77 protein-coding genes and 1 tRNA gene (1 of these 78 running past the window's edge) are annotated in these 115,343 nt (G+C 38.9%); 24 read left to right on the top strand and 54 right to left on the bottom strand.

Going from position 1 to position 115,343, the window contains the following annotated elements; translation table 11 throughout:
- The 12 genes from ACN1CD_RS04380 to ACN1CD_RS04325 all read right to left on the bottom strand — a co-directional run.
- Window positions 1–5, bottom strand: partial view of a hypothetical protein gene (locus tag ACN1CD_RS04380; RefSeq protein ID WP_419129047.1) — the beginning only. It extends 586 nt beyond the left edge of the window; the window shows 5 of its 591 coding nt (coding positions 1–5); the start codon lies at window positions 3–5; its stop codon lies off the left edge, out of view.
- Between the two features lie 22 nt (window positions 6–27).
- On the bottom strand, window positions 28–3,444 hold the full coding sequence (locus ACN1CD_RS04375) for a glycosyl hydrolase (protein ID WP_419129046.1): 3,417 nt from the start codon (window positions 3,442–3,444) through the stop codon (window positions 28–30).
- Window positions 3,445–3,511: 67 nt separating this feature from the next.
- Entirely contained in the window at window positions 3,512–4,804 is a 1,293-nt protein-coding gene (fucP, locus tag ACN1CD_RS04370) for an L-fucose:H+ symporter permease (RefSeq protein ID WP_419129045.1), read from the bottom strand.
- Between the two features lie 493 nt (window positions 4,805–5,297).
- Window positions 5,298–5,744, bottom strand: a complete 447-nt coding sequence (locus ACN1CD_RS04365) for a MaoC/PaaZ C-terminal domain-containing protein (RefSeq protein ID WP_419129044.1) — start codon at window positions 5,742–5,744, stop codon at window positions 5,298–5,300.
- Between the two features lie 231 nt (window positions 5,745–5,975).
- A complete protein-coding gene (locus tag ACN1CD_RS04360) occupies window positions 5,976–7,055 on the bottom strand; it encodes a Gfo/Idh/MocA family protein (protein WP_419129042.1) in 1,080 nt (359 codons plus the stop codon).
- The gene (locus ACN1CD_RS04355; RefSeq protein ID WP_419129041.1) at window positions 7,056–8,291 is read right to left on the bottom strand and encodes an extracellular solute-binding protein; all 1,236 of its coding nucleotides are present in this window, start codon (window positions 8,289–8,291) and stop codon (window positions 7,056–7,058) included.
- Complete coding sequence (locus ACN1CD_RS04350) at window positions 8,284–9,447, bottom strand: CaiB/BaiF CoA transferase family protein (protein WP_419129040.1); 1,164 nt, start codon at window positions 9,445–9,447, stop codon at window positions 8,284–8,286. Before ACN1CD_RS04350 ends, ACN1CD_RS04355 begins: the two co-directional genes overlap by 8 nt.
- A 354-nt stretch (window positions 9,448–9,801) precedes the next feature.
- Entirely contained in the window at window positions 9,802–10,953 is a 1,152-nt protein-coding gene (locus tag ACN1CD_RS04345) for a CaiB/BaiF CoA transferase family protein (protein WP_419129039.1), read from the bottom strand.
- Complete coding sequence (locus ACN1CD_RS04340) at window positions 10,950–12,110, bottom strand: ABC transporter substrate-binding protein (protein WP_419129038.1); 1,161 nt, start codon at window positions 12,108–12,110, stop codon at window positions 10,950–10,952. The genes ACN1CD_RS04345 and ACN1CD_RS04340 overlap by 4 nt, the downstream gene beginning before the upstream one ends.
- Before the next feature lie 290 nt (window positions 12,111–12,400).
- A complete protein-coding gene (galB, locus tag ACN1CD_RS04335) occupies window positions 12,401–15,007 on the bottom strand; it encodes a beta-galactosidase GalB (protein ID WP_419129037.1) in 2,607 nt (868 codons plus the stop codon).
- A gap of 8 nt (window positions 15,008–15,015) precedes the next feature.
- Complete coding sequence (locus ACN1CD_RS04330) at window positions 15,016–16,131, bottom strand: glycosylase (RefSeq protein ID WP_419129036.1); 1,116 nt, start codon at window positions 16,129–16,131, stop codon at window positions 15,016–15,018.
- A gap of 1 nt (window position 16,132) precedes the next feature.
- Entirely contained in the window at window positions 16,133–18,886 is a 2,754-nt protein-coding gene (locus ACN1CD_RS04325) for a family 78 glycoside hydrolase catalytic domain (protein ID WP_419129035.1), read from the bottom strand.
- Between the two features lie 283 nt (window positions 18,887–19,169).
- Between ACN1CD_RS04325 and ACN1CD_RS04320 the strand changes: the two genes are divergently transcribed.
- A complete protein-coding gene (locus ACN1CD_RS04320) occupies window positions 19,170–19,943 on the top strand; it encodes an IclR family transcriptional regulator (protein ID WP_419129034.1) in 774 nt (257 codons plus the stop codon).
- Window positions 19,944–20,428: 485 nt separating this feature from the next.
- Here the strand turns inward: ACN1CD_RS04320 and ACN1CD_RS04315 are convergent, their stop codons facing one another.
- The 24 genes from ACN1CD_RS04315 to ACN1CD_RS04200 all read right to left on the bottom strand — a co-directional run bounded on the left by ACN1CD_RS04315 (window position 20,429) and on the right by ACN1CD_RS04200 (window position 69,553).
- Window positions 20,429–22,603: an amylo-alpha-1,6-glucosidase gene (locus ACN1CD_RS04315; RefSeq protein ID WP_419129033.1), complete on the bottom strand. Its 2,175-nt coding sequence runs from the start codon at window positions 22,601–22,603 to the stop codon at window positions 20,429–20,431.
- 74 nt (window positions 22,604–22,677) lie between these two features.
- The gene (locus tag ACN1CD_RS04310; protein WP_419129032.1) at window positions 22,678–24,267 is read right to left on the bottom strand and encodes a sodium:solute symporter family transporter; all 1,590 of its coding nucleotides are present in this window, start codon (window positions 24,265–24,267) and stop codon (window positions 22,678–22,680) included.
- Window positions 24,268–24,992: 725 nt separating this feature from the next.
- The gene (locus ACN1CD_RS04305; protein WP_419129031.1) at window positions 24,993–26,078 is read right to left on the bottom strand and encodes a Gfo/Idh/MocA family protein; all 1,086 of its coding nucleotides are present in this window, start codon (window positions 26,076–26,078) and stop codon (window positions 24,993–24,995) included.
- 96 nt (window positions 26,079–26,174) lie between these two features.
- Window positions 26,175–28,769: an L-rhamnose mutarotase gene (locus tag ACN1CD_RS04300; protein WP_419129030.1), complete on the bottom strand. Its 2,595-nt coding sequence runs from the start codon at window positions 28,767–28,769 to the stop codon at window positions 26,175–26,177.
- Window positions 28,770–28,776: 7 nt separating this feature from the next.
- Entirely contained in the window at window positions 28,777–29,706 is a 930-nt protein-coding gene (locus ACN1CD_RS04295) for a sugar phosphate isomerase/epimerase family protein (protein ID WP_419129029.1), read from the bottom strand.
- A gap of 6 nt (window positions 29,707–29,712) precedes the next feature.
- Entirely contained in the window at window positions 29,713–31,125 is a 1,413-nt protein-coding gene (locus ACN1CD_RS04290; RefSeq protein ID WP_419129028.1) for an acetylxylan esterase, read from the bottom strand.
- Between the two features lie 131 nt (window positions 31,126–31,256).
- The gene (locus ACN1CD_RS04285) at window positions 31,257–32,393 is read right to left on the bottom strand and encodes a sialidase family protein (protein ID WP_419129027.1); all 1,137 of its coding nucleotides are present in this window, start codon (window positions 32,391–32,393) and stop codon (window positions 31,257–31,259) included.
- A gap of 93 nt (window positions 32,394–32,486) precedes the next feature.
- Complete coding sequence (locus ACN1CD_RS04280) at window positions 32,487–33,152, bottom strand: DUF3826 domain-containing protein (protein WP_419129026.1); 666 nt, start codon at window positions 33,150–33,152, stop codon at window positions 32,487–32,489.
- Between the two features lie 104 nt (window positions 33,153–33,256).
- Complete coding sequence (locus ACN1CD_RS04275; RefSeq protein WP_419129024.1) at window positions 33,257–35,998, bottom strand: family 78 glycoside hydrolase catalytic domain; 2,742 nt, start codon at window positions 35,996–35,998, stop codon at window positions 33,257–33,259.
- A gap of 298 nt (window positions 35,999–36,296) precedes the next feature.
- Complete coding sequence (locus ACN1CD_RS04270; RefSeq protein WP_419129023.1) at window positions 36,297–39,065, bottom strand: glycoside hydrolase family 2 TIM barrel-domain containing protein; 2,769 nt, start codon at window positions 39,063–39,065, stop codon at window positions 36,297–36,299.
- Window positions 39,065–40,393 (bottom strand): sialate O-acetylesterase, encoded by a 1,329-nt coding sequence (locus ACN1CD_RS04265; RefSeq protein ID WP_419129624.1) that lies wholly within the window; start codon window positions 40,391–40,393, stop codon window positions 39,065–39,067. Before ACN1CD_RS04265 ends, ACN1CD_RS04270 begins: the two co-directional genes overlap by 1 nt.
- Window positions 40,394–40,694: 301 nt before the next feature.
- Window positions 40,695–42,527: a six-hairpin glycosidase gene (locus ACN1CD_RS04260; RefSeq protein ID WP_419129022.1), complete on the bottom strand. Its 1,833-nt coding sequence runs from the start codon at window positions 42,525–42,527 to the stop codon at window positions 40,695–40,697.
- 129 nt (window positions 42,528–42,656) lie between these two features.
- On the bottom strand, window positions 42,657–43,583 hold the full coding sequence (locus ACN1CD_RS04255) for a glycoside hydrolase family 43 protein (protein WP_419129021.1): 927 nt from the start codon (window positions 43,581–43,583) through the stop codon (window positions 42,657–42,659).
- Between the two features lie 161 nt (window positions 43,584–43,744).
- Window positions 43,745–45,145: a glycoside hydrolase family 140 protein gene (locus ACN1CD_RS04250; protein ID WP_419129020.1), complete on the bottom strand. Its 1,401-nt coding sequence runs from the start codon at window positions 45,143–45,145 to the stop codon at window positions 43,745–43,747.
- Window positions 45,146–45,148: 3 nt separating this feature from the next.
- Window positions 45,149–48,310 (bottom strand): DUF6298 domain-containing protein, encoded by a 3,162-nt coding sequence (locus tag ACN1CD_RS04245; protein WP_419129019.1) that lies wholly within the window; start codon window positions 48,308–48,310, stop codon window positions 45,149–45,151.
- 226 nt (window positions 48,311–48,536) lie between these two features.
- Window positions 48,537–50,204, bottom strand: coding sequence for a pectate lyase family protein (locus ACN1CD_RS04240; protein WP_419129018.1), 1,668 nt, complete (start codon window positions 50,202–50,204; stop codon window positions 48,537–48,539).
- A gap of 388 nt (window positions 50,205–50,592) precedes the next feature.
- The gene (locus ACN1CD_RS04235; RefSeq protein ID WP_419129017.1) at window positions 50,593–52,605 is read right to left on the bottom strand and encodes a RagB/SusD family nutrient uptake outer membrane protein; all 2,013 of its coding nucleotides are present in this window, start codon (window positions 52,603–52,605) and stop codon (window positions 50,593–50,595) included.
- A gap of 38 nt (window positions 52,606–52,643) precedes the next feature.
- The gene (locus ACN1CD_RS04230; protein ID WP_419129016.1) at window positions 52,644–55,841 is read right to left on the bottom strand and encodes a SusC/RagA family TonB-linked outer membrane protein; all 3,198 of its coding nucleotides are present in this window, start codon (window positions 55,839–55,841) and stop codon (window positions 52,644–52,646) included.
- 435 nt (window positions 55,842–56,276) lie between these two features.
- Window positions 56,277–56,948: a DUF3826 domain-containing protein gene (locus ACN1CD_RS04225; RefSeq protein ID WP_419129015.1), complete on the bottom strand. Its 672-nt coding sequence runs from the start codon at window positions 56,946–56,948 to the stop codon at window positions 56,277–56,279.
- A 165-nt stretch (window positions 56,949–57,113) separates the two neighbouring features.
- Window positions 57,114–60,608, bottom strand: a complete 3,495-nt coding sequence (locus tag ACN1CD_RS04220) for a malectin domain-containing carbohydrate-binding protein (RefSeq protein WP_419129014.1) — start codon at window positions 60,606–60,608, stop codon at window positions 57,114–57,116.
- Between the two features lie 78 nt (window positions 60,609–60,686).
- On the bottom strand, window positions 60,687–63,509 hold the full coding sequence (locus ACN1CD_RS04215) for a glycosyl hydrolase family 95 catalytic domain-containing protein (RefSeq protein ID WP_419129013.1): 2,823 nt from the start codon (window positions 63,507–63,509) through the stop codon (window positions 60,687–60,689).
- Between the two features lie 10 nt (window positions 63,510–63,519).
- The gene (locus ACN1CD_RS04210) at window positions 63,520–65,097 is read right to left on the bottom strand and encodes a glycoside hydrolase family 28 protein (protein ID WP_419129012.1); all 1,578 of its coding nucleotides are present in this window, start codon (window positions 65,095–65,097) and stop codon (window positions 63,520–63,522) included.
- Between the two features lie 173 nt (window positions 65,098–65,270).
- Entirely contained in the window at window positions 65,271–66,818 is a 1,548-nt protein-coding gene (locus ACN1CD_RS04205) for an MGH1-like glycoside hydrolase domain-containing protein (RefSeq protein WP_419129011.1), read from the bottom strand.
- Window positions 66,815–69,553 (bottom strand): hypothetical protein, encoded by a 2,739-nt coding sequence (locus ACN1CD_RS04200; RefSeq protein ID WP_419129010.1) that lies wholly within the window; start codon window positions 69,551–69,553, stop codon window positions 66,815–66,817. Before ACN1CD_RS04200 ends, ACN1CD_RS04205 begins: the two co-directional genes overlap by 4 nt.
- Before the next feature lie 381 nt (window positions 69,554–69,934).
- Between ACN1CD_RS04200 and ACN1CD_RS04195 the strand changes: the two genes are divergently transcribed.
- The 5 genes from ACN1CD_RS04195 to ACN1CD_RS04175 all read left to right on the top strand — a co-directional run bounded on the left by ACN1CD_RS04195 (window position 69,935) and on the right by ACN1CD_RS04175 (window position 74,257).
- On the top strand, window positions 69,935–70,699 hold the full coding sequence (locus ACN1CD_RS04195) for an SDR family NAD(P)-dependent oxidoreductase (RefSeq protein ID WP_419129009.1): 765 nt from the start codon (window positions 69,935–69,937) through the stop codon (window positions 70,697–70,699).
- 33 nt (window positions 70,700–70,732) lie between these two features.
- A complete protein-coding gene (locus tag ACN1CD_RS04190) occupies window positions 70,733–71,587 on the top strand; it encodes a fumarylacetoacetate hydrolase family protein (protein ID WP_419129008.1) in 855 nt (284 codons plus the stop codon).
- Between the two features lies 1 nt (window position 71,588).
- A complete protein-coding gene (locus ACN1CD_RS04185) occupies window positions 71,589–71,918 on the top strand; it encodes an L-rhamnose mutarotase (protein WP_419129007.1) in 330 nt (109 codons plus the stop codon).
- A gap of 26 nt (window positions 71,919–71,944) precedes the next feature.
- Window positions 71,945–72,766, top strand: coding sequence for an amidohydrolase family protein (locus ACN1CD_RS04180; RefSeq protein WP_419129006.1), 822 nt, complete (start codon window positions 71,945–71,947; stop codon window positions 72,764–72,766).
- 321 nt (window positions 72,767–73,087) lie between these two features.
- Window positions 73,088–74,257 (top strand): alpha-hydroxy acid oxidase, encoded by a 1,170-nt coding sequence (locus ACN1CD_RS04175; RefSeq protein ID WP_419129005.1) that lies wholly within the window; start codon window positions 73,088–73,090, stop codon window positions 74,255–74,257.
- Between the two features lie 232 nt (window positions 74,258–74,489).
- Here ACN1CD_RS04175 and ACN1CD_RS04170 read toward each other — a convergent pair whose 3' ends face one another.
- Window positions 74,490–75,641: an aldose epimerase family protein gene (locus ACN1CD_RS04170; RefSeq protein WP_419129004.1), complete on the bottom strand. Its 1,152-nt coding sequence runs from the start codon at window positions 75,639–75,641 to the stop codon at window positions 74,490–74,492.
- A 130-nt stretch (window positions 75,642–75,771) separates the two neighbouring features.
- On the opposite strand from ACN1CD_RS04170, the gene ACN1CD_RS04165 reads away from it, so the two are divergent.
- The 4 genes from ACN1CD_RS04165 (at window position 75,772) to ACN1CD_RS04150 (ending at window position 78,945) form a co-directional block, all read left to right on the top strand.
- Complete coding sequence (locus ACN1CD_RS04165; RefSeq protein ID WP_419129003.1) at window positions 75,772–76,461, top strand: HAD family hydrolase; 690 nt, start codon at window positions 75,772–75,774, stop codon at window positions 76,459–76,461.
- On the top strand, window positions 76,445–77,143 hold the full coding sequence (locus ACN1CD_RS04160; RefSeq protein ID WP_419129002.1) for an NUDIX hydrolase: 699 nt from the start codon (window positions 76,445–76,447) through the stop codon (window positions 77,141–77,143). The genes ACN1CD_RS04165 and ACN1CD_RS04160 overlap by 17 nt, the downstream gene beginning before the upstream one ends.
- A gap of 155 nt (window positions 77,144–77,298) precedes the next feature.
- Window positions 77,299–77,371, top strand: a tRNA-Lys gene (locus tag ACN1CD_RS04155).
- Between the two features lie 248 nt (window positions 77,372–77,619).
- Window positions 77,620–78,945 carry a site-specific integrase gene (locus ACN1CD_RS04150; RefSeq protein WP_419129001.1) on the top strand — a complete coding sequence of 442 codons (1,326 nt, stop codon included), beginning with the start codon at window positions 77,620–77,622 and terminating at the stop codon, window positions 78,943–78,945.
- A gap of 240 nt (window positions 78,946–79,185) precedes the next feature.
- On the opposite strand, the gene ACN1CD_RS04145 is transcribed toward ACN1CD_RS04150, so the two are convergent.
- From ACN1CD_RS04145 to ACN1CD_RS04130, 4 genes are all read right to left on the bottom strand, one after another.
- On the bottom strand, window positions 79,186–79,578 hold the full coding sequence (locus tag ACN1CD_RS04145) for a type II toxin-antitoxin system VapC family toxin (RefSeq protein ID WP_121284641.1): 393 nt from the start codon (window positions 79,576–79,578) through the stop codon (window positions 79,186–79,188).
- A complete protein-coding gene (locus ACN1CD_RS04140) occupies window positions 79,565–79,795 on the bottom strand; it encodes a hypothetical protein (RefSeq protein WP_419128999.1) in 231 nt (76 codons plus the stop codon). Before ACN1CD_RS04140 ends, ACN1CD_RS04145 begins: the two co-directional genes overlap by 14 nt.
- 195 nt (window positions 79,796–79,990) lie before the next feature.
- Window positions 79,991–81,172 (bottom strand): hypothetical protein, encoded by a 1,182-nt coding sequence (locus tag ACN1CD_RS04135; protein WP_419128998.1) that lies wholly within the window; start codon window positions 81,170–81,172, stop codon window positions 79,991–79,993.
- A 13-nt stretch (window positions 81,173–81,185) separates the two neighbouring features.
- Window positions 81,186–82,085 (bottom strand): HEPN domain-containing protein, encoded by a 900-nt coding sequence (locus ACN1CD_RS04130; protein ID WP_419128997.1) that lies wholly within the window; start codon window positions 82,083–82,085, stop codon window positions 81,186–81,188.
- Between the two features lie 129 nt (window positions 82,086–82,214).
- Here ACN1CD_RS04130 and ACN1CD_RS04125 point away from each other — a divergent pair, with 129 nt between their 5' ends.
- Window positions 82,215–82,613, top strand: a complete 399-nt coding sequence (locus ACN1CD_RS04125; RefSeq protein WP_419128995.1) for a helix-turn-helix domain-containing protein — start codon at window positions 82,215–82,217, stop codon at window positions 82,611–82,613.
- 100 nt (window positions 82,614–82,713) lie between these two features.
- Here ACN1CD_RS04125 and ACN1CD_RS04120 read toward each other — a convergent pair whose 3' ends face one another.
- From ACN1CD_RS04120 to ACN1CD_RS04085, 8 genes are all read right to left on the bottom strand, one after another.
- Entirely contained in the window at window positions 82,714–83,187 is a 474-nt protein-coding gene (locus ACN1CD_RS04120; protein ID WP_419128994.1) for a DinB family protein, read from the bottom strand.
- Window positions 83,188–83,637: 450 nt separating this feature from the next.
- Complete coding sequence (locus ACN1CD_RS04115; RefSeq protein ID WP_419128993.1) at window positions 83,638–84,246, bottom strand: hypothetical protein; 609 nt, start codon at window positions 84,244–84,246, stop codon at window positions 83,638–83,640.
- Window positions 84,247–84,280: 34 nt separating this feature from the next.
- Window positions 84,281–85,264, bottom strand: a complete 984-nt coding sequence (locus tag ACN1CD_RS04110; RefSeq protein ID WP_419128991.1) for a relaxase/mobilization nuclease domain-containing protein — start codon at window positions 85,262–85,264, stop codon at window positions 84,281–84,283.
- Window positions 85,254–85,631, bottom strand: a complete 378-nt coding sequence (locus ACN1CD_RS04105; protein WP_419128990.1) for a plasmid mobilization protein — start codon at window positions 85,629–85,631, stop codon at window positions 85,254–85,256. The genes ACN1CD_RS04110 and ACN1CD_RS04105 overlap by 11 nt, the downstream gene beginning before the upstream one ends.
- A 276-nt stretch (window positions 85,632–85,907) precedes the next feature.
- Window positions 85,908–86,213, bottom strand: coding sequence for a hypothetical protein (locus tag ACN1CD_RS04100; protein WP_419128989.1), 306 nt, complete (start codon window positions 86,211–86,213; stop codon window positions 85,908–85,910).
- Window positions 86,210–86,473 (bottom strand): helix-turn-helix domain-containing protein, encoded by a 264-nt coding sequence (locus ACN1CD_RS04095; protein ID WP_419128988.1) that lies wholly within the window; start codon window positions 86,471–86,473, stop codon window positions 86,210–86,212. The genes ACN1CD_RS04100 and ACN1CD_RS04095 overlap by 4 nt, the downstream gene beginning before the upstream one ends.
- 18 nt (window positions 86,474–86,491) lie before the next feature.
- Window positions 86,492–86,764 carry a helix-turn-helix transcriptional regulator gene (locus ACN1CD_RS04090; RefSeq protein ID WP_419128987.1) on the bottom strand — a complete coding sequence of 91 codons (273 nt, stop codon included), beginning with the start codon at window positions 86,762–86,764 and terminating at the stop codon, window positions 86,492–86,494.
- Window positions 86,765–86,934: 170 nt separating this feature from the next.
- A complete protein-coding gene (locus tag ACN1CD_RS04085; protein WP_419128986.1) occupies window positions 86,935–87,711 on the bottom strand; it encodes a hypothetical protein in 777 nt (258 codons plus the stop codon).
- Window positions 87,712–87,846: 135 nt separating this feature from the next.
- Between ACN1CD_RS04085 and ACN1CD_RS04080 the strand changes: the two genes are divergently transcribed.
- Genes ACN1CD_RS04080 through ACN1CD_RS04060 form a run of 5 tightly spaced genes read left to right on the top strand, consistent with a single transcriptional unit; the run spans window position 87,847 to window position 99,904 of the window.
- Complete coding sequence (locus tag ACN1CD_RS04080) at window positions 87,847–88,671, top strand: FRG domain-containing protein (protein ID WP_419128985.1); 825 nt, start codon at window positions 87,847–87,849, stop codon at window positions 88,669–88,671.
- A 41-nt stretch (window positions 88,672–88,712) separates the two neighbouring features.
- The gene (locus ACN1CD_RS04075) at window positions 88,713–91,535 is read left to right on the top strand and encodes a hypothetical protein (RefSeq protein ID WP_419128983.1); all 2,823 of its coding nucleotides are present in this window, start codon (window positions 88,713–88,715) and stop codon (window positions 91,533–91,535) included.
- Window positions 91,536–91,541: 6 nt separating this feature from the next.
- Window positions 91,542–97,667 (top strand): DEAD/DEAH box helicase, encoded by a 6,126-nt coding sequence (locus tag ACN1CD_RS04070; protein ID WP_419128982.1) that lies wholly within the window; start codon window positions 91,542–91,544, stop codon window positions 97,665–97,667.
- A gap of 10 nt (window positions 97,668–97,677) precedes the next feature.
- Window positions 97,678–98,745: a PD-(D/E)XK nuclease family protein gene (locus ACN1CD_RS04065; RefSeq protein ID WP_419128981.1), complete on the top strand. Its 1,068-nt coding sequence runs from the start codon at window positions 97,678–97,680 to the stop codon at window positions 98,743–98,745.
- The gene (locus tag ACN1CD_RS04060) at window positions 98,738–99,904 is read left to right on the top strand and encodes a DNA cytosine methyltransferase (protein WP_419128980.1); all 1,167 of its coding nucleotides are present in this window, start codon (window positions 98,738–98,740) and stop codon (window positions 99,902–99,904) included. The genes ACN1CD_RS04065 and ACN1CD_RS04060 overlap by 8 nt, the downstream gene beginning before the upstream one ends.
- 490 nt (window positions 99,905–100,394) lie before the next feature.
- Here the strand turns inward: ACN1CD_RS04060 and ACN1CD_RS04055 are convergent, their stop codons facing one another.
- Window positions 100,395–101,126, bottom strand: a complete 732-nt coding sequence (locus tag ACN1CD_RS04055) for a hypothetical protein (protein ID WP_419128979.1) — start codon at window positions 101,124–101,126, stop codon at window positions 100,395–100,397.
- Window positions 101,127–102,075: 949 nt separating this feature from the next.
- On the opposite strand from ACN1CD_RS04055, the gene ACN1CD_RS04050 reads away from it, so the two are divergent.
- Window positions 102,076–103,089: a hypothetical protein gene (locus ACN1CD_RS04050; RefSeq protein WP_419128978.1), complete on the top strand. Its 1,014-nt coding sequence runs from the start codon at window positions 102,076–102,078 to the stop codon at window positions 103,087–103,089.
- Window positions 103,090–103,424: 335 nt separating this feature from the next.
- On the top strand, window positions 103,425–104,690 hold the full coding sequence (locus ACN1CD_RS04045; protein WP_419128976.1) for a hypothetical protein: 1,266 nt from the start codon (window positions 103,425–103,427) through the stop codon (window positions 104,688–104,690).
- 161 nt (window positions 104,691–104,851) lie between these two features.
- Here the strand turns inward: ACN1CD_RS04045 and ACN1CD_RS04040 are convergent, their stop codons facing one another.
- Complete coding sequence (locus ACN1CD_RS04040; protein ID WP_419128975.1) at window positions 104,852–105,154, bottom strand: hypothetical protein; 303 nt, start codon at window positions 105,152–105,154, stop codon at window positions 104,852–104,854.
- Window positions 105,154–105,669, bottom strand: a complete 516-nt coding sequence (locus tag ACN1CD_RS04035) for a hypothetical protein (RefSeq protein ID WP_419128974.1) — start codon at window positions 105,667–105,669, stop codon at window positions 105,154–105,156. Before ACN1CD_RS04035 ends, ACN1CD_RS04040 begins: the two co-directional genes overlap by 1 nt.
- An 860-nt stretch (window positions 105,670–106,529) precedes the next feature.
- Between ACN1CD_RS04035 and ACN1CD_RS04030 the strand changes: the two genes are divergently transcribed.
- The 5 genes from ACN1CD_RS04030 to ACN1CD_RS04010 all read left to right on the top strand — a co-directional run bounded on the left by ACN1CD_RS04030 (window position 106,530) and on the right by ACN1CD_RS04010 (window position 111,856).
- Window positions 106,530–107,258, top strand: a complete 729-nt coding sequence (locus tag ACN1CD_RS04030) for a DUF429 domain-containing protein (RefSeq protein ID WP_419128973.1) — start codon at window positions 106,530–106,532, stop codon at window positions 107,256–107,258.
- Between the two features lie 146 nt (window positions 107,259–107,404).
- A complete protein-coding gene (locus ACN1CD_RS04025; RefSeq protein ID WP_419128972.1) occupies window positions 107,405–108,409 on the top strand; it encodes an aldo/keto reductase in 1,005 nt (334 codons plus the stop codon).
- Window positions 108,410–108,485: 76 nt separating this feature from the next.
- Window positions 108,486–109,382 (top strand): helix-turn-helix domain-containing protein, encoded by an 897-nt coding sequence (locus tag ACN1CD_RS04020; protein WP_419128971.1) that lies wholly within the window; start codon window positions 108,486–108,488, stop codon window positions 109,380–109,382.
- A gap of 105 nt (window positions 109,383–109,487) precedes the next feature.
- Entirely contained in the window at window positions 109,488–110,459 is a 972-nt protein-coding gene (locus tag ACN1CD_RS04015; protein WP_419128970.1) for a Gfo/Idh/MocA family protein, read from the top strand.
- 311 nt (window positions 110,460–110,770) lie between these two features.
- The gene (locus tag ACN1CD_RS04010) at window positions 110,771–111,856 is read left to right on the top strand and encodes a fatty acid desaturase family protein (RefSeq protein ID WP_419128968.1); all 1,086 of its coding nucleotides are present in this window, start codon (window positions 110,771–110,773) and stop codon (window positions 111,854–111,856) included.
- Window positions 111,857–112,122: 266 nt separating this feature from the next.
- Here the strand turns inward: ACN1CD_RS04010 and hxlA are convergent, their stop codons facing one another.
- Complete coding sequence (hxlA, locus tag ACN1CD_RS04005; protein WP_132536272.1) at window positions 112,123–112,758, bottom strand: 3-hexulose-6-phosphate synthase; 636 nt, start codon at window positions 112,756–112,758, stop codon at window positions 112,123–112,125.
- A 35-nt stretch (window positions 112,759–112,793) separates the two neighbouring features.
- Entirely contained in the window at window positions 112,794–113,399 is a 606-nt protein-coding gene (gene hxlB, locus ACN1CD_RS04000) for a 6-phospho-3-hexuloisomerase (RefSeq protein ID WP_419128967.1), read from the bottom strand.
- A gap of 202 nt (window positions 113,400–113,601) precedes the next feature.
- Here hxlB and ACN1CD_RS03995 point away from each other — a divergent pair, with 202 nt between their 5' ends.
- Complete coding sequence (locus tag ACN1CD_RS03995) at window positions 113,602–114,462, top strand: helix-turn-helix domain-containing protein (protein ID WP_419128966.1); 861 nt, start codon at window positions 113,602–113,604, stop codon at window positions 114,460–114,462.
- The last annotated feature ends 881 nt before the right edge of the window (window positions 114,463–115,343 follow it).

Genomic DNA, 115,343 nt, shown 5'->3' with positions numbered 1-115,343 from the left:
TTCATTTTTTGAGATATAAATTTTCTTTTACTCTTCAATTTGTATCACAACCGGCCCTAATAATCCGGCGGGATTTAATGGTTTATCCGCTAAACGGAACGGTGCTGTAGTTTTGGTAAGTCTTTTATTTTCTGGCAATTTACTATCTCCAATTAAACGATTAGCCCAGGTGTTGGTCACTTCTATAATAATTTCATTTTCGCCTCTTTTAATGGCTTTACTAATTTCAAGACGATGCGGGGCCGTCCATAAGGTGCCGCAATTTATACCATTAATTTTCACTTCAGCAATGCTGGAAAATTCACCTAAATCAATCCAGATTTTTTCATTTGTATTTCCATTGAAACTAATTTTTTTGGTGTAAACAGCTGTTCCGGAATAGTATTTCACCAAGCTATCCGCATTTTTTGTCCAGTCGGTTAAATCGCTAAAAATTACTGACTTTGAAGGGCCAGCATAAGCGGTATCAAATTTAGCCTGCCAGTTTTTAGAGATATCCAGCACATGCCTGAATGTACTCCAATTAGCGCTAAGATTTAATTGAGTCGAATTCGTCTTTTCTTTAAAAATCACGAATATTGAACCGTTTGCGGGCAATCTCAAATTGAAATTGGTTCTGCCGTCTTTTATCGACCAACTTTTAAGCGCTACAGTATCATTGGTGATTGCATTATAGATTTGAGGAATTCTGCCACTAATCCTGAAGGAGAAATTTAATTCACGATCCTGGTTCACTTGATTTGATATAAAGTAGATATCCGAAGCCGTATCCTTTCTATGTGCAAATGTGATTTGCCTGGCCGGTAGAATTGCAGAACCGAGTACTGATGGGATTTCTACAACATCTAAATCCTTTTCCAAACCCAAACTGTTAAAATCATTCCCTTCAAATGGTGCCCTGAAAACCTGCCCTGAACCCAATTTCTTAAAATAAATAGGTTTACCGCCACTTTTAAATGAATCGAAGTTTCCACCCCAAATCTCTTCCACTAATTTGTCGAAAATAACCTGTTCAACTTGCTTTAGTCCAGATTGATATAGCGGTTTATCCGCTATAATCACTTTAGCTCCGGATTTAATTAAATCTGCAAGTTTTTTTACCGTTTCATAACTGATGTATTGATGGTTTGGATTTAACTTTAGCGCACCAGTAAAAACCAAAATCTTGTAGGTAGCGCCACTTTCAAAAACCACATCACCATTTTTTACAGTGGCTGTGCTCAACACATCCGGATTGAAACTATCATAAGCATAACCACGAAGTGGATTCACCCAATTTTCCGGATCGGCCATGTTTGCGGAATGCGTTACACCTGCCGGAATCTGCCTCAATGGCTCACCAATATTTGCCAAACGTTTCTGCTCAGATTCGACTATGTCTTGTCCAAAAATACCTGGCAAGGTTTCTACCAAACGATCGGGTAAAACTGAACGGCGAGGTAATTCTTCACCCGTAAAAACGGCGATATCGACAACTGGTTTGCCCTGTTGGAGTAAATTTTGAGTGCGTTCTGCGTATTCTATCCAAGCCTTCCCCTGTTTCCACCAGGTTTGATCGCGCTGAAAATACAAGCCTACGCCATCTAATGTCATTCCAGGCTTTCGATCAATCCAGGGGTTATGTGTAAAAACATGATAAACCAGTTTGTTAATGCCAAGTGCATAATTCCGATCCTGCAAGGTTTTCATATTCCCCGGACTTTCATTCCAATCCATCCGAACCGTGGTAAAAGCCTCTGCCTGAATGATATTTTTGCCGTAGATATGTGCACCAGAAATGGCATCGAGCATATCATTTGGTTTATCATGTGTTGGGCTATTTAACCAGAATTCGCCCATGGGTACATCAACGGTTTTATAATGCATTAAACCATCGCTCATCATCGTGGGTGCAATGCTTTCCGCAGTGAACGTAACACCCTTTACTTTTGCCAATCCAGCGAGTGTTTTATAAAACTGATTAACTACTAATTCGGAGATTGTTTTTCTTACATCATATAAAAAATCTTCAGATACCTTTGCACTTTCCAAAGGCAAACCCGTCATGATGGGTAAGTAAGGCGTTAAATCGTACCCCCTGCGCTTTAAAAACTCGGCTTTAAACACTGGCGACCAATTCTGGCTGCCACATTCCCAGCTATCCACATGAAAAACACTTAATACTTTCTGAGCAATTTCTGGCCCACCATGCTTCAACGCTTCGCCGTACCAGCTATCAAACTGCAATTTAACTGCTTCAGGATTAAATTTATCACACTCTAAACCCATTCCGCCACCACCTGTGGCATTCGTATGCCCTGTGGAAGTATGTCCTACCCTTAAAATCGTCCAGTTTCCTTTTGGTGCTTTCCAATTTAATGTTCCATCAGGATTCAATTTATCCGTTAGGTTAATAACTTTATTCAGCGGAACACATAATTCCGGAGTGATTTGCTGTTCGGTACTTCTTTTACTTACCCGCCAAACGGAGCCATTTTTGCCTTCAAATTGATTTATTTTTGCTTCTGAGGATACTTCCAGGTTTACTAATTTTAAAGATGGTTTCCACTTTGCTGCGTCTAAATCTTCTGCACCAGGCTCAGCGCTTTTTTTATCATAAATAAACCTGAAGAATCTGGCTGTTGTTGGCACGATGGAATGGGTTACATCTTCATCCGTGTCTTGCCAACCGTGTCGTGGCGCTTCCAAACGTCCAATGGAGCGATAAGTTTTTCCATCATTGCTCACTTCGATGGCTAAACGTTGGGCCTGATAATTATTTCCGCTAACTTTTATTGCTACTGTTCTGCAAGTGAAAGGCTTTTCAAATTCATATTGAATATAACATGGCTCATTTGAACCGAAGTTTTTCTTATTTCCTGGCTGAACCAAACCTGTCGCGTCAGCACCATTGCTTGCTGTGATTTTTGGAATTACGGTACGCGTAGAGATGCTTTCGCCAGGTGGCGATGGATAGGCATAAACTGCAATATCCCGATAATAATTTTCTTTATGTTCTGGTTGAGGTAACTTAATTTTAGTTGTTTTATTAGTGATACTTATCTTTGACCAAACCACCTTTTGCATAGACAATTCTGGTGTAATCCATGGGCCACCCGCAAGTGCAAAGCCATCGCTTACATGCATGCCAAGTTTCAGGTTTAATCGCTCGGCTTCATTCATCGCAAACTCCACCATTTGCCACCATTCTGGCGTAAGCTGAACTACAGGAGGTGTGTAAATTGGTGTTTTATCCGGTCCCTGAATACTCATCAAATACGCTCCCCCAATTCCGTTGGTTTTCATGGCTTCTAAATCTGCAGTGATGCCGGCTTTAGAAACCGCACCCTTTACCCAATACCAAAATACCCAAGGCTTTGCATTTTCGTTTTGTTGTGCATTAAGCTTAAAGCTAAAAGCGCAAAGCAGAAAGAACAAGAAGATTTTACTAAATGTTGGTCTCATTTTGATTTTTTTTCGTCATTGAGAGGGTTGGTTGTTACCGTCGTCCCTCCTTGCAATGACGATTAGTTTATTTGTGAGCGACTTTATATCCTCTTAATGCGAAGTAGAGAACGATGATAAAACATACCAAAGGAATGCTATATCCGATCTGAATATTATCGCCATATTTATCAATCATCGTTCCCATCCCAAATGGTAAAATAGCACCGCCAACAATTGACATGATTAACCAGGAGGAACCAGGTTTGGTATCTTCGCCAATGCCTTCAATTCCCAAGGCGAAGATGGTTGGAAACATAATCGACATAAAAAAGCCGATAGCTCCTAAAGCATAAACCACGTAAGAACCTTGTCCTAAAATTGCCACTAAGCATAGTAAAACAGAAATAACCGCATAAATGGCTAATAACTTATTTGAAGCTATAAATTGAAGTAAGGCCGTTCCGGCGAAACGCCCGGCGGTGAACAAAAATCCATAAATAGCCAGATAGGAGGCCGCCGTTTTTTCATCAAATCCACCACCTTGCTGCGCCATTCTGATAAAAAAGCTCGTTACACAAACCTGCGCACCAACATAGAAAAACTGCGCAACTACCGCCCATCTTAAATGTTTATGGCGTAATGCACCAAAGAAACTACCTTTTGCCTCCCCGTCTACGCTTTTCGTTTTAATCTCCGGCAGGTGAATAAAGTAAAAGATCACTGCGATAACCAACAAAATAATACCCAAGGTAATGTAAGGCGTTTTTACTGATGCGGCTTCTTCCAGAAAATAACTGTTTCTGCCCGATTCCGTCATTGCTGCCAATTCTTCTTTAGTATGCGATTTGCCAGAAAGAATAAACAAACCACCAATTACCGGCGCAACCATTGCGGCTAATCCATTAAATGAAGCGGCTAAATTTAATCTGCTTGTGGCTTTCGCCGGATCGCCAAGGATTGCAGCATAAGGGTTTGCAGAAGTTTCGAGCATGGTTAAACCACAACCAATGATAAAAAGTGCAATCAAAAATGTAGCATACGATAGGTTGTTTGCAGCAGGAACAAATAGAAATGCGCCAAAAGCGAAGGCCAATAAACCAGCGATCATCGTGGCTTTATAACCCCATTTCTTCAAGATAATTCCAGCCGGAATGGCCATTATAAAGTAAGCGAAGAACACGGAGGTATCAATCAACGTAGATTGTTGATTGTTTAAATTACAGGCTTTCTTTAAATGTGGAATTAATATCGAATCGAGGTTGTGCGCCATTCCCCAAAGGAAAAACAGACTCACTACGAGAATAAATGGCAATAAATACTTTTTTCCGGATGAGGGATCGCCCTCTGTTATGATTTCTGGCTGTGTGTTGTGGTTCATTATATTTGGTTTTCTATTGGTTTATTGGTCATTTGTTCAGTCCAATTGTCTAGTCGTTCATTAGTCAGTAGTTCATTGGTCATTAGTTCAATTCAATTGCATAAATGTTCATTAGTTATTGGTTCATTGGCCATTAGTTCAGTCTAATTGCATAAATGTTCATTAGTCATTGGTTCATTGGCCATTAGTTCAGTCCAATTGCATAGTCGTTCATTCGTCAGTAGTTCATTGGCCATTAGTTCAGTTCAATTGCTAGTCGTTCTTTCGTCAGTAGTTCGTTTCGATTGGTTAGTTATTATTAAGTATAACAATTATTTTATTAAAACTATCGCTATAGCCCCCCAAACTAATCAACTATTGACCAATGACTAATAAACCTATATAATACCATCGCTATAGCCGCCCAAACCAATCAACTATTGACCAATGACTAATAAACCTGAATAATACCATCGCTATAGGCACCCAGACTAATGAACTATTGACCATTGAACTAATGAACATTCTTCTTCACCACCAGGAGATGATCGCAGACTAATACAACTTCTCCATGCTGGTTAATAATTTCTACGTGTTCGGTTACAGTTCCGTATTCCGGTCTTTTGCTCTCTCCTTTTTCTGATATTGTAATTTCCGAATGAATGGTATCGCCTATAAAAACAGGTTTTACAAAACGCAATTTATCATAACCTTTAGACATCGCTTCAGGATTAATTTCTGATGCGGTTAGTCCAATGCCGATGCTAAAAATCATCGTTCCATGAGCAATTCGCTGTTTGAAAGGTTGAGTGGCACACCATTCTGCATCCATGTGGTGCGGAAAGAAATCGCCGGTGTGGCCTGCATGAACCACGAAATCGGTTTCTGTAATCGTTCGACCTAAAGTTACCCGTTTGTCTTCCAATTGATAATCTTCAAAAAATGTTGATTTGAAATACATTTAATCTTCTTTAATTTATTATGTCTTAGCCAGACGGGCTCTTTTCTTTTGACCGCAAAAGAAACAAAACTCCCAGCTTAAAATTTTTCTATTGAAGGAACTGCGTTGGCTAGAACACTTCATCCCGAAAAATTTGTTAGGCTGGATTTAAGCTGAACGTTTTGTTGTGCTGTGGCCTTATAAATCGCAACTAGCATCTGTCGACTGCTTCGACAATCCAGAACTCGTAACTCATAACCCGTAACTCATAACCTTAATTCCCCCAATATCACTCGATTGATAAGCGCTCTCTACAACCGCCATGGTTTGAATCACATCTTCCACATTGGTATACAAAATATCAGTCGAGCCTTCGTTATATCGCATTAAGTTTGCCATTGTGCCAATAAAAGCTTCAGGAAACCACGACCCCTCTAATTTAAGTGTTTGCCATTCCGGAGCCTTTCCATCTCCTACGATACAGTATTCAAAAACATCAGGCACGCCGTGAGGATAATCCATTAGTAAGCCAATTTTTGCTACAATTGCACCTTTTGTTCCCTCCCATTTAATATAACTTTCCTGGTGATCCGGACCAAAATCATGATCGTGATTGGTGTTGATGACAGCATGCATTGTGTCGCCATAATCCATCAAAATGGTAGACCGGGATGAAGATAGCGCCTTTGTAGGATGCTTCAAGGTCTTCGCCAATACTGTTTGTGGATTTCCTAAAAACGAACGAATAAGATCGACATAATGAATGCTATGGTATTGAATTTCCAAGCGGGGATGAATCATCACGTGTGGAAATATTTCCCATGGTGTTTTAATCGTGACCCGAACTTCCATATCATATAGCTCACCTATCGAACCGCGTTCGATCAGAAATCTTGCTGCACTTACAAAGGGTGCAAATCGCAATTGAAAATTAATTGCTGCCTTTAAATTCTTTGTTCTGCATAGTTCCAGAATTTCATTTGCTTGCGCAAAATCATCGCCCATTGGCTTTTGAATCAACACTGCGCTTCCATCGGGCAACTGTCTTAAGGTTTCCAGGTATTGCTCTGGCATGATGGTCAAATCATATACCGTATTTCCTGGTGCTGCTGCCACGGCTTCCGCAACGGTATTAAACACATTTGGAATGCCAAAAGCATCGGCCAGTTTTTGTGCCCGTTCTTTGGTTCTGTTTACAATCCCAAAAACATCAAAACCAGCAATTTTGTAAGCCGGAAGATGTGCATCAGCTACAATTCCACCCGCCCCAATAATGATGATGGGTTGTTTGGTTTCGGGTAATGCTGGTTGATATTTAATTTCAATACTCATTTAATTCAATTTATTAATTTGATTTTGCGCGTGTTCAATTAAGGCCGAAGATTCCTCGTCGGTATTAATCGCTTTCAAAACCATTTTATCAATTACTTTAGCAATTAAAGTCCAGTTTTTATGTTGAGGAAGCATATTGGCTACCTCGTGTAATTGTTCTAACTTGTGGTAATAAGGAATAATTTCATTCACTTCGGCATCCTTCCAGGTGGAGATTCGGCACCCGATTCCGCCTTCGAGTGTAAGCCGTTTATCCTGCTCCACATCTGTAACAAACCTCAGAAAATCATAAGCCAGGTTTTTGTTTCTACTGCCTTTGGCGATGGTATAAAGCCAATAAACATTTAAAGAGGCTGATTCTTTTCCGATCGCTGAAGGCAATAATTCTACACCAACATTACCTTTAACTTTAGAATTTGCATCCACCTCACACATCGCAGCAAAACCAAACCAATTAATCATCATAGCGGCTTCGCCCTGTGAGAAAGCAATTCCTGCCGCAACAGAGTCGAACGCCGCAGATTTTGAGTGAACAGCAGTTTCATCATTTACCATATTCCGGTAAAAATCTAATCCATCTACAGCAGCTTGCGAATGAATCTGAATATTCCCTGATTGATCAACCAGGGTTCCTCCTCTGGTCCAAAGTTGCAAGCAAAAATCAAAAACAGTATTATGTCCATCGGGATAACAGGCATAAATACTTCCGTACGAATGATCTGCAGGGCGATTGAAAAAACGCGCTACCTGATGAAAATCTTCCCATGTTTTGGGTACTTCCAGGGCTTTTCCGTATTGCTGTAAATAGTTGGCTTTTTCAGTCTCACTTTCGAACAAATCTGTTCTATAGATCAAACATTCTGGTCCATCGTGAAATGGTAAACCGACCACTTCCCAGCCGAAGCGCTGCAGCGATAAAAGGGATTTACTCCATCCGTTCGGAAAATCTACAGGTTTTTTAGTATTGATATATGGATTGAGTAATTCGAAAGCATTGTTTAGATATCCTTCGTAAACCCAATCGGTATTGATATGGGCAATATCGAAATCGCCATTTGCTAAACCCTTATGGGTAATGGTGCTTTCGTAAAGTTCATGCAAATCCATGATGACCATTTCTAATTTCAAATCACAGCCGGAAATTGCACAGTATTGATCCCAGAATTTCTGCATCGCAGATTCAAAAGGACCGAATTTACGTACTGCTATTTTAAAAGTATCGGCTTGGTTAGACATTTGCAGTAGTTTTCTGTGTAATAAATTCTTTTATAATGCGCTCGTTGTCCTGGCCCAGTTTTGGAGAACCTTTTATCGAAGTTAATAATTCTCCATCAATCCGAATCGGACATCTGGTGGTTTTATATTGATAACCATCTACCATCTCCACTTCTTGAATCATATTCAACACTTTGAAGCCATCATGCTCCATTAATGCATTCCAGTTTAATACATCTGCACACCAGATATCTGCCGGTTCTAGTTTAGAAAGCCATGTTTCCGTTGTTTCTGTGCTTAAGTGACTCGCTAAAATGGTTTTAATCTCATCCCGTTTATCAAATGCTTCTTCGATCGCTTCATAATCCAAAAGTTCATCGCATCCCAGCAAATTACCGAGCTGTGGGATAGAACCCATCGCCAATGCCAGGTATCCATTTTCGGTTTGATAAATTCCATAAGGCGCTCCCAGATAAGCATTTGCATTATTCTTTTCTGATCGTTGAGGCAATTCTCCCCCATCATTCATAAAGGTTGTGATCGTTTCAAACTGGAAATCATAAGCCGATTCCATCATGCTTACCTGCACAAAACCACCTTCATTTTTGATCGCTTTGCGGTAAAGGCAGGCCAATAATCCTTGTGCTAAATGGGCACCCGCCAGCATATCTACAATAGATAATCCCATTGCCACTGGCCCGCTGTCAGCATTGCCAGTAAGAGATGTTAAACCAGTAACCGATTGTAAAAGCAAATCCTGACCAGGTTTGTTTCGCCATTCGCCTTCCATTCCGTAGCCAGATATTTCGCCATATATTATTGTGGGATTTAATGCCGCTACGGATTGATAATTAAAACCTAAGCGCTCCATCACACCAGGACGAAAGTTATGGATCATTACATCTGCTTTTTTAAGCATCTCGCGAACCATTTCGCAATCTGCCTCGTTCTTTAAATCGACCTCGAAACTTTCTTTATTTCTATTGATGGCATGAAAAACCGAAGATTCGCCATTCATAATCAGGTTGGAGGTGTAAAGTGTTCTGCAGATATCGCCAACACCTGATCGCTCAATTTTAATGACACGGGCACCCATATCGGCTAAACGCAAGCTCGCAGACGGTCCGGAAAGGAACTGACTGAAATCGATAACTAAATAATCTTCAAGCGGTTTCATGGTTATATTTATTATTTTTTTTGTTGGCCAGGAAATATTTCCTGGTCTTATTAATTGAGGATTTAAAATCCTCAGAACGAAAAGTCGGGATTACAGATCCCGACTAACAAGCGTGCGACAAATATCGCCAACACCCGATCTTTTAGTTGTTCAGGAAATATTTTCCTGACCTTGTTAATTGAGGATTTAAAATCCTCAGAACGAAAAGACGGGATTACAAATCCCAACTAATTAGCCGCGACAAATATTGCCGACACCTGATCTTTTTGTTGGCCAGGAAATATTTTCCTGGCCTTATTATCCGAGGATTTAAAATCCACGAAAAGTCGGGATTACAGATCCCGACTAACAAGATTAACTCAATTCAAATTCGTTATTAATATCAGCGGTATTCAAACCTAGTTTTGGTGCTACTTTCGATGCAAATAACTTTTCATGATCTAAACGAATCGGACTTACCGTTGTCTTCATTTTTTTGCCATTATCTAGAACCAGCTCCTGCTCAATTTCTAATTTTTTATAGGTACTTAAGTTTGTTGCTGTTTGATAATTTAAGACTTCAGCACACCAGATCCCATGACTTTCTAAAAGATCAACCCAGTTTTTTGTGTTTTGCTGTGTAAAAGTTTCTGCTAAACGCACGATTAATTTATCACGATTTTCGAATGCTGAACCTGCTTCCACATATAAATCGGAAATATTACAATTGATGATCGCACAAATGTTGGGCAGATTCCCCATCGCCATTGCAATATAACCATCTTTAGTTTTGTACATGCCATAAGGCGCACTTAAGTACGCATGCGCACTGCCTTTTGCACCGCTCCGATCGGGTAGTTTTCCGCCATCATTTAAGTAAGTGGTCAGCACTTCAAATTGCACATCGAGGATGGATTCGAGTAAACTGACTTCCACCAAAACACCCTTACCCGTTTTCGCTCTTTTGATTAAAGCGGCCATAATACCTTGTGCTAAATGGTTTCCACACATGATATCAGAAACTGACAGCCCAAAAGGTACAGGTCCATCCGTATCCACTCCGGATAAGAATGTTAAACCAGAAACGGCTTGCACCAATAAATCCTGACCCGGTTTATTCTTCCATGGGCCTTCGGTGCCATAGCCCGTAACCATTCCATAAATAATTTTTGGGTTGATATTTTGAACGCTTGTATAATCAAGGCCGATCTTTTCCATTACACCGGGGCGGAAATTATGCGTCATCACATCTGCCTTATTGATGAGCTTTTTTAATTTTTCTAAATCTTCCGGATTTTTTAAATCTGCAGCATAACTTTCTTTGTTTCGGTTGATGGTATGAAAAAGCAAGCTATCCTCATCCACAAAAAGGTTTTTGATGGATAATTGGCGACAAGCATCTCCTGTATTTGGACGTTCGATTTTGATTACACGTGCACCTAAATCTGCCAGTTTTAATCCAGCTGAAGGCCCTGCCAAAAACTGGCAAAACTCTAAAACCAAAAGTCCTTCTAACGGCCTGTTCATGATAACACTAAACTTTTAGATTTCTGATATAATTCATTCATAGCTAATAAAACATGTTTCTCATCTCCACCGTTCATTAAATAATTCCGCACTACATCGCCAGCATGGTCTTGAAAATACATGGAACCATGGTACCGCGGGCGGAGGAATGCACGCTGTAAAGCTGGCAGCGTATTTAAAAAATAGTTCTTGCTCTGGCGGTTTACTTCATCGTTTTTCCAGGCGGTTAAATGCCCTGGCTGACCACCACTTTCAAAAAACAAAGAGGATTGACATACCGGAGAACCTACAAACTCCACATATTTCGCAGCAATATCCAGCTCCTCACATTTTGAGGAAATGGCCAATCCTGTTCCACCTAAGGTGCTTCTCAAATTGGTTTGCCCATCAAGTGAAATCATATCATGGAAATGCAGCACCTTCCGTGCATAGCCGGTTCTCGAATAATTTGAATAGCCGTAAGCAAATGGGCAATAAGCAATTTCATCGGTTAAAGTCATGGCTTCATAAACCTGAATGGGATTTCTATTGAAATTGGCAGGGTCTATTTTCGAAGCCAGTTCGCGATACATTTGTAAAGCTTTGACACCAGTTTCCGTTGAAATAACTTCGCTATCATTTTGGCAAGGATCTTCGCCTAATGAGCAGCACAATGTGTAAAAGTTCATTAAAACATCAATCGGAATGCCAGCGAAAGCAACCAAACCTTTATCTGCAAGTGCTAATAGATCTTCAAAAGATTGGGGTAATTGTAAGACTTTTTCGGTAAGTAAATCTTGTCTTGAGGCAGCCACTGGCGTTGCGGCATCTATCGGTAAAGCCCACAAATGTTCGTCGTAAAAATAACTCTCATAAGATTGACCGACGGAATTCCGTTCCTGGTCTTTCAAATAATCATCAGAAAGGTAGAAATCCAAAGGCACAATTGATTTTGTTTTAGCTGCAAAACCTGCCCAGGGATGGTCAATTACTAATAAATCAAATTGTTCTGCCAGTTCCTGAATAGAAAAATCAGCAAATTGTTGCAGACTTCTTTTTTCCCAAGTGATGTGAACATTTGGGTAAAGTTCAGAAAATCGCTGCGCTGTTGCCACCATAGGCAAAAGCCCACGACTGTGGTTCCAGGTTATTCCTTTTAAATTAATTGTCTTCTCCACTTTAATATTTTTTATTTATTTCTGACATTCTGAACGCAGTGAAGAATCCCAAAACCATCCTACACGATCCTAACGTTAGCTACTACCATGGCAGAGCCTGTTCTTGTAGGTTGCAGATTCTTCGTTCCTCAGAATGACAAAACTACTTTCCTAATGGCTGGTATCTCCTCCGACCATATTTATTTCGGGATGGTGTCTCACCAACCGTATTTTACATCCAATTTACCGAATGAGATTGCTTCGTCGTACCTCCTCGCAATGACGAAAATAAACCTATCCCATCATCATCATCATTTAACCGTATTAACTGTAATTGATGAGGAAGCCAGACCAGCTGCAGTTGCCGTTAGTTTAATCATCCCTACTTTCTGTGTTGATTGTAAAATGGCCAGGCATAAACCATGAAATGCCTTTCGGGAATTGGCTTTAAAGGGCTCTAAACTTGCCTGAAAACCATTATCCACACCAGCGATGAATCCATTTCCCTCTACTTTAAAATCAACCAAGTTATCGGCATTCGGTACGACGTTTCCTGCTGCATCTAAAATCTTAACGGTGATAAAGGATAAATCTTTGCCATCAGCTCTGATTTTACTTCTATCTGCTACCAGTTCAATCTTTGCAGGTACTCCGGCAGTTTTTACTGCAGTCGTTAAAACATCTTTTCCATTTTTACGGGATATAGCCTTCAATGTTCCTATCTCGAAATTTACCTTCCAAAGCACATGTAAATCATCATTTTGCTTCGATTTTTTACCCAGAGACTTTCCATTCAGGTACAGTTCCACTTCATCGGCATTGTTGTAATAGGCCCAAACCTCAACTGATTTTCCCTGTTCCCAATTCCAATGCGGCAGAATATGAAGCACGGGCTTATTGGTCCATTCGCTTTGGTACAGGTAGTAAGAATCTTTAGGAAACCCAGCTAAATCAACAATTCCGAAATACGAACTTCTGGCTGGCCAGGGATAAGGCAATGGTTCGCCGAGGTAATCAAATCCTGTCCAGACAAATAAACCTGAAACATGATCATATTTCTTCGCTTCCTTCCAGGTTTCTTCATGTGTAGAACCCCAATAAGCAGAAACATTATCATAAGCAGATGCCGACCACTCCTTATTCCCTTCGGTAAACTTTGTTTTACCATCTTTTGGCCAACGGCGAATCGTGTCCGCAGTGTCGTAAACCCCCCTGGTTTGCAATGCTGATGTGGTTTCGGTAGCTAAAAACTTAACACCTGGATAATTTTTAGGGAAATCTTTATACTTTTTATGATTGTAATTTAAACCATAAATATCAAGTGCTTTTGCCTGATAAATGAAGTTTTTAGTTGAATCAGTTTCTGTTAATGCCGAAATTACCGGACGGGTTTTATCCAGGTTTTTAACCATCGAAACCAATTCTTTTGTAATGGCGATCCCGGTGCTATCAAACTGTTCACGGATTTCATTCCCAATGCTCCAGAGGATGATGGATGGATGATTCCGATCGCGGACAACCATATCTTCCAGGTCTCTTTTATGCCATTCTGCAAAGTTTAAATGGTAATCGTTTTTGGTTTTCTTTTTTGCCCACATGTCAAAAGCTTCATCCATTACCAGGAAACCCATTTGATCACAAAGATCTAGAAACTCAGGTGCTGGTGGATTATGTGCAGTCCGAATTGCGTTTACGCCCATCGCTTTCATGATTTCTAACTGACGCTCCATCGCACGAACGTTTACCGCAGCACCAAGCGCACCTAAATCATGATGCAGGCAAACACCTAATATTTTCATTGATTTGCCGTTCAGCGAAAAACCTTTTTCCGCATCAAACTGGAAAGTACGAACGCCGAATTTGGTTTCGTAAGCATCTACCAGTTTATTGTTTTGAAGAATTTGAGTAACCAATTTGTATTGCTTCGGGTTGGTAACCGACCAAAGCATTGGATTTTTAATCTGATCTTCGCAGGTGATCATTTTGCCTGAAGTATCTATTTTAACAGATGCAGGCTTAGTTTTTAAAACCAATTTTCCACTGGCATCATAAATGGTATGAATTAAAGCAACTGACTGAGGTTTTAATGTTTTATTCTGGATCTGCGTTTCGATCTGAACTTTGCCAGATTGATCTGCCGTTACAAACGTACCCCATTTTGCAACGGAAACTTTCGCCGATGAGGTTAACCACACATTCCGGTAAATGCCAGAGCCCGAATACCAACGTGAATCTGGTTGGGCAGCATTATCAACCTTTACGGAAATGAGGTTTTTTCCGGGTTTTAAATATTTACTGATCTCATAAGCGAATGAACTGTACCCATAAGGACGTTTACCTAAGTATTTTCCATTGATCCAAACCTGGCTGTTTTTATAAACGCCATCAAATTCTATCGTAATTAATCTGTTTGAGAAGTTTGCAGGTGCATTAAATTCTTTTCTATACCAGCCGATTCCAGTGGGTAAACCGCCCCCCTCAGGTTTTGCTGGATTTTTTTCGTCGAATTTCCCTTCTATGCTCCAGTCGTGTGGTAAAGTTAATTTTCGCCATTTTGAATCGGTATATGCAGGAGATTTAGCTCCCGGCTCATCGCCTAAAAAGAATTTCCATTCTTTGTTGAAACTGGTTCTGGTACGGGGTTCTCCTGCCCTCGTCATTGCGAGGCACGAAGCAATCTCACTACTTTGGATTGGCCTCTCTTTCACATTAGGATTGCCATACCTTGGCAATGCGCTGAAATGAGTCGTCATTTCGACTGGAGCAAAGCAGAATGGAGAAATATTTGAACTGGGTTTTACTGATTTCAAAGATTTCTCCACTTCGGTCGAAATGACGATTAAAGAAGATTTTGCCTCACCAAAAGAGAGTACTACTAAAAGTAGCAACCCAAAAATCCTATATGTAAACTGAGGCATCTTCATTTCTAATTCTTCGTTTCGCTAACAAAATTTACTTTACTTTTTCCAAGATCTTTCGATGTTGCAACTGCAATTCCACGTTGATCTTGCTTATTCACCGCACAATAAAAGTGATAAACAATACCTTTATGTTGCAATACAAAAGATTTATGTGCATACAATTCATCGTATTTTTCTGAGGATTCTATCAGGTTTTCACCCGTCCAATCGGTCCAGTTGATTAAATCTTTAGAGACTGCAAAACGATTGAAAGATCCTTTTCTGTCTAGCCAGAAAGCACCGAAATAAAACATGACGTAATTGTTTCCAATCTGCTGAATAACAGCATCGCCCGTAATCCCAACAGGATGATGAACCACTGGGTCTTTCTGGAAACGCTTCCAATGGATCATGTCATCAGAAACGGCCATACCGATTCGCTCATACCATCGCGTTTTTTTATTATTCGCTAAAGAATCGCCAACGGCATTGTAATACATCACAAAACGATGACCTGTTAATCTCTTTTTATCTTCGATAACCGTACTTTTAAAAAGTTTATTGCGGTTTTCCCACCAGCGCACATCAGCGTCTAATGAACTTAAAACTGGCTGATCCAATCGGCTCCACTCCTGAACAACTGACGGATGTTTAGTCGTGTAAGCCATCCCGATGGATAATGGTTCTACTTCGTAGCCTTTTTCTTTGCCGCCGAAATACGACATCCAGTATTTGCCATTAAACGGCTTGACTTTATAATTTCCGCCCCATTTCATATTTAATAAAGCGTTGTACCCGGCCTTTTGGTTATCATCCCATTTGCCTGCATTGCTGAATGACATCATTTTTCCGACGTTCTCCCAATGCAATAAATCCTCACTTTTTGATAACCAGGTTTCGTAACCACGACCGCTAAAAATTAAATAGGTCATGTACCAGTCTTTTCCTTTTTTAAAGATGGTCGGGCAATCCATTTTGTGTTCTTTATCTTCAGGAACTTGGACCAAGCCATACTTATAAGGTGTTTTTACTTCTTCGTAAATCTTTTGCATCTCTGTAGCCGAAATTGGGAGTGATTTTTTTTGTGCAGCAGCCGAAAGTGCAGATAAGACAAAAATGATATAGATCCAGATCGCTTTCATCCTACTTCACTTTAAATTTATAATTCCCTGAACCTACAGCCACCATCACTTTTCCATTTTTATACCCCAGTGATTTGAATACCGCATGATTTGCTTCGGAAACAGTTTGATTATCAGGAGCAGGAAGGTATACTACTGCTGTGGTGTTAACCGGGATATTTACTTCCAGTTCAAATCCATTCGCCGATTTTTTCCAATCGGTTGTAATTTTACCATAAGCAGAATCGTATTCCGTTTTTGCAAAAGTTAAATCGCCCACAACCTCAGGCTCAATCCTGATCTTATTAAATGCCACCGAATTTTCCTCCTGACGGATACCGCCCACACCGCTGTAAAACCATTCCATTAAATGCCCGAGCATAAAATGATTGTTTGAAACGGTTGGCAATGCAGCCCAACTTTCGGTTAATGCAGTAGCACCTTTGGCAATTTGCATCCCATAACCGGGTACATCAGAGCGACTGTTCATATCAAATATTACATCCGATCTTCCTGCATCTTCCAATACGCGTAAAACGTATCGATAGCCAATATCACCAGCTGTTAATCCATTATTTTTTGCCCTGATATCCTTTACCAAATTTTCAATCACGGCATTTTTATCTTGATCTTCAACCAATTCCATGTAAACAGCCATGGCATTTGCAGCCTGACTGCCGGAGCCATATTGTTTGGTTTTACGATTGAAGAACTTATGATTAAATGCCTTTTTTACCGCTAAAGCCAGGTTGGAATATTGCCGAGCATCGGTTGGTTTTCCTAATAATGTAGCAATTTTTTCCATGATTTTTAAATCATAATAGTAGATAGCGGTAGCCGAAATACCCATTGGCGTGAGCTGGGAAACACCTGGTGGCTTCGGCCCAAGATCGTACCAATCTCCTAACCCCTGAGATAAAATATGTTGCTCCGCTTTTGTGCCTAAATATTTAAAGTAACGCTGCATTACGGGATAATTATCAATTAATGCTTGCCGATCGCCATAATATTTATATAAATCCCAGGACACTAAAATACTGCTGCTTCCCCACTCCGGCGAATCGCGAAACATGTCGCCACCCCATTCAAATTTCACATATTCGGGTGCAATTTCAGGTACGAGTCCGTTAGCAAGCTGTGAATTCCGAATATCAACAGTTGCCTTTTTAAATAATGGTGCCGCGGCATAATTATAATTTACTGATTTACCCATTAAATGCAGCTGCTCCAGCCAGCCCAGCTTTTCGCGGTGCGGACAATCAGTAAATACACTCACCATATTGCTTTTAATCGACCAGTCGATTAAGGTGAAGGTCTTATTAAACAATTCATTTGATGAACTAAACTTCCCAATAGCTTCTGCGGCATTGCGAATATGAAGCGCTGTTAAATCCTCTATTACAGCTTGTTTCGAAGGATTTTCCTTTCCAACAGGAACGCCACCTTTAACCTGCAAATAGCGGAAACCTGTATAGAAAAATTTAGGTCGCCAGGTTTCTAAACCATCGCCTTTTAAAATATAAGTGAAATAGGATGGCCCGCCAATGTTTTTTTGAGTAATCGTACCATCTTCCTTCAATAACTCTGCAGGTGTAATGCGAACGGTATCTCCCTTACTGCCCCGAACTTTCAATTCGATAATGGCAGAAGCATTCTGACCTAAATCATAAACCCATTCCTGATTGCCGGTTTGTGTAATGCTTTTAGCACTAAAGTGATCAAACACTTTTACAGGCGCTTCTTTCTGTGCATTTAACTTCGGACCATCAACCAGCAGCACTGATTTCCAGTGAGCATCCTTAAATCCAGCAGTATTCCAACCTTTTTGTTCCAGGTTTGCATCGTAATCTTCGCCACCATATATACTAGAAAATATAATGGGTGATGGTGCAGTTTTCCAACCTTCGTTACTCACTATATTGGTTGATGTTCCATCGGTATATTCAATTTGTAGACGGCAGATCATTTTTGGATAACCGAAAGCTGACTTCAATTTTCTATATCTTCCTTTAATGGGAGGAACATAATAAAAGCCGTTGCCAAGCATCACGCCAACAGCATTTGAACCTTTTTTGAGCTGTTTAGTAATATCGTAGGTGACATAAAGTGCTTCTTTATCGTATTTCGTCCAGCCGGGAGCAAGAAAATCATCTCCTACTTTAGTTCCATTTAAACTCAATTCAAAATGCCCCAAACCAGAAATAAAGGTAGTAGCACTTTTTATTGATTTTGCCAGCACAAAATCTCTGCGAAACATGGGTAACACATTGTTCGCATTAAACTTATCTTTTTTGCCATCAGTTGGCAGCACATTTACATTCGAATCGGCCAACCTTTCGTAAGCGATCCATTTCGCACCTTTCCAGTCGGCTACACCTAGTAAACCCATTTGAAAAAAAGCAGATTTACTCCAATCAGAAACCTTTCCCTTACTATCCCAAACCTTTACTTTCCAATAATATATTTTTGTGGAGACCAGTTTCGAACCATTATATTGAACCTGGATAGATTGATTGGAACTTACTTTCTTCGTATCCCAAACATCGCCAATGTTTTTACCAAGATTACTAATGCTGCTTGCAACTAGAATCTGATAAGCGGTTTGGATGATGTTATGTTGAGCAGATTGCAGTTTCCAGCTTAAATTCGGGTTAACAAGGTCAATCCCAATTGGATTATTTAAGTAAGCACAAGATAATTGAGCAACCTGAATATCTTGCGCAGACAGCGAAATGCTGATCGAAAATAGCCAGGAAAAAAAGAAAATTCTGCTCATTATTTTATGTTTAACTCCGCGTTGCCAATTTTACGCAGAGCAATAATAATTTGGGTTTATAAATGGTTATTAATACCTTGAAGCAGAAAAGAACCAATTTCAAAAATTAAAGAAATCAATCTGTAACGCTAACACGGCATCAATTCAAATATAAATGTTTTTTTTAAATATGAAAACATATCTTCGTATTTAAATTAATACAAAATGTTGTAAGCGATAAATATGAATGCATTTTGTATGTTTGGAATTGTAAAAAAATTGCTACAGCCAAATTTAGACCCGTATGAACGAAAAAGAATCGAAATATCAGGCACCAGCTTTGGATAAGGGGCTAGATATATTGGAATATTTATCAGCGCAATCTATCCCACTTTCTCAAACAGAAATTGCTGTAGGCATTGAGAAAACACCGAACGAAATTTATCGGATGTTGATGAGTCTGGAGAGTCGCGGTTATATTCTGCGTGATGAAGTTTCCGGGAAATACCGTTTATCACTTAAGCTGTTTTATCTTTCTCACCGCCACTCGCCTATTGATGAGTTGCGTAAAGCGGCGCAGTTTCCGTTGGAAGAATTGGCAAACAGCATTCGCCAGTCATGTCACTTGAGTATTTTATACATGAACCAGGTGATGGTGATTATTCATGCGAAAAGTCCGGGACCGATTGCACTTTCTATTGAAGAAGGGAATTTGTTTCCTTTGCCGCTTACCGCATCTGGAAAGGTTTTATTGGCTTACATGTCTGAAGATGAACGAACTGTCACGCTAAAAAATAATGCGATCTATAAAAAGTATGCAAAACCTCAACAGGAAGATTTTTTAATCTCCCTGAAAGATATTCAGCAAAATGGTTCCTATCTAAAAAATAGTGATTCAGTTTCCGGCGTTACCGATATTTCAGTACCAGTGGGTCTGGCAAGCAACAATGGCATTATTGCTTGTTTAACTATCTCTATGTTAAATGCGTTGAATACAGATAAAGCGATTGAAAATGAAGTAATTCTTGCTGAGGCTTATAAATGTGTTAAAAAAATAGAGCAAAGGATTGGGGTTTAGATCCCTCTGCCCTTAAACTATCGTGTGGACACAATTAATTTATAAAGATCTTTTTCCCGCTCTTTGCCGCGGAGGCATGGTACTTTGGAGCCCAAAGTACCCAAAGCGCTTTGTCAATCCAGCTATGGGCCTTTCGCAAATCCCAAACACATCAAAAAAACAGCGGGCACTTTGTTTTGTGTTCATATTCTTTTAAGCTTCGAACCTGAAATTATGAACACAAAACCACTGCGTTTAAGGTTTGTTAGTGCTATTTTTACTATTATACAACTGTTTTTTTGATTTCACCGGCCCTTGGGATTGACGGCGCTCTTCGGTAAGGCCTAATTTTTTATTAAAGTTGGTTAGCAAAATGCAGAGAAAACCACGCCTGGAAAATGTGTCCACACGATAGTCCAAAGGAGGGGGACTTAGTTTCACGCCATTATCTCTGCATCCGCCCTATATTTCCGCTTTCTATTTCCACCATGCTTTTCACTCCCCCTTTAGGGGGCTGGGGGGGTATATCCTATCGCATAATTCATATTTTTTTCAATCCTAACTTCATAAACACCTCTCGAAACTTCTTTCACTTCCGCTCCTTTCACTACAGGTTTTGATTTACTTTTTACAATTAGCTTCCCTGTACCTATGGCAGCATTCACCCTGATTTCTTTTTTGTTCATGTAAACAGAAATATCACCATTGGCGGTTGGTACTTTGCCTTCCATCCATTCCAGGCCACCTAAGTTTGGCTGAATAGTATAGGTTTCATAACCGGGTAAATCAGGACTAACGCCCAAATAGTATTTCCCTAATAAGTAAATCGGACTAGCACCCCAGGCATGGCAAAGGCTTTTCCCAAATGGTCTGCCGTACATTTCCAGGTGCTCCACTCCTTTCTTATCAGGATTATATTCTTCCCAGAAAGAGGTGGCGCCAAGTTTAAGCATCCCACCCCAATAACTTTTCATTTCTTTTAATACGTAAGGTTGCTCTCCCATTGCACACAATGCTTCCAGTTCGTAAAAGCGCATGTATGGCGTGGTGATTTTGGCAATTTTATCATTCAGAAGCACATTTTCTTTTACGGCCAACTTTTGTTCTGGTGTGAAATAATCGAAGAATAAGCCGAACATATTGGCATAACGCGTAACGTTATCCGTTGGTTGATCTGCAATTCTGCTATGCACCAAAGCATGCTTACTTTGGTTCCAGTATAATTCGAATATCTTAGTTTTCAATGCTTTTGCAGCACGGTCGTATTTTGCTGTATTTTCGGTATCATTGGCTAGTTTAGCGCATAAAGCCATGGTTTCTAAACTTCTGGAATAGAGTAATTGCTCAAAACTTACTTCTCCATCCTTACTTAATTTATCTGCCCAATCAATGAAGATCCAATCGCCCGGCATCCATTCTAATAAACCATTTTTGTTCTTTCTGCCATCAATATAAGTCATTAATGATTGCATTCTTGGATAAATATCCTGCACAAACTTTTTATCGCCAGTAAATTTATAATAGTCGTAAATCCCTAGAAACCAATAAAAAGAATAATCCATAATGGTGTTGATGTGTGCCGTAACCGGATCTTTTCCACGCTGTGCCAAAAGTGTTCTTTTAACTGTTGGTGCATCGAAAAATGAATAGTAATTCATCAAATAACTCTGGTAAGCATCACCACTCCACACCCACCGATCGCGTTTAATCCCATCGATAAAAAACTCTCTGGTGTTCAAATGAAAGGTGTATTTCGCCACATCGTATATTTTATTCAACTCCGCATCAGACGACTTAAAACTCCCCCGTTCCGTTACTGGTGCATATTCGTAAAGCATCGAAATGGAATCGGCAGTAACTCCATTTTCAGCCTGAAAATTCACATACCTGAACGCTTTTGAAAGTGGCATCACCGAATCTTTCTTATTGGCTAGATTGAGATCCAGGTGATCCAGCGTTTCGCACTTATCAGTTGATAAAGCCTCTTCCCTGGATTCTCCATAATAAATATCTAGCTTTCCATTTCCTTTCAAACCATGTATTTTGAGGAAGCCAAATGTTTCCTTCCCGAAATCTGCTACATAACCATTGCCTGCTTTTTCTTTGTTTACAGCATAGTGTGCAACTACAGGCAATTTAAATTTTGAGGGCAGCACGTTTGGATCTGTTAAATTCCAGGAGCCTGCGGAAACGAAGGTAGTTCCCGATTTATCTGAAACCTTTCCACTTTGATCAATCCATTCCTTATCTTCAAAAGTGGTTAACCAGGTTTCATCAGAAACAATGGTTTTTCCCTGTACAAAAATAGCGGGCACCGTACCCTGACTATATACCTTTAAACTTAACTTATGCTTTCCTGCCGGGATTTGAATGCTTTTTGGAAAACCAGTAATGGCTTGCCCATCGATTTTAACATTGTAAGTTCCTTCAACAAAAAGTTTAACTTCTTCTGGTTGGCTTAACGTAAATTCCTTATGAAAATCTACTAAAACATAATGACTATCCATTTTCCAGAATACTGGAAAAAATGATCCGCGTTCTGTTCTCCGATTCTGCATCACATTGCTCATATAGATATCGAAATCGCCGGGGTACCAAATCCAGGATGCCTTTTGGGCAAAGGTTGGAATCACCAGGAAGCTAAAAAGCAAGAGCAGAAGTATTTTTTTTAGGTTTTTCATATCGTTTAAATTAAGCTTAACGCCATATATTTTATTTATCATCCGACTTCGGACTCCCGACTTCAGACTTTTTTTTAATGTCCATTGAAGAATATATAAAGTACAACCATCACTACCGCAAGTGCTGTCCACGAAATCCAGACTATTTGACTGGGCTTTTCGATGTTCGCCTGATGTTTATCATTAATTTTGTAAATACTCGGGCTTCGGTCTAAAAGTGAAATAAGGATAGCAATAGTAAGTAGCCCTGCGAAAATATAGAACGAGAGCATCAGATAGTGTGGCCAGAAATCGTTTTGATCGGGTGGCAAGATCCAGAGGTATGTGATTCCTGTACCCAAACTCAAAACAGAACCTATGGATAAAGTAAAATTCACTGCTTTTCTGGTGGTTTTTTTCCAGAAAACAGTTAACAGAAATACCACTGAAAGCGGCGGCGCGATAAAGCCCAAAACTGATTGAAAGACATCAAATAGGTTTAAGCCTTTGATGTTATCAATCGCCAGAACCACAATCACAGCGAAAATGCAACCGGCAACTACTGTTAAGCGACCAATGTTGATAATTTGTTTGTTAGTAGCCTGCGGATTGATTTTCTTTACATAAACATCCATCGTAAAAACGGTACTCAAAGAGTTTAAGGAAGAACCAATCGTTCCCACTAAAACTGCAATTAAAACCACTATTACCAAACCGTTCATCCCTGGCGGGAAAAGGTTGGTAACCATCGTCATATAAGCCTCATTGGGATCTTTTAGATTTGGAAATAAAACATAGCATAAAATTCCCGTAATGATAAATAGTGGTAAGGATAGCAATTTTAACCACCCGATAAAGCTCACGCCCAATTGCCCTTGCTTCAAATTCTTTGCGCCCAAAACAGATTGAACCATCGACTGGTCGGTGCAAAAGAAGGCAACGGCCGCAACCGGATAGCCCAATAAAATAGCATACCAGGGATATTTTGGATCGCTGGCAGGCTGAATGAGGTTCCAGAAATGACTAGGGGTTTTAGCATACAAAGCAGAAATTCCACCGACTTTATGCAAGCCTAAAAGCGTAAGAGACAATGACACGGCAATCAATAAAATCATTTGAAAAACATTCACTTTTGCAATGGCTTTTAATCCCCCGAAAAAGGTAAATAATCCTGCAAAAGCCACTAAGACCGTAACCGATTGCCACATGGGGATGCCCAGAATCTGCCTCACCAGAAATCCCCCTGCAAACAAGCCTAACGATAACCAGGAGATTAAAATCTTCACTAAGGCATACCAGGCCAATATATTTTGGGTAGAATCGCCATAACGATTTCCCATAAACTCAGGCATGGTACTCACTTTTGCTGCCAGGTATTTCGGGGCGAAAACAATGGCCAGTAAAAACAAAAAGATAAAGGCATACCAGTCGAAGTTTACCGCAACGATGCCTGTGGTGTAGCCTATACTGGCGAAGGCCAGCAACATCGATGGACCAACATTTGTGCCCCACATATTAAAGCCGATACTTGCCCAGCCTAAAGATTTATTAGCCAGAAATAGGGTTTCATCTTTGTTTTTATCTTTCGAAAAACTTGCCCGATACCCAATGATCACCAAAATAATAAGGTAGGCGATCACGATGAGGTAATCTAAGCTGGTTAAACGTTCTACAATGTTTCCCATTGGTTTTTATTTGGTTAGGTTGGTTTAGGTTACTATTTTATTTAACCATAAATGAACAGAGATTAAATTTATCATCTGTGTTTATCCTTTTTTATCAGTGTTATTTTATTTTAGGTTTTGCCATATCTTCAAAGTATTCAAACATCCTAGCCATAATTGTAGGATTGCTTCATGCCTTGCAATGACGACTCCTATCAAAGAATCGTCATCCTGAACTTGATTCACTGTTGTCCGGTTAAAGTTTAAACGATCCATTAAATCCTTTAAATCAAGCTAAAAAAGCTGTTTTTATCTCATTTTTAAAAGGTAAGCCCATTGTTTTATAGGTTTCCTAAAAATCTTGCACTAATTCGGCTGTCCGGTAAAAAACTATCATTTTCAGAGGTTTTAATATTTTAAACCGCTCATAGCTTCCATATCCTGCAAAATATTATTTTGGTTAAGGAATATTGCAGCCATTTGTGATTAGGCTGTCCGGTAAAAATTTGTTCAAAAAGTTTTACCGGACAACAGTGAACTTGATTCAGGATCTTTCTTTAATAGATGCTGAACTAAATTTACTGCGTAGCTTTCCGCTGCGCTACAGGTCAGCATGACGATTTGGTTGATGATCCTTATAAAATCCGTCTTTGCGAAACAAATCCTTCATCTGCTGAAACAATCCTCATTAAGAGTCTAAAAAATAGATTGCTTCGTCGTCCCTCCTCGCAATGACGACCTATCTTTTACAAGCCTATCGATTCCCTTGTAATATGATTTGCTTTCAAAATCTCATCAATTTTCACTGGCAAACCCGTTTCCATTGATTGATCCATCGCTTGTAAAAGTGCCACCGTTCCGATTCCCTCTTTCAAATCAGGGTAAGCAGTAAATTTATTGTTGATGCTATCCGCGAAATAATCCAGATAGTTTTGGTATTCACCAGCATGGTGACTTTGTCCTTCGAAACGGAAGTAATGTTTCAAGGTAGCATCGCCCCAGGTAATAATCTTTTCTTCACCAGTTTTTGTGGTCACAGCATAACGCAATTCATGGTAATCGGCCTGACTAGCACCTTCCGTACCACGTAAAATACAACTCATACCACTATCACGACTGGCGGGTTGCGTTGGGCCTGTATAGGCACCGCTCACTCGTGCAATCCTGCCATCTTTAGCCTTAAAAATAAAGTGCATCGTATCCTGATTTTTCAGGCCAGCCTTTAAACCATTGCTACTTAACATGCCGTAACCCATTACTTCTTCAATATCTGGCATATACCAACGAATAAAATCCACAGGGTGACTTAAACCGCCATACAACCATTTAAACGATTGTTTTAGCGACCAGCCCTTCTCTAAAAACCAACGGTGATCGGCATGGTAATAACTTTCTATCGTAATTAATTCGCCTATTAAACCTTTATCGAAATCTTTTTTCTGGCGCATAGCAGGTTCAAAAAAACGAGAACTCTGCCCAACAAAAATCTTCTTTCTTGATTTTTTACTCAACTCTAAAAGTTCATTGGCTTGCGATAAATCGTCAATAAAAGGCTTGGTACAAACCACATGTTTCCCATGCTGTAGTGCCAGTTTAATATGTTCAAAATGCAAGTGGTCTGGCGTGTAAATCGCAATCATATCGATTTTATCGCTGGTTAACATGTCTTCGTAACTGGTCGTCCAGTTTTGAAAATCGAACTCTAAAGCGCGTTCTTCACAAAGTTTCTTGTTGGCATCGCATATCTGAATGAGCTTAAATTTCTTGCTCGCCAATGAAGCAGAAATTGTACTTCTGCCCTCTCCTAATCCTAAAATCCCTAATCTTAACATGATCTTATTTTTTGTAAGCGTTATTATTTTCTAATTAGTCATCCGGTGAATACAGGCTTGATGCAGATATTCATCGGATGACGACTTTTACTTTATTTATGCTATTGGTTTAAAGAAAACCCAAACCTCACCAGATTTTGCACCCTCAATTCCTTCCTGATATTTTTTCATTAGTGCATTCCATTCCTGTACTCTTGGATTGTTTTCCGTGGTTTTAGGATTTAAATCATCCAATTTTTTTCCTTTCGGAATACTGATGATAAGCATGAGTTGCCTTTCATTTTTAAAAATCGCTAACCGCTGAAATTCGGCATTGCAGAATCCTTTTGAAATCTCCGGCCATTTTTCAAACTGTGTTTGATGATAGGCCAGGTATTCCCTTTGCATTTTTTCGTCCTTCACCAAATTGGCAGATAAAATAATATGATCCCATTCTCTTACAGGTTGATCACCACAGTTCTTTTCTCTGTTGAAATCATAAAATAAATTATCATAAAGTTTAATTTCCGATGCATTTAGGCGCTTTAAAGTTTGCTGCAAACTTTCCACTTTGAGGCTCGAGGTATAAATCACCAGGCGATTGTTCCACTTGTAAAATGCTGAAGGCAAGAGATTGTTTTCCTTAGCAAACGCATTTAAAGTATTATTTCCGGGTAAGTCATCGGTTTTAAATATTAACTCAAACACGACAGATTTATCTTCAGCGGTATTGATTCCCCTTTTTGAATAAACAGACTTTTCCTTTAATAAATATTGAAATGGTTCTTCTAATCCAGCATTTTGTTTGATATGATCTGCAACTTTTGGTCCGTTGTTTTCCCAAAGATTATCTGGTCCGTTGGCATTTTGCAAATACTTTTCAGTCGGTGTCCAATTGTCTTTTATGGTAAAGTGCGATGAACCCTCATCAGTGTATAAGTAAAACCAATGGTCAGGAAGATGGGCATAAGGCGCCTTGTAAATACTATCGATAACATTCTCATTAATAATAGACTCCGGCTGTACAGATAAAGTATATATTCCTGCAACATCATATAGATGTTTGCCATAATGATGGATGCTGTTTGCGCTGATGGTGTTGTTCTTCATCGCATTTTGCGACTTTGTCCAACCCCAACCCATACTAATACCCGAGTAAGACACGTCGCTAATTTCGTTATGACGGATTTTGATTCCACGCACGTAACCTGCGCCAATTCCAACCGCTCCCCAATCTTCATTGGTTACATCTGTAATCAGGTTATTTTCTATTCTGTCATTTGTAGAAATTTCTCTTTTATCGAAAGGATTATATGGCAAATGAACTTCAGTTGCCTCATCAGAAAAGGTTCCGATTAAAATCGCAGCGCCACCAATATCTTTAAATAAATTACCTGCTATTTTATTATCTGATGTCCCCTTTTTGAAGTCTAAGCCGGTAGATGCAATATGTTCAAACCGACATGATTCAAACGAAGTATTGTTCGCGTAATTCACTTCAATAGCTGCCGCTGGTCGGCCAACCCAGGCCTGATTTTCCAAAGCAGCTTTATCTGGCGTTCCTGGAATTTTTAGTTTATAAGCATCGAGCATGTACATCCCTGCCTGATGCGGCACGTGTCCCTCTTGTGATGGTCTTAACCAGGTTGAATGCTGGAAAGAGATATTTTTGAAACTCACGTAGGAAACCGGGTGATCGATTGTTCCTTCAATATTGACCAGATTTTCCAGTGCTGGTGCCACCACATCTGCCTTAAGCATATTTTCTGATGCACGCGGCCAGTAATAAATTTTGTGATTTTGAAAATCTTCAAACCATTCGCCAGGTTCATCTAAAAACTGAATGGCGTTTGAAAGGTAAAAAGCAGAATTTCCGGTTTTTTCAGAAATCCATGGTGCGGGCCAGGGGTGTTCAGACTGAATTCTACTTTCAGGTTGCATAAAAGAAAGTTCTGCAGTATTTCCAACTACTTTAACCGATTTTACACGAAGATTTGCAATTGCCCACCATTGATGAATCAGCATTTCCATGCCTTTAATATTAACCAGATTGATGTTTTTAGGAATGGGAATTTTACAAGTCTGATTCTTTTTATCCCAGGATAAAATTCTGCCCATCTCTTCGCCATTATAGTTTTTTGCCCGGATGGCTTTATGATCATTCACCCACAATTGCCTGAACTGTAAATCACGTCCACCGAAATCAGGCAAATTTGCTACCCAGACTTTCCCTAACGATGCTTTTGGTAATCCCGGAACAATTTTATTGAGTTTACTCCAGCCCTTAATTTTTACACCACCACTTAAAATGGCTTTTTCTCCTTGCAAAGCGATGATTTCTGTCGGACTATCTTTTGTACCTAAATCTTCAGGTCGTAGCACGATCGGTTCATTTAATTGATATACTCCCTTCCCCATGATAATTTTGATTCCATTTTTAATCGATGGATCTTTCAAACGGCGCAATTCCCTTGCTTTTCTAATTGCTGAATGCAGTGTTGCCAGAGGTTTTTCTTTGGTACCCAAGTTAGTATCAGCACCATTTATAGCGACATAAATATCTACCGCTGCTGCGTTGAATTGCAACAACGACAAAAGCATTACCAAAATGAAAAATGGTTTAAATTGTTTGGTTCGTGATGACCCAAACCAAGATATCAAGTCTTTTATTCTATATGCACTTTGCATCTTTTTGGTTATAGCAATTTCCATAATTCTACTAATGAGATTGCTTCGTTCCTCGCAATGACGACGCATTATTTTGAAAAACAGATTTTAAATAGCTTGTATTGGCGCTAAAGTTGTATTTCACATTTTTGGGTTGCGCCGCATCTCTACTTCTTTCTACCACTAACCAACCTCCCCAACCCAGATCATCGAGTGTTTCTTTTACTTTATGAAGGTTTATTTTGGGATCATTTTGTAACCAAACGCCATCTTCATTGGTTGCATGAATTTGAATGATATTTTTTCTACCCAGAATTCTCAATTCGTTGCATAAATCTCTGCCATTTTTTATCGCATTAGAAAAATTGAAATAGCTTTTTACATTTCTGGAATCAACATCTTTCAGCAATTTCAATTCACCTGTTGCATCCAGGGCCGATTCAATCCCGATAACAACGCCTGCTTTCGAAGCCATTTTCCCCACAATTTTTAATCTATCGATGATAGGTTTACGCAATTCTGGATTTTTAACCAGATCACCTTGTACGCCAAGAGGCAGAAAAACTACCTTAATACCCATGGCTTTTGCGGTGTCTAGGCAGTCCTGAATCATTTTTTGATAAGTAGGTCGCATAGCAAAAGACTGCGCATAAAAACCAGTCATCGCCAAGGAGCAAATCTCCAAATTCAATTCCTTGGCTTTATCCAAGTATTCTTGTCTTATTTTCGCATCGGCCAATTTATTATCAAAAGTTTCTCTGTTGCCCAAACCACCCATATCAATCTCTAAACCATCAGCACCAATCTCTTGAGCAAGTGGTAATGCACTCAATTTCTGACGTTTTAAAATCATCAAGTCAATTACAGCAACTTTATATCTTTGTTTTTTATCACTCGCCATAAGCCATTGATTAGAAAGCAACAAAGCACCTGTAAGCAAAGCAATACTAATGATAAAAGTTCTTCTCTTTTGATTCTCCATCGCCATCTATTTTGTTTTGCTTAAGGGAAACAATTTTTCTAAGTTTTCAAATCCCATCACGGCATTTTTTGGCAACTTTTCACCTTTGTCTCCAAAAACATAGAGTGCATTTTCCTTTTCGATAGTTACCTTGCTTTCGTCGTATTTGCCCGCTTTATCTTTCACAGCAGCACCATTAAGCTTGAAATTTTTGATCAGGAAATCATAAAGTGCAACGCGTTTGTTGATACCGAAATCATGCTTTTCGGTTGGCAAATGAACATTTTCCACCTTATTTTCTGCACCATAATAACCGTACATTTTTTGCAGGTAAGGAAAATCGTGCTCTGGTGTATGCGCTGTCCAATCGCTTCCATCAGAAACCAACAATTGTGGCCTAGGAGCAGCCATTGCAGCCAGTTCTACATTATCAGTTCCACCTCCACATTGATGAATCGGCATTCCGCTTTCGCAGGGGCAACCACCATAAAAATAGGATGACATCGCCACCACCGGCGCACTTAATTTAATTCTGGCATCCATAGCGGTCATTAAAATGGAATGACTTCCAGCTCCTGAACCTCCGCTGATTCCTACCCTGTTTGTGTCCGTTTCTTTTAAGGAGGTGAAGTAATCCAGAATCCTGATTCCACCCAAGGCTTGTACCGTTTGCGCTAAACTTCGGCGATGGTCTTCATATTTGAATTGAAGCATCGATTCACCCCAGGCAAACAGGTCATAACTAAAAGCCATGGCGCCCATCCTCGCAATTGTTGCACAACGGATCTGGCAATCGGCACGATAACGTTGCTTTTCCCAATGTCCATCAGGGCTTAATACAAGCGGTATTTTTCCTTTGGTATTCAATGGTTTATAGAGCGATCCATTAATCCAAACGCCCGGTAAAATCTCTAAAGCAATATTCTCTACAGAATAACCATCGAAAACTCTTTTCAGAGTAATAATGGGTTTTGAATTAGGTTTTGCCGGAAGCGGCGATAATTGTAAAGCCTGGTAAAGTTGAGGTTTGATGGAATCCTTTCTTTTTTCCCAACTCGCTTTATCAAGGTATTTTGATGCTAAACCATCCAGGTAGGCCCAGCCGTCCTGAACTTCCCATCGATAATATTCGTATTCTTTGAGCTTATATACGCCTGTTTTTTCTTTATTCACCTTCATATCCAAAGGTGTAAGCACATTGGCAAGTGTTTCATCAACATCAGTACGGAAACGCCAGTCGGCATAATTTACCCATTTGTCTTTTACCTGTGGATCGGAATATTTTATCTGGACTTTAAAGCGGGTTTGAATGTCTTTTAAAACCTCAGTCAGTGTTTTTTTGTAAAGGTTATCGGTGTTTTGCGTTTGGGAGGAGAGGTTGTTAACGCTTAATAAACAGGCAGTTAAAAACATAACTAAAGACTTAAAGCCTCTGCTCATTATTTCGAAGCTAAGTTTGTGCGAGCTGAAGCAATCTGACTGCGCTGAACGAGATTGCTTCCCCGAAAAGTCGGGGCAGGCTGTCGTTCCTCCTCGCAATGACGAGGAGTAGAAGAAATGATTTATAATTCTCATGGCTCTTCGCTTTTTGTTTCAGTGATCAACGGAGCAGTATAACCCTTCAATTTAGGCCAGATGCCGTTTTTTATTTTCTTTAATTTCATCCTGGATTGATCAACAACCACATGTTTAATTTTCTGTCTCCGCCAGGTATAAATAAAATGCAGCATGCCATCTGCGGTTTGAATCACAGCGGGATAAGAATATTGACTAATCGGTGAATCTTCTAAGATTAACGCTGCTGACCATTCTTTACCATCCTTTGAAATGGAAACATTTAATGGAGTCCTGGCACCTTTAGCTAAATCGCCGGGAGGCAAAACATGATTATAAACCAGTACATGTCGACCATCTTTCATCGTCACCGCATCTGTTCCTGAATTGTTGTTTGGCAAAGTCGTTTTAGTCATCGGTGTCCAGGTTTCGCCGTTATCTTCCGACCATGATTCTGCAATAGCCCTGTTTGCTGTTCGGGCTAAAATCTGCAGCTTGCCATTGCCGTGCTGCAAAATACTTGGCTGAATGGCTTTAATTCCATTTTCGGCCAGTGGCCCGATTGTCCGCCAGGTTTTGCCATTATCTTTGGTTACTTCAAAATGAATCTTCCAGCCATCGCCTTCACGGCTGGAGGGTGCAAAAAGATTTCCATTGCTTAAAAGTACTGGCTTATTTTTTACCGGACCGATGTAGCCGTCGGGCAATTTGGTAGCATCAGACCAGGTAATACCGCCATCTTTAGAAGTTTTCATCAACCCCCACCATTCAGATGGCTTTGGTCCGATTTTATAGAATAAGAGCAAATCACCTCCGGGTACCTGATAAAGCACCGGATTCCAGGTTGGTAATCGTTTCCCCTCAGGCTGGATGCCATTCGCAACCGAAACAGGTGGCAGCCACTTGTTATCAACAAAGCGACTAATGTAAATTTCTACATCGGGATTTCTTTCTTTAGTTCCGCCGAAAAAAGAGGCTACTAAACCAGTTGGCGTTTCAGCAATCGTTGCAGAATGACACGACGGGAATGGTGCCTGATCGTATAAAAATTCTTGTTTTACAACACCCGTCTGCCATTTTTCTACTTGTGCGTTGGCGGTAATTGATAATGCGAAAACAAGTCCTATTGTAGTGTATATTTTTCTTAGTTTCATAATTCTTTCGCTTCGCGGTTGATTACATTGATTAATTGATTTCACAGATTTGTTTTATTGATTCAAAACTGCGAACTCCAAACTGAAAACTTTTTACTGCTTTGCTTTACTCGCTTTCTCTTCCTTTACTTTCTTAGTATAAGCACTGTAAAGCGCCCTCCAACTTCTGCCATTGTTATTTAACATTTGTTCTGATTTCGTTTTATAGATTTCGAAAATTGCCGAGATCTGTTTCATATTTTTATAGTCCACGGCCTGTTCGCGGGCTTGTTTGAGAAAAGATAAAATCTTCGCTTCTTCGTCGGCAGTTAAATCCGGAACGATCGCTTTGTAACCCTTCATGGTGAACTCCACTTTTCCAATGGTGTATTTATCCAAGATAGTTTCTACTTGTTCTGGAGATAAGTTTTTATTGAGGCTTTCCATTAATGCCTGATGTACGGTTGATGGAATGGCCGAATCAGCAATAATTTGTTTATCCAGATCACTTAATTTAGTTCCGGTAACAGGATTTATTCCATCTGGAACAGTAGATGAGGGGTGTTCGTTATGCCAGTTTCTTATAGTGGTTAAATGAACTGCTATTGCATTTTCGGCAGCCAGTTTTTTAGTGGCATCGGTTAAATTTAATGCTGAAACCCATTCTTTTGCTTTGGAAAGCATTTCTTCAGGTATAATCACGTCTTTGGTCTGACTGAATGCATTTACCGTGGTTAGCAGTAAAATCAATAACATAAACGGCTTTAAAAATTTTCTCATAATTGTATTTTTTTTCTCGTCATTGCGAGACTGATTTTTCATCAGTCGAAGCAATCTCTAATAGGAAAGATTGCTTCGTGCCTCGCAATGACGATTTATTTATATTATTTCCGTTGCTCCACTACAAAAGCATAATCGCCCGAGCCTACCTCATAAATCGCTCTGCCATTTTCCATTTTTATATATTTTAAATCCTTTGCGGATGCCAATTGCTCTGAAATTTCATTTTTATTCCTTGCAGGGATATAAATCATTGCCGTCGTGTTTGGCGGAATGGTAACCTTCCATTTCAACTGAGTTGCCGTTTTGGTGTAGTTGCTTTTAATCAAACCATAAATGGAATGATAGCTGGCATTTACAGAGTTGAGTCCGTTAATCATTTCTGGCTTCATGGTGATGGTTTTAAAAGCGCCGCTTGCTGATTTAATTCCTGCCAGGTTTTCATAATACCAGATCAGTAAATCGCCGAGCATCATCACGTGATTTTGAGAATTCATTTTCGGATCAGCTGTATTGCCATTCCATAGTTCCCAAATCGTTGTTGCCCCATTTTCCACCATGTAACCCCAGCTAGGATAGGTTTTTTGTGTGGCAATCGCGTACGCTAAATCGGGTCTGCCATAATCGTTCAAACAACGCATCAACCACTGAATCCCAACCAATCCATTACTGAGGTGGCCTTTATTGGTCACTTCAACCGTGTAAGTGATGTTTTTAAAAACCTGCTCAACCTTATCTTTCGGTACCATTCCGAAGTAAAGTGGAATAACATTATCTGTCAGAGCGTTTGTAGCATAATATCCCTTTTCGTTATAATATTTCTGGTTAAAGGCATCCTTAATTTTATCGCCCAAAAGCTGGTAAGTTGCAACATCTTCATCATTACCAATTGCTTTCGCAAATTGCATCATCAGTTGTGTGAAATGATAATAATAAGCCGTTGAAATCAGTTCTGATGGATATTTTTTATCTGCGCTTTTACCTCTTCCAAACTCAATGGTAATCGGCGGCATACACCAGTCACCATAACTATCTTTGGTTAAAATATAGTCTTTCATGTAGCGATCTTGCATGTAAGCCAGCCACTTTTTCATTACCGGATAATTATCCTGAACGGCAGAAACATCGCCTGTTTGCTTGTAAAGCATTTCCGTAACTAATAGCATGGCACCGGGCCAGGTCATGTTGTCGCTGTAATACCTCCAAAAAGCAGGCGCAACATCTGGAATGGCACCATCTTCCTTTTGCGAATTTCTAATGTCCTGAAGCCATTTTGAGTAGAACCTGCCGTTATCAAAAACAAAACTTTCACCATAAGCAACTGCACCTCTATCGCCCAACCAAGGCATGCGCTCGTTCCGTTGCGGACAATCAATCGGAATCCCTTTGTAATTTCCAGCGATTCCCCACCAGGCATTTTTGAAAATCTGGTTCGTTAAAGCATCCGAAGTTTCTAATGTTCCAACGGTTTTAATGTTGTCGTAGATCATTTTCCCCAGAAAATCGTTAATCGATGGCTGGTAAGCATATCCCGAAAGTTCTACATACCGGAAACCACGATAAACAAATGTCGGCTCCCAGGTTTCTACTTCCCCTCCTTTTGCGGTATATAAATCGGTACATTTTGCATTGCGAAGATTTGCGGTGAACAATTCGCCATTCGGCTGTAATGATTCAGCAAAACGCAATTTGATCTGTTTTCCTTTTTGGCCCTTCAGTTTGATTTGCAACCAGCCTACCATGTTTTGCCCCATGTCTAGAATATATCTATCGCCTGAAAGTTTTTTTATTGATATTGGCTTCAAAGTGTTCATTACCTTGATATTTTCGTTCATTTGTGCCTCAATCGTTCCGGTTGGTTCTTGTACAAACTCTGCCTTTAACCATTTGCTATCATCAAAACCAACTTTGTTCCATCCGGCAGCTTCTTTCGTGGCATCATATTCTTCACCATCATATTCGTTATTGATTCTGATTGGTCCATCTGCAGTTCCTTTCCAGCTCCCATCGGTATCAATATTTGCGGTACTTCCATCGCTGTAAACAATATTGAGGTTCATCAGCAATTTTGGAAAACCGAATGTTTTGATTTTATATGGCTTTTCATTTTGACGCATGGCGAAGAAACGTCCATTGCCTAAAATAGCGCCAACAGCATTTTTACCATTTTGAAGGTAGCTTGTAACATCGTACGTGTTATACTTTACGTTTTTGGTGTAATCCGTCGGCGAGGGCGCCATAACATCTTCTCCTACTTTTTTCCCGTTGATATACAGTTCATATAAACCCAGGCCAATGATGGATGCCGTTGCATATTTAACCGTTTTTGTGCTTTGAAATTCCTTTCTGAAATACCGGGCGGATAAACGTGAATCGGATTTGATATTATCCCATGGGAATGCCCGATCGAAACCGATCCAACCTTTTGGCCAATCTTTATAATAAAGTAGACCCATCGTCCACGATTGAGTTGCAGACCATTCGCTTTCTCCGGCGGTTGTCCAAGTTTTGACTTTCCAATAAGCTTTCACACGACTTGTCAACACCTTTCCATCATAAGTTACGTGAATAGATTTAGCAGAATTTACTTTTCCTGAATCCCAGAAATCGCCATTATTTGCATTTAATTTCTCTAAAGAAGAAGAAACCAGAACCTGATAAGCGGTTTGCATTACATTTCTTTCTTTAGAAATAATGTGCCAGGCCAACCGTGGTTTTTGAACATCTATACCTAGCGGATTTTCCAACATCTCGCAGGTGGTATTTTGCAACAAAACTTGTGCTGCCACTCTTGAAAATGGTAGTAACCAAATGCTGATTATCGTTATGAAGAGTTTAATGTTCATTTCATTTTTTATATTGACCATATAGGCATAGAGACCATATAGAATTCATTTTATTTGATATTTGATCTCTCCAAAAGTGTTGATCTTTGCGAAGCCAGGTTTGAGCGAGCTGAAGCAATCTTTTTTGTAAATCTTTTTACGCTTCGCGGTTGATTACACAGATTAAGTGATTAGACTGATTCTGTTATTATTTATTCCCGCTGATTTCGGAGATTCCGCAGATTTAATTTTCCCTTTTCTGCGGGCAATTCTTTTCTTCTTTTCTTTGCAAAAAACTTAGCGTTCTTTGCGGTTAATTCTATTTCGTTGAAAAATCAAAATACAACGTCATATCTAATGCCCTGCTGGGTTCTTTATCAAAATCATAAAATACATGTTTCATTCCCATTGGTCCTGTGGTTTCTGGCTTTTGCGTTTTCGTACCAATCGCCGAAATTCCATTCATAAAAGAAATATCTCCTGTGGGGAAAGTCGGACTCATGTTATCGTATTCCGTATCTTTTGATTTCTTCGGCGTAAATAACCGCAGGAAAACATCCTCACGATCTGTTACCACTTTAATTTTTTGGGTTTTCCCGATAAATTCGCACCAGTACATATTTGAGTAATAGCCTTTAAATTCAGGGTATTGCCAGGCTGGTTCCCCGGTTGCCGAGTCGTTATAATCCTTTCTCCAGATTCCAAATTCCGTTCCCTTCATCCGATTCTTCCAGACTCGATACGGACCGCTTCCTTTATAGGCTACCGATTTGATTTCCGTTTCGGGATAAGAGAAATTTAATCCCACGAAAGTGGTAAAGTACGCAGATGGAAAATATTTAACCTGCATTTTTATCCAGCCGGATGGATAGATCGTCCACTCTAAAGTATTATAGCTTTCTTTTTTATCAAATCTGGATGAAATAACCAGGTTATCGCCATCTACTTTTGTGGTGAAATTTTTAAAATTATTCACACCTTCTTGCAAAACCGGGCCATTTGAAAATGGAATTACTCCTTTAGCATTTTTAACCTGCTGAAGTAATCCGGTTGTTTTATCAAAAGTTAAATCGATACCATTTGCCGAAACCTGATAAGTGGTAGCAGACTCCTTCAGGCTTACTTTTGAAGAACCAGTCTTAACCACCATTTTATCGGCATCAGCTGCAGGCAAGGCAATCGGGAAACTCCAGGTAAACAATTCCTTGCCATAAAAATCTTTAGCAGTTAGATAAAAAGCGTCGAAAGTCAGCCAATTTGTAGGTAGATTAACTTGTAATTTCCCTTTTTCTAAAGGCTTAATGTTTGGCGCATCTGCCTTCCCTGCTTTGAATACGGCGTCTGCACCTGGTTGTAATTTTTTCAGTTTCCATTCGAAAGTACATTGATTGAGGTTGGTAAAAGCATACCTGTTTTCCACCAAAAATGAGCCATCAAAGCCTGCAGTCATGTCTCGTTTCTCTACAAAAACCGGACTCCAAACTTCTTTAATCGTGTAGAAGCTGCCTTCTTTTTCGTGGTAAGGCCCCACAATTCCATCAGGCCCATGATTTCCATCAGTATCCAATTCTCCATTTCTATCTGTTCGAACAACAGCCTGATCGGCAAAATCCCACAGGAAACCACCTGCAGAAAGTGGGTTATTCCACATGGCATTCCAATAATCTTCTATCCCCGCACCATGACCACCATCCCACATGCCATGAAGAAATTCGGTTGGCATCAGAATGTTATGGCCATGGTCATAATTTCCAATTCCATAATTAAATTCACGGTAATGGGTGGTTTCGAATCCGTTAAAAACTTCCCATGGATGGATTAAAGGGCGTTTTTGAAGATCGTGATCAGCGAAAAGATGATCGAGCTCACTGTTGTGACCGCCTTCATTTCCATTGGCCCAAAATACAATCGACGGATGATTTTCATCATTGGCCATCATCTCCTGATACAATTTTGTTCCGGTTGGCGTATCATAGGTTCCATGCCAGCCCGCCAATTCATCCATTACAAATAAACCTAAGGAATCACAAACATCCAGAAAGTGTCCATCTGGCGGATAATGCGACATCCGAACAGCATTCATGTTCATTTCTTTCATCAAAGAAACATCGGCAATGCTGATTCTTTTGCTTGTTGTTCTGCCGGATGAAGGATAAAAAGAATGGCGATTGACCCCTTTAAATTTCATTTTAACTCCATTCACATAAACACCGTCACGTTCCTTCACTTCAATCGTTCTGAATCCAATTTTCTTAGTGATTTGATGAATGGCTTTTCCATTTTTAATTAGTGTAAAAGTTGCCGTATAGAGATTTGGAAATTCAGATGACCACAAGGCCGGGCTTTTAAATTCCTGATTAACCTGCGTTAAATTCGATGCGATTTTAGTCGAAAATTCATTTCCTAGTTTTTTGCCTTTTCCATCCGTTAGCTGAATATTAATTTTATCGGCCAAGCCAGATGTAAAAACGTTAGCCGTAAAAACGCCATTTGCTTTTGCATCAATCTGAACCCGATCTATATAAGTTTGCGGCAACGCTTCCAAATAAACTGGTCTGAAAATACCACCGAAAATCCAGAAATCGGCTTTACGTTCGGCCTCATTAACCGATTGATTGGCTGAATGTTTAGAAACTTTTACTTCAAGTAAATTATTACCTTTCAAATTATTCAGCTTTGTGATATCATATTTAAAAACATAAAATGAACCCTGGTGTGTTTCTCCGGCAGATTTTCCATTAATCTTAACCTCCGTATCGGTCATCGAGCCTTCAAAAACAATGTTTATTTTCTTGTCTTTCCAGGCTGTTGGTATCTGGAAATTGTACTTATACAGTCCTTGTTCTTTCCCCTTATTTGTTTCTTTATTAAAACCGTAATTGTACTTTCCAAACCCCTGCAATTCCCAATTTGAAGGCACAGGGATGGTGGTCCATTTCCCGAAATTCATTCCTTCGGTACAAAAGAAATCCCACTTTACAGTGTCATCGTTTCCAGTTCCGGATAGATATAGTTTCTCCGTTTGCTGTGCCCGGAGGGGGAAAAACATCATTACTAAACAAAAGAAAGGTAAAATGCTGTACTTCATTAATTGGTTTTAAATTGGTTCACTAATGGATTATCCGTTCTGAAAGGCAGTGCAGGTAATCCATTACTATAAAAATTTCCAGTTGGGTTTTCTGTCCAGTTGTAACGTACGGCAACAGGTTCAGCAACTTCATTTGAAGAGACCACTACTTTACCAGCTTCAACTGAAGCATCGGCCTTCACAAATTTGCCATCTTTACCAGCGATGGTAAATCCAGTAATCTGATTTGTAGAAGCCAAGTGATCAAAGCTCAGCACGGCTTTTCTATCCTTAAAGGCAACAGATTTGTAAACAGGACCGGAATAGTCGATTTTTAGATCGTAAGTTTTAGCCAAAGCCAGAAGCGCTAATCTTCTGCCTACCTCCCATTTATATGTTGGATGTAGATCTTCATTCGAATCAGTTAAGTCATTTGTCGATATCATTCCCGTGTTCGGAAGCCTCAAAACCTGCATTTGTGCTTCCCAAAAACCGGGTTCAGTATCGGCATCTAAAGCGATTTTACCTTTGGTTTTTGAGTAATTGAATGGGGCAATCTGAACATAATAAAAAGGAAGATCTTTCTCGCCCCAGGCTTTGCGCCATAAATTGATCAGGGTTTTCATTTTATAAGCGTAGCTGATCTTTTCATTTAAAAAACAATTGGTTTCCCCCTGATACCATAAAAAACCACGAATCTTAAATTGCGAAAGTGGTTCGATCATTGGCGTGTAGAATTTACCAGGATCATTGCCTACTTTTTGATTTTTAAAATAGGATTCCTGAGCAAAAGCTTCTGGTGAAATCCATGGTTCGATGGCACTTCCTGAAACTGCAGAAGATATTATTCCTACCGGGATGCCCAATTTCGCCTGAACTTCTTTAGCAAAAAAATACCCAACGGCAGAAAAAGCCCTTAAAGCAGAATCCTGCGCTACGGCCCAACTTTTATGCAGTGAGTCTGGTTTAATTAACTGTTTACGATTGACCAGAAAAATTCTGATTTGTGTATTTTTTGCTTTTGCCACTTCATCTGCCGGAAAGCTTAATTTTTCATTTTTTGGTTTAGGAATCTTCGCCAGCTTACGCATTTGGTATTCCATATTTGATTGACCGGAGCAAACCCAAACTTCACCTACGAGGATGTTGGTTAGTTCAATCCGGTTGGAACCAGAAATGATGATGGTTTGAGGAATTGATGATGTTTTTAAAGGCCTTAAAACTACCTTCCAGTTCCCGTATTTATCGGTTATGGTTTGCTTATGCTGACCAGCAAAAGCAACTACTATTTTTTCATCAGGCGAGGCAAAGCCCCAGATGTTAATGGGTTTATTGCGTTGCAAAACCATATCGTTAGATAGGATTTGAGGTAAAAGGATTTTGGCGTTGGCGGAGATGGATAAAAATAAGAATAGTATTAGTAAGAGAGATTGCTTCGTCGTCCTTAAGGCTGTCGTCATTGTGAAGCTGGGCTTGTGCGAGCTGAAGCAATCTGACTTTACTGAAGGAGATTGCCGCGTCGTGCCTCCTCGCAATGACGATTTACTGAAAGGCAATGACGATAATGGAAAATGTAGCACCGATTTACTCAAACGCAATGAGGGGAAAACTCCAAACTCCAAACCTTTAACTCCAAACTTAACCCTCATGCTAAAACCCCTCCGTTTTTAAATACTTAATCAAATAAACAGCTTCTTTTTTTTCAGCTTCGCCTGCATTTTTTAAATCGTAATTTTGATCTGCTGGTGTATCTACATCAGGAAAGCGACGAACAGATCCGGTGCGAAAAACAATCCTCGATACTTCGGCAATCGGCTGAAAAGCTAGACTGGTTAACACGTCTTTTCCATTTACCGTTACCGTGTAAAACCGGGTATGTGCATCCAGTTTCAATTTGATATCATAATTCTTACCTGCTTCGTACTTCATGAAGTTCTTGTAACGCGCACCGGCCTTAGCACTCAATACACCAACAGTATCGAAAATTAACCGAACAGTTGCTAAGCCTTTTGCATCTTGCAATTCAATTTCCAATAAACCAAAATCATTCTGTTTCGGTGTTACAGCAAACGAGGTAATGATTTTTTTAGATGCAGGAAATGCCCTTTCTACCTTTGCATAATCAAAGGGATCTTTATCTTTAAGCACAAGGGCTCCACCTTCTACTTTTACTGGTGCCCATAACGGACTGTAAATATTCCACTTTTCAAGCGCTTTGTTTTCTATTAATTTTGAAAAATCGTCGTTTACTTGTTGATCTACTTGATCAGTAACAGGCAAGGGAACGGAAGAAACCCAAATATCTTCCTTGTTCATGCTGTACGTTACCCACAGTTTACCATCCGCAGGCTTTCCATTGCCTTCAATAATACCGCGAACGTATTGCGGACCGTAAGATTTATAATTTCCACCGTAACGCATGGGCGATATTTCGCCGGTTACCAGAAGCAGATTCGTATAGTCTAAGCCATTTTTGCTAGTCGAAATGGCCAGTGGCCATCTGTATTCTGAGGGATTGTAAACGGTCGCATAATTTCCATCTGCGGTTCTTTGCCCCCAGATTTTAGCATTGCTGTTTACAAAACCCGGCGCCCGGGAAGCGTTTTCCGGCCAGCTTTTACCATTATCGGAGCTGATTGCTGTTAATGCATTTTTCCATAAACCAACTACTCGTCCATCTGATAAGTGATAATAGCTGAAGGCTTTATACTGTTTCTGTAAAGTGATTAGGGGATCTTTTCGGTCTGCTTCTTCATTCCATTGCTGCGTCATTAATTTGTTTGCCAGCAACTCCTTACATGCCGCAACGAACGCTTTATTTTTACTTTTTTCGAAGTAAGGATATTTCGTGTTTTTTTCTGAATAACCTGGGTTGTAGTGAATGAAATAAATTGGTCCGTATTTTCCATCTGGCTGGATTTCTCTTACGGCTCTGCCAATCCCGTGCCCATCATTCGGGTCGTCTTTTGCATCAAAACTGATCGCATAAAAACCTAAAACCAGAAATACATTTTTGGTAGAGACATAGAAGCCCATGCGTTGATGCATTACCGCATCTAAATCTTTTGCTATATCGGTTCTTCCTTCTTTGGTGGTTCCATCAGGAATTCTGTAAATGGGAAAAATCACGTCTGGTTTACTCCAGGTGTAACCATCAGGTGAAGATTGTAATAAGGTTTGTCCTGGCGGGATGCTTTCTCCCACTTGATCACTCAAATATTCTAGGTAAAATCTGTTGTTCCAATAGGCTAACATTGGGGCGTGGTTATAGGTCCAGCCGAAGTTTTCTGCCAATTCTGGATGCGCCCTGTTTGCCCTGAACGTTTGAATGCTGTGTACCCCAACCACAGGAGTTAATTGTCCATGATGATAGTCGGCATTGACCATCGTTTTACCTGTATAACGCACGGTATCTTGCGCTTCCGAAGTTTGTATCGCAAAAGCAAATGATAGGGTTAAACAAAGTATTTTAAATATTTTCATGTTATTATGTTCATTTCGTCATTGCGAGTTTCCGATTTTTCATCGGAACGAAGCAATCTTTTTTGTTAAATAGATTGCTTCACGCTATCGCTCGCTCCCTTCCTTCAGTTCGCAATGACGATTCATTTATTATTTCAATAAATTCTCAATCACCTTCCTCTTCACTTTTATAATCGTTCCATGCTTATGTCCTTCAGGGATGGAAACTTGCGAAGTCACCTCTTTAAAACTTTTAAAGTCTGCTGTTTTATAAGCAGAATAAATCTTTTGTCCGTAAGCATCGAAATAAATCAGCCAATCATTTTTTACTTTTACTACCGTTGGGCCTTCCGTTAACTTCGGACTAAAAGTTTCTGAAACATGCTCATAAGGACCTAAAGCATCCTTGCCAAATGCGACCTTCAAATTTCTGTTTGGGCGAGTGTTGTCTTTCAAAACCAATACAAAATCTTTTGGTTCCCTTTTCACAATTACGGCATCAATTACACTAAAACCGGGATCCAAAAATAATTTCGGTTCAGAAAAGGTAATAAAGTCTTTAGTGGTGATTGCATACATCCTGTGGTTATTATCTTCATCTTCTATTCCTTTAGCAAAGCGAAATGGAATGGTTGATGCCCAAATCACTATGTATTCTTTTTGCTCATCATCATAGAAAATTTCCGGTGCCCAAACATTAACGGTTTCTGGCTCACTTTCCATTACGGGAAGAAATTTCTGTTCTGTCCAGTTGACTAAATCTTTTGAACTGGCATAACCGATTCCTTTATCGCCTTTCCAGCTACAGGTCCAAACCAAATGAAACGTGCCATCAGGCCCCTGAACAATCGATGGATCGCGCATGACTTTCTGAGTACCAATTTCAGGTTTTAAAAAAGTCTTGTTCAGATCAGTCCAGTGGTAAGCGTCATAACTATACAAAAGCCTTAATCCCTCCGTTGCTGGCTCATGGAACGATGTAAATAAATAGGCTTGTTTTGAGCAAGAACTTAATCCGCACAAAGCCAGGCCAATAATGGCTAAGCGGAATGATGATATATACTTTGCTTTAAACATTTTTTATTTTTCTTATTAACACCCCGTCCTGCGGACACCCCTCTAAAAGAGGGGAATGTCACTCCTAGTTGTCATTTCGACCGAAGTGGAGAAATCTTTTAAACTGGCAGATAAGATTTCTCCACTCCGCTTTGCTCCAGTCGAAATGACGACTAACTACATTATATTTTCTCCAACACCAAAACCCAGTCATTACCATTTTTAGGTTCTCCTGGCGGATTAAATTCTTTTATTCCTTTATTTTCAAATGTTCCGATTGAGATCGTTTTTCCTGTCCGCGGATCGAACCAGGATGCCTTCAATTCGTCCCCATCTGTTTTTCCAAGCTGAACGCTGAAATTGCGCCCGGTGTAAGTGTAAAGCATAGCAAACTCTTCACCCCTGGTACCAATTACCCGCTCATACTTTTCACCATTTTTACCAGCGATTAAGGTTTGATCCGGTACACGGTCAAAATAAGAATGGGATAACATCAAATCCTTTAAATGTTTCATCTGAGTTGCGCCCGCGGCATTTATCTCCGTTGTCCATGGCGCTTTCGGACCATATGCAGGTTTTTTATCTGTCAATTTGTACATCTGCATCACCGCATTATTGCCATAGGTATAGCCGAAGGCACCAGCAAACACAGACCAATAACCATATCTTCTTACATCGGCAGCTGTCCACCGCGGCTCTATCGTATCGTGTAAACCCTGCGGAATCCCCTCGTATGATGGTTCGCCATCAATTGTAGGTTTGATTGGTTTGAGTTTGTAATCCGTTTCAATGTATTTCCAGTTGTCTTCGCCATAGTGCAAAGTTTCTTTCGCTGAAGTATCCTGGTCATAGCGGCGATGCCCCGATTGAATCATATCAAAATCGTTCCAGCTGGCTTTGTGAAACCAGGTAGATGAAGCTGTTCTGCCTCTCGGATGGAAAGTAATTAAGTGGTTAGGATCATTCGCCCGTAAAGTTTCACCAATCGCATTCCAAACTTCTAAACCATCACTCCCTTTTATATCTCCACCGTTTAACCAGATGATGTTACTTTTATCGCGGTATCTTTTGGCTAAGAATTCTGCATAATTTTTTGCCTGCAGCACATTCACCTTTTTATCTTTCACGTTCGTTCCCCAAACCGGAACCAGTGCCATATAAATTCCTTTTTTTTCGGCAAGATCAATGATATAATCTACGTGATCCCAAAAATCATAAGCCTTACTGTCTTTAAAATCATTCCCTTCAGTGATGGCAGGTTTTGAAACATCCTTGTTAATGATGGATGAGTCGCCGTAAACATTTACAGATGGCACCTCGTGCAAAACCATCACCTGGATCACATTAAAACCTTTTTGCTTGCGATCCTCTAAATAGGTATTGGCATCTTCGCGGTTAAGCTTACTAAACAACAACCAGCCCGTATCGCCCAACCAGAAAAAAGGTTCGCCATTGCCCGTTGTTAAATACCTTCCATTTTCAGAGATGAGTAAACTTTTATCTCCAAAATGTGGCTTTTCCTTGCAACCAAATGCAAGTAAACAAGCCATCGAAAGGAAAAATATCTTTGATTTAATCGTCATATTTTAGATCTTATTGAGGAAAATGATTTCATCTCCATTTCCAACTTTATCAATTTTTGAGATGGCATTTCCATTTATTTTTTCTTCTTTCAACACTTTTCCATCCTTACCATCCACTATTTTCACACTAAATTTTCCGCTGAACTTTGTTAAATCTATAGTGCTGGCTGCTGAAGAAGCGTTGTATAAAACGTAAGCTTTCCCTGGGTTTTCTAAGCCATATTGTTTGGCATTTTTCCATGCCGGAAGAAAAGGTTTCATAAGAGAGATCGCTGTTAATGTTGCCTGATCTATGTTTTTTGCATTGGATAATGAACCGCCAGCCATCAGAATCGCCCAACCGAAATTATCGAAGTTGTCTCCAGAATACATTACTGCCTTGCCAGGAAAATTATTTCGATACTCTGAAACCGCACGGTAAACTTCTTCGAAAGATGTTTTCTTAGGTTTAAGTAAGCGTGCATGCTGACGGGGAGCCAAATTCTGTCCACCTTGTGGCGCATAAACCGTTCCATCAGCCTGGTAATGCCAATATTTAATATCGATTAGATCGACTACATCCGCTCTTTGTTTATCCGCTAAAATAGCATCCTGAACATCTTTGGTAACACTTAAACCAATAATTGGATGTTTGCCAGTTTCCTGCTCCCATTCTTTAATCGTATCGAGCCAGAATTGTACAAAGTGTAGCGGACCAGTAAATTCTGCACCGATTAACTGAATCACACCTGTATTTCCATCAAAATTTTCCAGGCATTTACGGATATAAGTTTTATGGATTGCTTTACGGTTTTCATTGCTGATATCGTAAAACTGCTCGGCCATAAAAATTCTTTTATCGCCAGCATACGGAACAGGTTCTGGGAAACCCGTATTGTTGATGTTATTTGCCGTACGCCACGGAAAATCTGCATAATGTGCACCAGCCTCTATAATATTGTGTTGGAAATAGTTCTCATGAATCAAAACCAAACCTTTCTGATCAGCGAGATTGGCAAAGGTTTTCAGCCTGTCCCAATACCAGAGATTGTATTTGGTGATGTCGTATTTACTCAAGCCATCCCAGGCTTTATCCTGTCCGCTCCGGGCGAAGGGTAATTCGTAAAAAGGTGCCCAAACTTCGCCATCCATCCGGCGGATGCGTTCGTGATCATCTCTCCTTCTATCGTACCAAAGGCCGTAATTGTGATCTAATATTTTAACCGAACCATTTTTCATGGAATCGGTAATGGCGTCTAAATCATCGGTTAAGCCGTTGCCGGAACGACCAGGCACAAATCGGGTAATGTGGAATTTAGTGTTTTTCAATCCATGCGGACGGGCACTTCCATTCCACCAGGGCACATCCTGACGGTTGCCTAAAATGATTTCATTTCCGCGAACCAGCCAACCATTTTTTATCGCCATCGCATCGGCCATTGCTGGCTGAACAACTTTGTCTAATCCGATTTTATCGATGCTTTTTGCCTGTTTGGCATCAAGTGAAATTTTATTCCGCTCAGATGCGGCATCAATATATTCTGATACGGTTAAGGCAGGTTTATAAGCAAGCTTGGTGAGTTTTTGTGCAATATCCACCGGAGGACTGCTTGAAGCTTCTGTTTCTACCGGAAGGATGAAAGTTCTGGCTTCTATTTCATTCCCTAATCTATCTTTAAGCTGAGCATAATATAAACTCCGTGGTTGAATTTGCTCATTCGACATATCCCAATAGCCATTTCCAGAAAACTGCGCCCAGGTTCCGAATGCCCAATTTTGTGCAGTTGGCGGCTGATAATTATCTACCCTTGCGGCGCTACATTGCCAGAAAACACTGTTCGCCGCGCTCCATCCTGAACCTTGTCCATCCTGACCGCGATTTAAATAACTTAACGCTTGTCCGTCTATGTTTACAATATCGAATAAAACACCCGATGCCCAGCTATCAATGGTACCACTAAAACTGAAAGGCAAATAAGACTGGCACTGCACAAATACGTTTGGTCCGGGGGCACAGAAACCTACCGCGAAATCGTGGTAACCGTATTCTGAATACAACCTTTGGAAAAGGGTTTGTTGTCCGGTAGTTAAAAATGTATAGCGACGTTCGCCACCAATTTCTGAGATAGGTGCAAGCGATTTACAATCTTCTACCGTAACTCTCTTTGCTGTTTCGAGCACATTAACCGCAGAACCCGCGAAATGCTCAAATACCACCTGCCGAACCCAGGAATCTTCTACATTTTCTAATGAAATACCCGTCCAACGGTGGTATTCATCTTTAATATTTTCTTTGTGATAATCTGATTCGAGTTTTAAATTCTCTACACCAGCGTTTGAAATCCAACCGTTCCATTTGTATCTTGAGACAGTTGCGCCTCCAAATTTTGTGTCTAAAGCTGTTGTTATTGGCGCATCTAAGCTGAGGATTAAACCGTTGATCGCAGTAATTTTCCGATCAAAGTGCAGATCTCTTGTTCCGGGTTTCCAGCCCAAAGCACTTTCTCCTCCACCAAACTCAACCATTTTAAGGGTTTCAATCCATTCTTTGGTTGATGGACGATGAATAATTATTTTATCGCCAACTTTAAAGCCAGTGGCATTTGCTAGTGTAATTTTTTGTGCATTTACCGGAACATAATTATCTGTAATGGCTATTGGCGATTCTTCTATCTTATCTTTTTTACCTAAAATTCTGATTACCCCTATCCGATCCAAACCTTTTGCAAAGATTTTAGTTCCACTTTCACCCATTCCGCTGCCACGAAGCACAATGCCTGAGGCTGATATTTTTAAGATTCCGGAAACTTCATAGGTACCTTTCTCTAACAAAACAGCCCCACGCAAACCATCTTTCCCGACAGGTAATTTAGATACGTAGTTTATGGCTGATTGAATTCTTAGCGTCGCATCACCATCTTTTAAAGGCACTACAACTTTGACCAGCGCCGATGGAATTGCTTTTTCGCCTGCCATATAACCTGCATAGGAGAAATCAGGAATACGATTCCCCAGCTCATCTGCCGTGTAAGCCATTTTGCCATCCTTACCTTTGAAAATAGGTTTTGGTGGTTCAATGGGTTTTGGTTTTTGCGCAAATGAAAAGTTCGCCATCAAAAGAACCATCATCAAAATTGATAAGGTTTTGAGTTGCTCTACTTTTAATATGTGGTTGGTATTTGGCATTGATGTTATTTTCTTTTGTCAACAATCTATGAACGGTCGTCACCCTGAATTCATTTCAGGGTCTTTATAGCATGTAAGATGCTGAAATAAATTCAGCATGACGAGCGCCAAAAGCAAGATTGAGATACGATTGCCTCGCTTTTCCGCTGTAGTATTTGGCTTTCAGCTTTAGTCTTTCCACTTTGGTCTTTTTGCTTTAATCTTTGGTCTTTCAGCTTTAGTCTTTCTACATTCTCCCTTCGCTTGGTTTTACCGTTGAAACAGGAACCACACTATTTAAATAAACTTCGATATTAGAATAACCACTTTTCGAAATTTTAGCTGCGTCAGTTGCATCCTTTGGGTTTAAACCGTTTTTCAACTCATACGCATCAGGCATGCCATCATCATCTGAATCTTTGTAAGGTGTACCTTTATATTCCGGATAACCGCCAACTTGACTAATATCGGTAATGATTCCCTGTTTGTATGAATCTTTTGGTAAACGGCGGTGTTCGAAATCTTTCTCAGGTAATTTAACGCCTTCAATGAAATCAATTTTTCCCGTTTTCACTTGTTTAATTACGCGGGTATCAACCGGATCTCTCTTTGGAAGGTTTGCCCCAACGTTAGTTAATACATATTCTTTCGCTGCTAAAGTGGGGAGAATAGTGATTTTTGACATTGGAAAAGGCTTTTTCACTCGCATGGCTGCAAAATATGGAGAGGCTTGTTCAAAAGTCATTAATTCACCTTTTTTATTCTCCAGCTGAACGCCACCATCCCAGTTATTTTTAGTTACTTTTTCATTTCCTTCAATAATATTTCCTTCTACATAAGCACGACCGTAAACAACATAAGGTAATTTACTTCTTCCAGATTCTGGTTTGAGTATTCTGTAGCTGATCGGCTCTTTTAAATTCGTAACCGGACCTGGTTTATAGTAGTTATTTACGATATTAAATAATGCAGTATAATCTCCACCATCTGTTGAACGATTATTCCAATTGAAAACCACATTGTTTGCAAAGTTGAAAATACCGTTCCAGCCAATAGATGGGTTTCTGGCACCATTATCTGCCCATAAGTTCCGCATAAAAGTACAGTTCTCACCGCCCAATGTGCTACCAAAAGCATGGTTCCAGGTATCTAGAGCCTCAGAAAAAATGGAGTTTTGAATGGTGATGTTTACCGTTGCTAGTTTATCTTCAATTTTGCCCGTACTATCGTTATACATGTGACGATACATCGACATATTTTCGTCTAATCCCCAGCTTGCCGAAACGTGATCTATCATGATATTTCCTACCGGATTACCACCAATCGCATCATCGCGACGCCCCACAAAGGTTTCGCCTCTTCTAAAACGCATGAAACGAACAATTACATCATGTGTGTTTAACCATACCGATTCGCCAGCCACGCAAACACCATCACCTGGTGCCGTTTGACCTTCGATGGTAATGTACGGTGCTCTAATAATTAGTGGTGTTTTGATTCTGATGATCCCCGAAACATTGAAAACCACTATTCTTGCTCCACCCTGTTCACAGGCATCGCGTAAAGAACCCGGACCACTGTCATTTAAATTTTTAACGACTATTACTCTTCCGCCACGACCGCCAAAACTATAAGCACCACCACCTTCAGCACCCGGGAAAGCCAATAATTCTGATTGCGGCAAATCTGTTGGCCGGCCAGCCCATGGAACATAAGGCTTGCCCTCTTTCTCTTCTTTGAGAATGATTGGTTTTGCCTTTTCCCAGGCCATATCAGACTGATGATAAGCTTCCTTCATCATTGAATCTGATGATTTCTTAACATCTTCGGGAATTGTAGGATATTGGGCAAAAGCTGAACCAGCTGAGAGTATTAATGCTGCTGAAAACAGCAGATTTAAAAAGTTCTTTTTCATTTGTGTTTTGCTCGTTGGAAAAACAAAAGGTTAAGTCGATAAATACTTCGCTAAAATAACGCAATATTAAGATTTATTATTCGGCTCATTCTTTGATCAATCCTGGTTTATCAATTTTGGTTAGAAAATATATTATTCTTTAAATCAGCACTTAATCTAAAGATTTTTTACTTAACTCCTTAAAGCAGCGAACGAATTTTAATCCGTTTTCCGGATTCGAAACACCTGAATATCGGCTGCTAAGCTGAGTTACAAGATAGAGATAATATTCATATATAAATGTAACATTCTTGAATAAAAAAAGAGGATCGCACTCGCTGCTCCCCTCTTCCAAACCAAATATATAAATCGAGATTGCGCTAACTTATCCCAATGCTGTTAATCAAACTTATTTTAACGGATCAAATGTACCTGCTCCCTTTAAACTATTCCATCCTGTAGTTTGCTCTAAGTATGGCGATGAACTTAAAATGTTTTCATTCAGGCCAAAGAAATAATATTCAGGGTACCATTTAAATTTCCAGTCCGCAGGGTTTGTTCTATCCAAATCATCTTTTTCAGTAATCACAAATATGTTATCATATAAATAATCTAAATATGCTGCATAATTTGCACTGCCATTTGGTGTTGGATAGGTTGCCGGATCACGATCAATTATCGGTGCATTTCCGGTAGCTGGTTTAATCAATGGATCATTTGTACCCACATATTTAGCACCTGCAACTGATTTTACAGTGATGAAATATCCTTTTCTTCTGGTGCCATTTAATGGTTTTATCCCTAAACGTGCAGCAGTAGGCGAATTTTCTTCAAATAACATCCAGCGTCTCAGGTCGAAAAATCTTTTTCCTTCGTAAGCAAATTCGATATTTCTCTCTTTTAAAACAGCAGAGAATAACTGGTCTCTGCTGGTAGCGCCAGCCAATCCATATGCGCCGTCTAAATTTTCCACTCCGGCGCGTTCTCTGATAGATTTAATACCTTCTAAACCTTCACCCAATTTATTTGCGCCAATGGCAGATTCGGCTAAATTTAATACGACCTCAGCGAAACGCATTTCCATAAAGTCTGTTCCGCTTTGCTGGAAATTACCTAGGGAGTTTGATGCACCCGGGTCTGTTGCTTTGCTGATGTAAATTGCACTGCTGTTCGCTCCTTTTGTTTCTGTTGTTAAACTTGGAATTGTTTCAGCAGCTGTTCTATACCATTTGTAAGTCCATTGCTTGTAAGTTGTGTTCCCAGCGTATGGCCAGATTGCACCATTATATACAAAAGTTTTGTAGAAACGAGGATCTCTGTTTTTAAAGAATTTTTTAGCATCATAAACATAGGCTGTTGAAGCGCCTGGCATTTTCCCATCTTTCATCGGGAAGGCATCTACTATTTCTTTTGTTGGTGAAAGTGATCCTCCTCCATTAATCTCTTTTGATCTTGCGGCCTGCTCCCAACCATTATTTTTCGTAGTTGTTCCGCCGATGGCGAGGTTATTAAAACCATAAACAATTACTGCTTCCGGATTATTCACTTCAGAAAACCACATGTTGCCCCAAGCCACACCATTTGCCGTGCCGCCAGTTTTGAATAAACCGCCGCCGTTTGCTTCCAATAGTGTTTTTGCTGCCAGGTTTGCCTGATAAGCTGCTTCCCAACGGGTTATATCATCTGTACGGTTAAATAACGGACTCGCCCAGGTTAACAGCACTTTGCCTTTCATCGCGGCACATGCGCCACTGGTAATGCGACCCCAATCTGAATTTCCCCATTTACCTGGCAATAACGATTGCGCCATATCCAGATCTGCGATGATTTGTTTAATACATTCTGAGCTGGAACTTCTAGGGATTTGCAACGATGTTCCATCTTCTGAGATGGGATCTTGTGGTACCAATGCCAATGGCACGCCACCATATAACCTAACCAAATCGAAGTATTGCCATGCTCTCCAGAAATACATCTGACCTTTCAGGCGTTTTCTAACATCTTCCGGCAAACCATATTTATCAATTTCGGCAATAAAAATGTTGATCTGTTTTAATCTCGTATACGGATTATTAACAATGCTGGTGGTTAACCTGGCACCAAAATAATTTAACGCATGGGTATTGGTATAACTGATGGTTGCCCACACTTTGTTAAAATCTGTTTCGCCAGCAAATTCATCTGTTGTCCTGGCGAAAGTATCATTACCCGTAGCTAAATTCCAGGATAGCGACTGTGCATTGTTTGCCGGCAAGAATAAGCCGTAAACATAATCTACGTAACCCTGAGCCAATGCTGCATCTTTAAAAACTTCTTCATTATATCCGGCCAGATCTCTTTTTTCTTCGAGAAAGGAATCTTTACAGCTGGAGGAAAGCACAACCACCAAGGCGATTAAACTTAATATCTTATTTCTTTTCATCTCTATAATTAGATTATTGAATTTCAAATTTTCTTTGGTTATAAGGTCAGGTTAAGTCCGAAGGATAGTGTTCTTAAATTTGGGTAAGCATCCCACGCACCATCCGGACCTTTGTAACTATATGGGTTATAAAGATTAACCGGATTTAAAGCAGAGACAAACACCCTTGCATTGTTAATTTTTAACTTCTCTACAATTGTTTTTGGCAGGGTGTAGTTTACATTAAAACTTGGAATGCGGATTCTGAAAGCACTTACCTTATAAAAATTAGATGTTGGTGTTAAGCTAATATCTGCGAAATTAGGATTAGGCATAGTACCTTCGGGATTAATAACCGGATCGTAAATATTACCCCAGATATTTGGCAGACTGGTAAAATTTCTGGCAATGGAAACGTTCAAAGCTTTCCTTTCATCGATTTCTGCCCATCCACCGAATGAACCAGCAATTACGGCATCTACACTAAAACCTTTATAACCAGCTTTTAAAGTAATACCAAAACCGTAATGATTTTGTGATTTTTTTGATAGTTGAACCTGATCATTTTCATCGATAATGCCATCTGGAGCACCAAAAGTACCATCAGATTGTAACTGACCTCTCACATCTCTATAATAAAGCGTTCCTGGTCTTAACTGCGCTACTGGCGTACCAAATACCTGAGTGATTTTATATTGGTTAATGTAGTTGGTCACCTCATCCTGTGTTTTAAACATTCCTAAATAGTCATATCCCCACTTACCATTATCTGATGATTCGTTTGGTTTAGCTAACCAAGGTTTTAAATTATCATTAGCATTAAAATTGCTGATTTTCACTTTATCATCACTCCATCCAAAACGGGCGCTTACGCCATAATTGAAATCAGAACCGATTTTATCATCCCATGAAATGCCAAGTTCGTAACCAAAGAAATCTGCTGACCCAAAGTTTACTGAAGCCACGGTACCACCAATAGTTACTGGAAGACTTGCCGTTGGTTCTATCAAAATATTTCTGGCCATGTTATAATAACCTTCCACATTTACGCTTAAACGATTTTTCAAGAATTTAGCATCGATACCAACGTTGTTTTTGTATTCTGTACTCCAGGTTGCATCTCTGTTAGGCGCTGCTTCCATTTTGAAACCTGTGGTAGCACCAGTATTCCCACCAAATACCGCACCTTTACCATCCTGGAAAGTATAGCGCTGACGCCATAACCAAGGCTTGGTTTGATCGTTACCTAAAACACCAAAAGCATATCTTAATTTCAAATAGTTAACTGCTGGCACTTTGAAAAAACTTTCTTCAGAGATTACCCATCCAACAGATCCTGAATAGAATTTACCCCAATAGTTTTCGGGTGCAAATTTGGTAGAGGCATCTGTTCTGAATAAGAATTCTGCCAGGTATTTGTTGGCATAGGCATAGTTTGCGCGACCAACATAGGATAAGGTTCCGGCTTCATTAGCAGATGTTGAGCCATCAATTGCGCCAGTTGCAGAATTAAACTGACCATTGGTTGCCGCTATAGGACCAGCCTTAAAAACAACCTGCTGGCTATTTTCTGATTCTGATTTCTCCACCGTAAATAAACCACTTACCGAGTGTTTACCAAATTCTCTGGCATAGTTTAGCACAAAATTGGTTTGCTCGCTTTTTTGGTTCGTATTGACATAATATAAACGATCGCCATTGGTAACCCTTAACGGACTTAATACCGTAGCACCTTCGTAAATATGTTTATTTTCGCCTAATCTATTAAACTCATAAAGGGTATAGAAGGTACCAACCTGGTCTCCTACCGAGTTCCCGGTATTCCTGGCATAGGCCATTCTTGCTTTTAAACCCTTCGCAAATGGCAGTTCATATTCCGCATAAGCGTTTACGGTAAATAAATTCGATTTTGTAGTTGCTAAATTGTTCAACCTGTCAATTTCTCCAAAGTGGTATCTGGATAAATCATTGGTTGTTCCCGGTAACTTCACCGGTAAACCATTGATATAATCAGGCACATATCTTGGTGCAAGCAAAAGATTTCTGTAATCATCCTCAACCCCTTCGCCAGATACTTTATTGAATGTTTTGACAAGATCTCCATTATTACCAGAAACCTGAATACCCACTTTGAAATTAGTTGTTACCGTTACATCTGTTCCTGCCCTGAAATTCCATCTGTTATAATTTAAAGTCGCTAAGTTTCCGGTTTGTTTATTATAAGATGCATTTGCAAAATAAGTTGCCCTATCGGCACCACCACTTATACTTAAGGTATGGCGTAAATCATAAGCAGATTTCCATGCATCCTCCAATCTATCATAATTGATATTTTTGAAATGCTCCAACTCATCCGGTGTGAAAAAATTATCCACCCCAGGCTGTTTGTTACCACCATTCGGACCATTCATGATGTTAAAATACTGACCAAACTCATAAGCACTCATCATTTTGGTACGATAAGCTTCGTCGTTTACCGCATAAGAACCACTGTAGCTAATCCTAGGCTTTCCGGTTTTCCCACGTTTGGTGGTTACTAAAACTACTCCATTACCACCACGCGTACCATAAATTGCTGCTGAGGCATCTTTTAAGAACGACATGCTTTCAATTTCAGATGCATCTAAATTTCCAAAATTGGTTGCATCAGGCTTGCCCTGTCCATCAATCTGGATTACACCATCAATTACATATAACGGATCTGTACTGCCACCATCTTTTGAGAAAATATTATTGGGATTTCTAATTGTAATTTTTGCAGGAACACCCGGACGAGCAATACCGCCACTCACACCAACCCCTAACAAACGACCACTTAAAGCAGCAGCCACATTGGTACCTGGTAAATCTTCAATTTCTGAAGCTTTGATATCTACCACTGCTCCTGTTAAAGAGGTCCGTTTCTGTGTACCGTAACCCACCACAACCACATCTTCCAGATTTTTATTATCTGATGTTAATCTTACATTTACCGATGTTTGTGTGCCGACCGTAATTTGTTGCCTGGCATATCCAATATAAGAAAACACCAATACATCAGTGTTGCTCTTCACCTGGATCGTATACATACCATCCGCATTCGTGCTCACATTGCTCGGGATGCCTTTGATACTTACATTTACTCCGGGAATTCCCTGCCCGTCTGCTTGATCGACAACCTTTCCGGTTACCTTTCTTTCCTGGGCAAATAGCATTGTACTCGCTACGATCATCAGCAGAAAGGACAAAGAAATTTTGCGTAAAAATTTTAAGTTCATTTTTATATTTGGTTAGTTACTTATTCAACATTAGTTAGTTTGGCTAAAAATTCACGATCCAGAACTGGTTTATTTCTGTCGGTTAATTAGTGGCTACTAAGTATGATATTGCTTTTAAATTTTTCCGTAGAAGAGAAATGAAAGTTATAAATCAGATCAATAAAATCTTTTTATAACATGGGATCAATGGCTCATCTTAATTCTTGGTTACATTTTTCTGGTTAGAAACTTAGTTTTAAAAAGCAGTTTAAGCTGTTAAATCAGGTAAGACAATGACGTACATAATCAAACCTTTAAAAAATATCAGCGTAAAGAAAACTACTGTTCTAAAACTATGATCCAAGGTAAGAATAAAATTCATATATAAATGCAACATTCTTAAATAAAAAAGTGTAAAAAAATTGGGAGATGATTTTTCATCTCCCAAAAGAATATTTAATTCGTTTGGGCCTTGGCTTTACGTCTTTGCTCCCAGGCAATACCTTCTTTTTTAAGATCGTAACCTGCGGCAGATAAATAGTTATTGATTTTTCCTTTATACTTTCCAAACCAGGCATGTTTTTTATCTGATGATTCTGCATCCATAGCGTGTTCTCGGGCCTCTGTTAACCAAACCAGGATTTGTTTTTTCTGATCTTCAGTTAATGTCAGAATTTCTTCCTGATAAGCTTTGTAGGTAATTGGCAATACATTATAGGTCATTCCGTTTTTCACTAAATCTACCTGCTCGGTAGTCAGTTGAGCCGAAAGCTTAGCCATGTATTTTTTATGAAGCTTACTTAAAGCAGTTTCTGTATTGCGGTTTTCTTTTGCCAAAGCAGAGTCACGCTCCACTTTATTATCTTTTTGCTGTTCTTTTATTTGTTTAACTTTCAAATCTCTCGCCGAATGGATATCGTTCAGGTTGCTGTATTGATCTTTGATGATATCCCTCACCTTATCAGATTTCCGCTGATCTGCTATTCCTAAACCCATCACTATTTTACCCGCCCTTTCGGTAATCTCCTTTTCGTATTTTAATTTTTCTTCGGCAGTCATTTGCTGGGCAAAGGTGTTCGCCAGATTTGTAATGCATAGCAATAAAGCTAAAACTGATAATCTCATCATTTGATTTTTATTTTTTGGTTAGATTTCGAATACAGTAATGAATAGAAATTCATCTTGTAGCATTCAATTGTTTAAGGTCATAATAAATTCATTAATAAACAAATTATTCATATAAAAATAAATAAGATTTAATTGTTTAATGATTTAACGATATAAGTTCATACTTTATTGAACATCCAATGCATCGATAGTAAGTCCTTTTGCATCTGTTGCAATCAGTCGAACTTTATAACTCCCGGCATTGATCATGCTGCCCGTATTAGTATTGATATAATTCCATTTGCCCTCTTTGGTTGGTACAAACTCCAACAATTCAGTTTTCATCAACGTTCCATCAGCGGATAAAAATTCCATTTTTGCCTTTAAAACCTGCTTAAATGGATTGTGGTATTTAATAGTAAGCGAATAGGTATCAGCCACACCAACACCTATCTTCCATTCCAAAACCCCGCCTTTGCCTTCTGTAAAAGTCACTCTTGGTTTCCCCATTAATTCTGCCTTAACAATGCTCTGGCCGCTTAATGATGCATCAGTCGCCTTGTAAGTAGCCACTGTTTTTAAATCATAAGCGGGTTCTAAATTGCTTGGTGGTATAACCGCTATGATAGAGAAATCGCCATTCAGAACTACATTATCCCCTTTTAGAAATCTTTTACGATAGACATTAAACGCTTCGCGTTCGCTGTTCTCGATTTTCGTTTTGGTATCTTCATATCCTGCAGGAACTTTAGATTGCTGATTCATCGCAACAAAGACATCGGCAATCTCATTTACCTGAAATTTCAATTCAGGATGAGCCTCGACAGCTGATTTCTGAATCCATTCTGCGCCATAAAGATTTGGGGGAAGTTGCGTAAATTCCTTTTCATTGTTAAAAAATTGCTGGTCGCCAATATCCATCCAGCTTTTAGCCTGAAAATGCTTTTCATCTGCAAGCTTAAAAATTGAATTACTTTGTGCGCCTATTTTTATTCCTTTATCTAAAGAAGCGATTGCGATGGCCGAAACAAGAGCCTGTCCAACTTTAACCTGCGGGAAGGAAACCACCAACTCGCCTGCCTTTACTTTCACCTTTACTATTTTCTTCAACACGCTGTTTGTACCCACCGATTTCCAGATATCTACATCTTTTAAAACCGTTTGATCATTAATTGCAACATCAAACAACCTCATTTTTTCGGCATCCATTCCGCCACCAATGCCCAACCAGGGCTCGATAAAATACAGTTCTACCAGATATTCTCGATCAATAGGTATAGGAAAACTAAATTTCAACTGATCTCTCCCATATCTGAATGATTGAAAAAGTTTCCAATCCTGCGTACCTTCAATTGGAGAAAAAGTTCTTCGCTGGCTGGCAAAAAAAGCCGGAACGCCTGGAAATGCAGCCGTCCATGAAGTTGAACCGTAATTTTTAGTGTTGGAAGATAATTGCTGATCGGCCAACCATTTGTTACCTAAATGATCCTGATAAGATGGTCCGCCACAATTTAAGCGGTATAAATAATTATAATTTTTCTGAGGATTCAAGATGTTTGTATTGCTCACCAAACGGTTAAAATTTGGAGATTTCGGAAGATTGTTCAACACAATTTGATCTTTTACAACAGCTTTTCCATTCACATAACCTACCGCATAGAGTACATTGTATTTGATGTTTGGCTTATTCCACTGGAAATGCGTTCCGATTACACCGCGTTTCTGTTTCCCTAGTGATTCACCATCAATATCATTAAAAAGTTCAACTTCATCGCAGTTTGAATACACCACGATGCTATCTTTCACGCCGGGTTTGCTCCAACGGTTTGGCCAGGTATGGGAAACGATATAAGCCATTGGTTCGGTTTCCTTTGGTGCATAATTGGCCCTGAACATATAAAAAACATCAGTCGGTTCTTCCCATGGGGTGAACATGCCTTTGTAATTCACAGGACCAATTCGATCCAGATCCCGCAAGCCTTCGCCACCCTGCACCCGACCCGGATTATCGTGCGAGCTATACAACCAAAAGAAATGACCAGCCGTTTTATCTTTCACCGTTTCTGCCAAACGCACTTTCGTTTCCATTAAATCGGTCATTTTGTTTTCCGAATAACCTTTTTCGTTAGCAGCTAAATGATGTAAATCGATGGTTCGCCAGGCACCATACTCTCCTACTAAAACCTGCCTTTGCAAATCTGCACCATAGGTTAACGGATCGCCACCGTAAGTGCCTGTCCAGTTTTGCGGTACATCCCAATCTGTACCTTTTCCACCATTGCAGGTAGTTACCTTTCTTTGTGAGGAGGCCGTTGGATCGAGTTTCCGAATCAGTTCGGAACACTCTTTCGCAAAATCTTCGGGCAAGGTACTTTCATTTTCCAAACCCCATAAAACCACTGCCGGACTATTCCTACGTTCCTTTACCCAATCGATTAAAAGCTTTTTGAAGTTTGATCTAAATGCTGGCGTATCATACCAGATATGTGCCGCCAGTTGCGTCCAGCATAAGATCCCTTCCTTATCCCAATAATCAGAATACAACAAATTATGTGGCTGGTGTGCATCCCGAAAAGCATTAAAACCAGCTGCTTTGATCTGCCTTACCCTTGAAGAAATCTGTTCATTTGTAAAGGCATGGCTGTTACCGATTAAATGTTCGTACTCTGCAATACCATTGATAAAAACAGGTTTTCCATTTAGCAAAAAAACTTTTTGATTCGCTTGTTCTCCAATAGGCCAGCTGATCCAGCGGATGCCATATGGTGTTTTCAATTCGTCAACCACTTTTTCATTCTCTATAATCGAAGTTTTTAAGGTGTATAAATATGGGTTTTCTAACGACCAAAGTTTTGGATTAATGATTTCGTTAGTCTTTTGAGCCAATTCAATTTCCTTACCGGATTGAATATTGATCTTGTTCTTTAATTCCTTAATAACTTTCCCACTCACATCGATCAATTGATTCAAAACAGTAACAGTCTTGCTTTTCGCAGAATAATTTTTAACCGTTGTGGTAAAATTTAAAACAGCTGATTTTTCTGAAATATTATTGTCATTCCAGATGTGAACACCGAATGGCTCAATTCTGGTTTCGTTGGTTACCATGAGATGAACAGGTCTGAAAATCCCCATAGGCTGCGAACCTTCAGAAAATCCCCTTTCGGTTGAGCAACCACCATCTACCCAGGGCAAATCCTGAATATTCGCCGGATGATCCGCCCTGACCGCCAATACATTATCTTCATTTTTTAGTTTGATTACATCAGTAACATCAAGTGTAAACGTGGTTCTTCCGCCAGGATGATAGCCAACCTGTTTGCCATTCAGCCAAACAGTAGCATAAGAACCAACACCTTCGAAATACAAAAAGAAACGTTTGCCATTTTTGATTTCATTGCTTTTAAAGGTTTTACGATACCAGGCATAACCATGTTTATTGCCGTGAAGCTTCCGCTGATAACCTTCGTATTGATCCCAGTTATGCGGAACATTTACTTTTTTCCAGTTATTGATTTTGTAATTATTTGCTTGAAAACCATCGTGAGCGTTTATATCTTTTTCATCGGCAATGGTTTCCCAATTGGCGTTAAGGGAAATATCTTTACGAACGCCTTGAGTATATGCTTTCGATAGTGAAAGCAGAAAAAAAATAATAAGTAATGCTTTTATATTATTCATAGTTTTAGCCCTGCTCATCATTGCGAGGCACGAAGCAATCTAACTTGAAGAGATTGCTTCGTGCCTCGCAATGATGACTTAATATAGTTTCAATTCTCCATTCAATTTATAGCTATCTCCAGCTTTGGTATCCATTTCCATTTCTTCATTCAGATATTTCACTTTGCACTTGCCTCCAACTTTCGATTTAATCTGAAGTGCGGTCAGTTTTCCATCGCTCCAACTTAAATCTACTTCAAAACCGCCTCTGGCTTTTAGCCCTTTAATTTCTCCTGTCGGAATGGCACCTGGAAGCGCTGGTAAAATATCAATATATCCCTGGTGACTTTGAACAATCATTTCGGCGATGCCAGCTGCTCCACCAAAATTTCCATCAATTTGAAACGGTGGATGGGCATCAAATAAATTTACGTAAGATCCTGCGCCTGTACCTGCAGGTTTCATCAACATTTTTATCAGCTTCATGGCATGGTCACCATCTTTAAATCTTGCCCAAAAATTAATTTTCCAGGCCAGGCTCCAGCCCGTCGCGTCATCTCCCCTGTACAAAAGCGATTGCTTCGCAGCGTTCATCATTTTCGAATCCTGATCCCAGGCAATATCATTCCCCGGGTAAACGCCCCACAAATGCGATACATGACGGTGTTTATTGGTGGTATCATCTTTATCTTCCAGCCATTCCTGCAACTGTCCGTATTTGCCAATTTGATTTGGGGCAATCTGCATGATTTTCTCCTGAAGTGACTTTCTAAAAGATTCATCAACATTTAGAACACGCGCAGCAGCAATACAATTTTTAAACAGCGACCGGATAATCTGATGATCTATTGTTGGTCCAGCCACCAGGCCGCCATTTTCTGGCGAATTAGATGGAGTGCTGATTAACCAGCCTGTTTTCGGATCTTTCACCAGGAAATCTTCAAAAAAGAGTGCTGCTTGTTTCATCAATGGATAAGCCTCATTCTTTAAGAAGTTTTGATCTTGCATAAATTGGTAGTGCTCCCACAAATGCTGACTTAACCAACCGCCTCCGGTTACCCAGATACCATGATTCGATGCATTGATGGGCGATGTTCCATTCCATAAATCAGTATTGTGATGTAAAACCCAGCCGTTTGCGTTGTAATATTCTTTCGCAGTTGTGGTTCCGGCTTTTGCCAAACCTTTTATTTTTTGAAATAAGGGATCATTTAAAGCAGACAGATTCAGGAGCTCGGCTGGCCAGTAATTCATTTCCAGGTTAATGTTGGTGGTGTATTTACTCCCCCAGGGTGGCGCAAGCAAATCGTTCCAGATTCCCTGAAGATTAGCAGGCTGCGTACCGGGTCGGGAACTGGAAATTAATAAATAGCGCCCATATTGCATGTAAAGTGCAGCAAAACCAGGATCATTGGCTGTCGCAAATTGACGCAATCGTTCATCTGTTGGCAGCTTTTCATTTGCCGATCTTCCGAAATCTACTTTAAAAGTGTTGTAATATTGCTGATACTCCTTAACATGTTGTTGCGCTATATCGGCATAAGTTTTTCCTTTTATCGAATTTAGAGCTTTAGTTATGGCCGTAGTAGGATCGCCAGAAACATCATTTGAATTGATGAAATTTGTTCCGGCTGTTAAGTATAAGGTAACTTCATCCGCTTTTTGGATGCTGATTTGATTGTTTTGTACTTGAATAACACCATTTTTGATTACAGCAGTTAAACGACTTTTCCCATGTAACGCACCATCTTTTACCTGTACAGAAAGTGAAATACTATGATCGTTTAATACCTTAACAGTGGAGTTTTGGTGAACGCTGGAAAGTGCCGCATTGAAACTTATTGATGCCTTTTTGTTCGCTGTTAAATGAATAATTATGGCTTGATTCGGCTGACTGGCCAGATAAGTTCTTTGATAATCAATCCCATTTACGGTGTAGAAAGTTTTGGCTATGGCCTTTGTTAAATCCAGCGATCTCTTATAATTTGACACCTGTGATTTACCATAATCGAATTTAAGATTTAAGTCGCCAAATGGCTGATAACTCGCCTGATATTGGGGAACTGCTGGCGGAGCATCGTTTTGAATTTTATATTTCCATTCCTTAACCAGCGAAATTCCTTTCTCTACTGTTGACCCAACAGGATAAATTCCGATAGGCTTGCTTACATCTTTATAACCACCAATCCCTCCACGATCGTAAAAATTAAAAACCTGAATGGCAATGGTATTTTTTCCGGCCTTAACCAGTTTTGCCGGGATGGTATATTTTCTTGCTTCTGTACCTTCTGTATGACCAACCAAACTGCCGTTAACGTAAGTAAAATCCTGATCAAAAATTTTATTCAGGTCTAAAACCAAATCCTTTCCAACCCAGTCTTGTGATACATCAATCGTGGTTCTAAACCAAACAGCACCATCTAAATTTTTAAGTCCAACCGTTTCCCAACCTTCATAAGCCGGAACTTTTAGTGTTTTCCAAAGCCGATCATCATAGTTAGCGGAAGCTGGATTTCCTGAGATACCCTTCCCTGCTTTCATTTCTTTTAGCCAGGCTTCACGGTTGCCGGCTTCACTTTGCAGTCCCATAAATTGTGCCTGTGCCAGCGTTTCGGCTTCTTTCTGTTTACCTTCAAAAAGCAATTTTCTAATTTCGGGCAGGTACTTCGATGCACCTTTTCGATTGTAATTCCGTGGTTTTCCCGTCCATAAAGTTTCTTCATTGAACTGGATATGATCATCCTCTATGCCAGCAAAAATCATGGCACCTAAGCGTCCATTTCCAATAGGCAAAGCATCTGTCCATTTTTCTGCTGGTTTAATATACCAAAGCGTTTGATTCCCATCCTGTGCATAAAGTGAGGTGGATGCACATCGTATTAAAATAAAAAGCAGTAGTGAATTTCTTTTTGGCCACATCATAAAATAAGATTTACTGGCCTTTATCACCAGAGATAACATTTATTGATTCCGAAACGTCCTGTTCTTTCTTAACCGCTGCACTTACGTTTTTAAAATTGTTATTTCCTAAAGTAACGTTTTTAGTTGCTGCACCACTTAGCTTTAAATAGGTTCCAGTTTCCTTTGTTGGAAAGGCGTTGTATAAGAATACATCCGTTACATTTCGCAAATCTATCACCGCCGCATCAGCACGTGGCTGATAAGTTTTTACACCATCAATAACCAGGTTATTTACTTTTGAAGCAATGAGCGATGGTCCAATTTCTGTATTTACCTGAACATTATGAAACTCAATTTTGTTAGAAAAGCTGATATTAAAACCTGTTTTAGCATCCATATTTATATCGTTGAAGGTGATGTTTTCAATGGGCATTTCCTCCAGGCCATTTAGGTAAGCCGCTTGATTCACCTGACCAGTAATATTGCTAAAATGGATATTTCTGAATTTTGGCGTTCTTGCTGAAACGGGTTCTACATTGGTTTTTGCATATTGCATATCGAGCACAATGGCCTGTTGTTTAATATTTTTCATGATGATGTTGCTTACGCGAATTTCTTCCACCACACCGCCTCTACCTCTTGCCGTTTTAATGCGAATACCTCTATCTGTTCCATCGAAAACACAGTTCGAAATGGTGATTTTACGCACATCGCCAGACATTTCGCTTCCAATTACCACGCCCCCGTGACCGGATAACATGGTACAATTCGTAATCACGTAATTTTCTGCCGGAACTGCCATTTTTCTACCAGGTTCATCTTTACCAGATTTTATCGTGATGCAATCATCGCCTACGCTAATGTGGCAATCGGAGATGTGTACATTTTTACAGGATTCAGGATTAATGCCGTCGGTATTTGGCGAGTGTGGGTTATTGATGGTTACCGCATGAACTTTTACGTTCTCGCAAAACTCAGGGTTAACCGTCCAAAATGGAGAATTGCGAATGGTGATCCCATCGATTAATACGTTTTTGCAAAACATAGTCTGAATAAACGGTGGACGAAGAAAACCGCGTTGCATTTGTCTGGGATCATCAGGCAACACAATATCTTTATTTAAGCCATCAAAAGTGGTTTGCCATTTGGATCGCGGCTGTCCTTCTTTGTAGCCTTCTACAAAATCCCACCATTTTTTGCCGTGTCCATCAATTAAACCACGACCGATTATCGAAATATTTTCCGCTTTATAAGCATAAAAAAGTGGAGAGAATGAGGTTACATCCACACCTTCATAACGGCTTTTAACCATCGGCAGGTAGTCGTCAAAGTTATCACTAAAATGAAGCTCAGCCCCGGCATCAATAAAAATGGTGATGTTACTTTTCAAGTGAATTGCACCAGTAAGGTATTTCCCCGCGGGAAAATAAACGGTGCCTCCACCGTTTTTAACAGCGGCATCAATTGCTTTTTTAATGGCTTCAGTAGCCAGTTTACTGCTATCGTTTTTCGCACCGTATTTGGTTACATTATAAAAAGATTGTGCTTTAGCAGATAAGCAAATTACTGTAGCGAATAAGAAAATAATCGATTTTAAAATATTTTTCATTTGTTCTTTTTATTCCCTGGTCGGTATAGTTAACGTTTTATTAAAATGGTTGGTGAGCCACCAACCATGGGTGTGTTGGTAAATCACTAAATCCCTGGTCGCGACACACCGAACAGTAAGATTTAATTAAATGGTTAGTGAGCCACCAACGATGGATGCAGTTTTAAATATCCTTATTTCATCAAAACCTCAATATGCTTCAAATTTTTTGATTGATAAATCTGCTTACCATTCACGAACACTAAAAAGCCTTTCCCTTTTTTATATTTCTCACCTGATTTATCCCAGATCAATGTAACCAATTGATCATGATAAGTGACATTATCCAGTTTAAACCATTTCCATTTGTTCTTGGGAATTAATGGAAAAACCTCCAACACATTATCTTGACGAGGTTTGATTCCAATCAGATCATTAATAATTAAATCGCAAAAAGTGGAGTGGTTATAGAAACTACTTCTTGGATTATCACCTTTCAACCACTCACCTGTTTTCTCATCCTGGTACTCCCCAATATAAGGTCTACCATTCTTCACATGAGAAGCGGCGTATTGATGCAATTCCTGATAAAAAACATCGGCATTCATTTTACCATGTTTTTTATAATTGGTAAGCAAGTTAGCAAGTCCTTTCAAAGTCTGGGAGCTGGCGAAGGGCCAAAGTGCGCCATCCCATTCACAACTGTGACCGGAGCCTCGGGTTCTAAAAGTTGGATCTCTCCTTTCAGCAGTGGTTAAACCCCAGGGCGCTTTGAAACCAGCGGTATCCAATAACTGATCCCAGGCTTTTGCATAAGTAGATTGATCATCTGGTAAGTTGAAATCCCAGGGTGTAAAACCGATGGCCTCTCTAACATTAGCCAAGCCACCTTTCGCCTTTCTGGTTTCGAAAAACATTGATTTTGCATTCCATAAACTATCCTGAACCAGTTTTTTTAGCACATTCGCTTTTGCCTGGTATTTATCTGCAAGCGACTGATCGCCAAGCAAAACAGCCATTTTATTCAACGCTACTGCATTACCATACATGTAACTGTTAATGGTTGGGCGTTGATTCTGATCTTTTCTGGACCCACTAATGGATTCTTCCATTCCATCTTTTACATCATTTTGCCAAAATAATCCATTTTTTCTTTGTCGCTCGGTTTCCCATTTGGTAAAATCGGCATCCAGGGCTGGGAGAATTTCTTTCAAAAATCCCTGATCAGGTTTTACCAAAAAATTCTGATAAACAGCATCATCTATCCAGCTGCTAAATTGGTGAAAGCGCTGTTTGCTCTGACCCACATCAGCTTTGTAAAGCCAGAATTTAATGTAATCCTTTAAATAGCTATTGTCTTTAAACCAGCGACCTTCGTAAATATGATGCCCCAAAGCACAGCTGATGGAGTTATATTTGCCTGCATGTTTTACAGGCTCTATAAATTCGGTAAAAATAAATCCCTCTGGACTCTTTACCAGGTGTTTCCGGAACGTCCATAAACGGTAGTAATAATTCTGTTCTAAAACAGGATCCGGACATTCGAATAAGGGGGCCTGCTCTGCCAGAAACTCGAAGGCCTGTGCATTCGGAATATAATTTTTAACTGCTTCTGAATCTACTGAATTGAAATATTCAACATATTTTTTCAATTGATCCGTATTTGCCTTTTGCTGTGCAAAACCAGTAATTGTTGCAATAGATAAGCCAATTGCAGCAATTAAATTTCTCTTTTTCATCATTCGAATAACCAATCTATATCCTTTCCTCTGCCATCTAAACCTGCATTAAATATTCTTAATTCCTGCTGATCATCAATAAAACCTAACACCAAGCACTCCCCTTTTCCTAAGTTTAACATATGCGTTCCTGCCGGAAAAGAGTAGGCATGAATGTTTGCAGGTGCATAACCATTTAGCACTAATGCATTAGAAATTTTAATTTCCGACTGACCATAATTATTCGCGCTTGCATCAGTTTCCAATTGCGGCGGCGCCAGGAATTTAGGGTCTTTCTGATTAAAAAATGCTACCAAAAGCTTCACTGGCGATTTTGTATTAAATTTAATTTCTGTTCCAACATTAACCTGATTTCCCTTCGATAACTTGATTCCTTTCAAACCCACCAATTGTGCTGCAACTTCTTTAATCACCACAGCCGTATCAGAAAAAACGGCTACATTTTTATCAATGATGTAATTTTCAGTCTGATTTAAAACATTTACTTCTACAGGTTGATACGGAATGATTTTCGCCACAGGGTTACCTTTAACAGACTTCAACGAGTCGATACTTTTTTGGAAATGATTCAGTTCTTTTGTAAAAACCGGCAACATTTCTTTCCAGTGGATAAATGTTTTATCTACCCCACGCATTGGGATTTTTCGTTGCTTGGTTTGCATACTGTTGGCATACAAATAGTTTCGTTCTGTAAGCTTAACCAATTCGGCATAATGAGCTACACTTTTCTGTAAAAACGGAAGTGCTTTTTCTAGATCGGTAACATCGTTGGAGTATTTATACCTCAACACCCAAAGCGCCGACTTAACCTTTTCCGCATAAAAATTGGCCATTGCATCGTAGCAATACATATCATTTTTTAAACGGGCAAATTCGGCCGTATCTTTAGTAATCGAAGGTGCTGCTTCATTGATTGAAACCAAAGCTTTTTTTCCATGCTCCACTACTTCCTTCGCCACCTGAACAGGCGTTTCACCAATATGACCTTGTTTTTTCCATTCTTTTTCAGCGTATTCAATGATCATTTCACCTTCCGGTGCCTCAGATTCGTACATCAGGGTGAATAAACCGTAGCGGAAAGGGTTAATTAATTGTGTCATCAACATGCCTAGAGTTAGCGTTTGCCTGTTCCCATCGGTAATGCCATATCTTCGCAACAGCTTCGGCGAAATCTCCCCCGATTCTTCGTAGGCATTTAAAATCGCTTTACCTCCCGCCAGGTTCGAACCATATTTCTTCGCCAATTCTGATCCCCAATAATTAACTTCCTGCGAACGATCTCTTTCTGACTTCCAGGCATACCTCGCCCATTCCTTGTACCAGATCCAGTCGCGATCAACTTCCAGAATTCTACCTTTTACCTCATCAGCAGCATAAGGCCAATCCCAGTAACTGTGTTGCGGGTATAAATGCAATCCTTTGGCACCATAAATTTTATTCATCGCCAGAACCGATTTCTGGATAAAATCAGCAGAACCGTATCTGAAAGGTTCCAGGTTGGCTAAAATGTGTACATTAGAAATATTAACCGTTCCAATGGCGGCCAGTTTTCTATTCAATTCTGCCCAGGCGCCACGCGGCCCATATGTAGTTAAAGCTTCGCCATTAAACTTATTTTCAGTGTAAAGATTGTTGTATAAAGGCAATGCTGCTTTCATCACGGCAGGTGCATCCGTATCGTGTGCCCGCAGTACAATTGGTGGTTCACCTTGAATGTTGGCCGCTTTTAATCCATCCTTTACACCGGGGATAATGGTTTTGGTAAACCAGTCTATATCATCCTGACCAACACCTTCCATCGCCTCGCCAAGCGCTACCATCAAACCTACATTCGGGTATTTTTCTACGAAAGCAGCGATCGATTTTCTGGTATAATCAGCAATCAACGGCACGATTGGTCGATTCCGGTCTTGCGTTTTTAAACCGTGTTTATCTGCAAAAGGCTTCGGAATGATGATATTATAAAACATCTGAATCACCCAGATGCCACGTTTATCTGCTTCGTGAGTCAGGAATTGAAAGATCTCCTCGTTTTTTTTCAACGTTGCCTCATCAACTTCTACGGCATATGGATAATCCTTCAGCCTAATTAATGAAGAGAACGGATGACCATTCCACAGGTAAAGAGAATTGTAACGGTTTTCCACCATCATATCTAAATACTTAATCCACAAAGCTTTATCGTATAGCCAGGGAAAAGTTTCAGGGGTATATGGATATTCGTAAACATCATGACCGGGAAGATAATCAGGTTTTTGTAACCCGATACAGGTACCACGCAACACCATTTCCGGGTGATCGGTAAGTCCAATTTGTGTTGGTATTTTTTGCTGCGTTTTGATCTGATCAATCAGTTCCAGGCATCCATATAAAGCGCCTGATGCATCAGCACCTAAAATATAAATTGCATTGTCTTTGCCTTCGGTGATGGAAAATCCTTCTTTCCCGGCAGCAATGGCTTTATCTTTTGATGATTTTGGCAATTGCGCATATACTTTATCGCTTGCCAATCCAACCACGATAGCGTTCTTAACTCCTGATAATTTCTGCTGATTCTGAATTCTAACCTTGTAGCCTATTTTTGTTAGCGCTTCAGAAAGTCGTTCGGCACCGAACTTAATCCTTTCATTGCTATTTGAAGAAATGATAATTGATTTTTGTTTTTGTGCATGAACGGAAACTATCGACGAGATCCAAAACAATAGGGTACAAAAAAACGGGAATAGAAATTTTCTCATTCAAACTGATGCTAACACCATAAGCCTTTCGCAAGGTTCACAGTGGATATTTGGTTAAAATATTTATTTAAATATAAAAATATTATTCAAATATAAGTAATATAGCATTTGGGTTATGTAAAATTTCCGCAAGGTAAACCCTCTTAAATACTCAAAACGGAAGGATGATCATATTTATAAAGATTTAGATCAGAAGATAAAATGTTTAATCAACATTATTTATTTTATTTGTATTTATAATCTAATCAATATTATTTAAAGGCGGTTAATGTTCTACAACCATTTATCAGACAGTCGAAAAATGAACCTTATATTAACATTGTCATTATTTTTAATTTCTATATTTCGGTTATCGAATCAATCATTATTTAAACTATAAACATGTTTTCATTAACGAATAAAAGAGCAGTAGTAACTGGCGGAGGAAGTGGCATTGGCAAAGCGATCGCAACTATTTTGGCCAAGCAAGGTGCTGAAGTTCATATTTTGGAACTCGGCATTGAGCAAGCTGAATCTACACTTACCGAAATCAATAACAATGGCGGAAAGGCTTTTAGTTACGCCTGTGATGTTGCTGATCATCAAAATGTTAAGGAAGTATTTAATCAGATTGGTGCAATCAATATTTTGGTTAACAATGCGGGTATTGCGCATATTGGTAAAGCCGATACAACCGAGGAATCTGATTTCGACCGCGTGATGAAAGTAAATGTGAAAGGAGTTTACAATTGTTTATACGCCGCAATTCCACAACTTCGGGCAGCTGGTGGTGGCGTCATCATTAACATGGCCTCTATCGCTTCGTTAATTGGTCTGCCAGATCGTTTTGCTTACAGTACGGCGAAAGGTGCGGTAAAGGCAATGACCATGAGCGTGGCCAAAGATTACATCAGTGAAAACATCAGGTGTAACTCCATTTCGCCTGCCCGGGTACACACGCCATTTGTAGATGGCTTTTTGCAGAAAAACTATCCGGATAATATAGATGAAATGTTTGAGAAGTTATCTAAAACACAGCCCATCGGCAGAATGGCCAGGCCAGAAGAAGTTGGCGCTTTAGCTTTATATTTATGCAGCGATGAAGCTTCGTTTATTACCGGCTGCGATTACCCTATTGATGGTGGTTTTACCACCTTGAACAACTAACATAATTTAAAATACATTTATAAGTAAATTAAGATGAAATTAATCAGATTCGGCGAGCCGGGAGCAGAAAAACCAGGTGTAATAATCAATGAGAATTATTTCGATGTTTCGGCATTGGTGAGCGACTACAACGAGGAATTTTTTGGTGGCGATGGTTTAGAAAAACTAAAGAGAGACATCAACTCAGCAGATTTACCACAGGTTGATCAAGGTGTTCGCTTAGGTCCTGCCTTAGCCCGTCCGTCTAAAATAGTTTGCGTGGGTTTAAATTATAAAGACCATGCAGCAGAAACCAATGCAGCCATCCCAACTGAGCCGATTCTATTTTTCAAAGCGACTTCAGCCATCGTTGGTCCAAATGATGACCTGGTTATCCCTAAAAACAGTAAAAAAACCGATTGGGAAGTAGAATTGGCGATCGTTATCGGTAAAAAAGCCAGTTATGTTTCAGAAGAGGATGCCTTAAATCACATAGCGGGTTATGCATTGCATAATGATTATAGTGAACGCGAATTCCAGATTGAGCGCAACGGACAATGGGTGAAGGGGAAAAGTTGCGATACCTTTGCACCAATTGGCCCCTTTATTGCTACGCCAGATGAAATTGAAGATGTACACAATCTTCGCCTGTGGTTAACTGTAAATGGAAAAACATTGCAGGATGGTAATACATCCAACTTTATCTTTAATGTGCCTTTTATGGTTTCGTATATCAGTCAATTTATGACTCTCTTACCTGGAGATGTAATCTCTACAGGTACACCCGCTGGTGTTGGATTGGGGCAAAAACCAGAACCCTGGTATTTAAAGGCAGGTGATGTAGTAGAATTAGGTATTGATAGCTTGGGAACCAGCAAACAAACTGCTAAAGCTTACAATGGAGAATAACATGAGGCGATACTGTTTCACACTCGATTTAATCGATGATGATAAACTGATTAGCGAATATAAGCAGTATCACTTAGCCATCTGGCCGGAAATTAAAGAAAGCATCCAATCTGCTGACGTTGATGATCTGGAAATTTACCTATTGGGCAATCGGCTGTTTATGATCATGGAAGTGAATGACGACTTTTCTTTCGAGCAGAAATCTGCGGCTGATTTGGCAAACCCTAAAGTGCAGGAATGGGAAGCCCTGATGTGGAAATACCAGCAGGCACTACCTCAGGCAAAACCTGGTGAAAAATGGATTTTAATGGATCAGATATTTAAATTATAAAACCTCAACAATTATAACGCTCAATTATGATAGACACCCACGTTCACTTTTGGAATTTTAATCCGGTTAGGGATAACTGGATTACGGAAGAGATGAGTATAATCCGCCACGATTTTACACCAAAAAATCTTACCCGTATATTCAATGATCTTCAGATTTCTGGATGTATTGCCGTTCAGGCCAATCAATCAGAAAAAGAAAATGATTTCTTGCTTACCCTGGCCGATCAAAATGAACTCATCAAAGGAATTGTGGGCTGGATAGATCTTAAAAGCCCTGAACTCAGCAACAGGCTTTCTTATTGGAATAACTTCAAAAAGATAAAAGGCTGGCGACATGTGCTTCAGGCGGAAAGCGCCGATTTTATTCTCGATCCGGCTTTCATTGCCGGTATTAAGCAACTTAAAAAGTTCAGTTATACTTACGATTTGTTGTGTTACCACAATCAATTAGGGAGCATCATTAAAATGGTTGATCAGGTTCCAGATCAGCCATTTGTTTTAGATCATTGTGGCAAGCCCGATGTTAAAAGTCAGGATTTAAAAACCTGGGTGCAAAACATCAAACTGCTGGCAGAAAACCCAAATGTATCATGTAAAGTATCTGGTTTATTGACTGAAGCTGACTGGAAAAACTGGAAAGAGATTGAGCTTTTTAATTGTTTCGATGTGGTTTTTGAAAACTTCGGTGTGGAACGGGTGATGTATGGCAGCGATTGGCCAGTGGTGTTGGTGAGCAGGCCTTATCAGGATTGGTTCCATCTGGTGAGTAAATACGCAGAAAGATTTAGCGCCACAGAAAGGAAACTAATTTTTACCGATAATGCCAGGACTTTTTATAAGCTCTAGGGAATTTGAATATATTTTCGATTGTCCGTCATTGCGAAATCAATTTTTCATTGATTGAAGCAATCTCATTTGTGATTTCATTAATAAAGGGCAATTTCTTCTTAAACCCCGCCATGACATCCACTACATTCATTGTAATTTTTATGAATGATTTATGTAAAACATCATATAAAACCCATTACGCAAACTGGAGAATAATCAACTACATCTAAAATAAAATCATAAATCCTGGAATAGCAGATAGAACAGGATGGAAAATATAATATAAAAGATTAGTTTTCGCTTTTTAAAAGTGGCATCTGACCAAGACAATATATAAATATGAGTAAAAAGATTACATTCCCTTACAATTCTCAATACCCTTCTGTAGCCGATCTGAGAAGAAAAGCAAAGACAAGAATCCCTAAATTCGCCTTTGACTACCTGGAAGGTGGTTGTAATGAGGGGCTTAATTTAGCACGAAACGAAAACGACTTCGATAATATTTACCTTAAACCTAATTATTTAAGAGTTGGTGGAGATATCGATATGTCTGTTGAACTATTTGGACGCAAATACAGCGCTCCTTTTGGCGTATCGCCGATAGGTTTACAGGGTTTGATGTGGCCGAATGCGCCAGAAATTTTGGCAAAAGCTGCAGCCAAACATGATATACCTTATACCTTAAGTACGGTATCTACAAGTAGCATCGAGCGGATTGCAGAAGTATCGGAAGGGAAAGCCTGGTTTCAATTGTATCATCCTACAGAAAATAGTTTAAGGGATGATATCTTAAACCGCTTAAAAGCAGTGGAGTGCCCGGTTTTGGTGGTCTTGGTGGATGTACCTGCATTTGGTTTAAGATATAAAGAAATCAAGAGCGGTTTGTCTATCCCACCTAAAACGTCAATCAATAATGTATTGCAGGCATTTGCACGTCCTTTATGGGGAATTAAAACCCTGCAACATGGCATTCCATCTTTTGCTACCTTAAAACCTTACATGGAAAAAGGTTTAGATATGTCGCAATTGGGGCAATTTATGAACAGAACATTTACGGGCAAGGTTGATATTGAAAAAGTTGCAGCTATCCGCGATTTGTGGAAAGGTCCGTTAGTACTTAAAGGGATTGCTACAGATGAAGATATGCAGGCAGCGATTCAAATTGGTGCTGATGGTGTAATTGTTTCTAACCACGGCGGAAGACAAATCGATGCTGGCGAATCATCAATCAATTCGCTAATAAAATTGGCAAACAATCCTTTGTATAAATCGAAGATAAAGATCATGATGGACGGAGGAATCCGTTCAGGTGTAGATTTAGCGAGAGCACATGCTGTTGGCTCAGAATTTAACTTTATGGGCCGACCTTTTATGTATGGTGTTGGCGCTTTGGGTAACGAAGGAGGGGAACATACGATTAATATGTTTAAAACCCATTTATACCAGATTATGCAACAATTAACCATTGAGAAAATCACTCAGTTTCCGGAGCGATTGTTGAACCCATAAATGCTTAAAAGAGAATTGCATTAGCATTGTTCAAAAAGAGGCTAACAATTGGTTGGTAAGCCACTAACCATGGAATGGAAATTTTAAAATAGCATGATTCAAAAAAGCAAGACTATCGAAGTCTTGCTTTTTTGTTATGAAGTAAAATTATTTCGTTTTAACATTTAACCATTCGTTGGTGAGCCACCGACCAAGGTATGGTATGGGACTTAATATTCCTTAATGATTTAATTTACTTAGAAAACTTATAAGTTGTGCTGGTTTTATAAGTTTCACCTGGTTTAAGTACCGTCGATGCAAAATTAGCATGGTTTGGTGCATCTGGAAAATGTTGTGTTTCCAGGCAAATTGCTGAACGGAATGGATATGATTTTCCACCTTTACCATCTTTATCAGCGCCAGTTAAAAAGTTTCCACTGTAAAATTGCAAACCAGGTTCTGAAGTATATAATTCCATTTTAATACCTGTAAGAGTGCTTTTCACCGTTGCAACAGGTGTTTTATCGTCGTGTTTGTTCAATGCAAAATTATGGTCGTATCCTTTACCAAATTTCAATTGCTCGTTGGTTTCTTCAATAGATTTACCAATGGTTTTTGCTTTATTAAAATCGAAAGCAGTACCCGCTACCGGCAATAACTTTCCAGTGGGGATCAAGGTAGAATCCACGGGAGTTATCGCGTCAGCGGCAATGGTTAATTCATGATCCAAAATAGATTTGTTTCCTTCTCCATTCAAATTGAAATAAGCATGATTGGTTAAGTTCACAACCGTGGTTTTATCCGTTGTGGCTATATAATCAATCTGTAAAGCGTTATCATCCGTTAGGGTATATACCACCTTCACACCAAGCTTGCCAGGATAACCAGCCTCACCATCTTTAGAAACATAGCTTAATTCGAGTTTTTTCCCATCCACTTGTTTAGCATCCCAAACTTTAGCGTAGAAACCATCAGTTCCGCCATGCAGGGTATTTGGTCCATCATTTAATTGCAACTGGTAATCTTTTCCTTCTAATTTAAATTTACCCTTGCCTATTCTATTTCCATATCTTCCGATTAGGGCGCCAAAAAACGGTTCGCCTTTTTTACGGTAAGCACCAATGCTATCGTAACCTAAAACTACATCAGTTAATTGATCATCTTTATTTGGAACCAGAAGTGAAACAATTCTCCCACCATAATTGGTAATCGTTACGGTAGCCCCATTCGAATTTTTCAAGGTATAAAGTGTAACGGCTTTGCCATCAATAGTGGTATTGTATTTTAAAGAATCGGTTTGCGTAGTGGCTTCTGTGCCTTTATCTGCCTTCGGATTGCAAGAGTACAGCGAAACGGCTAAACATAATGTTGCTAATGGTATTGCATTAAGCATTATTTTTTTCATAAAGATTTATTTTGGTTAGGGCTAAATTAAGAAAATATATTATCGTTGCCATGACGATTATAATTATAATTGTAAGAATATTGATGTATGGCCTGATGCATCATCAAAAAACTCATAATTTAGCGCCAATATGCATAATCTTAATTTCAAACCTAAGGCATTTCTATTCGATTTAAATGGTACCATGATTAATGATATGGAATACCATACCCTGGCCTGGCGTTCGATCATGAATGACAATTTAGGTGCAAACCTTGATTATGAAACTGTTAAGAAAGAGATGTATGGCAAAAATCATGAAGTTTTAGCCCGGGTTTTTGGCGAAGATAGGTTTAGCGAGGAAGAAGTTAAAAAACTTTCCTTCGATAAAGAGAAACGTTACCAGGAAGGTTATTTTCCGCATCTGGCTTTAATTAATGGCCTAGCTACATTTTTAGACCGTGCCAAAGAAAGCAACATCAAAATGGCCATTGGCTCTGCAGCCATTCCTTTTAACATCGACTTTGTGGTGGATGGATTAAAAATCCGCCATTACCTCGAAGCCATCGTGAGTGCAGATGATGTGGAAATCAGCAAGCCAGACCCGGAAACATTTCTGAAAGCCGCAGCGGCAATCCAGGTAAAGCCAGAAGATTGCCTTGTTTTTGAAGACGCGCCGAAAGGTGTAGAATCGGCCTTGAATGCAGGCATGAAATGTGTGGTGCTCACCACTACCCACGGTGCCGAAGAATTTGAAGATTATCCCAATATTCTTTGCTTTATTAATGATTACAATGATATTAAATTAAATACGCTCTTTAAAAATGGCAAAATATATTAATCAAAAACCAGTTCTTGTTGCAGTAGATTGCATCATCTTTGGCTACGATGGCGACCAGCTCAAACTCTTGGTGATTAAAAGAGCCATAGAACCTGTTAAAGACCAATGGAGTTTAATGGGTGGTTTTATTGGCGAAGCGGAAGATTTAGATGGCGCCGCTAAACGGATTTTACTCGAGCTTACTGGCTTACATGATGTTTACCTGGAGCAACTGCATGCGTATGGCCGGCCAGATCGTGACCCGATTGAACGTACTGTTTCTGTGGTTTACTTTGCCTTGATCGACATTAATAAATATAATACGCAAATTAATGATCAGTTCCATGCTGAATGGTTTAAAATTAAAGAGGTACCAGAGTTAATCTTCGATCATGATATAATGGTACAGGCTGCGATGGATAAAATTAGATATCAGGCAGCCCTCCACCCTATTTTATTCGAACTGCTGCCTAAAAAATTCACCATTCCCCAGTTACAGGCTTTATACGAACAGGTGTATGATGCACCAATCGACAATAGAAATTTCATCAGGAAGATCACTGCCAGTGGTTTGTTAATTAAACAAACTGAAAAAGATAAATCCAATTCGAGGCGTGGTGCGTTTTATTTCAAACTGGATAAAAACAAGCATAAGGCCCAATTTCAATCTTTTTTAAACTTTATTCCGAAGGCTGTAAAATAATCTTTTAAGGTGATTTGTAAAGATAGAAAATTAGAAATCAGACAATTGGCTTAACATTTAATTAACACAAAAACCAGCACCATAATTATTTTAAAAAAAGATTTGCATGGTTAATTATAATCTCTATATTTGCACCTCCTTAAACAAAGGGAAATGATTCCGTAGCTCAGCTGGTAGAGCATTACACTTTTAATGTAGTGGTCCTGGGTTCGAATCCCAGCGGGATCACAAGAAACAATATCAAAGAGAACTAAAACCCTGCAAATCAAATGATTGCAGGGTTTTTGCTTTTACGGGTTATGCCAAAATACGCACGAAATCGCATATAAAATGTGCGTCATTCGGAGCGTCGTTCTTTATAATATCAAACTCCCCTAATTCGTATTAAATCATTGATATTCAACTAGTTTAATAGATGAACATCTTGTGTGAATGAAACTGCAAAGCTATTTTTGTTTAACCTTAATGTTATCGTTATGAAAACTAATTTTAGCGTGCTTTTCTTTTTGAAAAGGCCAAAGAACTACACAAAAGGGGCTGTTTACTTTATCTTTTTAAGAATTACGGTGGACGGGATTCGTGCGGAAATGTCAACAAGCAGAAATTGCGAGCCGGAGCGGTGGAATGCAAAAGCCGGAAAAGTCATCGGCACAAAGGAAGAAGTTAAAACTTTGAATGCCTATCTGGAAAATATGAAAGCGGAAGTTTATGCAGCCCATAGCCAGCTAAGCGTGGACGGAGCCGAAATAACTGCTGATAGTGTTAAATGCAAATTCTTAGGCAAAGAAGAAAAAGCGCACACTATACTAGAAGCCATTAAAACCCACAATGAAAAAATGAAGGCATTGGTGGAGAAAGAAGAATATGCGACTGGAACGCTTAGAAGATTTGAGGTACTGGAAAGGCATGTGGAAGATTATATTGCAGCCAAATACAACAGAACCGATTTCAATGTAAAACGCATAGATCATGAGTTTATCGATGGTTTCGACTTCTACCTTCATACAGTGAAGGAAAACGACACCAACACCGCAAATAAGCATATTAAAAATCTCAAAAAGATCGTAAGCATCTGCCGGAAGTATAAATGGATTAGTACCGACCCTTTCTTTGGGCATACGCTTAAATCAAAACCTGTCCACAGGGAATTTTTAACCGCAGATGAATTGCATAAGATCACCGAAAAACAGTTTACTACCACAAGGTTATCGCAGGTACGTGACTTTTTCCTGTTCAGTTGTTATACCGGACTTTCTTATGCAGATGTTCAAAAACTTAAACTAGCCGATGTAAGTATTGGGGTTGACGGCGAACGTTGGATATTTACCTACAGAAAAAAAACAGATACAAGGGTGGCAATACCTTTGCTGCCAATAGCGGCAAGCATTCTGGATAAGTACAAAGATCACCCTTATTGCCTTCATAACAACAAGGCTCTACCAATTTCAAGCAATCAAAAGATGAACGAATATCTGGTTGAAATTGCGGCACTTTCAGGCGTTAATAAAACATTAGGAAACCGGATAGCCAAACGGACTTTTGGCACCACCGTAACTTTATTGAACGGTGTACCTATCGAAAGCGTATCTAAAATGCTTGGGCACACCAATATCCGTACTACACAATTATATGCCAAAGTATTGGATACCAAAGTAAGTGAAGATATGGCGCCACTTATGGGGAAATTTGTTGCTCAACATACCAAAGCTAATGAAGTTACAGAATCGAAAATAGGCGCTGACATTGCCTTGATCCGGGAAAAATACACTGTAGTAACACCAGAAATGGAAGAAGCGTCGTAATAAAAGCCAATAGCACTTTTCATCTATTGACCACGTATTGTTATTGCAATGCGTGGTTTTTATCCCACTGCAAAGGGTGCCGATCATATACCACACGACCAATGTACTATGGCAGGAAACCAAGGTAAACAACTCCGTAAATGCCCAGAGCGAGAACAGCGGGTTGGCTTACGTGTGATGGGGTTTCGCAGGCCGCACCGTGCGGGGGGTGCTGATTAATAAGCAAATATATGGCAAGGATTACCAGCTCTTTAAATTTAGGTTGTCTATTTCCTTAAAGTGCTTGTCCTTGGTGTGTAACTTTAGGTCAAATTGCTTTGATACTGCGGCTATCCACATGTCATTCTCCGGTATTGGCTTACCTTTTTGCAACAAGGCAGTTTTGATTAAGGCATAGTGATTTGCTGTTTCATCATCAGCAATAAGAACATTACACCTTTCTAGAAAAGAGTTGATCTGTTTAATGTGCTTTTTTGGGTTAGCTGATCTGTAAGCACCCAGATATAGTTCTCCTAGTACAGCAAAAGGAATGTTTATTTCCTCCTCTAGGGTTTCAAGAAACTCTGTAATTGTTGGATTGCCTTTAAATAACTCAATAACGATATTGGTGTCTAATAGATTACTTCCAGTCATCTGGGTGGATTGTTTCACAAGATTCTGCAATTATACGTTCCATTTCTTCCGCCTCGTCCTTAGACCAGATTCCAGAAAAATCTTTTAAGCTTGGCGTTTTCTTAACTGTTCTATTATTGGTATTCTTTAATAGCTTCTCCAAAGCAGATAAAGTAGCTTCACTCTTTACTTTGAGCATTTCTTCTATCAAATGTAATTTACGTGTTTCTATGTGCATGGATATGATATTGAGTGTTAACACAAAAATAAAGAATTATTTCTACAATAACCATACCCCTAAATCCTATGAATATGAGCAAATGATTTCGAGTTTTTATTTTTTTCGTGATCTTTATTTATCAATAAAGTTATATCCCATCCTTAATCGATCTACAAAATCTTTAAAATCACCATCATAATGTTTCTTCAGTACCTATAGTTGAAATTGGCTTTTTTGGAAAAAAACAAGAAGCTCACTATCGATAACCGAATTTAACAGCGCATATCTTCTCGGATTGTAAGACAGCATCGCAAAAAAAGCCGTGTTATAATAATATTGTATCTGATGGATTTTTCCGGCAATCCGCAACCGGAGTTCGAGTTTATAGTAATCGCCCATATCTTTCCATAGAAAACAAATTTCCGGCGTTTCACTGCTAAAGCTACAAGGAATCATGGATGATCTTCTTGGTTTGCCCTTTACATTACGCATTCCATATGTATAATTGTAGTGTGTGTACAATCTTCCTGAAAGTAAAGGAAGCACCTTTTGCCATAACTCAAAAAGCTTATTGAAATTATATTGGTTCTGTTCCCGTTTTTCAGCAAGCTTACTAACATCATCTTTATATGCTGGGCTTGCTACTAAGGCGAGCTTCCTCATGTCGAAGCAAATCTCAACGAGTTTTTGCTGCTCATCCGTAAGATCGATTTCCGGCAGGTGAATTTCATTAAGCACATATGTTGTAAAGCTTCTTAAATCGGTTTTGGCCTTGTTCAAAATCCCTGTATAGGGAACCAAAAAGGGATAATGGTTAGTTCGATACCATTCATTATTAGAATCGGCCAGGCAGAAACCTAATATCACATGCGTTTCTTTAGGTGGTTGTTCCTGAATGCAGGGAACTGCTTTTCTTAACGGAACAGGATTTTGCGATATTACAGGAAGTTGTTTTTTCGGTTTATAGAATCCTTTATATCTTACTTTTGAAGACACATGTAAATTATCTTTCGACTTGTTAATCATCAGGTACTTAGATTCCCCTGTTTTCTGATCAAAGAAATCCGGCCAATAATAGTCTTCGAAATCATATTCAGTGTCATAGTACATTAATTGGGCAAGCGAAAAATAAGCGTATCGGCTCAAATAGTTTTCATGGGTATCAACGCTGCAACTTATTAATAGTTCGGAGGCGGTAACCTTAATGTAAACAAGTTCTTCAGGCTCTTTGTCCAGAATTACACCTATTACAAGCAGTTCATTGCTGAAAGATATTTTTCTGATTTTAATGGGGAAATAACCTCTTTTGGGTTTTCTGATTTCGGAATATTGGTTCAGTGTATTTTCTGTAAGTATTCTTGTATTTGGCGTAAAGGGCAAATGAAAGAAGTTCATTGATGCAATAGTTTTATCCGGCATAATCCACCTCACTTTCTTTTTTTAATTGTATGTAGGATTCCGCCACTTTTGCAAGGGATTTTATCTTGTCACCGCACATAATCTCGGTAAGCTTTAAAAAGGTTGAAACACGGGTGAAAATTTGCTCTGCATCGGCTTGTTCAACCTTAAAGTCATCCTTGTAACGTGCAGCGGAATAACTTTTTACCATGATATCAAAGAGCCTTTTGTCCTCTTCACTGCCCGATAAGAATAACCTTGATGGTGCCGGAGAAAAGCTATCGCACAACCGAAGCTGCCTATATAGGTTGTGTATATCAGAGCGGTAAGCCAGATGAACCCTTATCAAAACAATACAGCATTGTTCTACTACCTGATGAGCCATAAATGCACTTAGATTGTAATGTTGTTTGGTCAGGCATTCTTTTGCACTTGCCAAAAAACCTATTGCCAACGGAAAGCGGTGGTTGTAATGTTTTTGGGCTTTTACCGCTCCCTGTGTAGGTATCAAACTTATAGCCTGAAAGGGTTGTACCATACCATCCCGACTATAGAGAATCTGACCCTCATTATAAATGGTGATGAAGAACCTGTTATTGGCCTTTATTGCCTCTGCAATGGTTTCTTGCCCATGAGCCAATATGGTGATCTTTCCGAAAGGATAATGATTGTTAGCAAAGTCTTGCACCTCGTGTTCAATTCTGGTAACGCTTTCGGTCACCATCAACAAAAAATAATGATAGTTATCTGTATTGCGGTTCTCTATAAAGCACCCGTTATTGACTTTAAAATCGATGTTTTTTCCAAAGCTATAGATTTGCTCGGGCTTGAATTTTTGAACCAGCTCTTTGATAAAGCCGGAAAATTTTTCTTTCTGGAACTGACCAGATTGCGAGAATTGTGTTTCCATAATCGTTACATTTTTGATTTCTGAGATCAAAAATGCGGTACGGCAATGCCGTAACCTACCAATTAAAGTGGTACCTTACCATCATTTATTGGTTCTCTACTACCTAAAAAAATAATTATATTTGGCTCTATGGAAACACCTACTAAATCTAGCAACATGCACATCGGCAGAAAAATTAGTCGTATTCGTGAAATCAGAGGGATAAAGCAAGATTATCTTGCCATTGAACTTGGCGTAAGCCAGCAAACGATTTCTAAAATTGAGCAAAGCGAAGAGGTAGAAGATTCAACTTTGGAAAAAATTGCAAAGATACTTGGCGTAACTGTATCGGGAATCAAAAATTTCAGTGAAGAAGGCATCGTCAATTTCTTTAATACGTTTAACGATAGTAGCACAAGTACATTCAATAATCATTGTACTTTCAACCCTCTTGATAAATTAATGGAAGTAGTTGAGGAAAATAAAAGTCTTTATGAGCGATTGCTAACAAGCGAGCGTGAAAAAAATGAGCTTTTAAAAAATAAGTAATTCAACTATTACGCTTTGTCGTTTATACGTATATTGTACTAATTTTGTTCGCTACCTTTTAGCCAGCTGTTTTTCAGATTGGTTGGTTAATCGATATACTTCATTTTTTGATTAACAACTTTAAATAAGTAAAAATCATCCCACTATGCTCCGCTTCGTGATAATTAGCGGCTTTTAGTGCATCGACATGATTTTTTACTTGAAATCCGATGGGTAACTCAAATGGTGTATAGTTGGCGAACAATCCGGATTTCAAATCTGATTCAAGGTGGTTCACCGTGTCTATCAATAAATGTTTCACCTCGTTAGCATCTGGAGTAACTTTCCATGAACGTGGGGACGATCCAATCTTGAAGGACTCTTCGAATTCGTTAGATATGTACATTGGTAATCCACTACGCATGTACATATGCCGCTGTTGAGAAGTGATACAATGACCAATTTGCCAAATTATATTATTGTTAAAACCTTCTGGAATTTCAAATAATATTTCATAATTACTTTTTTCAATCAATTGCAATAGCCGGGTTCTGCTAGCTCTTAAAATTTCACATTCGAAACGTTCATTAATCATTTGAGTTGGTTTAAGTCCTTAGCAACGTAAGAAGCATACTGCTTTCTAAAGTAACCTTTTCACGTTAAAGTTCGAAATTTATATCTCTGTTAATACAGAAATCATATTTGATTTCATCGTTGTATGCCTTGACTTTGATCTATACCTTTCTTTTTCTTCTTACGTTTTGAAAGTTCCATCACATTCGCTTGTGGCGCAATATAAACAGGTTCCATTGGAGAAAAAGAAAGCTATTAGTGAACTGATCCCGACCCATGAAGGGATATTAAAATCGCTTGGGAAAGATGACCTGCTTAAATTATTTGGATAATTATCCGGTTCTACCATCAAAAAAGGAAAGGGTTTGATATGATCACCCCCTCTGATTTGCCATTCATTATTTGTTGAGTGGCAAATTATTTCATATCGTCACCTAGATTGCATTTAGTCGCACCTCTTATCTAAACAAACTCAATCTTTCTTTTTCAGCGAATGCAGCCGCTTCTTGGCCCGCTTCGCCTCTTCAGCCGTTTCTCTGGCGACTTCTTCCGCATAGGCTTTTTCCAACGCTTCGGTTTCCAGCTTGATTGTGTTCTCTTCCATTACCTTGGGATTACGGCTGTAGGTGGTATCCGCCCAATGTCCCCATCTTGGAGCTATCTGCCTGATAGCACGAAATTTGATATCATTGGCCGCAAGATGGTTATTTTCGTGGTTCAGGTACAAAGCTGTTCCTGTAGATAAGGCCGTAACTAGGACACAGGCCGCTACACCAATGATTAGGTTTTTTGACCAAGCCCCGAAATGGTGGTGGTGGTCGTTTTTTACGGTGATCACCTTGGGAATAGTGCCTACGAGGTCTTTGACCTGATCGATCTGCTGGCTGATCTTCTGATCGTCATAACGTTCGTTAGACTTTTCTATCTGGCCAGAGATGTTTGCTAAAGTCTCCTTATACTGCTGCAAAAATGTCTTTAGAAATTCCGGCAGTTCGCTTTCGATGACTTCCATTCGCTTAACTAAGCCCAGAATGAGTTCCTCGGCCATTGTTACTTTTTCTTCTAATTCGTCATGTTCCATAACATTGAATTTTAGTGGTGAACAGTTTGTTTATTTATCTGGTTACTCCCTGGGATTGCTCTGCCTGGTGTTTCTTTCGTTTCCTTCGGGCTATTTCTGCATCACCAACCGGGTCTGATGCCGATGGCACAAACTCCGGCCTAAGCAGGATATTCAGCAGGTTTTCAACTACGTTAACCACGCTCGGGCTATGCCCATGTTCGGCATGAATGTCCTGCCGGATGGCCTCCCGTAACTGCTGCGCCAATGCAGGCTGATGCGCCTCCCTTGCGGCATGATAAGCATGTACATGCTGGTTGCGGTTCAGCTGTAAATCCATACGGGAAAAGCTTAAACTCCTATCAATAGCGGAGCCCTTCATTTTCAGCCCGCCCTTTTCAAAAGAGATGCCCTGCACTTCTTTGGTACCGCTTTTGAACTTATAGGCGATACCGATACCCCGTACGGTCAGCTTAGCTTCCAACTCTTTCCAGTTCTTGGACGTTTTCATAGCCGCCTTGATGGCATCATACAGTTCATACCTGATCTTTTCCTTGCCGTTTAAAGCCTGCCTGTTGACCTGCTCTTTGCCCTTGCCCCAATGGTAACCGTATTTCAGGGTAAGCTCCCTGCAGGCTTTGATATTGCGTGCGTAACTATTCTTATCGGTGATCGTAGCCCCCTTGTTATCGACCCGGTTATAGACCACGTGCAAATGTGGGTGCAGTCTATCATGGTGACGTACCACCACGTATTGTGTATCCCGGATACCCATCTTATGCATATACTCTTTGGCATGTTCCAGCATGATCTCATCTGTCAGTTTGGGCAGGTCTTCCTTGCTCCAACTTAAGACCAGATGACCCACCGCCTTGCCCAGTTCCGGCCTCATTTTGCGTTGCAGGTTAAAATCATTGGTTAACGTGGTGGCGTTCTGCATCCTTACACCCTCGGCAAAAAGGATCTTCGCTTCGGGCTTATCCACGATGTAGCGGACACAGCCCCCGAAGCTTCTTCCTGTGATCGGTTTACCGATCATGGCTATTGATTTTGGTTAACAGTTCTTCTATTTGCCTGATCAGTGCCTGGCATTTTAAAGCCAGCGTAGGCAACCCCTCCACGTGGGCGAGGTGGGTCAACTGGTTGAGGTTATTGGCCATCCCCGATAGCATCCTGAACCATCCGCTTTCCTCTTGGGTAAAGCGGGGAAAAACCCTTGCACTCTTTGCCGCCCTGCGGAACCATTCACTAGGTTTCAGCCCCGCATTTTTTGCCCGTTGCCCGATCAGTTGTTTTTCCGTCGGGGTTAACCGGATCATCAGCAGGTCACTACGGCTGATTGTTTTTTTTGGTCTGCCGGGTACCCTTTTTTTCTTTATTTCACTACCAGTTGTCGCTGTTTTCATGCGCTGTGTTCCTTTCCAAATCTTCAGTAGATTCTTTCTTAATTCCTTTTTTTAATCGACCAACGGGAGCGAGTCCGGGGCATCCCTTTAGGGTGAATCCGGGTTTTTGTATAGCAAAAACATTAACTCGCTCCCTACAAAGCGCATAAGTTTGACGTGCTAAAAGCTTCGGCAAACCTTAGCGGTTTCCATGCCTTGATGGCTCCTGAAAGGAATATCAGGGCTCAAAACTTCGCCGGGATTTCCCGGCTCCTTTTCATTGGTCGACAGCCCAGCTCAACCGGGCGGCCAATAGACCAGGCTGCCACTGATCGGGTGGTAGGATGGCTGGTAGCGGATGTACCCAAATGCATCCAGTTCTTTGATGCATTTGTGGTAGGTGGCAATCGATGCGATCCTGCTATAGGCCATCAGCTTTTTGCGGGTAACAGCAAAGGGGCTGATAAAACCGCCATGCTGCCAGCACACAAAAAGTGCGGTAAACAGGCTGACATGGGTGGCCAGTATCCTGCTGTCTGCACCCATGCGTCTGAACAGTTTGCCGTAGTCCGCCGCCTTGTTATGGATGCCTGTTCCGGTCATTGGTTACCTCCCTCTAATAGCCTGTTGATGTCTTCCAGTTTGTAGTACATCATCCCGCCGATCTTGGTAAATCGCAGCGTACCGTTGATGCGTAAATTTTGCAGGGTTCCCGGTGAGATGTTGAGCAGTTTGCGCACTTCGGCGCTTTTCAGCCATTGTTTATTCTGCCTGTCTTCCGGTTTAATGAGCTGTCTGATCTCGGCCAGCATCTCGGTCTTTAATTGTTTTAAATCCTCCTTAGTGATGATCTCCATGTGCATAATAATTCCCTCCTTAAATTAATCTGTAATGTCTTGCTGCATGATCCTAAGCACTTCGCTTTTTTTGAAATACACACGCCTGTGCAGGCGTAAAAAGGGCAGCCCCTTTTTCATCCAGTCCGTCAGGGTGACCAGTGATACGCCAAGCTCGGCGGATATTTCCTGTTTGGACAACAGGCGTTCCTGCTGTTCCTGACTGGAATTGCCACCTGTTCTAAAATGCTCCTGTAATTCTGCCCGCAATGCATCCCGGATGCACTGGCAAAGGGTTTGTTCATTGATAATCTCCATAGCCTTTGTTTTGGGACAAAGGAATGCTATGGATTTAGCTTTTTGTTACCACCGGGTTTGCGTGGTAAATTGAGAAGGTTTGGATATGCTTGGGGAGCACTGTTAAAATTCTTATTATCAGATTGATAGAAAGCCGTTTCTTTTAGATCGGATGATGAGCCGTAAAAACGTTATTTCTTCTTTTTTGCAGGAGTAATGGTGTAAAGTCTGTGCTTTTCAGGTATTTCATTCTCCCTTTTTAGAGGATCTTTTGGGTCAATGCCCCGGAGATAGTAACGTAATTTATCTATCTTGATTTCTTTGACCTGGCCAATGTTTTCCTGGTCATATTCCCGGAAATATTTGCTGATCATTTTGGCCCAGGTATTTTGTGCAGGAGTGATCAACAATTCGTTGCCATCCGGCGCTTTCAATTTCTGCATTTGCAGGAATAGATCTAGTATAGCTAAAGCTTGTTCATTCCTGATGTTGATATAGCCATCCCACTGACGGGTTTCTTTTAGTTCCGCCTTTAAATCTGCAATTTCTGTTTGTTGCTTCCTGATCAGTTCGGTTTGATCGGAAATAATTTCAGGGAGGGTTTTTTGGATATGCCACTGGTCAATGGAGCGAAGATACTTTTGGAAAGTTATAAGCTTCTCGAGTATTTCCATGTCCGTGGCATGACTTGAATTAAATGGGTTTTTATACTCAATAAAGTTAATACGCCTCAAAACGACCTGCCAGACAAAGGTGAAAAATTCCTCCTCACCCTCTGGTTCTTTTCCTAGAAAATAAACAAGGTGATATTGATAAAAGACAGGGTATTCCTGTTCAGGTAGGGTAAATAGTTTTTTTATGAAAAGATTATCCTCAAATCCATTTTTCAACCCTGTGAAAATACCTATATCATATGGATGTGGGTTGAGGTTGAAAGCTTCATGAGGTTTAAAATATTTATTAGGCATGGCATCACGCTTTAAATTTCTGAGAGGTACTTAAAAAGCTTAATGTAAATTTAAGAATATCATTGCAGAATATAAAAAGGTATAAAATCAAATAGTTTGCTAACTTTCCATAATAATATTATAAATAAGCCTCTCATGCCGATCACAAGCATAACATCATTTCTTGACCAATTAAAGGAGATAAAAAAAAGCAAAACGCATGAATATTTTTTCCGCGGACATGACGATTTGAATTATTCTTTAGCGCCAAGCATATACCGAAGAAAATATATCCAAAATGAGGACAATATTTATAAAGAAATAATTTTAAGAGCACCTAACGACTTTAATTCAGATAAAACTGCTATAGAAAAGCTTGTTAAGATGCAACACTATGGGTTACCTACCCGACTATTAGATATCACCTCAAATCCTTTAGTTGCTTTATATTTTGCTTGCGCAACGAAGCCCAAGGCTACAGGCGAGATTCTTATTTTTAAAGTACCTAAAACAGAAATCAAGTATTATGATAGTGATACTGTAACAATATTGGCGAATATCGCAAAAAGACCATTAAATTTTAAAATCAATGAATTATATACTGAAGATTTAATCCAATTTAATAAAAAAGAGGCAATTTTGAAGTTGCTACACGAAATCAGAGATGATAAGCCTCAATTTCTGCCAATTATTGACAAAAATGACATTAGACGGGTGATAGCAGTAAAAACTAAGCATAGTAATAGTAGAATTATAAAGCAAAGTGGTGCTTTTTTTCTTTTCGGAATTGATAACATCAAGTCAGTTCCTGCTTCCGTCTCGAACGACTGGATATTAAAAAATTTCAAAACTAACAATGCAATTATTTCTAATTTAAAGAAGGCTATTTTGGACGAGCTTGATGCCCTTGGAATTAATGAAGCGACATTGTTCCCTGAACTCGAAAATCAATCAAAGTATCTACGAGCACTTTACAAATAAATGATTTTTAGCAGAGCTTAACATTACAATTTTAATAATAAATGAAGTACCTCGAATGGAATAATTTAATTTCAAGTTATCTTTTTAATACTCAAAAAGCTGGGATTGAGATATATCTATATGTTTCCAAAAATGATATTTTAAATTTAGCTAGGCCATATTTTAATGAAGAGACAGAGGAAGAAATCTGGGACAATTTTATTAGAAAAATAAAGAACAGCATTCCAGGTTCACAAAATTATCCAGATATAATAAGTAAAGCAACGCACCTTTACGAAAAATGGCAAGTACCCGGGTTAAAATCAATAGATGGTGTTGAAATTATATATCCGCCCTATATAGGGTATCTTATTTTTCTTGTTCTGCCACTAATCGAAATACAAGGAAATTATAACTCCAACAATTATTATGATCGTTTAGCGGAATTTCTAAATTTGAATGGTATAACTCAAAATCTAAGAAATAGATTAATTGAAATTGAACCATTATGGAAAGATTTAATAGAGTGGGCAAACAATATCAATAATGGGGAATTTGGATATTTCTATTTGCGAACATTCTCCCATCAAAATTGGATATATGTAGGGAAAGTATTTTCACAGTGCGCATTTCCTCCTAAAGCGATTAAAAAATTACCAATCTTGTTCCAGCAAGCATCAATGGTTCCAGATTCTAATTATTCTTTTTCAGAATTTAAAAAAAACTTACTTCAATATTCTGCACAGTCTTTGGGACTTACAAATAATGTCCTTGATATAATTCGTAAAAGCGACACAAATGAGCTGGGACAATCAATTATAGAGTTGGTTAAAAAGGAATATAACAAATGGTCTGGACAGTCATTGCTTTTAGATGCATTAGGCACTGAACTTCATTCACAATCGGGAGACATAGTTTCCAGGCTCTATTTGCAATTTAAATTGTCTATAAATGAAGGAAGAATGGATCTTTCCTATAGGATGAGATCATCGAATGAGTTTCCAGAAGACCTCTGTTTCGACGGAAAAAATGTAGTTGAAGAAAAATTTGGATATTCCAGAACGTTAGAGGTTAATTATAGTAACACCCTGACTTTAAAAGATAAATTTAACAGATGGGTTGCAAAGTTTGAAGATCGAGATATTCGGTTATTTAGAAGCGCAGGTGCTATGCAATTTAGTTCAGATTATTGGCTTGAAACCGATACACTTTCAAAATCTGATTGGATGTATATCCTTTGTAAGGATGCTAAAAAAGAATTAATATCGAATTGGGTTAAAAATGATTGTGCGAGGTTTCAAGATGAAACTGACGAATATGATAATATACCAGTAGGTTATTCACTATACAAATTTTTAAATCCACAAAAGGGAATAGATTCTGTTGGGCTATTAACTATTATAAAAGAAAAATCTATTAAACTTATATCAGCCCTTCAGGTTGACTTTAGAACATTTACGGATGATTTCCTTCCGGAAGTAGAAATTATAAACGCCGATGGAACCGAAAGCATTTCTCTTGTGTATAAAAATGGAGAAGAAATCACTTATTTAAAAAAGAAATTATCCGCAGGAAATATATGGCTTTTACCTGAAAATATATCATTGTACTGCGATTTTTCAATAAAATCTGATAATGAGACTTTTGCGGGATATGAAGCAACGTTTAAGATAGTCTCATCGCATGATACCGCCCTATCATTAAAATATGAGAATCTTCCCATCCGTGACTTTTATGGGAAGATTGGGAATTTACAAATCACAGAAACATCTAGAGGGATTAATGTAACCTCTCCAAATTTATTGAGACAAATTCCTTACACGCAACTATATAAAGGTAACATTGAAGACTTTGATATTGGAAAGGTAACACCTGTATATGATCATTCACAAGGCAACATCCTAATCACTTATTTATCGCTTAAACAAACACTTACAGCTCCAGATTATTACAGCGCATTCGATACAATCTATACCAAGTTTTTTGACGAAATCAGTGGCGATAGTAATAATAAGTACTCAAGAGTAAAAAAATCAAGTTTGAATTTCTATAACAACTTAGGGTACTTGGACTATGACTACGAAAACAAATCAATTGTTGTTCATCCCCCTCAATTTATTTATATTCCGAGTGAAAAAGGACGCAAAATTCTACTAACCGGTGGACGTGACGCATCATTATTAAACAAAATTATTGAGCATGCTACAAAATATGAATTGGAAGTTGAGTTTACACGACAGCATTTTAGCAATCATAACTTATTACTCCCCGACGCACTAACTATCAAGTCATTTGGAAATGGGAAAGATAAATATGGTGAGGAAAGATTAATTGCTTTCGCTAATGACATAGGAATAACATTTAATCCTAATGATTTAATACAAATTAGTTTACAACTCCTATGTAGTAACACCACAGGTTACGAGGAAGAAATATTAAGCAAAAATACATCTAGTTTAACTTTTGAAGACTGGCCTAGATATATATTTAATCCTCAAAATTTGAAAATGGAACAGTCTGTTACGGATTTCGACAAAGCATGCACATTGATTGAATATCGACTTCGTCCGTGGGAATTTCATTATCGACTATGGTTTAATGGAGTTTGTTATGATGTAGATAGTAATTGGGGGAAATATTTAATACTAAAACACAAAAAAAGGGATGTCATTTTATATGACGCCTCGAAAAGAAAAGTTGCTGTTCCTTTAGGTGTTCCACTGCCAGGTTTACTATCCAGGTCAATTATGCTATTGAGCGGATTGGCCCCCGTTTATTCTTACATAAATAACATGTCATATCGCGTATATGAAAATATTGATAGTGTTTTTATAAAAAACCTGTTCAATAAACTAAGTCAAAAAACAATTGATCATAATTTATAACCAACCATGAAAGACCCCATTGGCTCCTTTGAAACCATCAAAGAAAATTTTATACGTTACGTTGAAACTGCTTTCGGAACCAAATTTAATGGGGTAGAAAAGGAGCGTTATGCATTATTAAATACAGATCGGGTTTTATACCGTAAGCCTTGGATCGAGCCTCTTCCAGATTATGTGTCTAGTAATAAAAAAATAGATGACTTAACGCTTGAAGATTTAGGTAATGCCTTAAACGAAATCGAAGCCGAGACATTCCGTAGTTTAGTAAAAACTGGACTTTTTCCCTCTTCAGCCAAATTACATTTTCATCAAGCCGAAATGTTAAAAGAGGCTTTAAGTGGTAACAATTGTATAATTACATCTGGTACCGGATCTGGAAAAACGGAATCTTTTTTACTTCCCTTATTCGCTCAGTTATCGAAAGAGCTCACACATTGGCAAACTCCCAGCAACAAACCTCCAACAGTTAATACCTGGTGGAAAAAGGACGCAGCGAATGGAGGATTAAGTTCAACACAAATTGTCAATGGAGCAAACTTTACGTTTGGCGATGCAGCTGGACAGCGAAATCACGAGACAAGGACTGCTGGCGTTCGTGCCCTCATTTTATATCCAATGAATGCACTTGTAGAAGATCAAATGAGCCGATTGAGAAAGGCACTTGACTCAGATGATACGCGACAATGGTTATCTGAATTTACTGAAGGCAATGTGATTTATTTCGGACGTTATAATGGAAGTTCACCAGTTGCCGGGGAATTGAGAAAAATAAAAGAGGATGGCACCACAACAATTAACACAAAAAAGGTAAGCCAGTTAAAAGATCGTTTAAATCAAATTGAAAAAGATGCCCTAAAAGTCAATCAATACATCGAACAAGAAACCATCGGTGGTAACAAAGCAAAAGATTTAAAGTCATTCTTTCAACGGCTTGATGGATCAGAAATGCGTTGTAGGTTTGATATGCAGATATCCCCTCCAGATATTATGATAACAAACTATTCCATGCTAAGTATAATGCTTATGCGAACAGTTGATTCAGGAATTTTTGAACAAACGAAAAGTTGGTTAGAGTGTGAGGATCTACCGTTTGAACAGAGAGAAAGAGAAAAAAAGCATCGCGTTTTTCATTTAGTAATTGATGAACTTCATTTATACAGAGGGACACAAGGTACAGAAGTTGCATATTTGTTGAAACTGGTTTTGAATCGGCTAGGTTTACATCCTCATCATCCTCAACTCAGAATATTGGCATCAAGCGCTTCTTTGGAAGCCGGAGACGATGAAAGCATAAAATTCCTCGAAGATTTTTTTGGTGTAGACCATGCTGTTAAACCTTTTAAAATCATTGAAGGCCGAAATAATGTTGTTGAAAAATTAGCAGTAAATGAATCAAAATTACCTTTGCAACCTTTTTATGCAATAGCAAGGGCCTATGATTTAGTGAAAGGAAAGATCTCTGATCCACTATTCAGCACGGCTTGTGAAACATCCGCTGCATTAATAGACAATTTATTTAATACATCTTCGTCCGGCTCAGGAATCGAAAAATTGCTAAACACATTAGCCCATCCTACCATCAAATTAAAGGAAAGGCTTTATGCTCCTTGCGAAATCGAAGATAATGGTAAGATTTCACACAAAGCAATTTGCTCATTTCAGGCCACCGGGGATGAGAGCACCGAAAAATATTTTGCAGAAAGTGTTTTCGATGGACAAACAGGAACAATAGACCTTCATGATGCGTTAAGAGGATTATTTATAGCACGAGCCCTATTTGATGAAGACGATTATTCGGCCATACAAATGATTGATGATAGAAAACTTCCGCGATTTAGATTCCATTATTTTTTTAGAAATATTGAAGGGATGTGGGCTTCCATTAAATCTGATGATTTAATGGAAGAATTTGCAGATCCCGATCGGACTGCTGGTAAATTATATTCTACGACAAGAATCAATTCGGAAAAGGGAAACCGGGTACTGGAACTTTTGTATTGCGATAATTGTGGTACAACTCTTTTTGGTGGTAGCCGTTTAGTGACCAAAAATGAATCAGGTAACAACTCATTTGAGCTACTACCAATCAGTCCCAATATAGAAGGAATACCTGAGAAAACGCCTGCAAAATTAGTTGAAAAAAGAAGCTATCAAGAGTATGCCGTTTTTTGGCCGTTAGGGAATCAGGATTTTACCCGACATGACCCTGATCACATGATTCCGGCAAATTTTTGGCGACAAACAACAGTTAATGGATTTTCACAAACCGACTATGAAGCAAGTTGGATAGAGGCATCACTAAACACCATTTCAGGAGATATTGACTTTTCGCATGATAAGGCCAATAATCATCCGGAAAAATGGATAAAAGGTCGTTATTTTATTATTGTACCTAACAGATCAAATGACGACATCTCTTTACCTAACGCAAATGGTGAGATAAGCACAATAGAAACACATAGAGCACTTCCTAATGCCTGTCCATGTTGCGGATTAAATCATCAGAAGTACAAAAATAATTCACGCAAAAACAAAACATCGCCTATTAGAGGGTTCAGAACAGGTTTTGCCAAAACCACCCAAATGTTCGCAAAGGAATTAATGTATCAGCTGCCCGATACAGAAGCAGAGAGAAAACTAGTAGTGTTTTCAGACAGCAGAGAGGACGCTGCTCAGATCGCAAATGGGATTGAGCGCAATCACTTTACAGATTTATTGAGGGAAATACTAGTGGATGAGCTTCATAAAAAAGTAATGATTAAGCACAATATTCTTCAAGCAGTGGAAAGCCAAAACACATCTGTATTAGAGCAATTTAGGATAGATAATGCTGATGAATATCTTGAAATTGAAGGGTTAATGGCACTTTCTAATCTAATTGGTACTTTTCCTCTTATAGTTGAACAAAGGATGTTCGCAATTGTGCAACTTGAAAAAATTAGGAAAAGAATCTTTAGTGTTCGCGAATTAGTAGACATAACTAATTCAGTTAATCTTGCACCATTGATCAAGCACTTAGTCGATTTAGGTATAAACCCAGGAGGAAATGATATAAATATCCAAACTAGGCTTCTTAATTCACAATTTGTACCTTGGTTTACACTTATTGATTTCGAAAATAAACAATGGACTGCGGGTGCCGATTTAACCTTTATCAACGACCTAAAGGAAGGAACATATAGTAATTTAGCTACAATGTTTTTTGGTTCTCTATTTTATTCCTTTGAGTCCTCGGGCTTGGGCTACGTAACGATCAATCCAGATTTACAAATAATATCTGCTAATGCAAATAGGTTAAGCTTGTCTAATGAGGATTTTCTACAGATACTTAATTCTACACTCAGAATTTTGGGAGACAAGTTTAAACACAATAAAAACGACGATGCAGATCCATTTAATTTCACTGATTATGACCGATTTCCGAGTCAAGTAAAAAAATATGTGAGAGCTGTAGCAAATAGGTTATCTAAGACAGAAATTGACTTGGGAACTGTAATTTTCAATACACTATCTGCCAGCGGAATACTTAATGGCGTTACCGGGGTAATTATTGAAGAATTATTTATAAAAGTTTCAAAAGCAACTGATGAAGTTTGGACGAGTACCCGGGGAAATCGACCTCATTTGCATTTAAGTGGCGGCATATGCACATACTCTCTTACACCTCTAAATACTCTTCCAGACAAAGTATGTAATGATATTTGGATAAAAAATTATTTGTCCTATAACGCGATTAAGCAACAAAGATCACCTATCCGTCTACATTGCGAAGAACTAACAGGACAGACTGATAATCAATTTGAAAGACAGCGACATTTTAGAAACGTTATATTGCCGGACGAAGGAGAAAAGCAGGTTAAGACAATTGATTTGCTAAGTGTAACCACGACCTTAGAAGTAGGTGTAGATATTGGAGCGTTACAGGCAGTAATGCTAGGAAATATGCCTCCGCAGAGGTTTAACTATCAACAACGTGTTGGACGAGCCGGCAGACTTGGCCAAGCATATTCCGTTATCTTGACTTTTTGCAGAGGTAGAAGTCATGATGAGTTTTATTTCTCAAATCCTAAAAAAATTACTGGAGATCCTCCTCCAACTCCTTTTTTAACAATGGGACAAGAAAGGATTTTTAAAAGATTGCTTGCTAAAGAGATTTTCAGAAAAGCATATAATGCTATTCAAATTAATGTTAATAATACTGAAGAAAAATCAAGTGTACATGGTGAATTTGGAAATATTGGAGACCTTCAAAGTAATTGGATTAGTTACAAAACTCAAATTATTGCATGGCTAATCAGTAATCAATCTGTCATTGATGAAACTATCGAATTCCTAATTACACCAACTTTACAATCTAAACGAAGCGAATTTGTTAGCTGGCTATTAGACGTTTCGTCTACTTCAGGTTTAATTGGAAGTGCACAAAAAATTATTGATAATGAGGAGATTTCTACTATAGATATCTCGGAAAAATTGGCTGAAGGCGGAATATTACCAATGTTTGGAATGCCAACTACTGTTAAAAATCTTTATCACGGTATTAATAGAAATTTGGAACCATTATCAATCGACAGAGCTCAATCAATGGCTATATATGAATTTGCACCAGGAGCTCAAAAAACGAAAGATAAGGCAATTCACTCCGCCATCGGTTTTACCAGCGATTTTTTAAACATGAAAATAAGGGGTGTGGATACTGTGACTAATGCTAAGACAAGCAATAATTTACCATTCTCCTTAAATCGCTGGTTTATACGTTGCCGCTCGTGTGGCAATTTCAAAACATATTCTGAATCCGAAAAGGCAATTTTGGAAGCTTCGGATCACTTTGATTCATGTCCAAATTGTGGGGAAGCAAATATGGAAAAATATCAACAACCTGAAATGCTTAAGGCTCCTCGAGCTTATCGAACTAATCTTTCAATGGGAAATGACATGAAAGACGATTCTGATTTCTTGTTATCAAGACCACCGATTTTTGCTGAGAATATTGATGATCCCGGAAATCCTCCCGACAGAAAAGTTTATAACAATGCCGGATTAATAATAACCGATAAGGATGTAACTTGGAGAGTTAACACTAATTCAGACAATTTTTTTGTAGGTAAGTTAGCAAATGTTCAGAATAACTTTCCTTTTGGTCAAGGTTTCAGATTTACGAACCAATGGATTACCCAAGATGTAATAGATAAAAATCTGAGCGACCCTTTTAACGAAAATGGCCACTCTTACACTATTTATGCAGAACAGGCGCAGGAAAGAATAGCACTAGCAAGTAATAAGAAGACGGAAATCTTTAGAATTGCACCACTAACTATTCCTTTAGAATTAAATCTAAACATGTTTTCAATGGATTATGATCATCCTTATGTAAAAGCTCAAGCGAGTGGTGTCAGATCAGCATATTATTCAGCCGCATTTTTACTACAAAGAGTCCTTGCAAATAGACTCGATGTCGATCCAACAGAAATAGAAATTGCAGATATTATAAAAAAGGAATTGATCGAAGATTCAATTATTAAAAGAAATGTTGCAGAAATAATTCTAACTGACGAATTACCAAACGGATCGGGATTTGTAAGATACCTATATAATAAATTCGAGGAAATACTTAGCGAAACGATTAACCCAGTAGAGGTTCAATCATATCTAATAAAAATTCATTCAGAACATCATCGAAAAAATTGTAAAGATGCTTGTTATGAGTGTTTAAAAGTTTATCGTAACATGAATTATCATAGTTTACTCGATTGGCGATTAGGACTTTCGCTTATACGTTTGCTAAATGATGGTGCATTTAAATGTGGTACGGACGGAAATTTCGATAACTTTGTTGAATTGCAGGGTTGGCTTCAATTCGCAACCATGCTTAGAGATAGCTTCGCCGAAAGTTTTGGATTTTCTATCTGTGGTGAAGTTAAAGGTTTACCAATTATTAAACATGGGCGCAATAATAAAAATGTAATCATGTTAGTTCATCCTTTTTGGGATATGACAATAATGCGCACTGAAAACTGGTTAACCGAGATAAAAAACGAACTAGATGATTATACTACATCAAATAATGGTAAACTTCAAATTGTTGATACATTTAATTTGCACAGGAGACCAGGTGGTGTTATGAAAAATTAGTAAGAAATTAATGTATAAGATTAGTCCAATAGAATATAAACGAATTGAAAGGATTTCACCGAGTCAATTCAGCTCACTAAAAAATTGCGCTTATAAGGGTATCGTTGTAAAGGCATTTGATAACAAACCACTATTAACGCTTTCTCCTAATGCATATTTGGGAACAGTACTCCACAAAGTATTGGAATTGATCTCGAGTGGTATTATAAAGGATGAGCTACAATTGGATGAAGTTTTTAACAAAGAGATAGCCAATTTGGAGAATAAATTGATAAATGATGGACTACAACAATTTGTTCCACTTCAAATGAACATATCAGATTTTGGATTAAAAAAAATACAGTTAAAAAAACACTTGATAATAACTGAAAATAAGTATTCAAAATCAATAAATTATTCCCCTGAAAAATGGATTGAGTCCAAAGATGAGAAAATTGGTGGTCGTGTTGATTTGATCATCGAAGCAGATCAGTTTATCGAAATCATTGACTTTAAAACTGGTGCAATAACCGAAAACATTTTAGATGATACCGGTGAAATATTTAAGGAGTTAAAAGTTGAATACCGTGAACAACTGAAACTATATGCTTACTTATATTATGACCGCACCGGGAAATTTCCAAATTTGTTGAGTATAGTTGACTTACGTAAGCAGAAGTTCAGTTTGGAGTTTACATTTGAAGAATGTGAAACAATATTTGAACAAGCAAAAAAAATATTAGATGAAATTAACAATAGTGTCGATACAGGGATATTTAGGGCTAATCCCAATGAAGCGAATTGTAAGTTCTGTCTGTACAGACCAGCATGCTCATTTTACCTCAATAATTTGAATCATAACTATCCTTTCAACGATATCTCTGGGAATATTAAAAAGGTAAAGCAATTCCAAAATGGTAATGTTTCGATCTTTATAGAAGACTTAAGTGATCAATATATCACCATTACTGGGTTTTCAACTAATTATTATCAATATTTCGAAAACATGACAAATGAAAAAATCAGTGTTTTTAACTTAAAAAAGGAAGCCGCTAACATGGTATATTCAGTTACTCGCACTACCAAATTTTATGAATAAATCTAAAGAGAAAACAATTCCACTGTTATCCTTTTTCTCAGGTGGGGGATTTATGGATATGGGATTTATTAAAGCTGGGTTTGATATCGTATGGACAAATGAATTTGACCATACTTTCGCTGAATTATATGGTCAAGGTATTTCCTCTTGGAAAAAAAATCGCTCATCCGAAAAGATTGAAACTAAAGAGATTATAAGTAATCAAAATTCAATTAAAGACATTACCTCTAACCAGATTATTAAAGAAGCTTTTGATGGAAAAAAGCCTGTTAAATTTGGAATAATTGGCGGCCCACCTTGTCAAGATTTTAGTATAAATGGCAATCTTAATGGCTTTCAAGGAGAGAAAGGAACGCTAACAGATGCATATCTTTATAAAATTCTAGAACTTCAGCCTTCTTTTTTTGTAATGGAAAATGTGACGGGTCTCATTAAAGTTAAAAAAAATGCAAAGCATTTCTTCGAACTCCTAAAGGCAATGGAAGACGATTATCTAATAGATTGGGGTGTTTTAAATAGTATAGAATTTGGCGTGCCACAATCTCGAGAGCGAATTTTTGTTGTGGGAATTAGTAAAAAACAATATGAAGTTGAATCGGTCAGCCTAAACATTAAAGGTCAATGGTTTCCATTTCAAGAAAATGTAACACATGTAAATCCAAAAACCAATTTTAAATGGCCCCAAGCTGCCCAATATGGTAGTTTAGTTTTAAAAGATGTTGATATTCCCTATGAATTATGCTTGGAATCTTGTCTAGTAAAACCTGAAGAAGAACACAGTATCCCCAACGCAAGCGAATATTTCAATCTCAAAGGTGATGTTGAAAAATTTAGCATGATTAAAGAGGGGGAAACAAATCGACCTTCTTTTAAAAGACTGCATCGATTCAAATATAGCCCAACTGCTTGCTATGGAAATAATGAAGTTCATCTTCATCCTTATCAATCGCGGAGACTATCTGTTAGAGAAACATTGAGAATACAAGGGGTTGAAGATTCATATATCCTCACAACTAAAGGAATGCTTTCAAAAAAATTTAAGATGATAGGAAATGGAGTACCGACACCTTTAGCTGAAGGTCTCGCTAAAACACTTAAATCATTCATTGGTGGATTAAAAGTTAAATTGGATGTTATTCCTGTAAATAGTGATAATTAAGCAAAGCGATGAGAGAGCTATCAAAATTATTAGTAAATATTAAACCAAGGAAGAGGTTTAGGAAACATGAGATTATACATTGAAAAATGACAAATCATAAAATTTAATCGCCAATATTTTTAATAAAAAACACTATATTTACATATAGCATTTGCGGCTAAAAAAATTAAATAAAAGGTGCGTTATTCGGGGAGTTCGAATTTCAAAACCACTCTAAGATATTGCAAACGTTGATTTTTACACTAGGTGTAAATCCCAGCGGGATCACAAGAAAACCTCACAGCAATGTGGGGTTTCTTTGTTTTATACCCTCCAGGATGTAAAACGCAAGAGTAGCATCTTCTTAAAAAGATTTCTTCATAACTCGAGATAATGGTGAGCAAGGAAAATTAACCACAGATAAAAAGGATAAACGCAGATGTCAAAAAAGCGTTATCGAGAGGCTTTTGAGCTAGTTATTCGCACTGATCCAAAATCAACAAGCACCTAATTACTTGCAATATGACATAGCAAATACGTGAATCTCCGTAAGCGTGTTATCACTCAATTTGTATTTTCTTTTAAGTGCGCGATAAGCTTGTTCATCCAATCGGTCGACCATAGCAAGGTGCTCAGGTCCAAAGTCAGGATATGCTGCATCGGCGCGGTCAATGTGATCCTGTTCCATCTTTAGAAGCTGCGCGGAAAAACTGCAAAGTTCAAGTCCCCGTTTGCTGAGATAACGATTAAGCTTTTCTAGCTCAATTTCATCTTTGCTTTTAACCTTATCGTTCTGTTCGCTAAGTGCCCTAACCTTATAGCTATTATAACTAATAATAGGTTCACTGTCCCCAGGCCCCTTCATAAGCATCGCTATCCAGTTAGATTTATCTTGGTATGTCTCCTTCGAAGTGAAAAGATATACACCGATTACAGTAGCACGGTCATGGTTGAGAAACACATCTTTGTTGCAGTTGCTATTATAAATATCCTTTACCGTATTTTTCAGTGCTTCTTCTGTGTATACCGAATCCGTGTACACTGCATACTCCAACAGCTGCGCTTTGCCAGATGTCTCTGATTTGACTTCGTTGATTATTTCAAAGTGGGCTGGTTCTGTTTTTACAGTGCTATGTTCCACTATTTCCTGGCTGCTTTCATTCTTCGGCTGGGATTCTTTACAGCCATAGATAAACGATAATATAATGACAAGGATTAGGGCAATGCTCTTAGGAGTTTTCATCTCGGGTTTTATTTTGGATAACTTTGTTGTCTGTCAAGTTACAGAACATATATCGCCCGCCATTACGGTTTCCCATATTGATCGGGTAATAGCTAAACATAACCTGTAAATGCATTTAGCTTGATTTTTTCTTTTATCAACACATTATAATAATGTTTTAGTAATATTGTTCGTCAGCAAGAAATATGTCCAAGCAACCCTATATTGTTAAATTCATACTGATACTTTTACTAGCTTGTTGGCTACTTAACTCATCTATAATTTTGTAAATGAACAGTTTGACTAATTTTTTTAAACTTTTAAAAAGCTATTTTACTATATTAGTATAATAATTAGCCCTCAAAAATAAAATTCAAAAAGAGGGTTAGTTCTAATTAACCAAATATTAACCCGCTATAGTCTACCGACGGCATAACATTCTATAAACCTGTGCTGTTAGTTCTTCAACTATCATCACACAACGTGTTCCTCCACACGCCAACCCTTAAGCATTATAAATTTTACTATTGTGAATTAGTATAGATTCAGCTAATCCGTTTTGTTCAAAAACAGACAGGAATTATATATTGAGTCAAATCCACGCCAATTCCCTTATTTAAATATTATGTGTTGGGCTTACAATTGTCTAATATTTTTGACTACTAAGCCAGGGTAATGGCTTCACTGTGTTCGCGTGACGAGGTTTTACTGAAAATGAAGCTAATTCAACATTTACCTAAATTCAAAATCATGAAATTCACTAAAAAACCATTAGCCGTTGTGGTTAAACCAGCTCCCTGGAATCACTGGGAAATGTAGCAAACAAGGCCAAAAAAAGGCAGCCATCTTATACCATTACCAATATTTTACCAACACTAAAACAGAGAAGGCCGAAAATCTTAAGAGTAGGCATAACCAATATATAATCTTTATGAAACAAAACCACATCTTCAGGAGTGCTCTCCTAAAAATGGCAGCCTTTGCGGCCATCGTCTCTTTTGCAGCTTGCAGTAAATCAAAGGATTTGCAGGACAGCAGCTTAACAAAAGATAAAACTGATCTATCTTCCTCAAGGGATTCCACTAAATCTGCAGCAACAGTAGAATCCTACCCGAACGAAGTGAGGGCATCTGGAAGTAACTTCATTTGGCGGATAAACAATGTTGATCAGGGCAGCACCAGCAGTCTTGCAACAGCCTTAAATAATGTCATTGGCACAGGTAATCGCGAAGTTCACATACTCATTGGTGGTACGCTCGGACAACAAATCAATCTTCAGCCAGGGCTAACCCTGCGTTGTCATAATGTTAGCTTTAAAAAGGGCCACACCGGTAATGGCTTTTTTAGAGATGGTAGCGGCGGGATCAAGATTTATGATATGATACTGGATAATAGTACTGCCGGAATGGGCATCAGAACAAGCCGTGCAAGCGACATCTATATAGAAAATGTTAGAATCTATGGGGGCGGTATCGGTATCAGAATTGACAGCCATCCCAGCCGACCTTATGAAGACGGACGTTGGGTTAAAAATATTCACATCCAAGACTGCAGGTTCGAAAATGGCAGCAGTCATGGACTAGAAACCTACGGTGTAGATGGCTTTAAGGGCTATGGAATTGTGGCCCGGAACATGGGCGAATGCGGAGTTTTACTTAACAAAACCATAAACGGAACCCTTGGAACAGTTAATGCTTATCGTTGTAGTAATGGAGGCGGCTATGCAGGACTAAGATTAGCCAACGATTGTAGTAATGTTACCACCAGCATGCTAATTGCTGAGGAGTGTGGCCGGGGATATTTTGTACTTACCGGAACCAACAATTGTCGTTTAGATAATGCCAGAATCACAAATGGTACCGGTATTGGCGTTTGGCTGGAGAACGTGGTAAACTGCAGCGTGCTGGCAGGTTGCACTAATGATGGCGTTGCAGTTACAGGATCAGGTAGTTATGCTAATGTAAGCACCAACGGCTGCCCGTAATTTAGGCTGCATTCAATTGTAGTTCACCTATCTGGGAGGAAATTATCTGGAGCCAGGTCAATTGCAGATGATAATAGACTGAATCAAAATTTTAAGCGAATTATCAATTAATTTCCGGAATAATGAGCTCGATATGGTGTCGGGCTCATTCCGTTTAGATTGGGGTTTATGTTGTAATTATTAGATCAGAAATAATTAAAATTAGCTATGGAAAGATTCAGGGAATGAATATCCCATTATTAATTTATAAAAGATTATTTTACACCAACGCAACGAAGTCCAATTAATATTGTCTTTAGATTATGAAAATATACCTCTTACTTATATGCTTTTTCATGCTGCATACTTCACAAGCACAAAACCACATAAACGACATAGTTACTATAGATATTGATAATTTTTGGATTGCTTATGACAAAATAACTTCAACAAAAGATAGTAGTGAAAAGTATCAATTTCTCGATCGATTTTTTATTTCAAAAGGAACTCCCGGTCTTAAAGCGATGATAGCAGCCAGATCGTATACCAATAAATCATATATCGATGCGATTCATACATATCCCCTGTACTGGAATTCTATACGTAAATCAATGTTAAAGGCTAAAGAATATTCAAAACAGATTAATAAAAATATTGGAAAGTTAAAAGCGATTTATCCATCCTTAAAACCAGCAAAGATATATTTTACAGTTGGTGCCTTTAGATCCGGAGGTACCACGATGGATAGTTTGGTCCTTATTGGAAGTGAAATTGCCATGGCCAACCATCATACAGAATTAAAAGAATTCCAAAGTAAGCTACCAAGTTTGGCAAGCTATCTTAAAACAAACCCAATTAATATATTAGTGTTTACAAACATACATGAATATGTTCACACTCAGCAGAAAACAACTGTTTCGCCAAATCTTCTCGGTCAATCCATTTTAGAAGGAGTTGCTGAGTTCATTGCTGAAAAGGCTACCGGAAAACCGTCTACTACACCAGCGCTGAATTATGGAAAAAAGTATAAAAAAAGGATTGTAGAGGTTTTTTGTTCTGCAATGTTTAATGCATCTAATGGCTTTTGGCTTTACAGTAATTTAGAAAACGAATTCAAACAAAGAGATCTTGGATACTATGTAGGTTATGCTATTAGTGAAGCATATTACAATAAATCTGCAAACAAAGCCCTTTCTATAAAAGAAATGATCGAGCTTGATTATAATAATAAAGTCGATGTCATAAATTTTGCTGAGCAATCAGGTTATTTCGAAAACTCAGTTATCGAATTGGAAAAAAAATATGAATATAGTCGACCAACTGTAACGGCAATTAATCCAATCGGTGAGGATAGGTTAATAAGTGGATCGGTTAAAAGAATAACCATAAACTTCTCAGAACCTATGGATAAAAAACACCGAAATTTTGAGTTAGGCCCTTTAGGGAAACAAAATCAATTAGTTATTAAGAACATGCTTGGATTTTCGGAAGATGGAAAAACATTAACTTTTGAAGTTGAAATGGATACTAATAAACGTTACCAATTAGTAGTTGGCGAGGGTTTCCGAAATACTAAAGGTATTTCATTAAAACCCTATCTGATTGATTTCAATACAATTTGATAAATTGATGTGATTCCGATTCATACCATCTAACCTTGATAAGCAATCATTATAATAGGCCTTATCAACAAGATATTTATTCTACTATCAAAGCTGATGGAATTTTATTAATAAATGGAATAACAAAGAAGATGCCGATGAAAGGCACTGACGGATGGGCATTAATTGATTATAAATGGCACATCAACCCGCCCCAAATTAAAAGCTTTCAGTAAGAATATGGGCAGTAGGAATACTAAATTATTGTCTTTTGTGAAAGCTAATTTAACGACGGCATAAAAAGCAATTCCTATAATACCACCGATGGTTGAATAGATAACTACTTTTAACACACTTAGGTTTTTTAGTAAATCACTCTCCCCAGGATTGATCGGAGAAATTTCCGCATTCCCTGCAATTGTGTCTATTACTGCAAAAGCAATTCCTGCAATAATGCCAATAAGAATAAAATATACAATCTTCATTACTGTGTTATTTTGGATCTATAAAAAGTTGTAAATTTTTCTTTTTCAATATCTTTATGCTGTATTTTTTCAACAAAAATACTCCACGGTTGTAAAGCATTATAATCAATGTCAGAACTTTCTTCAAGGGGTTTATATAACGACCATATGGAACCATCCTTTTTGATTATTATTATTTCGTTTATTGGTTTACCTTTCATTTCGCCATGCAGGTTATCAAATTCACACTTATAAAACAGGCTGTCTTTATAGGATATATAAATTACATAACGAAGCGTACCGTCATTCTCAATTTCATAGCTTTGACCATTATAATAGGTAGTGGCTATCAATGTACTATCGTGTTTGAGAATCTCCACGTTCACTTTTAGATCTTTTGTTAAAATTGCGTTTCCACTTACAGTAAACTGAGGTTCCTTGTATTTACAACCCGTATATAACATCAAAAGGATAATTGCTATGCTCCTTCCTCGCAAAACAGCAAGGCTGAAGAGTGGGATTAATGTTTTCATCATTGGGCGTTTATCATAATGAGTTGGAGAAGAACAATTTTAATAATTTTCCATGTTATAAAATTTTTAAATTACCATTAAAACTGTCGAAGTCTTTCTGCGCTCCTGCCCTTTGAGACTTCGCAAGTTGATTCGACTTACGAAGTTTTGGAGGCCTGCGTGTTGGAGAAACTTCGTCAGTCTCTCGGAAATTTTTACTGGTAAAACTGTCGAAGTCCTTCCGTGCTCCTACCCTTTGAGACTTCGCAAGTTGATTCGACTTACGAAGTTTAGGTGGCCTGCGTGTTGGAGAAACTTCGTCAGTCTATCGGAAATTTTTACTGGTAAAACTGTCGAAGTCCTTCCGCGCTCCTACCCTTTGAGATTTCGCAAGTTGATTCGCCTTACGAAGTTTAGCTGGCCTGCGTGTTGGAGAAACTTCGTCAGTCTCTCGGAAATTTTTACTGGTAAAACTGTCGAAGTCCTTCCGCGCTCCTACCCTTTGAGACTTCGCAAGTTGATTCGCCTTACTAAGTTTAAGTGGCCTACCGTGCGGTGCGATAAAGTTATTTATCAAGCAGACAGTTGGTACTGTGATAGATATATAGCATTTGCATATCTAGAAACAGCGGAAAATTTTAGTATAAAACGCTATTTAATATTGAGTGATACCGCCATATTGCACCAAGCTACCGCCAAACTATTTTACTCAACCGCCAAGTTGAAGTAAGCTACCGCCATCTTGTTTTGGCTTACTGCCAATTGTAAGTAGCGAAATGCAAATTGATAACTGATCACTGAAAATTGAGCATTGAAAACTGAAAACCACTCCCAACAATTAATGCACTACTTTGTATAATAAAGAAAAGAAGTAAAATTTAAAAATGAGCAATAAGGCTGTAGGCATAGATGGGTGTAAGTATGGGTGGATTGCTGCATGCCATGAAGATGGAACAATTGAGATCTTTCAAACGATCGCAGAAGTATGGGATCATTTCGGGAGTGATTGTGATTTTCTAATTGATATGCCCATCGGTTTACCAAGTGCAAAAATCCCTCAGCGAACCTGCGAGCAGGAAGCCAGAGCTACCTTACCAAAAGGAAGAAAATCAAGTCTCTTTCCGGTACCATGCCGTGAAGCATTTGCTGCTGAAACCTACCAGGAGGCAAATGAGATGAACCGACGCATTTTAGGTAAAGGACTTACCAAGCAAACCTGGTTCATTATGCCAAAGATCAAAGAGCTGGATCACTTGCTGATTAGAAATGATCAGGCAAAATTGAAGTTCAAAGAATCTCATCCTGAAATTGCCTTTCAATTCTTAAATGCCGGGAAGCCTTTACTAACCAATAAAAAAACGAATGAAGGAATTCAGGAACGGCTACAGATCTTACAAAAACACCATCCTGAAACAGAACAGCTTTACCGCGTGGCCTTCCAGAAATTTAAAAGGGCTCAGGTAGCAGCGGACGATATTCTTGATTCCCTATGTTTATCCATCATGCAGGTTAAAATTCAGGATAATAGTAAAGCTGGAATTCGCCATACCTTCCCTGAAAAGCCCATTACGGATGAATTCGGAATCGAAATGGCCATTTATTATGCGCCCTAAAGACTTAAATAATTTCTCTCCAATCATAAACATTCATCGAAAAACTCCTCATTCTGATTATTCCATTGATTTGCAAACAAGTTTCAGGGCTTTGCATACAATTGCGTTTCAAATCTTCCACACCTTTGGATCATAAAATAATTATCATGGAAATCAAGAAGATAAAATTAGGAAATCAAGGTTTAGTCGTTCCGGCAATGGGATTGGGCTGTATGGGCATGACAGGCTTTGGAGATATGGATATGTATGGCAAAGCAGATGAAAAAGAGGCCATAGCAACCATTCACCGGTCTCTCGAATTGGGTGGAAACTTTTTAGATACAGCAGATTTGTATGGTCCGCTTAAGAATGAGCAATTGGTAGCCAAAGCCATCGAAAACCATAGAAATGATTACATTATTGCCACCAAGTTCGGTTGGGAAATAGATGATCAAAACGAAGTAACCTGGAAAATAAATGGTAAGAAAGAATATGTAAAAAAGGCAGTAGAACGATCGCTGAAAAATCTTAAAACCGATTATATCGACTTATATTACCTGCATCGCCTGGATAAAGACACACCTATTGAAGAAACCGTAGAAGCGATGAGTGATCTGGTTAAAGAAGGTAAAATTGGTTACATTGGTTTATCAGAAGTTTCTTCAGAAACCATTAAGAGAGCCCATGTCATTCACCCGGTTACCGCTGTGCAAAGTGAATATTCGCTATTTGAACGCACGGTAGAAGAAAGAGGTATTCTGCAAACATTAAATGAAATGGAAATTGGTTTCGTGGCTTATTCGCCACTTGGAAGAGGCTTCCTCTCCGGACAAATCCGCGGCATTGATGATTTGCCGCAGGATGATTTCAGAAGGTCAATTCCCCGTTTTCAGGAAGCATACTTTCATAAAAACATAGAACTGGTAGAAGCTATAGAAGCCATGGCTGCAGAAAAAAACATCACCTCAACGCAGTTGGGTTTGGCATGGATCATCAACAAAGGCATTATCCCAATCCCAGGCACAAAACGTAGACAATATCTGGAGCAGAATATCGCCGCTTCATTTATTCAGCTTAGTGAAACTGATTTACAAAAACTGGAAAGCATCATCCCGCTGGGTACCGACACAGGCAATGCCTACGACGAATTTAGCATGGGGCTGATTGATTAACACACTGGCACGGCTACTCTATTTCATTGCAGTCGTGCCATTTTACATTCTTTTTATCTTTACATTTAGTATCATCATGAACGCCATTACTTCTATTTCAACATTCCATCGTTTATTATCACTTCCCGAGCCACTCCACCCATTGGTTAGTGTAATTAATCTTGCTGAAAGCACATTTATTGAAGATGAGGTATGGAAGGGCTTCGTTAGTCGCTTTTATTGTGTTGCCTTAAAACGAGAAGCCACCGGAAAGGTTAAATATGGGCAACAACACTATGATTATGACAAGGGTGTGCTCAGTTTTACCGCACCAAATCAGATACAATCTCTGGATCTGCAAAACATGGATTGCGGCGCCGGTTATTTACTTATTTTTCATCCCGATTTTTTATTGAAACATGCCCTGGCCAGTTCGATCAATAGCTACGGATTCTTTTCTTATGCCGTGCACGAAGCCCTGCACCTTTCAGCAGAGGAAGAAGATGATTTGATTACCATCCTAAAAAAAATAGGCAAAGAATGCCTGCATATCGACCGGCATACGCAGGAAATCATATTATCTCAAATTGAATTACTCCTTAATTATTCCAACCGTTTCTACGAGCGACAATTCATCACCAGGAAAAACAATAATCACCAGTTACTGATAAAATTTGAACAGGTAATTGATGATTATTTTAATGAAGATTATACCGCACAGTTTGGTTTACTTACCGTAAATTATATCGCCAACAAACTGAATTTATCGCCCAACTACCTCAGCGATTTATTGCGGGTTCATACCGGCCAGAATACGCAACAACACATCCACGAGAAATTAATTGGCAAGGCGAAAGAAAAACTATCTACCACTACGTTATCCATCAATGAAATTGCCTACGCACTGGGCTTCGAACATGCGCAATCTTTCAGTACGCTATTCAAAAAGAAAACCAATTTATCTCCAGGAGCTTTCAGAAACACTTTAAATTGAAAAAATTCAAACTCTTGCTGATCTTCTCCAAACAAAAATTAAGATTCTGACTTTCTATCTTTGGTGACTATGATTAACTTACCAAAGAAATAAAAATAAGCATTTATGAGTGAAATTAAATGGGGAATAATTGGCTGTGGCGATGTAACAGAGGTAAAAAGCGGACCTGCTTTTAATAAGGCGCCTAACTCTTCGCTAGTCGCGGTAATGCGGAGAAATGCAGCAAAGGCTGAAGATTATGCCAAACGGCATCAGGTTCCAAAATGGTACAGCGATGCAGATCAGTTAATTAATGATCCGGAAGTGAATGCTATTTATATTGCCACCCCACCCCTACAGCATGAAGAATATACGATTAAAGCATTGGCTGCCGGGAAACCGGTTTATGTAGAAAAACCAATGGCTTTAAATAGCGAAGCCGCTAAAAGAATGGTGGCCGCCTCGCAGCAATACGGAGTTAAACTTTCGGTAGCGCACTACAGAAGGGAACAACCTCTTTTTTTAAAGATTAAAACATTACTCCAAGAACAAGTAATTGGCGAAGTCCGCTTTGTGGAGCTAAAGATGTTGCAGCCTCAAAAAAGTGATCTTATTGCCAATGCTGAAGAAAACTGGAGAGTTAACCCGGAAATTGCAGGTGGCGGACTTTTTCATGATTTAGCCCCTCACCAACTGGATTTAATGCTTTATTATTTTGGTGAAATAGAAAGATTTGATGGCATTGCCGTAAACCAAACCGGGCAAGACCAGGTGGATGATTTGGTTACCGGACACCTATTATTTAAAAACGGCGTGGTATTTAATGGTACCTGGTGCTTTAGCGTAGCCGAAGCAGATCTATCTGATAGTTGCGAAATCTACGGCAGTAAAGGGAAAATTAGTTTCCCCATGTTTGGCCATCAAATAAAAGTACTGGTAAATGGAACCGAAGAAAGATTAGACTTTCTTCCCCTCACCCATGTAGAACAACCCATGATAGAAAAAGTAGTGGCCTATTTTTTAAATGAAGGCGAAAACCCTTGTAGTGGCGAAGAAGCGGTAAAAACGATGGATTTGCTGGATGGATTTACCCGCTAACTAAATCTTTTAAAAGATTATCATTTTTTTCAAAAACATTAAAACAATTCAACTTTAGATTTGTCTATTATTTAGTTTGTTTGGTTTATGCTTTAAATGATGGATGTCTTTAAAGCAAAAATAATTCAGCCTCATAGAAATATGGGGCTTTCTCATTTTATATATCTCGGTAAATGAAGATTTAAAATTTTAATACAAACCAAAACATATCATAATACGTTCATATCTTTAAAGGCCAACTTATTGGCAGCTACATAGCTTGATGAACTCGGAGTATCGCCCCTGTACATAGGGTGGATAGAGAAAGAGATATGAAAGTTAAAACGAAGTTCCCGGCGCCGAAAGGTGTCCATTTTTATGCAGAATTAAGGCAGCGAGTTAATGCCGATTTTGTTTCCCGAGATTTAAGTATTAATGCAAACGGCCTCATGTGGCTTAAAACGTTTATATTTCTCAGCTTATTTGCAGCCACTTACCTCACCATTATCCTATCCGATTTTAATGGAATCACACTTACCTTGCTCACATTGATGCTTGGTGTAGTCTGTGCATTTATTGGTTTCAATATTTGCCATGATGCCATCCACGGATCATTCTCTGCTAATAAACAAACCAATAAAGCATTAAGCATGTTGTTCCACCTTGTTGGGGCTAGTCCGTATGTTTGGAACATTACCCATAATATTGTGCACCATACCTACACCAACATTCCCGGGCATGATGAAGATATTGAAATTGCGCCTGGTTTAATCCGCATTTGCCCTGAAGATAAGTTAGAACCGCATCAGCGTTTTCAGCATTGGTATGCATTTCCATTATATGGGTTAGCCTCGCTATCCTGGGTATTACGAAAAGATTTTAAAAAATTCTTTCAGCAGAACATTGGCTCAAGAGAAAACATTCATCCTAAAATTGAATATTTCAACCTGTTTTTCTATAAATTTCTATACTACGGCTTGTTTATCGCCTTGCCAATGATTGTGATGAATGTACATTGGTGGCAGGTATTAATCGGTTTTGTATTATTGCATCTGGCACAAGGCATCACCATGGGATTGGTTTTTCAGTTAGCACATGTAGTGGAAGGAACAACTTTTCCAAGTCCGGATGAAAGTGGAAATATGGAAGAGGCCTGGGCAGAACATCAAATGCGGACTACCGCAAATTTCGCTACGCAAAGTCCGATGGCTGCTTTTTTTCTAGGCGGTTTAAACCGACAGATTGAACATCATCTGTTTCCAAAAATCTGCCATGTTCATTATGGCCGAATCGCTGTGATTGTGAAGCAAACTGCTTTGGAATTTGGAATCCCTTATCATGAGAATATTACTTTTTCTGCCGCACTCGTTTCACATTATCGCATGCTGAAAAAACTGGGCAGGCCGGCAGTTGCTTAACTGTTTAATACACTTCTAAATAAATATAGAGTGTCCCTTAACCTTACTGATTAATTTAATATCTAACCAACCAGCTTTGATTTTAAGACGTTAATCACTTAATACTGACAGATTTGTAACCATGTATTTTCGGTTGGTGAGACAATAACCGATAGAATCAATAAAAAGAAGGGTGTTTCATCTAATGATTACTTTTCAGCTGGTGAGACACCAACCGATAGAATCACCTCAATGAAACACCCCTTTATTTATAGAAAGCTGAGTTTTTAAACCGCAGCTTCCATTGCTTCGCGTAATGCTTTTGCTGCTGCCGCAGGATCTTCCGCACCATAAATAGCTGCACCAGCTACCACTACTTCTACTCCTGATTTTACTACAGCAGCAACGTTATTAATATTTACACCGCCAGCAATAGATACTGGTACACCAACTCTTGCTGCTTCGTCAATTAACACCTGGATAGAATATCCATCAGTCCATTGCTCATCTAAACCTGCGTGTAATTCTACGAATTTAACACCCAGTTCAGTTACTTCCTGTGCTCTTTTAACACGATCAGGATAACCAATAGTATCTACTACCACACCCTTTCCATGCGCTTTTGCTGCTTTAACTGCACCAATAATGGTAGCATTTCCTGCAGCACCCATTACGGTTACTAAATCTGCACCTGCTTTAAAAGCGATATCTGCTTCTAATTCACCAGCATCTGCAGTTTTAAGATCTGCAAAAACCAATTTATCAGGGTGAGCATTTTTCATCGCAGTGATTACTGATGAACCTACATTTTTGATTAAAGGTGTTCCTAATTCAATGATATCTACATAAGGAGCCACTTTTGCCGCTAATGCCAATGCTTCTTCTGTTGTTAATAAATCTATTGCTACTTGTAATTTTGCCATGATTTTATTTATTTATAATTAATATTTAAATGTTATTATTCCAGGTTTGCGTGCCTTTTATATAGCTCATCCGCAGGTGTGCCATCCAGTTTCCAGAGCGATTGAAAAACAGCATCCATCAAAAGCAATAAAAACTGCTCAAATAAACTCCCTGCATATTGTTCTGATTTTCCACTCCCGTGTTCTTCTTTTCCTGCTGCCGGGATGTAAACCACATGATCGGCAAGTTTTGCCAGTGCCGAATTTGGATCTGCTGTTAAAGCCACCAACTTTGCCCCTACTGCCCCTGCCTTTTCTGCAGCCCTTACAATGCCGCTGGTGGTACCTGATCCGGAAGCTGCAATTAACAAATCATCTTTGCCGATGGCGGGCGTGGTGGTATCGCCTACTACATATACCTGCAAGCCTAAATGCATCAATCGCATCGCTGCAGAACGCATGGCAAAACCAGATCTTCCTGCAGAAATCATAAAAATGCGCTTAGATTGCTGAATGTAATTGATAAATGGAATCAGGTTTTCCATATCCATTTTTTTAGCCAGCTTTAAATTCTCGTTTAAAACCAGTTCCAAATTCAATTGTAAACCCCAAACCAATTGTTGATTATCTAATGATTCTTCTATTGCTTCTTGCATTTCCATATCGTCGTATTCGAATGCATCAAAGGTAGCCGGGCGTTATGGCTAAGCGGTTATACAATCGGCACATAATATGGGACAATCAGCTAAAAGCGTCTCGATAAAGTCATACTTCTGACATTAAAATCAGCTCACTTCCGAATAGTCCACCAAAATGTGATGATTATCCTAAGCATTAAAATCCAGTCTGCTATCTTTGTATCACATGACTGCAGCTAAGCCAACCTATCTCGAACAATCACTTCTTTACATCCGAAATCTTCACAATTGTCCGCCTAGTTACCTGAATGATCCCGGCAGAAAAGATTTCTTTGAAGTGGTTTGGTTAAAAAACGAAGATCCATTACATAACCTTTCCGACCCAACTTTTAACATCAAAGGCGATTGGATTTACCTGATTCCACCTTACCGCGTACATCAATTAAATAAGGCAGGAAAAAATGGGGAACTGATCTCTTTTAAAAGGTCAATGCTGGAAGAAGAGGATAAAGACTTTCTACTCGATCTGTTTAGAATTTTTAATGTGCAGGGAGAATTTTCTTGCCTAAGGCTGGATGAGGCTTCATCAAAAGAACTCGGTGCCATCTATCAGATCATGGAAGATGAATATCACCGGGAGGGCAATCATTTTATCATGCTTAAAGCCTTATTGAAAGTGTTTCTGTTAAAGCTAATTAGTGTGAAGGAACATGAATTTACCAGCCATGATGTTCACCAGAAACGGGTTTATGAGTTTTTGATGCTTTTGGAAAGTAATTTCTTAACCGTTACCAATATTGATTTTTATGCAGGAAAATTGGGCATCACTTCTAAACGCCTGAATCAGATTTTAAAGGAAAAGCTGGATAAAACCGGCACACAAATTATTCACGACCGGATTATTCTGGAAGCGAAAAGAAGGATGATCCATAGTGAAGTAACAATTAAAGAAATTGCTTATGATTTGGGCTTTTCTGACCGGCCTTACTTCAGCCGTTTCTTTAAAAAACAAACCGGCGAAACGCCTGATGAATTCCAGAAGAAAGCAAAGGCACATATTGAATCAAAATTCAACACTTTGATTTGAGATTAAGAAATTTAAAAATTCCTTAAATTAATAACATTAACCTACTGGTCTGGTGTTCCACCAACCAGCAGAAGTTTAATTTATTGGCATGTGTTTTATGTTGGTTAAGAACAAACTAGATAGATGGAAAAAGTAAGAACAGCAAGGTATATTGTAGCTCATGTGATGTTGGTAATACTTACTATTGTGAATCTTCAAGCGATCGCATTATAAGAGGTTATCCCGCAGATCAAAATGATCACCGCAGATTTTACTTTTCGTTTCTGCGGAAATCTCCTGAATCAGCGGGCAAATTATTAGCCTAACCTTAGTGGTCTGGTGTCCCACTTACCAGCATAAATTTAATTTATAGGCATGTGTTTTATGTTGGTTGAGAACCAACTGATAGATGGAAAAAGTCAGAACAGCGAGGTATATCGTAGCTTGGGCGATGTTAGTAATACTTACTATTGTGAATATTTAAGCGATCGCATTATAAGAGGTTATCCCGCAGATCAAAATGATTACCGCAGATTTTACTTTTCGCTTCTGCGGAAATCTTCTGGATCAGTGGGCAAATTATTAGCCTAAACTACTGGTCTGGTGTCCCACCAACCAGCATAAGTTTAATTTATAGGCATGTGTTTTATGTTGGTTGAGAACCAACTAGATAGATGGAAAAAATCAGAACATCTAGGTATAGTTTAGCTCAAGCGATGTTGGTATACTTACTATTGTAAATATTTAAGCGATCGTCGTACAAGGCTTTATCCCACAGATCAAAATGATTACCGCAGATTTTACTTTTCGCTTCTGCGGAAATCTTCTGGATCAGTGGGCAAATTATTAGCCTAAACTACTGGTCTGGTGTCCCACCAACCAGCATAAGTTTAATTTATAGG

This window comes from Pedobacter sp. N23S346, from assembly GCF_048515415.1.
Lineage (GTDB): Bacteria > Bacteroidota > Bacteroidia > Sphingobacteriales > Sphingobacteriaceae > Pedobacter.
The sequence above is the reverse complement of the archived record's forward strand: the minus strand, read 5'-3'. Positions and strand labels throughout refer to the sequence as shown.

What these genes read in the sequence shown, in the direction of transcription:
- ACN1CD_RS04375 (WP_419129046.1), bottom strand. Translation starts at nt 3,444, where the DNA reads ATGAGACCAACATTTAGTAAAATCTTCTTGTTCTTTCTGCTTTGCGCT.
- fucP (WP_419129045.1), bottom strand. Translation starts at nt 4,804, where the DNA reads ATGAACCACAACACACAGCCAGAAATCATAACAGAGGGCGATCCCTCA.
- ACN1CD_RS04365 (WP_419129044.1), bottom strand. Translation starts at nt 5,744, where the DNA reads ATGTATTTCAAATCAACATTTTTTGAAGATTATCAATTGGAAGACAAA.
- ACN1CD_RS04360 (WP_419129042.1), bottom strand. Translation starts at nt 7,055, where the DNA reads ATGAGTATTGAAATTAAATATCAACCAGCATTACCCGAAACCAAACAA.
- ACN1CD_RS04355 (WP_419129041.1), bottom strand. Translation starts at nt 8,291, where the DNA reads ATGTCTAACCAAGCCGATACTTTTAAAATAGCAGTACGTAAATTCGGT.
- ACN1CD_RS04350 (WP_419129040.1), bottom strand. Translation starts at nt 9,447, where the DNA reads ATGAAACCGCTTGAAGATTATTTAGTTATCGATTTCAGTCAGTTCCTT.
- ACN1CD_RS04345 (WP_419129039.1), bottom strand. Translation starts at nt 10,953, where the DNA reads ATGAACAGGCCGTTAGAAGGACTTTTGGTTTTAGAGTTTTGCCAGTTT.
- galB (WP_419129037.1), bottom strand. Translation starts at nt 15,007, where the DNA reads ATGCCTCAGTTTACATATAGGATTTTTGGGTTGCTACTTTTAGTAGTA.
- ACN1CD_RS04330 (WP_419129036.1), bottom strand. Translation starts at nt 16,131, where the DNA reads ATGAAAGCGATCTGGATCTATATCATTTTTGTCTTATCTGCACTTTCG.
- ACN1CD_RS04325 (WP_419129035.1), bottom strand. Translation starts at nt 18,886, where the DNA reads ATGAGCAGAATTTTCTTTTTTTCCTGGCTATTTTCGATCAGCATTTCG.
- ACN1CD_RS04320 (WP_419129034.1), top strand. Translation starts at nt 19,170, where the DNA reads ATGAACGAAAAAGAATCGAAATATCAGGCACCAGCTTTGGATAAGGGG.
- ACN1CD_RS04315 (WP_419129033.1), bottom strand. Translation starts at nt 22,603, where the DNA reads ATGAAAAACCTAAAAAAAATACTTCTGCTCTTGCTTTTTAGCTTCCTG.
- ACN1CD_RS04310 (WP_419129032.1), bottom strand. Translation starts at nt 24,267, where the DNA reads ATGGGAAACATTGTAGAACGTTTAACCAGCTTAGATTACCTCATCGTG.
- ACN1CD_RS04305 (WP_419129031.1), bottom strand. Translation starts at nt 26,078, where the DNA reads ATGTTAAGATTAGGGATTTTAGGATTAGGAGAGGGCAGAAGTACAATT.
- ACN1CD_RS04300 (WP_419129030.1), bottom strand. Translation starts at nt 28,769, where the DNA reads ATGGAAATTGCTATAACCAAAAAGATGCAAAGTGCATATAGAATAAAA.
- ACN1CD_RS04295 (WP_419129029.1), bottom strand. Translation starts at nt 29,706, where the DNA reads ATGGAGAATCAAAAGAGAAGAACTTTTATCATTAGTATTGCTTTGCTT.
- ACN1CD_RS04290 (WP_419129028.1), bottom strand. Translation starts at nt 31,125, where the DNA reads ATGAGCAGAGGCTTTAAGTCTTTAGTTATGTTTTTAACTGCCTGTTTA.
- ACN1CD_RS04285 (WP_419129027.1), bottom strand. Translation starts at nt 32,393, where the DNA reads ATGAAACTAAGAAAAATATACACTACAATAGGACTTGTTTTCGCATTA.
- ACN1CD_RS04280 (WP_419129026.1), bottom strand. Translation starts at nt 33,152, where the DNA reads ATGAGAAAATTTTTAAAGCCGTTTATGTTATTGATTTTACTGCTAACC.
- ACN1CD_RS04275 (WP_419129024.1), bottom strand. Translation starts at nt 35,998, where the DNA reads ATGAACATTAAACTCTTCATAACGATAATCAGCATTTGGTTACTACCA.
- ACN1CD_RS04270 (WP_419129023.1), bottom strand. Translation starts at nt 39,065, where the DNA reads ATGAAGTACAGCATTTTACCTTTCTTTTGTTTAGTAATGATGTTTTTC.
- ACN1CD_RS04265 (WP_419129624.1), bottom strand. Translation starts at nt 40,393, where the DNA reads ATGGTTTTGCAACGCAATAAACCCATTAACATCTGGGGCTTTGCCTCG.
- ACN1CD_RS04260 (WP_419129022.1), bottom strand. Translation starts at nt 42,527, where the DNA reads ATGAAAATATTTAAAATACTTTGTTTAACCCTATCATTTGCTTTTGCG.
- ACN1CD_RS04255 (WP_419129021.1), bottom strand. Translation starts at nt 43,583, where the DNA reads ATGTTTAAAGCAAAGTATATATCATCATTCCGCTTAGCCATTATTGGC.
- ACN1CD_RS04250 (WP_419129020.1), bottom strand. Translation starts at nt 45,145, where the DNA reads ATGACGATTAAATCAAAGATATTTTTCCTTTCGATGGCTTGTTTACTT.
- ACN1CD_RS04245 (WP_419129019.1), bottom strand. Translation starts at nt 48,310, where the DNA reads ATGCCAAATACCAACCACATATTAAAAGTAGAGCAACTCAAAACCTTA.
- ACN1CD_RS04240 (WP_419129018.1), bottom strand. Translation starts at nt 50,204, where the DNA reads ATGAAAAAGAACTTTTTAAATCTGCTGTTTTCAGCAGCATTAATACTC.
- ACN1CD_RS04235 (WP_419129017.1), bottom strand. Translation starts at nt 52,605, where the DNA reads ATGAAAAGAAATAAGATATTAAGTTTAATCGCCTTGGTGGTTGTGCTT.
- ACN1CD_RS04230 (WP_419129016.1), bottom strand. Translation starts at nt 55,841, where the DNA reads ATGAACTTAAAATTTTTACGCAAAATTTCTTTGTCCTTTCTGCTGATG.
- ACN1CD_RS04225 (WP_419129015.1), bottom strand. Translation starts at nt 56,948, where the DNA reads ATGATGAGATTATCAGTTTTAGCTTTATTGCTATGCATTACAAATCTG.
- ACN1CD_RS04220 (WP_419129014.1), bottom strand. Translation starts at nt 60,608, where the DNA reads ATGAATAATATAAAAGCATTACTTATTATTTTTTTTCTGCTTTCACTA.
- ACN1CD_RS04215 (WP_419129013.1), bottom strand. Translation starts at nt 63,509, where the DNA reads ATGATGTGGCCAAAAAGAAATTCACTACTGCTTTTTATTTTAATACGA.
- ACN1CD_RS04210 (WP_419129012.1), bottom strand. Translation starts at nt 65,097, where the DNA reads ATGAAAAATATTTTAAAATCGATTATTTTCTTATTCGCTACAGTAATT.
- ACN1CD_RS04205 (WP_419129011.1), bottom strand. Translation starts at nt 66,818, where the DNA reads ATGATGAAAAAGAGAAATTTAATTGCTGCAATTGGCTTATCTATTGCA.
- ACN1CD_RS04200 (WP_419129010.1), bottom strand. Translation starts at nt 69,553, where the DNA reads ATGAGAAAATTTCTATTCCCGTTTTTTTGTACCCTATTGTTTTGGATC.
- ACN1CD_RS04195 (WP_419129009.1), top strand. Translation starts at nt 69,935, where the DNA reads ATGTTTTCATTAACGAATAAAAGAGCAGTAGTAACTGGCGGAGGAAGT.
- ACN1CD_RS04190 (WP_419129008.1), top strand. Translation starts at nt 70,733, where the DNA reads ATGAAATTAATCAGATTCGGCGAGCCGGGAGCAGAAAAACCAGGTGTA.
- ACN1CD_RS04185 (WP_419129007.1), top strand. Translation starts at nt 71,589, where the DNA reads ATGAGGCGATACTGTTTCACACTCGATTTAATCGATGATGATAAACTG.
- ACN1CD_RS04180 (WP_419129006.1), top strand. Translation starts at nt 71,945, where the DNA reads ATGATAGACACCCACGTTCACTTTTGGAATTTTAATCCGGTTAGGGAT.
- ACN1CD_RS04175 (WP_419129005.1), top strand. Translation starts at nt 73,088, where the DNA reads ATGAGTAAAAAGATTACATTCCCTTACAATTCTCAATACCCTTCTGTA.
- ACN1CD_RS04170 (WP_419129004.1), bottom strand. Translation starts at nt 75,641, where the DNA reads ATGAAAAAAATAATGCTTAATGCAATACCATTAGCAACATTATGTTTA.
- ACN1CD_RS04165 (WP_419129003.1), top strand. Translation starts at nt 75,772, where the DNA reads ATGCATAATCTTAATTTCAAACCTAAGGCATTTCTATTCGATTTAAAT.
- ACN1CD_RS04160 (WP_419129002.1), top strand. Translation starts at nt 76,445, where the DNA reads ATGGCAAAATATATTAATCAAAAACCAGTTCTTGTTGCAGTAGATTGC.
- ACN1CD_RS04150 (WP_419129001.1), top strand. Translation starts at nt 77,620, where the DNA reads ATGAAAACTAATTTTAGCGTGCTTTTCTTTTTGAAAAGGCCAAAGAAC.
- ACN1CD_RS04145 (WP_121284641.1), bottom strand. Translation starts at nt 79,578, where the DNA reads ATGACTGGAAGTAATCTATTAGACACCAATATCGTTATTGAGTTATTT.
- ACN1CD_RS04140 (WP_419128999.1), bottom strand. Translation starts at nt 79,795, where the DNA reads ATGCACATAGAAACACGTAAATTACATTTGATAGAAGAAATGCTCAAA.
- ACN1CD_RS04135 (WP_419128998.1), bottom strand. Translation starts at nt 81,172, where the DNA reads ATGAACTTCTTTCATTTGCCCTTTACGCCAAATACAAGAATACTTACA.
- ACN1CD_RS04130 (WP_419128997.1), bottom strand. Translation starts at nt 82,085, where the DNA reads ATGGAAACACAATTCTCGCAATCTGGTCAGTTCCAGAAAGAAAAATTT.
- ACN1CD_RS04125 (WP_419128995.1), top strand. Translation starts at nt 82,215, where the DNA reads ATGGAAACACCTACTAAATCTAGCAACATGCACATCGGCAGAAAAATT.
- ACN1CD_RS04120 (WP_419128994.1), bottom strand. Translation starts at nt 83,187, where the DNA reads ATGATTAATGAACGTTTCGAATGTGAAATTTTAAGAGCTAGCAGAACC.
- ACN1CD_RS04115 (WP_419128993.1), bottom strand. Translation starts at nt 84,246, where the DNA reads ATGGAACATGACGAATTAGAAGAAAAAGTAACAATGGCCGAGGAACTC.
- ACN1CD_RS04110 (WP_419128991.1), bottom strand. Translation starts at nt 85,264, where the DNA reads ATGATCGGTAAACCGATCACAGGAAGAAGCTTCGGGGGCTGTGTCCGC.
- ACN1CD_RS04105 (WP_419128990.1), bottom strand. Translation starts at nt 85,631, where the DNA reads ATGAAAACAGCGACAACTGGTAGTGAAATAAAGAAAAAAAGGGTACCC.
- ACN1CD_RS04100 (WP_419128989.1), bottom strand. Translation starts at nt 86,213, where the DNA reads ATGACCGGAACAGGCATCCATAACAAGGCGGCGGACTACGGCAAACTG.
- ACN1CD_RS04095 (WP_419128988.1), bottom strand. Translation starts at nt 86,473, where the DNA reads ATGCACATGGAGATCATCACTAAGGAGGATTTAAAACAATTAAAGACC.
- ACN1CD_RS04090 (WP_419128987.1), bottom strand. Translation starts at nt 86,764, where the DNA reads ATGGAGATTATCAATGAACAAACCCTTTGCCAGTGCATCCGGGATGCA.
- ACN1CD_RS04085 (WP_419128986.1), bottom strand. Translation starts at nt 87,711, where the DNA reads ATGCCTAATAAATATTTTAAACCTCATGAAGCTTTCAACCTCAACCCA.
- ACN1CD_RS04080 (WP_419128985.1), top strand. Translation starts at nt 87,847, where the DNA reads ATGCCGATCACAAGCATAACATCATTTCTTGACCAATTAAAGGAGATA.
- ACN1CD_RS04075 (WP_419128983.1), top strand. Translation starts at nt 88,713, where the DNA reads ATGAAGTACCTCGAATGGAATAATTTAATTTCAAGTTATCTTTTTAAT.
- ACN1CD_RS04070 (WP_419128982.1), top strand. Translation starts at nt 91,542, where the DNA reads ATGAAAGACCCCATTGGCTCCTTTGAAACCATCAAAGAAAATTTTATA.
- ACN1CD_RS04065 (WP_419128981.1), top strand. Translation starts at nt 97,678, where the DNA reads ATGTATAAGATTAGTCCAATAGAATATAAACGAATTGAAAGGATTTCA.
- ACN1CD_RS04060 (WP_419128980.1), top strand. Translation starts at nt 98,738, where the DNA reads ATGAATAAATCTAAAGAGAAAACAATTCCACTGTTATCCTTTTTCTCA.
- ACN1CD_RS04055 (WP_419128979.1), bottom strand. Translation starts at nt 101,126, where the DNA reads ATGAAAACTCCTAAGAGCATTGCCCTAATCCTTGTCATTATATTATCG.
- ACN1CD_RS04050 (WP_419128978.1), top strand. Translation starts at nt 102,076, where the DNA reads ATGGCAGCCTTTGCGGCCATCGTCTCTTTTGCAGCTTGCAGTAAATCA.
- ACN1CD_RS04045 (WP_419128976.1), top strand. Translation starts at nt 103,425, where the DNA reads ATGCTGCATACTTCACAAGCACAAAACCACATAAACGACATAGTTACT.
- ACN1CD_RS04040 (WP_419128975.1), bottom strand. Translation starts at nt 105,154, where the DNA reads ATGAAGATTGTATATTTTATTCTTATTGGCATTATTGCAGGAATTGCT.
- ACN1CD_RS04035 (WP_419128974.1), bottom strand. Translation starts at nt 105,669, where the DNA reads ATGATGAAAACATTAATCCCACTCTTCAGCCTTGCTGTTTTGCGAGGA.
- ACN1CD_RS04030 (WP_419128973.1), top strand. Translation starts at nt 106,530, where the DNA reads ATGAGCAATAAGGCTGTAGGCATAGATGGGTGTAAGTATGGGTGGATT.
- ACN1CD_RS04025 (WP_419128972.1), top strand. Translation starts at nt 107,405, where the DNA reads ATGGAAATCAAGAAGATAAAATTAGGAAATCAAGGTTTAGTCGTTCCG.
- ACN1CD_RS04020 (WP_419128971.1), top strand. Translation starts at nt 108,486, where the DNA reads ATGAACGCCATTACTTCTATTTCAACATTCCATCGTTTATTATCACTT.
- ACN1CD_RS04015 (WP_419128970.1), top strand. Translation starts at nt 109,488, where the DNA reads ATGAGTGAAATTAAATGGGGAATAATTGGCTGTGGCGATGTAACAGAG.
- ACN1CD_RS04010 (WP_419128968.1), top strand. Translation starts at nt 110,771, where the DNA reads ATGAAAGTTAAAACGAAGTTCCCGGCGCCGAAAGGTGTCCATTTTTAT.
- hxlA (WP_132536272.1), bottom strand. Translation starts at nt 112,758, where the DNA reads ATGGCAAAATTACAAGTAGCAATAGATTTATTAACAACAGAAGAAGCA.
- hxlB (WP_419128967.1), bottom strand. Translation starts at nt 113,399, where the DNA reads ATGGAAATGCAAGAAGCAATAGAAGAATCATTAGATAATCAACAATTG.
- ACN1CD_RS03995 (WP_419128966.1), top strand. Translation starts at nt 113,602, where the DNA reads ATGACTGCAGCTAAGCCAACCTATCTCGAACAATCACTTCTTTACATC.